Source organism: Streptosporangium sp. NPDC087985, from assembly GCF_044741965.1.
GTDB lineage: Bacteria > Actinomycetota > Actinomycetes > Streptosporangiales > Streptosporangiaceae > Streptosporangium.
This window is the reverse complement of record NZ_JBIUTQ010000012.1, coordinates 56,551-167,306: the sequence shown is the minus strand read 5'-3', so window position 1 is coordinate 167,306 and position 110,756 is coordinate 56,551. Positions and strand designations below refer to the sequence as shown.

General features: G+C 69.4%; 116 protein-coding genes and 4 pseudogenes (2 of these 120 only partly in view). 47 read left to right on the top strand and 73 right to left on the bottom strand.

Features of this window, described 5'->3' with window-relative positions; all coding sequences use genetic code 11:
- Positions 1-572, top strand: partial view of an acyltransferase domain-containing protein gene (locus ACIN94_RS22030; protein WP_400708791.1) — the 3' portion only. The gene continues 373 nt to the left of window position 1, outside the view; the window shows 572 of its 945 coding nt (coding positions 374-945); its start codon lies off the left edge, out of view; its stop codon occupies positions 570-572.
- 104 nt (positions 573-676) lie between these two features.
- On the opposite strand, the gene ACIN94_RS22025 is transcribed toward ACIN94_RS22030, so the two are convergent.
- From ACIN94_RS22025 to ACIN94_RS22005, 5 genes and pseudogenes are all read right to left on the bottom strand, one after another.
- Positions 677-1,330: an exonuclease domain-containing protein gene (locus ACIN94_RS22025; protein ID WP_400708842.1), complete on the bottom strand. Its 654-nt coding sequence runs from the start codon at positions 1,328-1,330 to the stop codon at positions 677-679.
- A gap of 118 nt (positions 1,331-1,448) precedes the next feature.
- Positions 1,449-2,174 carry a helicase-related protein gene (locus ACIN94_RS22020; RefSeq protein WP_400708840.1) on the bottom strand — a complete coding sequence of 242 codons (726 nt, stop codon included), beginning with the start codon at positions 2,172-2,174 and terminating at the stop codon, positions 1,449-1,451.
- 290 nt (positions 2,175-2,464) lie between these two features.
- A pseudogene (locus tag ACIN94_RS22015) lies at positions 2,465-3,001 on the bottom strand (DEAD/DEAH box helicase); the annotation flags it as partial.
- A gap of 33 nt (positions 3,002-3,034) precedes the next feature.
- Positions 3,035-4,384 (bottom strand): ATP-binding protein, encoded by a 1,350-nt coding sequence (locus ACIN94_RS22010; protein WP_400708789.1) that lies wholly within the window; start codon positions 4,382-4,384, stop codon positions 3,035-3,037.
- On the bottom strand, positions 4,381-4,575 hold the full coding sequence (locus ACIN94_RS22005) for a tellurite resistance TerB C-terminal domain-containing protein (protein ID WP_400708787.1): 195 nt from the start codon (positions 4,573-4,575) through the stop codon (positions 4,381-4,383). The genes ACIN94_RS22010 and ACIN94_RS22005 overlap by 4 nt, the downstream gene beginning before the upstream one ends.
- A 78-nt stretch (positions 4,576-4,653) precedes the next feature.
- Here ACIN94_RS22005 and ACIN94_RS22000 point away from each other — a divergent pair, with 78 nt between their 5' ends.
- Entirely contained in the window at positions 4,654-5,205 is a 552-nt protein-coding gene (locus ACIN94_RS22000; protein ID WP_400708785.1) for a transposase, read from the top strand.
- On the opposite strand, the gene ACIN94_RS21995 is transcribed toward ACIN94_RS22000, so the two are convergent.
- Positions 5,202-5,993: an AAA family ATPase gene (locus ACIN94_RS21995; RefSeq protein WP_400708783.1), complete on the bottom strand. Its 792-nt coding sequence runs from the start codon at positions 5,991-5,993 to the stop codon at positions 5,202-5,204. The two genes, ACIN94_RS22000 and ACIN94_RS21995, sit on opposite strands and share 4 nt — an antisense overlap.
- Here ACIN94_RS21995 and ACIN94_RS21990 point away from each other — a divergent pair.
- Positions 5,971-7,296, top strand: a complete 1,326-nt coding sequence (locus tag ACIN94_RS21990; RefSeq protein WP_400708781.1) for an alpha/beta hydrolase fold domain-containing protein — start codon at positions 5,971-5,973, stop codon at positions 7,294-7,296. The two genes, ACIN94_RS21995 and ACIN94_RS21990, sit on opposite strands and share 23 nt — an antisense overlap.
- A 294-nt stretch (positions 7,297-7,590) precedes the next feature.
- Here ACIN94_RS21990 and ACIN94_RS21985 read toward each other — a convergent pair whose 3' ends face one another.
- The 5 genes from ACIN94_RS21985 to ACIN94_RS21965 form a co-directional block, all read right to left on the bottom strand.
- Complete coding sequence (locus ACIN94_RS21985; RefSeq protein WP_400708779.1) at positions 7,591-8,682, bottom strand: cytochrome P450; 1,092 nt, start codon at positions 8,680-8,682, stop codon at positions 7,591-7,593.
- Positions 8,683-8,824: 142 nt separating this feature from the next.
- Positions 8,825-9,616: an ABC transporter permease gene (locus ACIN94_RS21980; protein ID WP_400708777.1), complete on the bottom strand. Its 792-nt coding sequence runs from the start codon at positions 9,614-9,616 to the stop codon at positions 8,825-8,827.
- Entirely contained in the window at positions 9,613-10,563 is a 951-nt protein-coding gene (locus tag ACIN94_RS21975) for an ATP-binding cassette domain-containing protein (protein WP_400708775.1), read from the bottom strand. Before ACIN94_RS21975 ends, ACIN94_RS21980 begins: the two co-directional genes overlap by 4 nt.
- 22 nt (positions 10,564-10,585) lie before the next feature.
- Positions 10,586-11,434, bottom strand: coding sequence for a DUF4097 family beta strand repeat-containing protein (locus ACIN94_RS21970; protein ID WP_400708773.1), 849 nt, complete (start codon positions 11,432-11,434; stop codon positions 10,586-10,588).
- Between the two features lie 83 nt (positions 11,435-11,517).
- Complete coding sequence (locus tag ACIN94_RS21965) at positions 11,518-12,036, bottom strand: YlcI/YnfO family protein (protein ID WP_400708771.1); 519 nt, start codon at positions 12,034-12,036, stop codon at positions 11,518-11,520.
- 264 nt (positions 12,037-12,300) lie between these two features.
- On the opposite strand from ACIN94_RS21965, the gene ACIN94_RS21960 reads away from it, so the two are divergent.
- The 4 genes from ACIN94_RS21960 to ACIN94_RS21945 all read left to right on the top strand — a co-directional run bounded on the left by ACIN94_RS21960 (position 12,301) and on the right by ACIN94_RS21945 (position 15,247).
- Entirely contained in the window at positions 12,301-12,855 is a 555-nt protein-coding gene (locus ACIN94_RS21960; RefSeq protein WP_400708769.1) for a hypothetical protein, read from the top strand.
- A gap of 206 nt (positions 12,856-13,061) precedes the next feature.
- Positions 13,062-13,685, top strand: coding sequence for a DUF4158 domain-containing protein (locus tag ACIN94_RS21955; protein ID WP_400708767.1), 624 nt, complete (start codon positions 13,062-13,064; stop codon positions 13,683-13,685).
- A gap of 251 nt (positions 13,686-13,936) precedes the next feature.
- Positions 13,937-14,497 (top strand): DinB family protein, encoded by a 561-nt coding sequence (locus tag ACIN94_RS21950; RefSeq protein ID WP_400708765.1) that lies wholly within the window; start codon positions 13,937-13,939, stop codon positions 14,495-14,497.
- 360 nt (positions 14,498-14,857) lie between these two features.
- Positions 14,858-15,247: a hypothetical protein gene (locus tag ACIN94_RS21945; RefSeq protein ID WP_400708763.1), complete on the top strand. Its 390-nt coding sequence runs from the start codon at positions 14,858-14,860 to the stop codon at positions 15,245-15,247.
- Between the two features lie 54 nt (positions 15,248-15,301).
- Here ACIN94_RS21945 and ACIN94_RS21940 read toward each other — a convergent pair whose 3' ends face one another.
- From ACIN94_RS21940 to ACIN94_RS21930, 3 genes are all read right to left on the bottom strand, one after another.
- On the bottom strand, positions 15,302-15,622 hold the full coding sequence (locus ACIN94_RS21940) for a plasmid stabilization protein (RefSeq protein WP_400708761.1): 321 nt from the start codon (positions 15,620-15,622) through the stop codon (positions 15,302-15,304).
- Positions 15,623-15,684: 62 nt separating this feature from the next.
- On the bottom strand, positions 15,685-15,870 hold the full coding sequence (locus tag ACIN94_RS21935; protein ID WP_400708759.1) for a hypothetical protein: 186 nt from the start codon (positions 15,868-15,870) through the stop codon (positions 15,685-15,687).
- Positions 15,871-16,262: 392 nt separating this feature from the next.
- The gene (locus ACIN94_RS21930; RefSeq protein WP_400708757.1) at positions 16,263-16,562 is read right to left on the bottom strand and encodes an STAS domain-containing protein; all 300 of its coding nucleotides are present in this window, start codon (positions 16,560-16,562) and stop codon (positions 16,263-16,265) included.
- 207 nt (positions 16,563-16,769) lie between these two features.
- Here ACIN94_RS21930 and ACIN94_RS21925 point away from each other — a divergent pair, with 207 nt between their 5' ends.
- Positions 16,770-17,321 (top strand): YciI family protein, encoded by a 552-nt coding sequence (locus ACIN94_RS21925; RefSeq protein WP_400708838.1) that lies wholly within the window; start codon positions 16,770-16,772, stop codon positions 17,319-17,321.
- Positions 17,322-17,611: 290 nt separating this feature from the next.
- Here the strand turns inward: ACIN94_RS21925 and ACIN94_RS21920 are convergent, their stop codons facing one another.
- The 6 genes and pseudogenes from ACIN94_RS21920 to ACIN94_RS21895 form a co-directional block, all read right to left on the bottom strand.
- Positions 17,612-18,364 carry a glycoside hydrolase family 15 protein gene (locus ACIN94_RS21920; protein WP_400708755.1) on the bottom strand — a complete coding sequence of 251 codons (753 nt, stop codon included), beginning with the start codon at positions 18,362-18,364 and terminating at the stop codon, positions 17,612-17,614.
- Positions 18,361-18,651, bottom strand: coding sequence for a glycoside hydrolase family 15 protein (locus ACIN94_RS21915; RefSeq protein WP_400708753.1), 291 nt, complete (start codon positions 18,649-18,651; stop codon positions 18,361-18,363). Before ACIN94_RS21915 ends, ACIN94_RS21920 begins: the two co-directional genes overlap by 4 nt.
- A gap of 182 nt (positions 18,652-18,833) precedes the next feature.
- Positions 18,834-19,229: pseudogene (locus ACIN94_RS21910) on the bottom strand (trehalase-like domain-containing protein); the annotation flags it as partial.
- 446 nt (positions 19,230-19,675) lie between these two features.
- Positions 19,676-20,026 (bottom strand): enolase C-terminal domain-like protein, encoded by a 351-nt coding sequence (locus ACIN94_RS21905; protein ID WP_400708751.1) that lies wholly within the window; start codon positions 20,024-20,026, stop codon positions 19,676-19,678.
- Positions 20,027-20,064: 38 nt separating this feature from the next.
- A complete protein-coding gene (locus tag ACIN94_RS21900; RefSeq protein WP_400708749.1) occupies positions 20,065-22,911 on the bottom strand; it encodes an FAD-binding and (Fe-S)-binding domain-containing protein in 2,847 nt (948 codons plus the stop codon).
- Between the two features lie 148 nt (positions 22,912-23,059).
- A complete protein-coding gene (locus ACIN94_RS21895) occupies positions 23,060-23,644 on the bottom strand; it encodes a thiamine pyrophosphate-dependent enzyme (protein ID WP_400708747.1) in 585 nt (194 codons plus the stop codon).
- 65 nt (positions 23,645-23,709) lie between these two features.
- Between ACIN94_RS21895 and ACIN94_RS21890 the strand changes: the two genes are divergently transcribed.
- A complete protein-coding gene (locus tag ACIN94_RS21890; RefSeq protein WP_400708745.1) occupies positions 23,710-23,925 on the top strand; it encodes a hypothetical protein in 216 nt (71 codons plus the stop codon).
- 483 nt (positions 23,926-24,408) lie between these two features.
- Positions 24,409-25,164: an alpha/beta hydrolase gene (locus ACIN94_RS21885; protein ID WP_400708743.1), complete on the top strand. Its 756-nt coding sequence runs from the start codon at positions 24,409-24,411 to the stop codon at positions 25,162-25,164.
- A gap of 115 nt (positions 25,165-25,279) precedes the next feature.
- Here ACIN94_RS21885 and ACIN94_RS21880 read toward each other — a convergent pair whose 3' ends face one another.
- Genes ACIN94_RS21880 through ACIN94_RS21870 form a run of 3 tightly spaced genes read right to left on the bottom strand, consistent with a single transcriptional unit; the run spans position 25,280 to position 26,941 of the window.
- On the bottom strand, positions 25,280-26,110 hold the full coding sequence (locus tag ACIN94_RS21880; RefSeq protein WP_400708741.1) for a DUF4158 domain-containing protein: 831 nt from the start codon (positions 26,108-26,110) through the stop codon (positions 25,280-25,282).
- A complete protein-coding gene (locus tag ACIN94_RS21875; RefSeq protein ID WP_400708739.1) occupies positions 26,001-26,357 on the bottom strand; it encodes a RidA family protein in 357 nt (118 codons plus the stop codon). The genes ACIN94_RS21880 and ACIN94_RS21875 overlap by 110 nt, the downstream gene beginning before the upstream one ends.
- A complete protein-coding gene (locus ACIN94_RS21870) occupies positions 26,354-26,941 on the bottom strand; it encodes a DinB family protein (protein ID WP_400708737.1) in 588 nt (195 codons plus the stop codon). The genes ACIN94_RS21875 and ACIN94_RS21870 overlap by 4 nt, the downstream gene beginning before the upstream one ends.
- A gap of 60 nt (positions 26,942-27,001) precedes the next feature.
- Here ACIN94_RS21870 and ACIN94_RS21865 point away from each other — a divergent pair, with 60 nt between their 5' ends.
- Positions 27,002-28,000: a helix-turn-helix transcriptional regulator gene (locus ACIN94_RS21865; protein WP_400708735.1), complete on the top strand. Its 999-nt coding sequence runs from the start codon at positions 27,002-27,004 to the stop codon at positions 27,998-28,000.
- A 29-nt stretch (positions 28,001-28,029) separates the two neighbouring features.
- Here the strand turns inward: ACIN94_RS21865 and ACIN94_RS21860 are convergent, their stop codons facing one another.
- From ACIN94_RS21860 to ACIN94_RS21845, 4 genes and pseudogenes are all read right to left on the bottom strand, one after another.
- Positions 28,030-28,290 (bottom strand): hypothetical protein, encoded by a 261-nt coding sequence (locus tag ACIN94_RS21860; protein ID WP_400708850.1) that lies wholly within the window; start codon positions 28,288-28,290, stop codon positions 28,030-28,032.
- Positions 28,289-28,606 (bottom strand): annotated as a pseudogene (locus tag ACIN94_RS21855) (Tn3 family transposase); the annotation flags it as partial. The pseudogene ACIN94_RS21855 and the gene ACIN94_RS21860, both read right to left, overlap by 2 nt.
- Before the next feature lie 10 nt (positions 28,607-28,616).
- Positions 28,617-28,754 (bottom strand): annotated as a pseudogene (locus tag ACIN94_RS21850) (DUF4158 domain-containing protein); the annotation flags it as partial.
- Between the two features lie 175 nt (positions 28,755-28,929).
- Entirely contained in the window at positions 28,930-29,376 is a 447-nt protein-coding gene (locus ACIN94_RS21845; RefSeq protein ID WP_400708733.1) for a helix-turn-helix domain-containing protein, read from the bottom strand.
- Positions 29,377-29,460: 84 nt separating this feature from the next.
- Between ACIN94_RS21845 and ACIN94_RS21840 the strand changes: the two genes are divergently transcribed.
- The gene (locus tag ACIN94_RS21840) at positions 29,461-30,690 is read left to right on the top strand and encodes an MFS transporter (RefSeq protein WP_400708836.1); all 1,230 of its coding nucleotides are present in this window, start codon (positions 29,461-29,463) and stop codon (positions 30,688-30,690) included.
- A 191-nt stretch (positions 30,691-30,881) separates the two neighbouring features.
- On the opposite strand, the gene ACIN94_RS21835 is transcribed toward ACIN94_RS21840, so the two are convergent.
- From ACIN94_RS21835 to ACIN94_RS21815, 5 genes are all read right to left on the bottom strand, one after another.
- A complete protein-coding gene (locus tag ACIN94_RS21835; RefSeq protein WP_400708731.1) occupies positions 30,882-31,463 on the bottom strand; it encodes an alpha/beta fold hydrolase in 582 nt (193 codons plus the stop codon).
- Positions 31,464-31,503: 40 nt separating this feature from the next.
- Positions 31,504-32,484: an NAD-dependent epimerase/dehydratase family protein gene (locus tag ACIN94_RS21830; protein WP_400708729.1), complete on the bottom strand. Its 981-nt coding sequence runs from the start codon at positions 32,482-32,484 to the stop codon at positions 31,504-31,506.
- 72 nt (positions 32,485-32,556) lie between these two features.
- A complete protein-coding gene (locus ACIN94_RS21825) occupies positions 32,557-33,114 on the bottom strand; it encodes a TetR/AcrR family transcriptional regulator (RefSeq protein ID WP_400708727.1) in 558 nt (185 codons plus the stop codon).
- A gap of 189 nt (positions 33,115-33,303) precedes the next feature.
- The gene (locus ACIN94_RS21820; protein WP_400708725.1) at positions 33,304-33,465 is read right to left on the bottom strand and encodes a hypothetical protein; all 162 of its coding nucleotides are present in this window, start codon (positions 33,463-33,465) and stop codon (positions 33,304-33,306) included.
- On the bottom strand, positions 33,449-33,871 hold the full coding sequence (locus tag ACIN94_RS21815; protein ID WP_400708723.1) for a nuclear transport factor 2 family protein: 423 nt from the start codon (positions 33,869-33,871) through the stop codon (positions 33,449-33,451). The genes ACIN94_RS21820 and ACIN94_RS21815 overlap by 17 nt, the downstream gene beginning before the upstream one ends.
- Positions 33,872-33,962: 91 nt before the next feature.
- Between ACIN94_RS21815 and ACIN94_RS21810 the strand changes: the two genes are divergently transcribed.
- Both ACIN94_RS21810 and ACIN94_RS21805 read left to right on the top strand, forming a co-directional pair.
- A complete protein-coding gene (locus ACIN94_RS21810; RefSeq protein WP_400708721.1) occupies positions 33,963-34,532 on the top strand; it encodes a PadR family transcriptional regulator in 570 nt (189 codons plus the stop codon).
- The gene (locus ACIN94_RS21805) at positions 34,519-35,361 is read left to right on the top strand and encodes an SGNH/GDSL hydrolase family protein (RefSeq protein ID WP_400708719.1); all 843 of its coding nucleotides are present in this window, start codon (positions 34,519-34,521) and stop codon (positions 35,359-35,361) included. Before ACIN94_RS21810 ends, ACIN94_RS21805 begins: the two co-directional genes overlap by 14 nt.
- A gap of 305 nt (positions 35,362-35,666) precedes the next feature.
- Here ACIN94_RS21805 and ACIN94_RS21800 read toward each other — a convergent pair whose 3' ends face one another.
- From ACIN94_RS21800 to ACIN94_RS21790, 3 genes are all read right to left on the bottom strand, one after another.
- Positions 35,667-36,398: an RNA-guided endonuclease InsQ/TnpB family protein gene (locus ACIN94_RS21800; protein ID WP_400708717.1), complete on the bottom strand. Its 732-nt coding sequence runs from the start codon at positions 36,396-36,398 to the stop codon at positions 35,667-35,669.
- Positions 36,280-36,870: an ATP-binding cassette domain-containing protein gene (locus ACIN94_RS21795; RefSeq protein ID WP_400708834.1), complete on the bottom strand. Its 591-nt coding sequence runs from the start codon at positions 36,868-36,870 to the stop codon at positions 36,280-36,282. Before ACIN94_RS21795 ends, ACIN94_RS21800 begins: the two co-directional genes overlap by 119 nt.
- Positions 36,871-36,954: 84 nt before the next feature.
- Positions 36,955-37,245, bottom strand: coding sequence for an antibiotic biosynthesis monooxygenase (locus ACIN94_RS21790; protein WP_400708715.1), 291 nt, complete (start codon positions 37,243-37,245; stop codon positions 36,955-36,957).
- Between the two features lie 60 nt (positions 37,246-37,305).
- Between ACIN94_RS21790 and ACIN94_RS21785 the strand changes: the two genes are divergently transcribed.
- On the top strand, positions 37,306-37,938 hold the full coding sequence (locus ACIN94_RS21785; protein ID WP_400708713.1) for a TetR/AcrR family transcriptional regulator: 633 nt from the start codon (positions 37,306-37,308) through the stop codon (positions 37,936-37,938).
- Between the two features lie 72 nt (positions 37,939-38,010).
- On the opposite strand, the gene sigJ is transcribed toward ACIN94_RS21785, so the two are convergent.
- The gene (gene sigJ / locus ACIN94_RS21780) at positions 38,011-38,895 is read right to left on the bottom strand and encodes an RNA polymerase sigma factor SigJ (protein ID WP_400708711.1); all 885 of its coding nucleotides are present in this window, start codon (positions 38,893-38,895) and stop codon (positions 38,011-38,013) included.
- 105 nt (positions 38,896-39,000) lie between these two features.
- Between sigJ and ACIN94_RS21775 the strand changes: the two genes are divergently transcribed.
- Together ACIN94_RS21775 and ACIN94_RS21770 are read left to right on the top strand one after the other, a co-directional pair.
- Positions 39,001-39,762, top strand: coding sequence for an SDR family oxidoreductase (locus ACIN94_RS21775; protein WP_400708709.1), 762 nt, complete (start codon positions 39,001-39,003; stop codon positions 39,760-39,762).
- A 311-nt stretch (positions 39,763-40,073) separates the two neighbouring features.
- Entirely contained in the window at positions 40,074-40,805 is a 732-nt protein-coding gene (locus ACIN94_RS21770; RefSeq protein WP_400708707.1) for a class I SAM-dependent methyltransferase, read from the top strand.
- A 147-nt stretch (positions 40,806-40,952) separates the two neighbouring features.
- Here ACIN94_RS21770 and ACIN94_RS21765 read toward each other — a convergent pair whose 3' ends face one another.
- Positions 40,953-41,435 (bottom strand): ArsI/CadI family heavy metal resistance metalloenzyme, encoded by a 483-nt coding sequence (locus ACIN94_RS21765; RefSeq protein ID WP_400708705.1) that lies wholly within the window; start codon positions 41,433-41,435, stop codon positions 40,953-40,955.
- Between the two features lie 90 nt (positions 41,436-41,525).
- Here ACIN94_RS21765 and ACIN94_RS21760 point away from each other — a divergent pair, with 90 nt between their 5' ends.
- From ACIN94_RS21760 to ACIN94_RS21740, 5 genes are all read left to right on the top strand, one after another.
- On the top strand, positions 41,526-41,897 hold the full coding sequence (locus ACIN94_RS21760) for an ArsR/SmtB family transcription factor (protein WP_400708703.1): 372 nt from the start codon (positions 41,526-41,528) through the stop codon (positions 41,895-41,897).
- The gene (locus ACIN94_RS21755; protein ID WP_400708701.1) at positions 41,894-42,685 is read left to right on the top strand and encodes an aquaporin; all 792 of its coding nucleotides are present in this window, start codon (positions 41,894-41,896) and stop codon (positions 42,683-42,685) included. Before ACIN94_RS21760 ends, ACIN94_RS21755 begins: the two co-directional genes overlap by 4 nt.
- On the top strand, positions 42,682-43,101 hold the full coding sequence (locus tag ACIN94_RS21750; protein WP_400708699.1) for an arsenate reductase ArsC: 420 nt from the start codon (positions 42,682-42,684) through the stop codon (positions 43,099-43,101). The genes ACIN94_RS21755 and ACIN94_RS21750 overlap by 4 nt, the downstream gene beginning before the upstream one ends.
- Positions 43,098-43,607, top strand: coding sequence for a GNAT family N-acetyltransferase (locus ACIN94_RS21745; RefSeq protein WP_400708697.1), 510 nt, complete (start codon positions 43,098-43,100; stop codon positions 43,605-43,607). Before ACIN94_RS21750 ends, ACIN94_RS21745 begins: the two co-directional genes overlap by 4 nt.
- Before the next feature lie 167 nt (positions 43,608-43,774).
- On the top strand, positions 43,775-44,035 hold the full coding sequence (locus ACIN94_RS21740; protein ID WP_400708832.1) for a GNAT family N-acetyltransferase: 261 nt from the start codon (positions 43,775-43,777) through the stop codon (positions 44,033-44,035).
- A gap of 144 nt (positions 44,036-44,179) precedes the next feature.
- Here ACIN94_RS21740 and ACIN94_RS21735 read toward each other — a convergent pair whose 3' ends face one another.
- Positions 44,180-44,830: a response regulator transcription factor gene (locus tag ACIN94_RS21735; RefSeq protein WP_400708695.1), complete on the bottom strand. Its 651-nt coding sequence runs from the start codon at positions 44,828-44,830 to the stop codon at positions 44,180-44,182.
- A gap of 549 nt (positions 44,831-45,379) precedes the next feature.
- Between ACIN94_RS21735 and ACIN94_RS21730 the strand changes: the two genes are divergently transcribed.
- Positions 45,380-50,839 carry a carboxyl transferase domain-containing protein gene (locus ACIN94_RS21730; RefSeq protein WP_400708693.1) on the top strand — a complete coding sequence of 1,820 codons (5,460 nt, stop codon included), beginning with the start codon at positions 45,380-45,382 and terminating at the stop codon, positions 50,837-50,839.
- Here the strand turns inward: ACIN94_RS21730 and ACIN94_RS21725 are convergent.
- The 7 genes from ACIN94_RS21725 to ACIN94_RS21695 all read right to left on the bottom strand — a co-directional run bounded on the left by ACIN94_RS21725 (position 50,817) and on the right by ACIN94_RS21695 (position 55,585).
- Positions 50,817-51,281, bottom strand: coding sequence for a hypothetical protein (locus ACIN94_RS21725; RefSeq protein WP_400708691.1), 465 nt, complete (start codon positions 51,279-51,281; stop codon positions 50,817-50,819). The two genes, ACIN94_RS21730 and ACIN94_RS21725, sit on opposite strands and share 23 nt — an antisense overlap.
- On the bottom strand, positions 51,278-51,574 hold the full coding sequence (locus ACIN94_RS21720) for a sulfurtransferase TusA family protein (protein WP_400708689.1): 297 nt from the start codon (positions 51,572-51,574) through the stop codon (positions 51,278-51,280). The genes ACIN94_RS21725 and ACIN94_RS21720 overlap by 4 nt, the downstream gene beginning before the upstream one ends.
- Positions 51,571-52,833: an MFS transporter gene (locus tag ACIN94_RS21715; protein WP_400708687.1), complete on the bottom strand. Its 1,263-nt coding sequence runs from the start codon at positions 52,831-52,833 to the stop codon at positions 51,571-51,573. The genes ACIN94_RS21720 and ACIN94_RS21715 overlap by 4 nt, the downstream gene beginning before the upstream one ends.
- Positions 52,834-52,924: 91 nt before the next feature.
- Complete coding sequence (locus ACIN94_RS21710) at positions 52,925-53,035, bottom strand: PLP-dependent transferase (RefSeq protein WP_400708685.1); 111 nt, start codon at positions 53,033-53,035, stop codon at positions 52,925-52,927.
- 33 nt (positions 53,036-53,068) lie between these two features.
- The gene (locus ACIN94_RS21705) at positions 53,069-54,241 is read right to left on the bottom strand and encodes a cysteine desulfurase family protein (protein ID WP_400708683.1); all 1,173 of its coding nucleotides are present in this window, start codon (positions 54,239-54,241) and stop codon (positions 53,069-53,071) included.
- Positions 54,238-54,915 carry an ArsR/SmtB family transcription factor gene (locus ACIN94_RS21700; RefSeq protein ID WP_400708681.1) on the bottom strand — a complete coding sequence of 226 codons (678 nt, stop codon included), beginning with the start codon at positions 54,913-54,915 and terminating at the stop codon, positions 54,238-54,240. Before ACIN94_RS21700 ends, ACIN94_RS21705 begins: the two co-directional genes overlap by 4 nt.
- A gap of 424 nt (positions 54,916-55,339) precedes the next feature.
- Positions 55,340-55,585 carry a hypothetical protein gene (locus ACIN94_RS21695; RefSeq protein WP_400708679.1) on the bottom strand — a complete coding sequence of 82 codons (246 nt, stop codon included), beginning with the start codon at positions 55,583-55,585 and terminating at the stop codon, positions 55,340-55,342.
- Here ACIN94_RS21695 and ACIN94_RS21690 point away from each other — a divergent pair.
- Entirely contained in the window at positions 55,554-56,069 is a 516-nt protein-coding gene (locus tag ACIN94_RS21690; RefSeq protein WP_400708677.1) for a hypothetical protein, read from the top strand. The two genes, ACIN94_RS21695 and ACIN94_RS21690, sit on opposite strands and share 32 nt — an antisense overlap.
- A 40-nt stretch (positions 56,070-56,109) precedes the next feature.
- Here ACIN94_RS21690 and ACIN94_RS21685 read toward each other — a convergent pair whose 3' ends face one another.
- Positions 56,110-56,949, bottom strand: coding sequence for a pentapeptide repeat-containing protein (locus tag ACIN94_RS21685; RefSeq protein WP_400708675.1), 840 nt, complete (start codon positions 56,947-56,949; stop codon positions 56,110-56,112).
- Between the two features lie 473 nt (positions 56,950-57,422).
- On the opposite strand from ACIN94_RS21685, the gene ACIN94_RS21680 reads away from it, so the two are divergent.
- The 5 genes from ACIN94_RS21680 (at position 57,423) to ACIN94_RS21660 (ending at position 62,822) form a co-directional block, all read left to right on the top strand.
- The gene (locus ACIN94_RS21680) at positions 57,423-58,832 is read left to right on the top strand and encodes a glycosyltransferase family 39 protein (RefSeq protein ID WP_400708830.1); all 1,410 of its coding nucleotides are present in this window, start codon (positions 57,423-57,425) and stop codon (positions 58,830-58,832) included.
- Between the two features lie 241 nt (positions 58,833-59,073).
- Positions 59,074-59,832 carry an HAD family hydrolase gene (locus ACIN94_RS21675; protein WP_400708673.1) on the top strand — a complete coding sequence of 253 codons (759 nt, stop codon included), beginning with the start codon at positions 59,074-59,076 and terminating at the stop codon, positions 59,830-59,832.
- Positions 59,807-61,918, top strand: coding sequence for a glycoside hydrolase family 65 protein (locus ACIN94_RS21670; RefSeq protein ID WP_400708671.1), 2,112 nt, complete (start codon positions 59,807-59,809; stop codon positions 61,916-61,918). The genes ACIN94_RS21675 and ACIN94_RS21670 overlap by 26 nt, the downstream gene beginning before the upstream one ends.
- Before the next feature lie 150 nt (positions 61,919-62,068).
- Positions 62,069-62,518, top strand: a complete 450-nt coding sequence (locus ACIN94_RS21665; RefSeq protein ID WP_400708669.1) for a pyridoxamine 5'-phosphate oxidase family protein — start codon at positions 62,069-62,071, stop codon at positions 62,516-62,518.
- A 97-nt stretch (positions 62,519-62,615) separates the two neighbouring features.
- Positions 62,616-62,822, top strand: a complete 207-nt coding sequence (locus ACIN94_RS21660; protein ID WP_400708667.1) for a DUF1918 domain-containing protein — start codon at positions 62,616-62,618, stop codon at positions 62,820-62,822.
- 44 nt (positions 62,823-62,866) lie between these two features.
- On the opposite strand, the gene ACIN94_RS21655 is transcribed toward ACIN94_RS21660, so the two are convergent.
- Positions 62,867-64,189 (bottom strand): phosphoribosyltransferase family protein, encoded by a 1,323-nt coding sequence (locus tag ACIN94_RS21655; protein ID WP_400708665.1) that lies wholly within the window; start codon positions 64,187-64,189, stop codon positions 62,867-62,869.
- A gap of 356 nt (positions 64,190-64,545) precedes the next feature.
- Between ACIN94_RS21655 and ACIN94_RS21650 the strand changes: the two genes are divergently transcribed.
- Positions 64,546-65,160, top strand: coding sequence for a TetR/AcrR family transcriptional regulator (locus ACIN94_RS21650; protein WP_400708663.1), 615 nt, complete (start codon positions 64,546-64,548; stop codon positions 65,158-65,160).
- A 6-nt stretch (positions 65,161-65,166) separates the two neighbouring features.
- Positions 65,167-66,336 carry an FAD-dependent oxidoreductase gene (locus ACIN94_RS21645; protein ID WP_400708661.1) on the top strand — a complete coding sequence of 390 codons (1,170 nt, stop codon included), beginning with the start codon at positions 65,167-65,169 and terminating at the stop codon, positions 66,334-66,336.
- A 67-nt stretch (positions 66,337-66,403) separates the two neighbouring features.
- Here the strand turns inward: ACIN94_RS21645 and ACIN94_RS21640 are convergent, their stop codons facing one another.
- The 7 genes from ACIN94_RS21640 to ftsH all read right to left on the bottom strand — a co-directional run bounded on the left by ACIN94_RS21640 (position 66,404) and on the right by ftsH (position 73,620).
- Positions 66,404-67,405, bottom strand: coding sequence for an Acg family FMN-binding oxidoreductase (locus ACIN94_RS21640; RefSeq protein WP_400708659.1), 1,002 nt, complete (start codon positions 67,403-67,405; stop codon positions 66,404-66,406).
- Positions 67,406-67,418: 13 nt separating this feature from the next.
- Complete coding sequence (locus ACIN94_RS21635) at positions 67,419-68,084, bottom strand: CBS domain-containing protein (protein WP_400708657.1); 666 nt, start codon at positions 68,082-68,084, stop codon at positions 67,419-67,421.
- 118 nt (positions 68,085-68,202) lie between these two features.
- The gene (locus ACIN94_RS21630; RefSeq protein ID WP_400708655.1) at positions 68,203-69,099 is read right to left on the bottom strand and encodes a universal stress protein; all 897 of its coding nucleotides are present in this window, start codon (positions 69,097-69,099) and stop codon (positions 68,203-68,205) included.
- A gap of 93 nt (positions 69,100-69,192) precedes the next feature.
- Complete coding sequence (locus tag ACIN94_RS21625; protein WP_400708653.1) at positions 69,193-69,672, bottom strand: HPP family protein; 480 nt, start codon at positions 69,670-69,672, stop codon at positions 69,193-69,195.
- Entirely contained in the window at positions 69,672-70,538 is an 867-nt protein-coding gene (locus ACIN94_RS21620) for a universal stress protein (RefSeq protein ID WP_400708651.1), read from the bottom strand. Before ACIN94_RS21620 ends, ACIN94_RS21625 begins: the two co-directional genes overlap by 1 nt.
- A gap of 102 nt (positions 70,539-70,640) precedes the next feature.
- Positions 70,641-71,498 carry a universal stress protein gene (locus tag ACIN94_RS21615; protein WP_400708649.1) on the bottom strand — a complete coding sequence of 286 codons (858 nt, stop codon included), beginning with the start codon at positions 71,496-71,498 and terminating at the stop codon, positions 70,641-70,643.
- Between the two features lie 187 nt (positions 71,499-71,685).
- Entirely contained in the window at positions 71,686-73,620 is a 1,935-nt protein-coding gene (gene ftsH / locus ACIN94_RS21610) for an ATP-dependent zinc metalloprotease FtsH (protein ID WP_400708647.1), read from the bottom strand.
- A 300-nt stretch (positions 73,621-73,920) separates the two neighbouring features.
- Here ftsH and ACIN94_RS21605 point away from each other — a divergent pair, with 300 nt between their 5' ends.
- Together ACIN94_RS21605 and ACIN94_RS21600 are read left to right on the top strand one after the other, a co-directional pair.
- Positions 73,921-75,414 carry an AAA family ATPase gene (locus tag ACIN94_RS21605; protein ID WP_400708645.1) on the top strand — a complete coding sequence of 498 codons (1,494 nt, stop codon included), beginning with the start codon at positions 73,921-73,923 and terminating at the stop codon, positions 75,412-75,414.
- Between the two features lie 507 nt (positions 75,415-75,921).
- Positions 75,922-76,563, top strand: a complete 642-nt coding sequence (locus ACIN94_RS21600; RefSeq protein ID WP_400708643.1) for a response regulator — start codon at positions 75,922-75,924, stop codon at positions 76,561-76,563.
- 82 nt (positions 76,564-76,645) lie between these two features.
- Here ACIN94_RS21600 and ACIN94_RS21595 read toward each other — a convergent pair whose 3' ends face one another.
- Positions 76,646-78,343: a GAF domain-containing protein gene (locus tag ACIN94_RS21595; protein WP_400708641.1), complete on the bottom strand. Its 1,698-nt coding sequence runs from the start codon at positions 78,341-78,343 to the stop codon at positions 76,646-76,648.
- 238 nt (positions 78,344-78,581) lie between these two features.
- Here ACIN94_RS21595 and ACIN94_RS21590 point away from each other — a divergent pair, with 238 nt between their 5' ends.
- Entirely contained in the window at positions 78,582-79,283 is a 702-nt protein-coding gene (locus ACIN94_RS21590) for a CBS domain-containing protein (protein ID WP_400708639.1), read from the top strand.
- 59 nt (positions 79,284-79,342) lie between these two features.
- Here the strand turns inward: ACIN94_RS21590 and ACIN94_RS21585 are convergent, their stop codons facing one another.
- The gene (locus tag ACIN94_RS21585; protein WP_400708637.1) at positions 79,343-80,083 is read right to left on the bottom strand and encodes a CBS domain-containing protein; all 741 of its coding nucleotides are present in this window, start codon (positions 80,081-80,083) and stop codon (positions 79,343-79,345) included.
- Positions 80,084-80,346: 263 nt separating this feature from the next.
- Between ACIN94_RS21585 and ACIN94_RS21580 the strand changes: the two genes are divergently transcribed.
- Together ACIN94_RS21580 and ACIN94_RS21575 are read left to right on the top strand one after the other, a co-directional pair.
- Positions 80,347-81,207, top strand: a complete 861-nt coding sequence (locus ACIN94_RS21580) for a universal stress protein (protein WP_400708635.1) — start codon at positions 80,347-80,349, stop codon at positions 81,205-81,207.
- Positions 81,204-82,226 (top strand): zinc-binding alcohol dehydrogenase family protein, encoded by a 1,023-nt coding sequence (locus ACIN94_RS21575; protein WP_400708633.1) that lies wholly within the window; start codon positions 81,204-81,206, stop codon positions 82,224-82,226. Before ACIN94_RS21580 ends, ACIN94_RS21575 begins: the two co-directional genes overlap by 4 nt.
- A gap of 155 nt (positions 82,227-82,381) precedes the next feature.
- On the opposite strand, the gene ACIN94_RS21570 is transcribed toward ACIN94_RS21575, so the two are convergent.
- Positions 82,382-82,945: a helix-turn-helix domain-containing protein gene (locus tag ACIN94_RS21570; RefSeq protein ID WP_400708631.1), complete on the bottom strand. Its 564-nt coding sequence runs from the start codon at positions 82,943-82,945 to the stop codon at positions 82,382-82,384.
- A 102-nt stretch (positions 82,946-83,047) separates the two neighbouring features.
- On the opposite strand from ACIN94_RS21570, the gene ACIN94_RS21565 reads away from it, so the two are divergent.
- Both ACIN94_RS21565 and ACIN94_RS21560 read left to right on the top strand, forming a co-directional pair.
- Complete coding sequence (locus tag ACIN94_RS21565; RefSeq protein WP_400708629.1) at positions 83,048-83,194, top strand: hypothetical protein; 147 nt, start codon at positions 83,048-83,050, stop codon at positions 83,192-83,194.
- Positions 83,191-83,826: a class I SAM-dependent methyltransferase gene (locus ACIN94_RS21560; RefSeq protein ID WP_400708627.1), complete on the top strand. Its 636-nt coding sequence runs from the start codon at positions 83,191-83,193 to the stop codon at positions 83,824-83,826. Before ACIN94_RS21565 ends, ACIN94_RS21560 begins: the two co-directional genes overlap by 4 nt.
- A gap of 189 nt (positions 83,827-84,015) precedes the next feature.
- Here ACIN94_RS21560 and ACIN94_RS21555 read toward each other — a convergent pair whose 3' ends face one another.
- Both ACIN94_RS21555 and ACIN94_RS21550 read right to left on the bottom strand, forming a co-directional pair.
- The gene (locus tag ACIN94_RS21555; RefSeq protein WP_400708625.1) at positions 84,016-84,531 is read right to left on the bottom strand and encodes a hypothetical protein; all 516 of its coding nucleotides are present in this window, start codon (positions 84,529-84,531) and stop codon (positions 84,016-84,018) included.
- A gap of 243 nt (positions 84,532-84,774) precedes the next feature.
- A complete protein-coding gene (locus ACIN94_RS21550; RefSeq protein WP_400708623.1) occupies positions 84,775-86,415 on the bottom strand; it encodes a right-handed parallel beta-helix repeat-containing protein in 1,641 nt (546 codons plus the stop codon).
- 332 nt (positions 86,416-86,747) lie between these two features.
- Here ACIN94_RS21550 and ACIN94_RS21545 point away from each other — a divergent pair, with 332 nt between their 5' ends.
- Entirely contained in the window at positions 86,748-87,236 is a 489-nt protein-coding gene (locus ACIN94_RS21545; RefSeq protein ID WP_400708621.1) for a hypothetical protein, read from the top strand.
- A 29-nt stretch (positions 87,237-87,265) separates the two neighbouring features.
- Here ACIN94_RS21545 and ACIN94_RS21540 read toward each other — a convergent pair whose 3' ends face one another.
- Positions 87,266-87,913: a LysE family translocator gene (locus ACIN94_RS21540; RefSeq protein WP_400708619.1), complete on the bottom strand. Its 648-nt coding sequence runs from the start codon at positions 87,911-87,913 to the stop codon at positions 87,266-87,268.
- A gap of 316 nt (positions 87,914-88,229) precedes the next feature.
- Here ACIN94_RS21540 and ACIN94_RS21535 point away from each other — a divergent pair, with 316 nt between their 5' ends.
- Positions 88,230-89,966 carry an NAD-dependent malic enzyme gene (locus ACIN94_RS21535; protein ID WP_400708617.1) on the top strand — a complete coding sequence of 579 codons (1,737 nt, stop codon included), beginning with the start codon at positions 88,230-88,232 and terminating at the stop codon, positions 89,964-89,966.
- On the top strand, positions 89,963-91,420 hold the full coding sequence (fumC, locus tag ACIN94_RS21530) for a class II fumarate hydratase (RefSeq protein WP_400708615.1): 1,458 nt from the start codon (positions 89,963-89,965) through the stop codon (positions 91,418-91,420). The genes ACIN94_RS21535 and fumC overlap by 4 nt, the downstream gene beginning before the upstream one ends.
- 53 nt (positions 91,421-91,473) lie before the next feature.
- Here fumC and erm read toward each other — a convergent pair whose 3' ends face one another.
- The 3 genes from erm to ACIN94_RS21515 all read right to left on the bottom strand — a co-directional run bounded on the left by erm (position 91,474) and on the right by ACIN94_RS21515 (position 93,944).
- Positions 91,474-92,325 (bottom strand): ErmE/ErmH/ErmO/ErmR family 23S rRNA (adenine(2058)-N(6))-methyltransferase, encoded by an 852-nt coding sequence (gene erm, locus ACIN94_RS21525; protein ID WP_400708613.1) that lies wholly within the window; start codon positions 92,323-92,325, stop codon positions 91,474-91,476.
- A gap of 235 nt (positions 92,326-92,560) precedes the next feature.
- Entirely contained in the window at positions 92,561-93,358 is a 798-nt protein-coding gene (locus ACIN94_RS21520) for a GNAT family N-acetyltransferase (RefSeq protein ID WP_400708611.1), read from the bottom strand.
- A gap of 52 nt (positions 93,359-93,410) precedes the next feature.
- Positions 93,411-93,944, bottom strand: coding sequence for an MOSC domain-containing protein (locus tag ACIN94_RS21515; RefSeq protein WP_400708609.1), 534 nt, complete (start codon positions 93,942-93,944; stop codon positions 93,411-93,413).
- A gap of 110 nt (positions 93,945-94,054) precedes the next feature.
- Here ACIN94_RS21515 and ACIN94_RS21510 point away from each other — a divergent pair, with 110 nt between their 5' ends.
- Complete coding sequence (locus ACIN94_RS21510; RefSeq protein WP_400708607.1) at positions 94,055-95,029, top strand: tyrosine-type recombinase/integrase; 975 nt, start codon at positions 94,055-94,057, stop codon at positions 95,027-95,029.
- 245 nt (positions 95,030-95,274) lie between these two features.
- Here the strand turns inward: ACIN94_RS21510 and ACIN94_RS21505 are convergent, their stop codons facing one another.
- Both ACIN94_RS21505 and ACIN94_RS21500 read right to left on the bottom strand, forming a co-directional pair.
- On the bottom strand, positions 95,275-95,955 hold the full coding sequence (locus ACIN94_RS21505; RefSeq protein ID WP_400708605.1) for a response regulator transcription factor: 681 nt from the start codon (positions 95,953-95,955) through the stop codon (positions 95,275-95,277).
- Positions 95,952-97,154 (bottom strand): sensor histidine kinase, encoded by a 1,203-nt coding sequence (locus ACIN94_RS21500; protein ID WP_400708603.1) that lies wholly within the window; start codon positions 97,152-97,154, stop codon positions 95,952-95,954. The genes ACIN94_RS21505 and ACIN94_RS21500 overlap by 4 nt, the downstream gene beginning before the upstream one ends.
- A gap of 87 nt (positions 97,155-97,241) precedes the next feature.
- On the opposite strand from ACIN94_RS21500, the gene ACIN94_RS21495 reads away from it, so the two are divergent.
- Genes ACIN94_RS21495 through ACIN94_RS21485 form a run of 3 tightly spaced genes read left to right on the top strand, consistent with a single transcriptional unit; the run spans position 97,242 to position 100,473 of the window.
- Complete coding sequence (locus ACIN94_RS21495; protein ID WP_400708601.1) at positions 97,242-98,159, top strand: ATP-binding cassette domain-containing protein; 918 nt, start codon at positions 97,242-97,244, stop codon at positions 98,157-98,159.
- Positions 98,156-99,712, top strand: a complete 1,557-nt coding sequence (locus ACIN94_RS21490) for a hypothetical protein (RefSeq protein WP_400708599.1) — start codon at positions 98,156-98,158, stop codon at positions 99,710-99,712. The genes ACIN94_RS21495 and ACIN94_RS21490 overlap by 4 nt, the downstream gene beginning before the upstream one ends.
- On the top strand, positions 99,709-100,473 hold the full coding sequence (locus tag ACIN94_RS21485; protein WP_400708597.1) for an ABC transporter permease: 765 nt from the start codon (positions 99,709-99,711) through the stop codon (positions 100,471-100,473). The genes ACIN94_RS21490 and ACIN94_RS21485 overlap by 4 nt, the downstream gene beginning before the upstream one ends.
- A gap of 20 nt (positions 100,474-100,493) precedes the next feature.
- Here ACIN94_RS21485 and ACIN94_RS21480 read toward each other — a convergent pair whose 3' ends face one another.
- The 6 genes from ACIN94_RS21480 to ACIN94_RS21455 form a co-directional block, all read right to left on the bottom strand.
- Entirely contained in the window at positions 100,494-101,021 is a 528-nt protein-coding gene (locus ACIN94_RS21480) for a hypothetical protein (RefSeq protein WP_400708595.1), read from the bottom strand.
- Between the two features lie 8 nt (positions 101,022-101,029).
- A complete protein-coding gene (locus ACIN94_RS21475) occupies positions 101,030-101,671 on the bottom strand; it encodes a response regulator (RefSeq protein ID WP_400708593.1) in 642 nt (213 codons plus the stop codon).
- Positions 101,662-102,888 (bottom strand): histidine kinase, encoded by a 1,227-nt coding sequence (locus tag ACIN94_RS21470; protein ID WP_400708591.1) that lies wholly within the window; start codon positions 102,886-102,888, stop codon positions 101,662-101,664. Before ACIN94_RS21470 ends, ACIN94_RS21475 begins: the two co-directional genes overlap by 10 nt.
- Positions 102,889-103,024: 136 nt before the next feature.
- Positions 103,025-104,518: an alpha/beta fold hydrolase gene (locus ACIN94_RS21465; protein ID WP_400708589.1), complete on the bottom strand. Its 1,494-nt coding sequence runs from the start codon at positions 104,516-104,518 to the stop codon at positions 103,025-103,027.
- A gap of 740 nt (positions 104,519-105,258) precedes the next feature.
- Positions 105,259-106,173 carry an RNA-guided endonuclease IscB gene (gene iscB, locus ACIN94_RS21460; RefSeq protein ID WP_400708828.1) on the bottom strand — a complete coding sequence of 305 codons (915 nt, stop codon included), beginning with the start codon at positions 106,171-106,173 and terminating at the stop codon, positions 105,259-105,261.
- A 75-nt stretch (positions 106,174-106,248) separates the two neighbouring features.
- Entirely contained in the window at positions 106,249-106,755 is a 507-nt protein-coding gene (locus ACIN94_RS21455) for an FBP domain-containing protein (protein ID WP_400708587.1), read from the bottom strand.
- A 71-nt stretch (positions 106,756-106,826) separates the two neighbouring features.
- Between ACIN94_RS21455 and ACIN94_RS21450 the strand changes: the two genes are divergently transcribed.
- Together ACIN94_RS21450 and ACIN94_RS21445 are read left to right on the top strand one after the other, a co-directional pair.
- Positions 106,827-107,396: a TetR/AcrR family transcriptional regulator gene (locus ACIN94_RS21450; RefSeq protein WP_400708585.1), complete on the top strand. Its 570-nt coding sequence runs from the start codon at positions 106,827-106,829 to the stop codon at positions 107,394-107,396.
- A 91-nt stretch (positions 107,397-107,487) separates the two neighbouring features.
- Positions 107,488-108,666, top strand: a complete 1,179-nt coding sequence (locus ACIN94_RS21445) for a GDSL-type esterase/lipase family protein (protein ID WP_400708583.1) — start codon at positions 107,488-107,490, stop codon at positions 108,664-108,666.
- Positions 108,667-108,801: 135 nt separating this feature from the next.
- Here the strand turns inward: ACIN94_RS21445 and ACIN94_RS21440 are convergent, their stop codons facing one another.
- The gene (locus tag ACIN94_RS21440; RefSeq protein WP_400708581.1) at positions 108,802-108,984 is read right to left on the bottom strand and encodes a hypothetical protein; all 183 of its coding nucleotides are present in this window, start codon (positions 108,982-108,984) and stop codon (positions 108,802-108,804) included.
- 56 nt (positions 108,985-109,040) lie between these two features.
- Positions 109,041-110,756 carry the 3' portion of an ABC transporter ATP-binding protein gene (locus tag ACIN94_RS21435; protein WP_400708579.1) on the bottom strand. 39 nt of this gene lie beyond the right edge of the window, so only the last 1,716 of its 1,755 coding nucleotides appear in the window; its start codon lies beyond the right edge, outside the window — the gene reads right to left on this strand; the stop codon is at positions 109,041-109,043.

Here is a 110,756-nt window from a genome sequence, read left to right as displayed (position 1 = left end):
ACCGCGACCACGGCATCGCCGATGCCGTGTCGTGGGTGACCCTCGCGGACCTGGGCCGCAACCTCGCGATCGACCGGCGGATGCACCGCGAGGGCTGGCCGGTCATGCAGAGCTGGCTGACGCTGCACGCTCGCGGCGGCGTCTACGAGCTGGGCCGGCTGCAGCACCAGCACGGCGGCACCGCCATCGACCTGCACATCCCCGAGTCGGGGCCGATGACCCCGGAGGCGGTCGCGGCGTCGCTCGACCAGGCCCGCGCGTTCTTCCCGCGCCACTTTCCCGACGAGCGCTACACGGCGTTCTCCTGCGGCTCGTGGCTGCTCGACCCGCAGCTGCTGGAGTACCTGCCCGGGGACTCCAACATCGTCCGGTTCCAGCGGAGGTTCGAGCTGGAGCCCTACGAGGAGCCGGAAGGGCTGGACGCCGACGTCGAGGTGCTGCGGTTCGTGTTCCGCACCCTGACCACGCCGCTCGACCAGCTGCCGCGCCGCACCGTGCTCCAGCGCGCGATCGTCGACCACCTGAAGGCCGGCCGCCACTGGCACTGGCGCCGCGGCCGCTTCCCGATCTAGCCGGGCCGAGACATCCACAGATCTGCCTCATGATCAATGAGACGTGACTTCATCGATTCGTCTCATCCATTTTGAGGCACCGCAGCTCAAGGGGGTCTCATGCCTCAAGTCCAACGAGACGGGACAGTAGGTGGCGCCGACTCAGTGAGAGCGGCGCAGAAGGCTGTGAACGTGACGCGCGGCTCAGTGAAGGTGGCGCATCGCCTGGCCGAGACGTCGCGCTTCGTGCATCTTTTTAGAGGATAAGTCTTTAGTCCATTGTAAATGATCTTGAACTCCAGATCGACGCCTTTACAATGTAAATTTATTACAGGATTGATGACCAGACCTCCCGGGTATCCGGCAGTTGATCCGTGCTGACATGTTGCGCAAGGACGTCCGCCCCGCAGTCGAGCACACGACCTGCGCGACCTGCTGAAAATCCTCGCCACCCTGGATTCGGCGCTGAGCACTTCGGTGTCGTGGCGGGCGTTGTGGGCGACGATCACCGCGCCGTCGAGCATGGCCGCGACGTCGCCGGCGATCTCCGCGAAACTCGGGGCGCCTGCCAGGTCTGCGGCGATGAGGCCGTGGATGTGCGTGGGGCCGGGCCCCGTTCCGGAGTCGACGATCGTGGAGTAGACGTGGTCGTCGCTGCCGTCGGGGTGCAGGCGGATAATCGCGATCTCGACGATGCGGGCCTTGCGGGCATCGGTCGAGGTGGTCTCGACGTCGACGACGGCGTAGGGAAGGGGTCGGTGGCGTCGGGGAGGTCGGATGCGGCCAGGTCGGCCAGCAGGTCCGCGGCCACCTGGGGTGGGGTGGCGCAGAGCAGCAGGGCGACACCGTAGCGGGCGATGTCGACGCCTCCGGCATGCAGGGCCAGGGCGGTCGTGGTCATGATGGCATCTCCGCGGAAGGGGAACAGCAGGCTGTCGGCCGCCGGAGGCGCGTGCGACGTCGATGACCTTCGCGTGGGTGTCGATGGTCAGGATCCGCCAGCGGCGGCCGGCGAAGATGAGCAGTGCCCCCTCGGGTGGTGAATTTTCCAGGGGAAGGCTGCCGAGTGTCCGCCCTGCGGTGACGATGCGGTATTCGGTGGGGGCGGCGAAGGCGGCGTAGAAGGTGTAGTGGTTGACCAGCCGCTCCCCCACCTCTCCGTGCAGCAGCAGGCCGTCGTTTTCCTGGCGGATGAGCCGTCCGGCGCCGAGGTCGCGTAGCAAGGCGGCGAACATCGGCGCGTCGATCGTGCGGAATGGTCCCTGGGCGCACAGGGTGCGGTAGGCGTAGGCCGGGGTGAATGGTGAGGGTCGGTTCGGGTTCGCTGATGTAGAGCCGCAGGACGGCGGGGCCGCCGCGTCGCCCGGAGCGGCCGAGTCGTTGGCGCAGGGGGGCCACGCTCGGGGGCGCGCCGACCTGGGCGATGGAGGAGACCGAGCCGATGTCGATGCCCATCTCCAGGGTGGAGGTGCAGACGGCGGTGGTCGGCCGGCTACGGTCCTTGAGCCGGGACTCGGTGTGCTCGCGGATGTCTCTGGACAGGTTGCCGTGGTGGGGCAGGAACTCGTTCGGCACTCCTGCGGTGTCGCAGCGGCGGCTGAGCAGGTCGGTGTAGTCCTCCACCGCGCTCCGGGAATTGGCGAAGATGAGGTTGTGCGATCCGCGCAGGGTGGCGAACAGGTGGTCGGCGATCGCGAGCCGGTCGCCGGAGGTGATGTCGTCGGTGCTGAGTCGGCGCCCAGCGCCTCGTGCGCGGCCTGGGCGCGCGGGTCGAGCGTGGGTGCGGTTTCGACGTAACCGCGTACCTGCAGTCGCAGCTCTTGTGCGTCGGAGGTCGAGACGATCGAGGTGACGTGCTCCCCTGCGCCCGGGCGTAGGAAGTCCGCGACTTGGAGCATGTCCCCGAGGGTCGCCGACAGGCCGATGCGAGGAACGCGGCGGCGCGCGGCCAGGTCCAGTCGGTGCATGAGCGACTGGAGTTGAGCGCCACGCTCGGTTCCGATGAAGGAGTGCAGTTCGTCGACGACGATGTAGCGCACGGCTCCGGCGAGGTCGCCCATCTTCCAGCCGCGCAGGACGAACAGCGCCTCCAGCGATTCGGGGGTGATCAGCAGGATTCCGCGGGGCCGGTCGATCAGCTTGCTTTTGAGGTGGGCGCCGACGTCGCCGTGCCAGCGGGCGACCGGGAGGTCCAGGTGGGCGCAGAGCTCGTCCAGCCTGCCGTACTGGTCGTTGATAAGAGCTTTGAGCGGGCTGATGTATATCGCGGCGAATCCAGCGGTTGTCGGTGGTTGGTTGGTCAGGGCCGAGCAGATCGGCAGGAAGGCGGCCTCGGTCTTGCCGGAAGCGGTCGCGGCGGCGATCAGGACGTCGCCGTCACCCGCCAGGATGGGGCGACGGCCGCTTCCTGGGCGGGGCGCAGTTCCGGCCAGTCCTGCTGCCAGATCCATCGCTGGATTGCGGGGTGAAGCCGCTCGAAGGCCTCAGAGCCGGAAGGAGGCGAGGTCGTCATCGCCTGCCCTTCCCGCTTGGGCAGTCCACGCGGGTGCCGCGGCGCTGTCGTCTTCCTCAAGCGGCGCCAGGTCGGGATTGTCCTCCTGGGCCAGTTCGACCGAGGGCAGGATCTGCCGCCAGTCGACGCCGGGGTTCTGCTCCAGTACGGCCAGCAGATCGCGGAACGCCTTGATGGTGGTGCGGGGAGTGCGGAAGTAGGCTTCGCCGATGCGGCCCGAGCAGTGCTGCATGAAGGCGGGCAGCGCCTCATCACCGAGCAGGTAGCGGGAGGGGTCGCCGCCGGCGTGGACGTGGCGCAGCTTGGCCAGCAGCACGTACAGGTCTTCCTGGGTCAGCGCGGCCAGGCGCAGTACCGGCCCGGAGTAGTCGACCAGGCCACCGGCGGCGAAGGTATTCTCGGCCAGCCGCGACTGCAGGGCGGCGTAGCTGTAGAGGCCGCGGCGGGTGTCGGCGAGGAATTCCGGGGTGCCGCCGAAGACGAAGCCGAGGTGGGCGGCGCTGCCTTGGAGGGTGTCGTTGAGGATGCGCAGGATCTGCTCGTAGTTGGCGTTGCGTGCCTGGGTGGAGGCCAGTTTGTAGAGGTTGACCATCTCATCCAGGCACACCAGGAGGCCGTCGTAGCCGTCCAGCCGGACGAACCGGCTCATCAGCTTCAGGTGGTCGTGGAAGGTGGAGTCGTCGATGATGGTGCGGACCCCGAGCGCGGAGCGCGCCTCGGTCTTGGTGGAGAACTCCGCCCGCAGCCAGCGTACGGCCGCGGATTTGAGCTGCTCGTCGCCGCTGTCTTGGCCGCGCCAGTAGGCGCCGACGACTTCGGCGAAGTCGTAGCCGCCGGTCATCTCCGACAGGTGGGCCAGCCGCAGCCGGATGACGTGGCCGGGATCGGTTCCGCTGTGCTGGGCTTCGGCCAGGGCGGTGGAGACGAACCGTTCCACCACGCTGGTCAGCGCTCCCCCGTCTGGTCTGGCCCGGGTGGCGAGGTTGCGCATCAGCTCGGCGTACAGGCTGCGCGCCTGCCCGCCACTGGAGTGCAGGCGCCGATCGGGGTTGAGATCGGCGTGTACGGTGACGAGCTTCTTCTCCACCGCGATGGAGCGCACCAGGTGCAGGAAGGAGGTCTTGCCCGCCCCGAAGTCGCCGATGACGAACCGTACCGCCGAACCCCCGCCGGCGATCCGGTCGATGTCGCTGACCAGGGCCGTCACCTCGGGCTCTCGGCCTACTTGCACATGGCGCTGGCCGGCGCGCGGGACCACGCCCGCGCACAGTGACTGCAGCAGGGCGTCGCGCTCGCGGGGACGGATAGCGGTGGAGCTCACGTCAGCATCTCTCCCAGCAGATCTCGGTCGACCCGGATCGGGTCGTCTCCTTCGAGTAGTGGCTCGCCCGCCAGCTCGTAGGCGGCTTCGTTGATGCGATCCAGTGCTCCGTCGGGCAGCAGGTTCCAGCGCGCCACCAGCTGCTCGAACTGCCCTCGCGAAATCTGCTCGGCGGCGGTGAGCGCGCGCACCAGCCCGGAGTGCCGGCCGTCCAGCCCGGCGACCGGGTCGGCCGCTGGAGGCGGGGGTGGGGTGTTGGGTCCTCGTCGGTGAAGATCAACGCGGTGATGTGGCGGTTCCGCACCGGCAGCCCATGGCGGGACGTGCCCGCGGAGTACGGGCCGTGGTCCACCGTCTATGACCGGTTCCGGTCCTGGGCGAAGACCGGGATCTTCCAGCACCTGCCGGAAGCCGTGATCGCCGAGGCCGCCGCACGTGGGCAGGCGGACCTGGAGTTGGTCAGCGTGGACTCCACCACCGCCCGCACCCACCACCACGCCGCAGGGATGGCCCTGAACCCTGACCTTTTGGATGCGCTGGAAAAGGTCGTTGATGAGGAAAAGGGGCTTCGCACAAGGGGCACACACCTCCCGATGGCGGACCAGGCAGCCAACCGCAAGAAATGCGGCTCGCGTGGCGGCCGCCCGGTCAGCCACGATCCGGATCTGTACAAGGAGCGCAACACGGCGGAGCGCTGCATCAATCGGATCAAGGAGTGGCGCGGTCTGGCGTTCCGCTTCGACAAGACCCCCGAGAGCTATCTCGCCGGTCTCCATCTACGCGGGGCCATCTTGTGGATACGAAGCCTCCGGCCCGCCTAAAGATCCGACGGCTCCAGCGCATCGGCAGGGATGTCTAGCGTGCCGGCCGCGGTCAGCACGATCCCCAGATCGCCGGTGTCCTCGGCGGCCGCTACCGCGAGCATCCTCCTGGTGGGTTCCGCCAGCCGGTGGACCCGACCGGCGAAGGCTTCCAGGAGCCGGTGCGTGAGTGGGAGCGGTCCGCCGAACTCCAGCTCGCTCTCACAAGCCGCCCTGGACAGCTCGATGAGGGCCAGCGGGTTGCCGTCGGCCTCTTTGAGCACCCGCTCTCGCAGGTGGGCCGGGAGCTGGTCGCTGAGCAGCCGCTCGGCCTCTTCGCGTGCCAGCCCGCCGAGGCGCAGCTCGGGCAGACCGGCCACGGGGAAGGCGTCCTGGTCGTCGCGCGCGGCGACCAGGAGGGTGACCCCCTCGGACCGCAAGCGCCGTGCCGCGAACAGCAGGGCGGAGGCCGAGGCGTGGTCCAGCCACTGGGCGTCGTCGATGAGACACAGCAGCGGTCGTTCTTCGGCCAGTTCCGACAGCAGGGTGAGCGCGGCCAGCCCGACCAGGAACCTGTCGCTCTCAGTGACCGCTGCCAGCCCGAACGCCCCGCGCAACGCCGCGGCCTGCGGTCCGGGAAGCGTGTCGAGCCGGTCGAGCGCCGGCCGCAGCAGCAGGTGCAGGGCGGCGAAGGGCAGCTTGGCCTCCGTCTCCACGCCGGCCACGCGCAGCACGCGTGCCCCGCCGGCCGCCTGTGCGGCGTGGTCGAGGAGCGATGACTTGCCCATGCCGGGCTCGCCCCTGATCATGAGGACTCCGCTGCTGCCGGATCTAGCGTTTCGGCCAGTCAATCCCATCGAAGGAGTTCGACATGACCGCTCTGACCGCCCTGGTGACCGGCGCCTCGCGCGGAATCGGCAAGCGATCGCGGTACGGCTGGCCGCCGAGGGCGCACTCGTCGCGGTGCACTACGCCGCCAACGACGAGGCGGCCAAGCGAGCAGACCGGCGGGCGGGCATTCATGATCCGCGCCGAGCTGGGCGTGGCGGTGACGTGGACACCCTCTTCGCGGGCCTGGCGGACGGGCCGGCCGGACGGCCGCGACCCGTCGCCCTGCCCGAGCTCGCCTACGCCATGACCCGACCGGCCTTGGGGGCCGACCTCACTGCCCGCGCCGAGCCGGAGATGGCCACCTGGCCCGGCGGACGGCACGATGACCGCCGTCGGCCACTGGCCGACACGAATCCAACACCAGCCGCGACCACCACCCCACCACGAGACAAGGCACCAATGATCCCTCCCGATGTACCCGGCCTCCGCGAAGGCACCCCCCAGCGTGCCGCCATGCGTCCCCAGGGCCCCGCACTGGCACACGTGGAAGACCTCCACGGGCCCAACGGGCTCCCGCTGCGCCACTACCGGCCCCGCGAGCAGGCGCGCCCCCTCGTGGTGTTCGCCCACGGCGGCGCGTTCGTCATGGGGGACTTGGACACCCACGACCGCACCTGCCGGCGCATCGCCGACGCCTGCGACGTCGAGGTGCTGGCCGTCGACTACCGGCGTACCCCCGAGCACCCCTACCCGGCAGCCATCGAAGACGTGGCCGCGGTCCTGCGCTGGTCGCGCCCGGCGGCGGTGGCGGGCGACAGCGCAGGCGGCTACCTGGCGACCATGGCCTGCCTACGGCTCCGCGACGCGGGTGACCCCTTGCCCGCCGTACAGATCCTCATCTGTCCCAACACCGATCTAACGCTCTCGCAACCCAGCGTGGTCGACAAGGGCACCGGGCACGCGCTGGACGCCGACTTCCTCTCCTGGGCCATCGCGCAATGGGCGCCGGATCCCGCCACCCGCGCCCTCGCCAGCCCGCTGATGGCGCCAGACCTGCGCGGCCTGCCCGACACCCTGATCGTGACCGCCGAGCACGACGCGCTGCGCGATGAGGGCGACGCCTACGCCCGTCGCCTGGCACAGGCGGGCGTACGGGTGATGCACCGGCAAGAACCTGGCCTGGTGCACGGCTTCATCCAGAACATGGACCTGACCTCCCCTGAGGCGGCCGTTGCCCACGACCGGCTGTTCCGCGACATCGCTTCCCTGATGCGCAGATGAGGGCCACCAGCACCTCGGGAGCCTCGGCCGCTACGTCCGACTCGGGGAGGAGACCTCCGCCCGCATCACCGCCGAAGCCGATCCTGCCGCCCGTCGCCGCACTCGCTGACGCTCAGCACAACACAAAGATCATTCTCAGCGCCAACCGCTGTCCGCCGGTTCCTCAACCCCGGACACCGGACACCATCACGAGCCCGATCATGAGGGCCACGTTCGCCATCAGCGGGCGGTGCCATTCCCGCCATGGCCTCGACACACTCATTGTCTCCCCCGGCATCGAACGATTCCGGGCGGCTATTCCTGGTCCCAGGTGACCTCGAGCCGGTGCACGCCATAGATGTTCATGTTGTGGCGCAACGGAACGTCCTCGGCCGGGACGGCCAGGCGGAGGGTCGGGAACCGGCCGAACAGCGCGGGCAGCGCGACCCGCATCTCGACTCGGGCCAGCTGCTGGCCGAGGCACTGGTGGATGCCATGGCCGAAGGCCAGGTGCCCGGTGGCCTGCCTGCTCAGGTCGAGGGTGTCCGGGTCGGGGAACTTCTCCGGGTCGCGGTTGGCGGTCTGGACCGCGAGGGTGACCGTCTCGCCCGCCCCGATCAGGTGTCCGCCCAGCTCGACGTCCTCCAACGCCGCCCGGACGTTGGTGTGCGTGATGGTCAGGTAGCGCAGCAGTTCCTTCACCGCCCGGTCGACGCCGCTCGGGTCGGCGCGCAGTGCGGCGAGCTGGTCCGGGTGGTTCAGCAGGGCGGAGGTGCCGAGCGCGATCATGTTGGCGGTGGTGTCGAGCCCGGCACCGAGCAGGAACGCGCCGAGGCCGGCGACCTCCTCGTCGCTCAGGTCGCTCGCGGTCAGCTCGCTGAGCACGTCGTCGGTGGGGTTCGCGCGTTTGGCCTGCACCAGTCCATGCACGTACTCCTGCAGCGCGTCCCAGGCCGTGTACATCTCCTCCTGGGAGGTGTCCGAGGAGGTCAACGCCTTCGCGTGACGGTTGAAGGTCGCGCGGTCCTCGTACGGCACGCCGAGCAGTTCGCAGATCATCATCGCCGGGACGGGGTGGGCGAATGCCTCGACCAGATCCACGGACGGGCCGTGGTTTTCCATAGCGTCCAAGTGCTCGGCGGCGATCTGCTCGACGCGTTCGGTGAGCACCCGCATCCGGCGAACGGTGAACCTGCCGGTGAGCAGCTTGCGGTAGCGGGTGTGCTCGGGTGCGTCGATCCCGGTGAGATCGCCGACCAGCGCGGGCGGCAACTCGGTGACGCCCGGAATCGGCAGCGGGAAGTGCATGAGCTCGTACCGGGAGCTGAACCGGGTGTCGGCCAGGACCGCGCGAGTTAAGGCACGGCCGGTGACCAGCCAGTCGACGTGCCCGTCGGGATAGGTCATCCTGGTGATCGGGTTCGCCTCACGGATCCGGCCCAGTTCCTGTGGCGGATCGAACGGACAGCCCTCGGGGCGGGTGATGGGCAGCGAGTCGACCGGCGAAATCTGTTACTGCTGCATCGTTTCTCCTTGGCTCGAGTGCGGCTTAGCGGGTGGACTCGCGGTTGAACAGCTTCTTCGACCAGAGGTAGCCGCCGAGCGCGATGACGACGCACCAGCCGACCGCGATGACGGCGTTGTTCCCGATCGGCGTGCCCATCAGCAGGCCGCGCAGGGTCTCGATGAGCGGCGTGAACGGCTGGTACTCGGCGAACCAGCGCAGCACGGTGGGCATCGAGTCGGTCGGGACGAACCCGCTGCCCAGGAACGGGAGCAGCACCAGCGGCATACCGACGTTGCTCGACGACTCGACGGTCTTGCTGGCCAGGCCGAACGCGACCGACAGCCAGATGAAGGCGAAGGTCATCATCACCAGGACACCGATGAGGGCGAGCCAGTCGCCGGGCCCCGCCGACGGCCGGAAGCCGATGAGCAGCGCGACGCCGATGACCGCCGCGATGCTGAGCATCGTCTGGATGAGGCTGCCGATGACGTGTCCGGTTAGGACGGACACGCGGGCGATGGCCATGGTGCGGAACCGGTCGACGATGCCCTCGGTCATGTCCATGGCGATCGAGATGGTGGTGCCCTGGACCGCAGCGGTGATCGCCATCAGGATGATCGCGGGGGTGACGTAGTTGACGTACTCCGCACGTCCGCCGGAGACGCCGCCGAGCCCGGCGCCGAGCGTGCCGCCGAAGACGTAGACGAACAGCAGCAGGAAGACGATCGGCATGCCGATGAGCTGCAGTGTCATGGACGGGTAGCGCACCATGCGCTTGAGGTTGCGGCGAAGCATCGTCGCCGAGTCGGTCAGGGCGTACGACACAGTGCTCATCGTGCGGTCACCTTCTCCTTGTTGCCGGTGAGAGCGAGGAAGACGTCGTCGAGGTCAGGGGTGCGCACGCTCAGCGAGTCGACCTCGACCGCGTTCTGGTCAAGCCGGTCGAGCAGCGCCTTCAGCGACCTGAGGCTGCCGTCGTGCGGTACGCGCAGGGCGAGCGTGTCGCTGTCGCGGGACACCTGGCCCACGGCGCGCGCGGCGGATTCGAGGTCGCGCTCGTCGGCGAACCGCAGCAGGACGTGGCCGCCGGGAATGCGCCGCTTGAGCTCGTCCGCGGTGCCCTCGGCGACGATCTTCCCGTGGTCGAGCACCGCGATCCGGTCGGCGAGCTCGTCGGCCTCCTCCAGGTACTGGGTGGTGAGGAAGATGGTGACGCCACCCGCCACGAGCTCCCGCACGATCTGCCACATGGCGCGGCGGCTGCGCGGGTCCAGCCCGGTGGTCGGCTCGTCGAGGAAGATCACCTGCGGTGAGCCGACCAGCGTCATCGCGAGGTCGAGCCGCCGCCGCATCCCACCGGAGTAGGTCGCCGCCGTCTTCTTGGCTGCATCGACGAGGTCGAACTGTTCGAGCAGCTGGGCGGTCCTGCGCCTGCCCGCCTTCCGGCCGAGGTGGTGCAGATCCGCCATCAGGGTCAGGTTCTCCTGACCGGTCAGCAGATTGTCGATCGCCGAGAACTGGCCGGTGACGCCGATCGCGGCACGCACCGCGTCCGGCTCGGCGGACAGGTCGTGACCCGCGATCCGCGCGCTGCCCCCGTCGGCGCGGATCAGGGTGGACAAGATCTTGACTGTGGTGGTCTTGCCGGCGCCGTTGGCGCCGAGCAACGAGAAAACGGTGCCACGCGGGACGTTCAGGTCGACACCGTCGAGCACGACGTGGTCGCCGTACGATCGGCGCAGTCCGGTCGCCGTGATCGCAGATTGGGATGGCACGGTCATGAGAACCCTCTTCGAGATCTGGTCAGGAACGGCGGACGGTGATGTCGCCGAACGACGTGTGCGCGCGGACTTCGACGGTCTGCTCGGACTTCTCCGGTGCTTCGCTGAGACCGTCCAGCGAGTTCTCCACTCGCCCGTGCGAGGTGTTCAGGTCGAGCCATGCGGCGGTGCCGGCGGCGACACCGATTTCGAGGTGGCCGGTCGAGGTGTGCAGCGTGACGGTGTCGCGCGTGACCTGGCCGACGCGAATGGTTCCGTTGGAGGTCTTGGCTTCCACCATGGCGTCGGCCCGGTCGACGGAGATGTCGCCGTTGGCCGAGCGCACCCGCAGTTCGCCGGTGACGGTGCCGATGTCGGTGTTGCCGTTGGAGTTCTTGATGACGGCGGTGCCGCCGATCTCGCCGATGTGCACGCGCCCGGTGCCGGTGGAGACATCGGCGTTGCCCGCGACCGTTTCGACGGTGATGTCACCACCGGAGGTGCCCAGTCGAAGCGGTCCGGTCCGGTCGAGACGGAAATGCCCGACCGACGCCTTGAGCCGGCACTCCCCCAGCGTGCCGACGCCGCGCAGGTCCGCTACCGACAGGTCCGCGTGCACGTGCGAGCCGGTGGGAAGTTCGATCAGCACGTCGACCGACCTGGTCTTCTTGGAGAAGTCGAGCATGCGGGCCTTCGGCCCACGGACCGTCAACGTGCCGTTGGCGTACTCGACGCGCGTCTTCTGCGCGGCGTCCACATCGGACTCGTCGGACTCGTCGCTCGGCCGCACCTCGACGACGGTGTCGGTCCGGTCGCTCGCGATGATCTGCACGTCACCGACGGAGAGCTCGATCGTGGCGGAAATCGGTTCAGGCGTGGCGAAAACAGGCATGGCTATCCCCTCAGAATGAGTCAGAAGAACATCCCCGCTGGTCGGAGATGTACGAAGAAAGTGGTTCTGGGTGTCGGCGTGGGTTAGCGAGCCCAGCCGGTGTAACGCTGCGCGCCGCGCTTGCCGCGCCGGTCGGAGCCGTGGTCGCGCTCCGGGGCACGCAGCGCGGTCGAGGCGGCCCGCACCAGCCAGGCGTTGAGCGAGCGACCTTCCTTGCCCGCCGCCTCCTCGATCGCGGCCTTGAGCTGTTCCGGGAGGCGGACGTTGATCCGTGTCACCGGGCCGTCCTCGAAGCTCGCCGCGGCGTCATCAGCCGACATCGCGCCCAGATCCGGGGTGTCCTCAAGTGGCTGCTCCGCCTGCCGAACCGTCACGACGAAGTTCGGGTCACGTCCACGCAGGTGCACCTGGACCGAACCGGGAGCCAGGTCTCGGGTGATCTCGTCGGCAGCCGCCGACAACGCCTCGAGCAGGGTGAGCCGGATCGCCGACTCCATCGACACGGTCAACCGCTCGATCAGCACACTGGCGTCACCATCACCGGTCTCGACGGCGGTCAGCAGCTCGCGACCGAGGGAGGCCACATACGGGGTCAGGTCCATGGCATCACTATGGCACACCATGATGCCACCAACAAGCCATATTGGCTCAGATTGGCACCATTCTGGCTCAGGCTGGATGTTCAGCCGATCACGACACGACAGACTGACTCCGGAACTCGCACGTCAGAGGGTGCGCTCGTCGCGCCAATACCCTTCCGATGCGTGGGGCGGAGCCGAAGCCCTTCCGGATCGCAGCCGCATTCATCCCGGCCTGGTTCCCGGTCGCCGCAAGATCACGCGCCTCGCGAGCGCATGGTCCGGCCGTTGCCCAACGGCTGGAACCCCATCGGCCTGTCCCCGGACGGGGACACGATCACCCTGGCGGAGTACGCGCCCAAGACGCGGCTGCAGACCATCAGCCGCCTCTGGCAGACGTCCACGGCGGGCAACGCGAAGACCGTCGACGTCGCCGGGCACTACCTGGCCGGCGGGCTCGGTCCCGATGGGAAGACCATCGTCGCGGTGGAGAGCGTGGGGGTCCCCGGCACCGGATGCATGAGAAGCGGCGAGGATCTCGTGCACCTGGACCGGGAAACCGGCAAGGTGCTCCGGAGGGTCCCCGTGCGGGGCCTGTCCATGACCGGCAATTTTGTCTATCTGCGCAGCTGGACCGACCCTCAGGAGATCATCGCCCTCGCCAGGCCCTTTGTGTGTAAGGAGAGCGACGTTAACGACCCTGCCCCGAGCTTCGACCCTCCATACGTTCCCTTCACGGCCTACGCGGTGAACGTCAAGACCGGCAAGGCCAGGAAGCTCGCCACCTACACCGCTCAGGACTTCTTCCATCTCGTGCTCCCCGGCTCCCCCGGGACCCTGTGACAGGAGGAAGCGGGTCAGGTCTCGCGCTCGTGCCGGTAGTCCGTCTCCTCCACGCCGGACATCCCACGCGACGCCATGCCTGGCCCTGTTCTCGTATAGCTACGGCGAACGGACGTGTAGCGCTGTGTGACTGCTGTGGTCGTCGTTTCCTCTCGCTGGGCGTCTCGTTGAGCTGATCGAGTGATCTCGGTGAGGGGCGGGGGCGTGTGAGGCAGGACTGGGAGCCGGAGGACCTGATCGAGGTCTGGACGCTACTCGAAGACGATATGAAGCGGGTGCGGAACAAGTCCGGGGCGACCCGGATCGGGTTCGCGCTGCTGTTGAAGTTCTTCGAGGTGGAGGCCCGGTTCCCGGAGTCGGCCAAGGAGGTACCGGCCGCCGCGGTGGATTACGCGGCTCAGCAGGTGAAGGTGCCGGCGGAGGCGTGGGCGAACTACGACTGGCAGAGCAAGGCGATCCAGCGGCATCGGGGTGAGATCCGGGCGGCGTACGGGTTCCGCGCGAACACCGAGGAGGACCAGGACCGGCTGGCTGGGTGGCTGGCCACTGAACTGTGCCCGGTGGAGCTGTCCCGGGACCGGCTGAAAGCCGCGGTGGTCGCCCGGTGCCGCAACGACCACATCGAACCGCCGGCACCCGGGCAGGTGCGGCGGCTGGTCGGCAAGGCGGTCAAGGACTTCGAGAAGCGGTTCTGCCGCAGCACGATGGACCGGCTTAGCCACACGACCCGCTCGCGGCTGGAGGACCTGGCCGCGGGCGACGGGACGGACGAGGGCGCCGACAAGGATGGCTCGGCGGCCGGGGTGGGCGGTCGCACTTCGCCGAGCTGAAGGCGGACCCCGGGGCGCCGGGCCTGGAGAGCCTGCTGGCGGAGGTGAACAAGCTGGAACGGGTGCGGCGGCTGGAGCTGCCCGCGGACGGGGTTGAACCGGGTGTCTCGGCGGCCAGAGCGTCGTTGAGCAGGCACGGAGCAGCCGTGAGTTCCTCGGGTGCCTCGACGACCGCCCGCGCCCGCAGGCGTCGCCTGGCATGCCTGAATAATCACTTGCCTGTCGGACCACTGCCCGGAATCATGCACACGGTGAGCGACATACCCGAGCGGTGGAGCCAGGCCAGCGTCTACCCCGACATGTGGGCGGACCCCGACGAGGACCCCCGCAACAGTGACGGCGTCAGCCCGGACGGTGAGTTGCCGACGCTGCAGGACTTCCTGACGAGCTATCGACTGACCCTGCGGATGAAGTGCGAGGGATTGAACCCGGAGCAACTGGCGCGCCGGTCGGTGCCGCCGTCGACCATGTCCTTGCTCGGGCTGGTCCGCCATCTTGCCGAGGTGGAGCGGGACTGGCGCAACTGGATTCTGCCAGGAGACCCGGCACCGAAGCTGTACGGAGCGGGTGACGGCGACTTCGAGGGAGCCGTTGCGGAGCAGGAGCTGGTAGAAGGCGCATTCACCGATCTTGTCCGCGAACAGGCGGCAACCGATGCGGTGCTGGCCGAGTATCCGGATCTGGGTGCGCGGGTGGGTCGCGACGGCAACGCTGTCCGGGAGCTGTGGGTTCACCGGATCGAGGAGTACGCCCGCCACTGCGGGCACGCCGATCTGCTGCGCGAATGCGTCGATGGCCGGGTGGGGCAATAGCGCACTCGACCCGCTGGAGGCAGAGTCCATGCGTTGCTCCCGCGGTCAAGGAAGATACGCGGAACGATCATGGTGTCGCCGACGACTTGACGCGGGTGCGCGCTGAAGCCGACAGCCTGGCCTGCCCCGACTGCGACCTGCGCCCGGCGGCGAGGAACTGACCGACATCGACTGCGGCCCGGAGCGCGACGCCCCAGGCCGAGAACACGGCGGTCCGGCCGGAGTCATAGGAGGTGACTCCGGCCGGACCGCCTTCGACTGCACGGGAACGTGCGGTTACCCGTCCTCGCCATCGTCCGGCTCGTCGTCGGCGTGTGGGGCGCGCAGTTGGCGCAGGCCCGACTGGCTGCATGAAACCGGGTGTCCACCCCCCGGTGGGGGAACGCCAGCGAGGACATCAACACCTACCTGCACGAGCTCTTCGGCATGGAGGTCACAGCGAAGGATTTCAGAACCTGGCACGCGACCGTACTCGCCGCGGTAAGGCTGACGGTCTCCACACCCGCCGCTTCGACCAGAGCACACAGGCGCGCCGTTGCCCGGGTCATGGCGGAGGTCACCGATTATCTCGGCAACACGCCCGCCTTGGCCCGGGCATCCTATGTGGATCCTCGCCTGATCGATCTGTACGAAGAAGGACGCACGATAGCAGCGATGCTGCCGAAACTTGGAAAAGACATCTCTGGCGGCGATATGGCCACCCACGGCGAAGCCGAACGGGCGGTCATCCGGTTGCTGGGCCGTGCATGAGTGCCGTACTCCAAGCCCGGGGCGGCCTGCGGCTCCCCTGGCGGAGCCGAGCGCTCAGCGCAGCGCCTTCTCCAGCTGGGCCTTGGTCATGCTGGAGCGGCCCTTGACGTTGCGTCGCCTGGCCTCTTCGTAGAGTTGCTCCTTGGTGGGGCCGCCGGCCCCCTTGTGAGAGCGCAGTCCGCCGCGCCGTCCCGAAGAGATGTCCTGGAGCGAGGTGCGGCTTGCCGTGCGTGATTCTCCCGCACGTGCCCGCTCCTTGTTGACCGTCCTGGCCGCGATCTCCTCGGCCCTCTTTGGGCTCTGGCCGCGCTTGAGAGCGCTGTCTTTGATGTGCTCGTACTGCCGTTCACGCTTGGGACTTGAACCACGTGGCATGGTTCTCATCTCCTCTGATCCGATAGGCCCTTCTCTACGGCGCCTACCCGGTTTGCCGCGTCTCACACAGAGTCGGATTGATCACGCTCTAGCCGGGGCCGACGGCGAATCACCAGGATCAGGTCGCCGACGGCGACGACCGCGAGCACTCTTATCAGGACGACCAGCCATGTCAAGCCGATCAAGAAGGCCATCAGCCCGATGGCGAATATGAAGATCAAGGCAAAGGAGACCAGCCTGACGTGCACGACGTCCCGGGAGCTGAGGATGCTTCGCTGAACCGATCCGCACACGCACGATCGGCGGTGGCGTGGCTGCGGCGAACGCCGTCCCAGTCCTGAAACTTGGGCGGCTGAACCTGAGGCCCGGCGGCACGCCTCCGCCTTTCTGCGACCACCACACATTACGATCTTGGTACGCACACCCGCGCCCCTGTCCGGGGCCGGGCGCGCGACCCGAAGACGGCCTGCCCGCCGCCAGGGCGCTCCCCCGCCACCACGTGCAAGGAGGCCCGATGGCCGCGGGGCCGGACCCGGCGGGCGTGCCGATACGCATGCAGGCATGGCTAGAGCGAGTGATGGGCCTGGCCGGCGCCTGCCTGAGCACCCGCCGCACCCTAACCCCCCCGGGCGGACAGGCCCTACCAGCCCAGCGTGGTCACCAGCTCGCTGCCGGGCCCCTGCCCGACCCTTCGGTCGACCTCCAAAAGCCGCAGCAACAGCCCGTACGCGAATGCCAGTGACAGCCCACCGCCGCCGGCCGCCGCGCGCTGGTGCGCGGCGGCCAGCAGGGCAATTCCCGCGCAGTCGCAGAACGCCAGTTCAGCGGCGTCCACCACGATCTGGTTGTGGCGCTCCAGCGCGTCCAGCTCACCGCGCAGCACAATCAGGCAGAAATGCCGGTAGTAGGCGATCTCGATGCACAATGCGCTCACCGGCACCTCCCGTGTGATAGCGCACTTTCGATGACAAACGCCGCGCCGGCTGGCGGCGCGACGGCTGTTGCGATTCACGTTACGCCGCCCCCGGGTCCGGCAATGCGGGCGGAGCGCGCGATGCACATAGGGCCGTAAAGGCCTGGAACTCCTATGGCTACGGCCAGGGGCAAAGTAGGCGTTTGCGAGGTGATCCGTTGATAGGTGAAGACTATGGGCATGGAGTTCTTCTGCTACCACCGCGACCGGCCCGGCTCCGTAGCGCTGCGCGACGAGCTGTTGGAAGAGCATTGGTCCTATATGGACCGGTACGCAAAGGAGATGATCGCCCGGGGCCCGACCCTCGCCGGCGACACGCCCACCGGCAGCGTGCACATCGTCGACCTCCCCGATCCCATCGCCGCCCGTGCGTTCGCCTTCGACGAGCCGAACTACCAGGCCGGCGTGTACCGGGACGTGCTGCTGCGACGGTGGCGCAACACGCTGGGGCGCACCATGTGGGACTTCCCCGGCGGCCGGGCCGGTGGCAACCGGTACCTGGTGCTTGGCCTCGGCACGGGGCAGGCCGCCGACCTCGCCGTGCCGCCCGACCGGGACGTGCTGATCGCCTACGGGCCGCTGTTGTCCGACGACGGCGCCACCTGGCTGGGCACGGCGGCACTGGTCCGGGCGCCGGACCCGGACACGGCACGCGCCATCCTGACCCCGGACCGGTACGCCGACATCGAGGTGCACAACTGGCAGTTCGGCGGGCGGCGGTCATGACCCGAGGACGTCCAGGTAGTGATGGCTCAAAATCGCCGGGCAGGTCCTCGTCCGGGTTCCGCCGGCGGCCGGCGCCCTGCAGGTAGATCTCACGGCGGAGCGGTGCCCCGCGCAGCGCAAGCAGCACGCACAGCTCATACGGGATCCGCTCCGCCAGGCCGGTCTCGCCGTCGATCACGGTGTCCTGCCATGCCTGCTGCACCACGCCCTGGATCGGGACGGCCTCCCCGGCGGCGTGGGACCGCGGCTCAGTCGGGGCGTCGGTGTAGCGTCCCGTGACGCTGCCGGCGTCACGGGAGGGTACGCGCGCCGCCCCGCCCTGACGCCGACAGTGTCACCGCCGACTCCAGCAGCAGTGCGTGCACGAACGCCTGGGGCAGGTTGCCCCGCGACTGCCGCTGACCGATGTCGTACTCCTCGGTGTACAGGCCGGGCGAGCCGCACGCGGCACGGTTGCGTTCGAACCAGCGGGCCGCCCCGATCTCGTCTCCGCTCTGGTACGCAGCGAGTGCGGCGATCAGCCCACACAGCACGAAGGCACCCTCGGCGTCGCCGAGAGGCCGCTGGTCCTGATGGAAACGGTAGAGGTATCTGTCGCATTCGAGCTCGGCGTGTACGGCCGCGCGCGTGGCGGCGGTTCGCGGATCATCCGGCGCCAGGGCACCGCGGACGGCCGGAATGAGCAGGGCCGCGTCCACTCGTCGATCGTCGAAAGCGCGCTGCCAGTGGCCGGATGGGTGGAGTCCGTGCTGTGAGGTGTGGGCCAGGACGGTATCGGCGAGGGCGCTCCAGCGGGCGGCCTGCCTGGCCGGGGCGACGGCGGCCGCGGCCTTCAGACCGGCGACGCAGATCAGCTTGGAGTGCACCCACTGCCGCGGGGGCAACTCCCAGATTCCCGAGTCCGGCTCCCGCCATCGTTGCGCGATGGCGTCGACCGCGCTCTCCAGAGCGTGCCAGGAGTCGATGTCCAGCCGATCCCGGCGCGCGGCGGCGGCGAGGAGCAGCACCTCGCCGAACACGTCCAGCTGGAACTGCCTGGTCACCCAGTTACCCACCCTGACCGATGCCCCGGGTAGCCGGGCAGGAACGGCAGCATGCGCTCCTCAGGCACACGGCCGCCGCCGGTGGTGTAGGCGGGTGCGAGGTGAGGGCCGTCAGCCAGCAGCCGTGCGGTGACGAACGCGACCGCCGCGTCCAGCAGATCGTCGAGGCCGGCGGCCGCCGCCGCGTGGCCGGCATAACATTGATCGCGGATCCAGGCGTAGCGGTAGTCGTAGTTGCGAGCGGCCTCGGCGCGCTCGGGCAACGAAGTGGTGGCCGCGGCGACCATGCCGCCACCGGATCGACGGGCGCCCCCTCGAACGGCCGGCAGGCCAGCTCCAGGACAAGGTCGTGATGCCCTCCCTCGGGCACCCGCAGATCGACGCGTAGATTTCCCTCCGCCCCTCGGCGGGCATGCTCGGCACCTGTCCAGCGCAGATGGAGGTCGCCGGTGCGCCCACTCCACGTGCCCGCCTCGCGGTGCAGTTCACGCAGGGGCCGCCTGCCGAAACCCGCCCGTGGATCAAGAACCACCGCCACCTGGGCGGGACCGTCCACGGCCCGTATCCGGCGCAGCAGCACAGCACGCTCCGGATCGGCGGGGAAGGCGAGGGTCTCGCGGCACTCGACGATGCCGTGCGAGGTCACCCAACGGCTGTTCCAGATCAGCGAGCCGCCCTCGTAGCACCCACCCCACACGAACCGTGCGTCGGTGGGCGTGACGGCGTATACGCCGCGGCCACCGAGCAGGTTCGTGAACACGGCGTCGGAATCCCATCGCGGCATGCACAGCCAGCCGATGTCCCCCCTCGGGCCGATCAGGGCCCCGCGATACCCGTCAGCGAGGAAGGCGTACTGCCGCAGCACCTGCGGAGCAAAGCCTGTGGTGTCTCTGTTCACCGTGGAGACAGCCTCCCTTCTCGGCACGTCAGGGCCATACCTGCGAGAGCGCCCGCCTTCTCGGTCGCACACGCGAGAAGCCGGGATTGGCAGTGCCGTCTCCCTCTGGTCGGCACGATGACGTCTGCGGGGTGAGCGACCATGCCTTTGTTCGCATCCCCCCACTTTCACTCGCAGAGAAAAAAGTTCGTAATGATACAAAGAGGTGTGGCTCTCCAAGCTGGCAGGCGGGATCCCGCTACGGCGCCCCAGACGATCAGCCCCGACCGCAGGTGGCCGCCGGGACGGATCTCATAGCTATACGTGCCCGTACCCATTTCACGGCGCACTCCCCTTTCGAGAGCAGCTCAGGGCGGCGCGACAGCCGTCGATCTCCTTCGAAAGGTCGTGACGGGTGGTGAGCCAGGTCAAGGTCAGAGCGTTGATAACGCTCCTGCCACCCGAAAGCGGACGCCGTCGGACAGCATCGCCTCGATCCGGACGTGATCGTGGAACCATTCGAGGTAACGCAGGTTGGGGATGGCCGCGGCGACCGCCAGATGCTGGCGGGGCTCGCAGTGGCCGGAGACCTCCAGGCCGTGCGCCGCGGCCACGCCCGCCGCTCGCAGGAACCCGGCGATACCACCGCAGCGGGTGACGTCGATCTGCCGGCAGTCGGCGAAGGGAGCCATCTGCTCGAAGTAGACGAGGTCGTAGCCGTACTCACCTGCCGCCACGCCGGCACACACCGCGGCGACTTCGATACAGGCCCTGGGGGCCCGCACCGGCATCGCCTCCTACCCGTCCCACCGGCACCCGGCGGTCAGCGGATCCCGCCCAGGCGCGCCTGCTCCGCCTCCCGGCGCACGGGGTCCGGTGGCGGCCGCAACAGCACCTCGGCGAGGAGTTCGGCCAGATGGACCGGTTTCGCGTGGGTGCCGGACTCGATCTGGGTACGGCAGGAGAAGCCGTCGGCGAGAATCCTGGTCCCCTCGTCCGCCGCCCGCACGGCGGGCCACAGCCCCAGCTCGGCCACCCCGGCCGAGATCTCGTGGTGGCCGCGCTCGAAGCCGAAGTTGCCCGCCAGCCCGCAGCAGCCCACGTCCAGCACCTCGACCTGGACCCCGGCGCGCTCCAGCAGCCTGGCGTCGGCGTCGAAGCCCCAGATGGCGTGCTGGTGACAGTGCGGCTGGGCGAGCGCGCGCACCCCCGTGCCCGGCGGCGGGGCGACCGGCACCCGGTCGAGCAGCATCTCCGACAGCGACCTGGTCTGGCGGCCGAGCAGTTCCACGTCGGGGTCGCCGGACAGCAGCTCGGGCGCGTCGGAGCGCAGGACGGCGGCGCAGCTCGGCTCCAGTCCGACGACCGGCACACCCCGCCGCAGCCGGGGAGCCAGCGCCGCCGCAGTCCGGCGCAGCACGCGCCTGGCGGTCGCGAGCTGGCCGGTGGAGATCCAGGTGAGCCCGCAGCACAACGGCACCGGCGGCACCTCGACCCGGTAGCCGTGCGCCTCCAGCAGGTGCGTCGCCGCCACGGCCGCGCCGGGGCGGAAGTTGTTGGTGAAGGTGTCCGGCCACAGCACGACCGGGTCGCCCTCGGCCAGCGGCCGGTCGCGAAACCAGTCGGTGAAGCGCTCGGTGGCGAAGCGCGGCAGCTCGCGGTGCCGATCTACGCCCCCGGCCAGCCGGACCAGCCCGCTCAGGCCCGGCGTGTGGGTGAGCGCGTTGACCGCTCCGGGCGCGAGGGAGGCGATCCTGGCCCACAGGGGCAGCCAGCCCATCGAGTAGTGCGCGGCCGGCCGTGGCCGCCACCGGTAGTGGTGGGAGAGGAACTCGGCCTTGTAGGTGGCCATGTCCACATGCACCGGGCACTCACCGCGGCAGCCCTTGCAGGACAGACACAGGTCGAGCGCCTCGTACACCGCCCTGGAGCGCCAGCCGCCGGTGACGGTCTCGCCGCGCATCATCTCCATCAGGATGCGGGCCCGGCCCCGGGTGCTGTGCCGTTCCTCCCGGGTGACCCGATAACTGGGGCACATCACCCCGCCGGAGCCGGAGCGGCACTTGCCGACGCCGACACAGCGGGCGGCGGCGTGGGTGAACCGGTGCTGGTCGTCCGGGTAGTCGAAGTACGTCTTCGGCTCGGCGGGGTGGTAGTCCAGGTGGTCGAGGTTCTCGTCCAGCCGGTACGGGTTGACGATCTTGCCCGGGTTCATCCGCCCCCCGGGGTCCCAGATCCGCTTGAAGACACCGAACAGCCCGACGACCTCGGGGCCGAACATGATCGGCAGCAGCTCGCCCCGGGACTGCCCGTCGCCGTGCTCGCCAGACAGCGACCCGCCGTAGGAGGCGACCAGGCGCGCGGCCTCCTGGACGAACCGGCGGTACTTCGCCACCCCCTCGGGGTCGTCCAGGTCGAACGGCGTCCGGGTGTGCACACACCCCTGCCCGAAATGCCCGTAGAGAGAGCAGTTGTGGTAGTCAAAGCGGTTCAGCAGCGCCTGGAAGTCGCGCAGGTAGTCGCCGAGCCGCTCCGGCGGGACGGCCGCGTCCTCCCAGCCCTCGTGGGTGTCGGGGTTGTCCGGCGGGTAGGCGGTCACGCCCAGCCCGGCCTCGCGGACCTTCCACACCCGCTCCTCCTCGGCAGGGTCGTCCAGATAGGTGGTGTGCGCGCCCGCGGCCTTCCTGAGCAGCTTCCTGGCCCGCTCGGCGGCCTCCTCGTGGGTGTCGCCACCGAACCGCACCATCAGCCAGCCCGACCCCTCGGGCAGCCTGTCCAGCACGTCTCGCCCGGCGGCGTGCTCGACCCTGGCCAGGTCCATCAGCTCGTGGTCGAGCCCCTCCAGCGCCAGCGGCCGGTGCCTCACGATCCCTGGCACCATGTCGCCCGCCGTGGCGATGTCGGGGTAGCCCAGCACCGCCAGCGACTGGAACCGCGGCACCGCAACCAGCCTGATCTCCGCGTGCAGCACCGTGACCAGCGTCGACTCGCTGCCCACCAGCGCGCGGGCCACGTTGAAGCCGTTCTCCGGCAGCAGCGCGTCCAGGTTGTAGCCCGAGACGCGGCGCGGGATGTTCGGATAGCGGGTCCGGATCAGCGCGAGGTTCTCGTCGCGCAGCCTGCGCATCGCCCGGTAGATCTCCGCCCGGCGCCCGCCCAGCGTGAGGATGCGCCCGTACTCCTCCTCGGAGGTCTCCCCCACCCACATCCGCAGGCCGTTGTAGGTGAGCACCTCCAGCCGGATCACCGAGTCGGCCATCTTCCCGTACGCCTGCGCCGAGGCGCCGCACGAGTTGTTGCCGATCATCCCGCCGATGGTGCAGGTGTCGTGGGTGGCGGGCTTGGGGCCGACCATCAGGCGCCGGTCCGCCAGTTCGGCGTTGAGGTCGTCCAGGCAGGCGCCGGGCTCGACCAGCGCCCGCTCGCCGTCCACCGACAGCAGCCGCGTGCAGTACTTCGACCAGTCGATCACCACGCCCTCGTTGCAGCACTGCCCGGCCAGGCTGGTGCCCCCGCCCCGGGAGTACACCGGCGCCCGGTGCTCATGGCAGACGCGCACGGCCTCGGCCCCGGCCTCCACGGTGTGGGGCACCACGACCACGGACGGAGTCTGCCGGTAGTTCGAGGAATCGTGGGCGTAGGCGGCCAGCGACCCTTCGTCGCACCGCACCTCTCCGTCCACCTGAGCACTAAGATCGCGATAAAGCGACACATATAGTTATGTGCCCGGCATATCACCAAGCTGGATAAAAGAAGGTAACTTTCCGCCGTGGAGTTCTCCCGGTCCCGGCCGGGACCGGGACACGCCCGCGGGCCGGTCACCTGCCGCCATCGTCGCGGTGCGGCAGGAACTCCTGCATCTTGGTTCTGATCCCCTCCCGCAGGACGCCCCAGCGGTTCTCGTCACCCCGCAGGAACGCCTCGGCGGAGTCCTTCACCTGCTCAAAGGTCGCGTGCGGCGGGATCGGCGGCACGTCCGGGTCGACGTACACGTCCAGGAGCACGGGCCGGTCGGCGCTCAGCGCCCGCTCCCAGGCCGGTGCGACCTGCTCGGGGCTGTCGACGGTGAGGGCGCCCATACCCAGGCTCATGGCGAAGGCGACGTAGTCCACGTCCGGCAGGGTCTGCGACTGCGGGAACTTGGGCGCGCCCTGCATGGCGCGCATCTCCCAGGTGACCTGGTTGAGGTCGTTGTTGTGCAGCACCGCGACGATCAGCCGCGGGTCGGTCCACTCCCACCAGTAGTGCTTGACGGTGATCAGCTCGGCCAGGCCGTTCATCTGCATCGCCCCGTCACCGGCGAACACGATCACCGGACGGTCCGGGTGGGCGAACTTGGCGCCGATCCCGTATGGCACGCCCGGCCCTCTCGACCCCCCACTCACGCAGGCGCTCCAGCACATAGTCGGCAACGGTCGTCGAAGCCATCGGTCATTCCCCCTCAGACGGTCAAACGACCGCTCTCACCTTGGGATATACCCCCCCACCCCGGCCGGCCAGCAACCGGGTTACCGGCCGGTTCCAGCTCGACGTCTTCGGCGAGGCGCTGCTGCTGTCCGCCGCGGCCCAGTGGGCGGACTGGCTGCTCGCCGAGGCCGTCCGCGCGGGCGCGCCGCGCGCTGGGACGAGCCCGAGGCGGGCATCTGGGAGACCGACAACCGGCGCTGCACGCACTCCCGGCTGATCTGCGTGGCCAGGCCGCGCGCCTTCACGGCCCACCGCTCGGGTCCGTACGACCAGCCCCAAAATAGCTGTGGACTGTGGGTAGTCGGCGTTCAAATGGTGAGAAGAGGATCATTGGCGTTGGGCGGGTGCGGTTGAGGGTCGGTGCGTTTACGGTGGAGGGTATTCCCGCAAAGCGCCCGAATCCGAAGAAGGACAAGTCCGCTCGCAGGCGGCGGCCGGACCGGGCCCGCGTCAGGGGCGGGCCCGACGGCCCGCTTGGACATGGAACGTGTGGCCGGAACACACAGTTGGTCGGCAGGGAAAAGGGTTGAGCGGGACGACGCTCGGGCTGATACTCTCCGGGAGTCCGTGACACACGCGAGGAGGTGAGACCCATTAACGCTGTATCCATTGGGTGCTCCCCATCTTCTTCACGGTTGGGCGATTGACGTAGGTGTCGCCGGGAGCGCCCTGACAAGGCAATCCCGAAAGGCAACAACCTATGCATTTCACTGCGGAGACATCGTCGAACGGTGTCGTCGAACGCAATTTCACTCTGGGTGAGGTCACCGGCCTCCTCTGGTCGCCCGCATCCGGCTCCGATCGCGCGCCCCTGGTGCTGATGGGTCACGGTGGCGGCCAGCATAAGAAAGCACCGGGAATCCTGGGCCGTGCACACCGCTTCGTGACCGGCTGCGGTTTCAACGTCGCCGCCATCGACGCGCCCGGACACGGCGACCGGCCGCGACCGGCCGCGGACGAGCAGCAGATCGCCGCCCTACGGCAGGCTCAGGCGGCGGGCGAGCCGATCGGCCCGATCATCGTCCGTTACCACACCGGACTGGCGGCGCGTGCTGTGCCGGAATGGCAGGCGACCCTGGACGCCCTCCAGGAACTGCCGGAGATCGGCGCCGAAGGGCCGATCGGCTTCTGGGGCATCATGCAGGGCACCGGGATCGGGGTGCCGTTGACGGCGGTCGAACCCAGGATCACCGCGGCGGTCTTCGGTTGTCTTGGGCATGAATCCCTGACCGAGGCGGCGGCACAGATCACCGTCCCGATCGAATTCCTGCTCCAGTGGGACGACGAGCACGTCGAACGCCAATCCGGTCTCGCGTTGTTCGACGCCTTCGCCTCGAAGGAAAAGACGTTGCACGCCAACGCGGGCGGGCATGGCGACGTCCCCAGATTCGAAGCCGACAGCGCGACCCGGTTCTTCGCCCGACACCTCGGCCGGGCCGGCACGTCACCGGCCTGACGTGACGGGGGTATCGACGTCCGGCGCACCAGCCGGTCGCCGATACCGCTGTCACATTTCGTCAGAGCGTCCGGCAATCCATAGCCGCACGATCCGGAACACGTCGAGAAGGTCCTCAACCTTCTCGACGTACAGACCCTGATCGGCGTGACGGCTCTCGAGCAGATCGGCACCGTTCGCGAGCCGTCACGCCCAGGGAGGGCACCGCCCCAGTCAGCGGTTGACGCGTCGGGCGGCCGGATCGGTGTCGGCCTGGAAATTCAGGAAACCTTCGTCGGACACCCGGGCATGCTTTGCGAGGCTGCGCACCGAGGTGTGGCCGGACAGTTTCATTAACACCGGTGTCGATCAGCTCCTCCAACTTGGCGATCGTCTCCGCCGACAACCGCCCCGCCGTGGTGGTGGTGAACTGCCGCTCGAACATCGCCTCGGCCGTGCCCAGCAGCCGTTCGACCTGCCCCGGCGTCGGCGGCTCGATCTTGTCCTCCCGGCAGCGCGTCAACAGCGCTGCCCGCAGCCGGTCCCGGGACACCTCCTCCTTGCAGATGTCGGACGCCAGCCACACGATCAGCTTGTCCTCATCGCCCACCGTGATGGTCCGGAACCGGTAGAAGTCACGGATCTGCTTGCGGTGGTGCTCGATCGTGCTGCCCGACCACGCGTACTGCGCGAACAGGCCGGGATCCACCTTCACCTGCCCGGCCACGAAGTCCACCGCGGCCTTCGGCACGTCCTCCCGCCGCGGGGACCGGGCCTCCAGCTCGAAAAACTTCAGCATCAAGCTAAAGCCCAGCCGGGTCGCACCCGGCTTGTTCCCCACCAGCTCGAACTCGGCCTCATCCAGCGTCCAGCACTCGATGAGGTCTTCCAGGTCCCACGATGGCTGTGCGGTGATTGCCCCACACTGATCGCGACGCCGCGTATCCCACCTGTGCGTCGACCCCATTGACGAGGTAGATGTTGAGTTTGACGACATACTCGGGACCGGTACCCGCGGCAGCAAGCACAGTCAGCACGTTTCGCATTGCCTGAGTGGTTTGTGCCTCAATACCGTCGAGCAGGTTTCCAGTGCTATCGGTGCCGAGCTGGCCACCAACATAGAGCGTCCGGGCAGCGGGTGCGATCACGCCCTGCGTGAAGGCAGGGTTGCTGTGGAGTTCTTCAGGGTCGAGGTGTGTCGTCTTTGTGGTCATGAGTCTTCCTTAGAGGTGCCGGGTTTCGTGTGCAGGTAGAGGTCACGCAGCAGGCAGACCTCGGACAGGTGGTGGATCAGCTCGCGGTGGATGTGCAGCACCAGATCGGCCATGGGCGACTCGGGGAAGGGCTCCTTCGCGCCGAGTGGGACCCGGAGCCCGGCCTCGCCGAGGCCGCGCACCCCGGCCAGCCAGACGTCGAGCTGGGCCTCGAGCTGGTCGAGCGCGGTGGCCGCGCTGTCGGCGTATTCCCAGGTCTCGTACGAGGCCGCCGGTGCGCCGAAGTGCGCCGCGTTGCGCGCGGCGAGCACGCCGACGATGACGTGACCGAGTCGCCAGGCGATCGTGGTGAAGGCCGCGGGGACTGGCGCGGGGAAGGCGTAGTCCATCGTGAAGTCCCCGGCACCGAGCTGCACGGGCGCCGTCGAGCTGCCGCGCAGCCGCACGCTCCAGGCGTCCGGCACCGGCGACCAGAAGTACTCGTCGTCGGTGAGGCCGTCGAGCCGGGCTCGGAGCTGATGGTTCCAGTGAAACTCCCACTGCTCGCGCAGCGTCCGGTTCCAGTCGAGTTCGTCTGCATCCATGGAGCCACCCTGACACCCCTAGCGGACAGAATCGGTCCGCTATCTGGCAGGGTGGGCGACATGGACGTGGCAAGCGGCGACGAGCGGGGTACGACGGAGCGGGTGCTCACCCTGCTCGGGCTGCTGCAGCAGCGCCAGGCCTGGACCGGCCCCGAGCTCGCCGACCGGCTCGGGGTCACGCCGCGCACGGTACGGCGTGATATCGAGCGGCTGCGCAGGCTCGGCTATCCGGTGCATGCCAGCCAGGGTGTCGGCGGCGGCTACCGGCTCGGCCCGGGGCAGGACCTGCCGCCGCTGCTTCTCGACGACGAGGAGGCGATCGCCACCGTGGTCTCGCTGCTCGCCGGCGCGGGTGGCGCGGTCGCCGACGTCGGCGACGCCGCACTCCGGGCGCTGACCAAGCTCGATCAGGTGCTGCCCGCCCGGTTGCGGCACGAGGTGCGCGCGCTCTCCGGCTCGGTGGAGTCCTTCGGCGCAGGCCGCACGCCGGTCGACCCCGAGGTGCTCATGACGCTGGCCAGAGCCTGCCGCGATGAGGTCGAGGCCGGCTTCGACTACCCGTCTGGGAGCGAGGTGCGACGGCGACGGGTCGAGCCCTACCGCCTGGTCGCCTCCGACCGGCGCTGGTACCTCCTCGCCTACGACCTCGATCGCGACGACTGGCGCAGCTTCCGCCTCGATCGGATGACCGATTTGTCTGCACGGACCTGGCGCTTCCGTCCGCGCTCGGCGCCCGACGCGGCGACGTACGTGCAGGAGGGTGTGGCGAGTCGGGTCTACCCTCACCAGGCACGCTTCCTCGTGCACGCGTCGGCCGACACGGTGCGCGCGCAGATTCCGGCGTCGGCGGCCGTCGTACGACGGCGAGGGAGCGAGCTCTGTGAGGTGCTCAGTGGCGCCGGCAGCCTCGACTTCGTGCTCATGCACGTGCTCCTGCTGGGGCACGACTTCAAGGTACTCGACCCTCCGGAGCTTGGGAGGCGCTGTCGCGCGCTGGCGGAGAGACTGCTGTCGGCCGGTGCAACGATCTCACCGGTGCTGGACATGGAGGGGTCATGAACCGCGACCACACCAGCGCCGAGGAGCGCTTACGCTGCCTCTATGCCGAGCACGTCGACCCGATCCTCGGCTTCGCCATGCGCCGGGCCCGGGTCGATCGCGTCCAGTGCCGGCCCGGGGACCGCGCCCATGACGACGATCGCGACCGGGAGCGGGACGAGGAAGAGCAGTTCGCGTGGACGGGCGTCGTCGACGGTGTCCGCGACCGCCGCCGGGGTGAGCCCGGTGAACATCCGCTGGTACGTCCACAGCACGTACAGCGCCGAGAGGACCAGGGCGCTGACCGCCACTCGTCCACAGCACCAGGGCGTTCAGCACCAGCCCGAGCGAGCCGAGCTGGTCCTCCATCCCGTCCCGGTACGCCTGGTGGATGGTGCCGCGCTTGCCGTGGCACACGTCCCGGGCCAGCTTGTGCCGCGACTCCTGCGCCGTGATCCGCAGCAGGTCGTAGGCCCGGACCTGGTTGGTGACCAGCGAGCCGGCCACCCGCAGCATGTCCGGCCAGTGCGTGATCACCCTGTTCAGGTTCACCCGGTTCCGCGCGAGCGCCTCCAACGGCCCGCAGGAACAGCCCCACATAGCGGACCGTGCACATCTGGAGGACGAAGCCCAGCTGATGGTGCTTCGTACGCCGCAGCGCGATCAGATCCCGGTCGACGTCGTCCAGGAAGAAGAACCGCTCCAGCTCGGGCCTCGTCGGCTCCTCGGCGAACTTTCCGTACGCCTCAGCCTGCTCATCAGTTAAGAATTCCACCGGCACGGCAGGACCGTAGCCGCCCCTCACCAGCGATCGAGGATCTTCCGCCGAACCCCCACACGGCACCCGATCACTGTGCTAGGCGATCAAGATCAATCTTGCCGATAACCGCTGTACCGATGTTCCCCAAGGTCGGAGTCATCACGCTGTTCGACCGGGGGGTCTTCGGCGGTCATTCCGAGGGATGAGCGAGGACGAGCACCATGACATCGAGCAATCGCTGCCAGTCGCGTTCGGTTAGGTCGCGCTTGAGTGCGTGCGCGACCGCTGCCAGCACATCCAGTAGTTGCCCGCGAACACTCTGAAGATCTTCTTCGAGCAGACCGGCCAGCCTGCTCACCTCTCGGCGAAAATGCCGGGTCTGAGAGAAGCCGATGAGTGAAGGCGACGGGGTCGGAGCGGCGGAATCACCGTCCGGGTCGGCGAGGGTGACGGCCAGGCGGGTGCCGAGCGCGTCGGCGAGCCGGTCGAGGGCGGAGAGGGTGGGGTTGGCGCGGCCGTTCTCCAGGTTGGCTATATAGGGCACCGACAACCCCGCGTCGGCGGCGACCGAGGCGACAGTGCGGCCCAGCGTCGCACGGCGGGATCGCAGGCGTTGACCCAGTTCGATGTGATCCATACTCATATCTTGACAGAATAATTTGAGTCCGCTTCTCTCTTGAGAGAATACTTCGGAGGGGCGGCCATGCTGTAGGTGTTGCGGGTGCGGGACTTTCGGCTGCTCTGGGCGGCCCGGCTGATCGCCACATTCGGCACCGGCCTCCTGGTGGTTGCGATCCCTGCTCACGTCTACGCCGTGACCGGTTCGGTGCTCGCCACCGGGCTCACCCTGGTGGCCGAATACCTTCCCGTTCTCTTGCTGGGGCCGTTCGCCGGCGTGCTGGCCGATCGGTGGGATCGCCGCCGGTTGATGTTCGCTACCGACATCGCGCATGCGATGGTCATCTCGCTGGTGTTTTTCGCGCGCACTCCCGACACTGTCTGGCTCGTCTACCTGGCGGTGCTTGGAGAGGGCGCCGCAGCCGTGCTGTTCCGTCCGGCAGCCCAGGCGCACACGCCAGCCATCGTGGGCACGGGCCCGCTACTGACCAGCGCGAATGCGCTGAACGCATTCACCACTGGCGTTATCGGGCTGGGTGCTGCCCCATTGGGTGGTCTGCTGTTCGCAGTTGTCGGCATCGACACCGTCATTGGAGTCGGGCTCGTCAGCTATCTCGTGTCGGCCCTGGCGATCGCATTCACTCGGCCGCGGCCGCGTGACCGGGATTTCTCCCGGCGGGTGCTCCCCGACCTCAAGGAGGGGCTGGGCTACATCCGACAGGCCCCAGCCACCCGCGCCCTGCTCGTCACGAGCGGTGTTTACCTCCTGGCGAACGCCGCACTCACATCCTTGTTGGTGCCATTCGGGGTGACCCAACTAGGCGGCAGCACCCAAGTCGGATACCTGCTCTCAGCGCTGAGTATCGGTTTCCTCCTGGGAGCCCCGATCAGCCACAGGATCGTCGACCGCCTCCCGGTCAAGACGACTGTCGCAGCCGCCCAGGGCCTCGTCGCCGGCGCGTTCGTCCTGATGTTCAATGCCTCTTCGATGCCCGTCACGCTGATCGCGGCGGCCCTGGCCGGGATCCCTGGCGTCACGGTGCTCATCGCCCTGCAGACCTGGCTCCAGCGGACCACTCCTGAGGCACTTCTCGGACGCGTGGGCGCCGTGTTCCTCACCGCCGAGGCTGCCGCGACGATGGTTGGCGCGTTCGTCGGCCCCACCCTCGGCGAGCTGATCGGTCTTCCTCCCGCCCTCAACGCAGCCTGCATGATCACACTCCTGGCCTCCGCCCTAACTTTCTGGCTGGTGCCAAATCCTGCTGAAGATCGACTGTCTGACGATCGTGCGGAGCTGACCACGCAAAGCACGGACGAGCGACTCGCCCAATGATCACTGAGACGCTCCGTTCCGCCGGCTTATATTCGATCTGAACCACGCTGACTCAAGGTGCTCCGACGGATCCCGGCGCGGACTGAAAACTGATGGAATGCCTCAGTTTGAGTGGCAAACCGACTTGGCAAAGCTTGCCTCTCAAACTGAGGCATCGCAGGTCAGGGCTTCTGGCTCTGCCCAGATCGCCGTCACGATCTCCGCCGATCCCAACCTCGGTCGGCCCTGCTGTGATCTTGTACGAAATCGATCGGATCGGAGACCACACCGAGGTGGCGAGCGACCTGGGCTGGATGGGTGAGTTGCGGGTAGTGTCCGGCCTCGGCGATCTCGGTCACCGGGTGGTCGACGTCTACAGTCAGCGGGTCGGCCGAGCCGACGATGATCTCGACCGGAACGCTCACCCTCTCCAGCAGTGACCGTGACGTCTCGCGCTCGGCGAAGGCCGAGCGCATCGCCGAGATCACGCGGCGCGCGACCCCGGGGCGGCGCAGGTCCGCTGCAGCGCTCGCCACCGATGGCCCCTCGGGGAGGCCGAGCGTGGCGGCGAGTCGCGCGGCGGACATGCGGCGCAGCATGGGTATGGCCAGGGTTGAGCGGGTGAGCCGGGGGCTTGGTGCCTGCAAGAATGCAGGGGCGATGAGGACGAGTTTGCTGATGCGTTCCGGATGCTGGATGGCGAATTGGAGCGCGGGCCCGCAGGCCAGCGAGTGCGCGACCAGCACGGGGCGGGTCCGTACCAGGCCCATCAGGTCGGCGAGCCATGCGGCCATCGGCTGGGTGATGGAGGCCGAGCGTCCCAGGCCGGGCAGGTCAGAGGTCGCGGAAGCCGTACGGGCGCAGCCACGGCGGCGGCGTGGCGCCGAAGCGGGTGGACACCAGGTCGTCGGCCCAGGCGCGCAGGGCGTCGGCGGCCGGGGGCATTTCCAGGCCGGCCGTTTCGGCGAAGGCGCGGGCGGCGGCCGTTGGGTAGCGGTCGGTCGACAGGAACGACAGCGTTTCGGGGTCGGCGCCGGTGAGCTTCCGCGGCAGGCGGCGCACCAGGCCGACAGGGATGGTACGGCGAGGCGCCCGTACGCCCATGTGCCCGGCGATCGTGCCGACCAATTCAGGCAGGAGCGGTGTCGTGTCGTCGAGCACCCAGTAGTCCATGCCCGCGGGCGAGGCGGGGATCTCCGCCAGAAACCGCGAGAAGTAGTCGATCGTCACGATCGGCACGAAGACGTCGGCGCCGCCGGGGAGTGCGGGTAGCCGCCCGTTCCACAGGTCCTCGACCAGAGCGGCCAGACCGATGTACTGGCCGGGGCCGATCACCGTGCTGGGATTGGCGATGCTCAGCGGGACCCCCAGTTCGCGGGCCCTGGCGCGCACCGCGAGATCGGCCTCGGCTTTCGACGCCTCGTATGCGCCCAGCCTGGCGTAGTCGGGATGAACGCCGCTCACCCGGTACCCACTGATGTGCACGAGCCGCCGCAATTCAGGCAGCGTGGCGGCCCATTCCAGCACGTTGAGCGCCCCGGTCACGTTGCCCGTCCGTGCCTCCTCTATGCCGAGGCCGAACGCGAAGCGCCCCGCGGGGTTGTAGACGTCGCGTACCTGGGGCAGCCCTGCGAGCGGTCGGGTGATGTCAGCAGTGACGACGGTCAGCCCGCTGGTGTTGACGTCCTGTGAGGTCAGCCAGGGGGTGAGGGTGTCGTTCCGTACGGCTGCCGCCACCTGCTGTCCCCTGCCCAGTAGTTCGGCAACGAGAGAACGGCCGATGAATCCGGTCGCGCCGAAGACGATCGCGTCCATGAGACTCCAAATAGATCGGTCTACATATTTTTGAGGCAGCAGAGAGCGTCCGCCTCCTTCGGCGGGCCCGTGTCAGCGAAGCAGAGTGGCGACCTGTCCGCTGACGCGATCCAGTGACTCCCTGCTGCGGTGCGCCTTGGACAGCAGGAGCGCCCCCTCAATCAGGGCCAGGATCGTGACCGCGAGGTCGTCAGCGTCCTGGCGCCCCGCGAGCCGCGTACGCAGGGCGTTCGTCCATGAGGTGTAGACCTCCGCGCAGGTTTGCTGCAGCGGGTCGCTGACGGCGGCCATCTCGAGCGCCACGGTGGCCACCGGGCACCCCTTGCGCCAGCCGGACTCCTCCAGTCGATCGCCCAGGTGTCGCAGCACTCCTTCGACGAACTCCGCCACGGACGCGCTGGACGCGGCCAGGTCCTCGACGGCGGTGCCGATCTCTTGGCCCGCACGCCGTATCGACTCACCAACGATCTGGTCCTTGCCGTCGGGGAAGTGGAAATAGAGCGAGCCGCGTGGCGCACCGCTGGCCGCGATCACCTGATTGAGCCCAGCGCTGAAGTATCCCCCGGCCTCGATCAGTTCCTGAGCCGCGTCCAGGATCCGGACCCGCGTCTCTGCCCCTTTTTGTCCCATGATGCAAAAATAGACCGATCTATATATTTTTGGCAACCTCTCCTCGTGTGACTCACGCCAACGGACACCACCCGTCGCATCGAGACAGCGCCTCCATCGCGCCGGTTGGTGGCGATGTTCGCCGCCCTTGCCATAGAAGATGACGCTGTTGGCGCCGTTGGAGGACTCCACCACGTTGAGTCCTTCTCGTCAGGCAGGGACCTCAGCTGTCACCAGGAACAATAAGGCCGTGGCCAGGAACGGCCGGGAGCCGACGCCTTCGATCCACTCCTCGACGTCGAGATAGCCGACGTCGATGGCTCGGGCCACGTTGCGGCGCAGCCCGAAGAGCTGATCAGCTGGTTGGGACAAGGCCGTCGGCGACGAGGCCGGCCAGGACCGCTTCGCCCAGCGCGTGGACCGCGGACTGCGGGCGGACCATCACCGTGAACTCCTTGATCAGGCCGGTCTCGTTGAGCTGGAGGAGGTCGATGCCATGGATCTGCTTGCCGTGCACGGTGGCTCGGAACAGCAGGATGACCGATGGGGCTTCGGTGCCGTCGGTGCTGGTCTGGGCGGTGCCGTCGAAATGCCCGATGTAGCGGAAGTCTTCGAAAGTGCGCAGCAGGACGCCGAAGAGGCCCAGGACCATGGGCTTGCCCTCGAAGGGGGTGAATTTCACCGGGCTGTACAAGCGGATGTCGTCGGTGAACAGGTCGCTCAGGGCGGCGAGATCGCGATGTTCGGCGGCGGCCCGAAAGCGGTCTGCGGTAGTCATGACTACACCCCTATAGTCAATAAAGTGATTAGTCATTTAATTGAGTATCATGGCAAGGGTTCGCTTGGAAAGAGGGAGGAGGGGCGTCTCGATGGCGATGCGGCACGCCGTGCTGGCGGCACTGCTGGACGAGGAGCTCAGCGGATACCAGCTGGCCAAGGCTTTCGACATGGGCGTGGCGAACTTCTGGCACGCCCTGCCTCAGCAGCTGTACGCGGAGCTGGCCAAGCTGGAGAAGGAGAGGCTGGTCACCGGCCGGGAGGTGGTCCAGGACACCCGGCCCAACAAGCGTCTTTTCAAGGTCACCGAGGCCGGTCTGGCCGAGTTGGAACGGTTCGCGGCAGCCGTCAACAAGCCCTCCTTCATCCGTGACGACCTTCTTGTCAAGGTCCAGGCCGCCGACCACGTCGACGCCGATCAGGTGATCGCACAGCTCACCGAGCGAGCCGCCTTCGCCGACGCAAAGATCGAACTGTTCAGCGGGCTGTTGCGGCAGATGCGCGGCGACAGGAGCGAGGAGGAGTTCCTGCGCCACGGTGAACGGGTCGGCCCCTACCTGACCTGTCTGCGCGGCCTCGCCTTCGAGCAGGGCAACCGGGACTGGTGCCGCCGGAGCGCGGCGGTCCTGCGGGAAAGGCGGACGGCTCATGCCCAGCGGTGAGTACCTGCGCTACGTCGCCTTGGGTGACAGCCAGACCGAGGGGCTCGGTGACGGCGACGACATCACCGGCCTGCGTGGATGGGCTGACCGGCTCGCCGGGCAGCTCGCGGTGGGCAGCCCCGGTCTCCAGTACGCCAATCTGGCCGTACGCGGACGCCTCGCCGCCCAGGTCCATGCCGAACAACTCGGCCCCGCACTCGCCCTGCGCCCCGACCTGGCCACCGTCGTCGCCGGAGTCAACGACCTGATCCGACCCCGGTTCGACGCCAACGAGGTGGCCGGCCATCTGGAGGCGATGTTCGCCGAGCTCACCGCGCAAGGCACCCACGTGGCAACCCTCACCTTTCCCGACATCGCAAGGATCACCCCACTTGCCCGCCCGATCAGCTCCCGCGTCGCCGCCCTCAACCACCGCATCCGCGCCGCGGCCCTCCGCCACGGGGTCATCGTCGCGGAAACCTCTCACCACCCGGTGGTCACCGATCCGCGGCTGTGGAGCCAGGACCGGCTCCACGCCAGTCCACTCGGGCATGAACGGATCGCCGCCGCCGTCGCCCACGCACTTCACCTTCCAGGCAGCAGCGACTCCTGGACCCACCCACTCTCTTCGCCAGTGGTCACTCCCTCCGGCTGGCGCGCTGCGGTCACCGAACTGCGCTGGGCCGCCGCCTTCCTCGGCCCCTGGCTCGGCAGACGCCTGCGAGGCCGCTCCTCCGGCGACGGACGCACAGCCAAACGCCCGCATCTCCTTCCCGTCCAGGCTCTCCCCATGGGAAGCGAAACGGACCCACCCGGCAAACGCTCTGCCGACAGTCCACAACTCTCATAAATGACCAGTTCTGCGGCGAACGTGGGGCGCCGTTCGCTGATTCTCACTGTTTCTGGGTGAGGGCCGGCGAGCTGCCGCGTTGCCGGGTTCCCGTTTCACCGGTGCGCGCCCGGCGTGGACACCGGGTCTTGACGGAGCCTCAGTAATAGTGGCTCATGAGCTCGGTGGCCCAGGTCGGCTGGGTGACCGGATGACGGGGGGCGAACTCGACCAGGTACGGCTTGATATCCAGGATTGGTGAGCGTCAGCTTCTCGATCGTGAACGACCGAGCTTGCAGCTCCTCGCCGTCGATGGATTCGACGGTTCAGGCCGCGTCGCCGGCAGCGTGACTCACTGCCCAGCCCGCCACACCGCGCGCGGCGATGTTGCGGGCCGCGTTGACGTCGGCGTGCTCAGCGAAGCCGCACGACGTGCAGATGAATATCGCCTGGCCAGGCCGGCTCCTCTTGTCCACATGCCCGCACACCGAACACTCCTGCGAGGTGTAGGCCGGATCCACGTGGACGACGGCGACCCCGGCGCGGGCCGCCCTGTAGGCGATGAAACCTCCCAACCGGCGAAAGCTCCATGCGTGCAGCGTGACCCGCTGGGGCTTGCGGAGCCGTACCCGCTCACGGATGCCCTGGAGGTCTTCCAGGGCGATGCCGCGTCCGGTGCGTTCTGCCTCGGTCACGATGCGTTTGGCGATGGTGTGGTTGACGTCGGCGGCGAAGCGCGCCTCGGCGCGGCGGCGCTTCTTGAGCAGCCGCTTGGCGGACTTGGTGGCCTTGGCCTGCAGGCGGCGGCGCAGCTCGCGGTGACGGTGACGGACCGCGTTCAGGCCCTTGCCGCTGTGGTGAGCGCCGTCGCTGGTGGTCGCGAGGTTGGCGATCCCCAGGTCCACACCGAGAAAGCCGTCCGGGACGGCGACCGGCCGGTCAGGGACCTCGCAGGTGGCGATCAGGAACCACGTGCCGTCCCGGCAGACCAGGTCGGATTCGCCCTTGCGGTACAGGGCGAGCGTGGTGAGCTGTTGGGCGGACCCGGTGAACGCCACGTTGCGCAGCCTGCCCGCTGTCGTCCAGATCGATACCGTGCGGGCGTCGATCCGCCATGACAGGCACCGGTCGTCGAACGGTTGGGCGGCCTCGGCGCGGAAGGCGATCGGTGCCGTTGAGCAGCAGCACCAGCGCGGTGAACAACGACTGCAGCGCGCCGATCATCGGGGAGATGAGAGCCAGGGCGGCCAGCAGGAAGGTGAAGGCCAGCACGTTGACCCCCAGCAGCAAGGCGGGCAGGACCGCCGCCCAGCGCAGCGGGATCGTGATCCCGGTCACCAGCATCGGGACGAGTGAGGCGACGGCGGCTACCGCCAGGCCGAACACCGAGGTGGGGGTCAGCAGGCCGGCCAGCATCTTGATGGTGGTGGTCTTGCCGGCGCCGTTGGGTCCCAGGAAGCCGACGACGGATCCGGCGGGTACGTGCAGCGACACCTCGTCGACCGCCGGGACCTGCGCCGAGCCGTACACCTTGGTCAACGCGTCGATTTCGATCGTGTCATTTTCTCGATTCGGGGGAATCCCGGCCCCGGGTTCCGGGGCCGGGAGGGGCTGTCAGTGTTCGTCGAGAACCTCGATGTCCTCCGCCATGACGTCGCGGGCCAACGCGAACGCCGCGACGGCCGCGGGGGTGCCGGGCACGGCCTCGCGGGCCACCTGCAGGCTGGCGGCCGAATCCCAGCGCCAGACGCCGACCCACGTCTCGTCGTTGAGCCGGCCGAGGCGCGCCTCGGTGAGTCCGGACAGCGTGGCCCTGATCGCAGAGACCAGAGCTGCGTGCCGGACGCGAACCTCGGCGGCGTCGGCGGGATCGGCCTGGAAACGGGTGACGCTGATGACCGGCATGACTAGACCTTCTCTCTAGAGTTCACTTCTAGTGACTTAATCTAGAGATAGACTCTAGCCATGAGTGATGTCAAGCGGACGAGCAAGCGGGCACAGAAGGCGCAGGAGACGCGCCGGCGCATCCTCGCGGCGGCGCTGGAACTGTTCGTGCGGGACGGCTACGGCGCGACGAATCTTCAGGACGTCGCCGACAGAGCCGGGGTCGCGGTGCAGACGATCTACTTCGTCTTCGGCAACAAGCGCGCCCTGCTGAAGGAACTGGTCGATGTCACGATCGCGGGTGACGACGAGCCGGTGGCCACGATGGACCGGCCGTGGTACACGGACGCGCTGGCCGCCGGCACGGCCCAGGCCATGCTGCGCGCCTACGTCGCGGGCACGACCTCGACCATGGAGCGGTTCGCGCCGATCGGCAGGATGGTGGAGGCGGCGGCCGCGAGCGACCCCGAGGTCGCCGGCCTGTGGCCACAAGACGTCAATCCGCGTTACATCGTCCACCAGGGTGCGGCCAAGGCGCTCGCCGGAAAGCCGGACGCGCGAGCGGAGGTGTCGGCGGAGGAGGCCGCCGACCTGCTGTACGGCCTGCTCAGCCCCGAGCTTTACCTGCTGTTCGTCCGCGAGCGCGGCTGGACGCGCGAGCGCTGGGAGCGGTGGGTGGGTGAGACCCTGCGCGCTCAGCTCTGTTCCGGTTAGGCCTGCCGGCCATCGCCGCGTTCGGCACCTTCTCCTTCGGCTGCCTGCGCATCGCCGGGCATAGGAGGTGGGTCAGGCGTCGAGAACGGCGAGATCGAGTTGGCGGAGGCGCTCCGGGTCCGCGATCACGTCGATAGCGACGATCTTCCCCTCCGCAACGGTGAAGCCCATGATCGACAACGCCCGCCCGCCCGCGACGACTACGACTCCGGCGGCTCCGTTGATCAGCGCCGGTCGTACGAACGGGGCGAGCTGCGTGAACATAAGCGCCTGTGCGGCCACGGTCCGCGCGCCGCGGATCGCGACGGTGTGGCGGGCGCGCGCCGTGCCGCCGTCGGACCGTAGCACGACGTTGGCGTCGAGCACGGCGACGAGCGCGTCGAAGTCACCGTCACGGGCGGCGGCGAAGAACGCGTCGACGACTTCACGCTGGCGGGTGAGATCAGGGTCGGGAGCCGGAGCCGCCCCCCGCACCCGGCGGCGGGCGCGGCTCGCGAGCTGCCTGGCCGCGGCCGGGGAACGCTCGATCATCGGAGCGATCTCCTCGAAGGGCACGGCGAACATGTCGTGCAGCACGAACGCGAGCCGCTCGGCCGGCGTCAGCGTCTCAAGCACCACCAGCAGCGCCAGCCCGACCGAGTCGGCCAGCACCGCTTCGTGCTCGGGATCGGCCCCGTCCTCGTAGCCGATGATCGGGTCGGGTATATGCACTTCGAGAGGTTCCTCGCGCCGCTGCTCGCGTGAGCGCAGCACGTTCAGGCACACGCGTGCCACCACCGTGGTCAGCCACGCCCCGAGGTTCTCGACGCCGCCGGTGTCGGCGCGGCTGAGGCGCAACCAGGCGTCCTGCACGGCGTCATCGGCCTCGCTCACCGAGCCGAGCATCCGATAGGCCACCGCTCGCAGATGAGTCCGATGTTCCTCGAAACGCTCCGTCAGCCATTCGCGTTCATCCACCGTGTCACATTCCTTCCTCACGGGGTGTCGTAACAGTAGACCCACGAAACCCGGCTGATGTGACCGGGAGATCAACTACCGGACCGAACCGAATTTGGAGAAATCATGACATCGTCCATCCTGCTCACCGGCGGCACAGGCACGCTCGGGCGCCTCGTCACGCCGCTCCTGCGAGACGCCGGCTGTAAGGTGCGAGTGCTCAGCCGGCACGGCCACGAGTCCGAAGACGGCGTCGAGTACGTGACCGGTGACTTGCTCAAGGGCGAGGGGATCGGGCCCGCGGTGGACGGGGCTGAGATCGTCTTGCACCTCGCGGGCGGCCCCAAGGGCGATGACGAGGCGACCCGGAACCTGGTGCGGGCCGCGTCGCGAGCCGGGGTGCGGCACCTGGTGTACATCTCAGTCATCGGGGCGGACCGGGTCCCGCTGGGCTACTTCAGGTCCAAGCTGGGCGCGGAGCGGGCCGTGGCCGACTCCGGCCTGCCCTGGACGACGCTGCGCGCCGCCCAGTTCCATGACCTGGTCCTGAACGTGGTGCAGAAGATGGCCAAGCTGCCGGTGATACCCGTCCCGGGCGGACTGCGGTTCCAGCCGGTCGATTCGCGGGAGGTGGCGGCCCGGCTCGTGCGACTGACGCTCGGCAAGCCGGCCGGCCTGGTGCCCGACCTGGCCGGGCCGAAGGTGTACGGGATGGCCGAGCTGAGCCGCGCATACCTGCGGGCGCACGGCAAGCACCGGTTGATGATGCCGGTCCGGATGCCGGGAAAGGCCGGCCGCGCATACCGGGCCGGCGAGAATCTGTCTCTTGAGAGGGCTGCTGTGGGTAAGCGGACCTGGGAGGACTTCCTGGCAGAGCGGGTGGGCTAGTGTCCTGAGTCGTTAATTCACCGACAGTACGCGGCGAGGCGTTCGATCTCGCCGTGCGCCCTGCTCATGGTCACCGTGACCTCGTGACCTCCCAGCACCTGCCCCTCGTCCGGAAGGACGAGAGGTGCACACAGTCAATTGGGATTGGGGCGGTCAGACAGTCGCGACGGCGTGAGACGGGATTGATCGTCGGTCGATCCGGGAGCCGCTTAGCGATCACACCGGCATGATCTGAAGGTGGGTCGTGACCTGTCCACGACAGGGCGAGAAATTCAGTTGATGACCAGCAGCCGCCCGTCAATACTCCGGAAATGTTCTCCGACGCTGACGCAGCCGAACTGTACGACCTCCTGAACCCGTGGGATGCCGTGCGGTATCCCAGCGATGCGTTCTACAACGACCTCGTGATGGCTGCGGACGCCGTACTGGACGTGGGCTGTGGTACGGGCAGCATGCTGCACCAGGCGCGCGAGTGCGGGCATTCCGGGCGGCTCGTCGGGCTGGATCCGGACCAGGCGACGCTTGAGCGGGCTCGGCGGCGCACCGACATCGAGTGGGTTGCCGGCGTTGCCGCGGAGGCGGCCTGGAATCGGGAGTTCGACCTGGTGACGATGGTCAGCCACGCGTTCCAGTGCCTCGTGGGCGACGACGAGCTGCGCGCGTCGCTTGCCGCGATCCGGGCGGTGCTGCGCGACGGTGGCCTGTTCGCGTTCGAGACGCGCCACCCTCAAGCGCGCGCGTGGGAGGACTGGAATCCGTCGAACGCGTCCGAGGTCGTGGACGCAGCCGGCCGCAAACTGCATGTGTCGCACCACGTCGAGTCGGTTTCCGGTGACGTCGTGACGTTCACCGAGACGACCGGTGACCCGGACGGCACCGTCCTGCGTGTCGATCGCACGAGCCTGCGTTTTCTGGACGTGCCGACACTGGGGGCGTTCCTGGCCGAGGCCGGCTTCGCCATCGAGGCGCAGTACGGCGACTGGCACCGCGGCCCTGTCACTGACACCAGTCGCGAGATCATCACTCTCGCACGCCGGATTTAGGTCAGTCAGATCAGGGGGACGACGCCACATCCGGCCAGGGCTTCGGCCCGGCGGCGGGATTCTCCGCCGGTCTCGATCAGATTTGAGAAGCAAAGGGAGAGAGCCTCGCCGGCAGCCACCACCGGCGAGGCGGTTCTTCCCTGATCGTCAGCAGCAGCCGCCCCCCGCGCCGGCGGTGGCCGGCTGAGCCTGGCCGGCGCTCGGCCCGCAGACGCAGGACGTTTGCGGGCCCTCGGGGCCGGTGGCGGACCTGCCGAGGGTGTCGGCATCGGCCTTGACCACGTAGACCTCCCACGGCTCGGCGCCAGGACCGTGGACCCAGACCTTGTCCTGCAGGGCGTAACAGCAGGAGGTGTCGTTCTCGCTGAAGGTGGCCAGCCCGGCGTCCTTCAGCCGCTGGGTGGCCGCGTTCACCTGGCCGGTGTCCTCGACCTCGACGCCGAGGTGGTCCAGGCGGGTGTCCTGGCCGGCCTCGCCTTCGAGGAGCACCAGCTTCAGCGGGGGTTCGGCGATGGCGAAGTTGGCGTAGCCGGGACGGCGCTTGGCCGGTTCGACGCCGAACAGCTTGGAGTAGAAGGCGATCGAGCCTTCCAGGTCGGCGACGCGCAGGGCGAGCTGGACTCGGGACATGGCGGTCTCCCATCCGGGACATCGGTGCATCGACGGATGTCGATACAGGCGAGGTTGCCATTCTGATTAGATGCCTGTCAACATAGACGTATGTCAAAACAGGTGTTGCCGGTTCTCCCGCTCGCCGGGGTGTGCTGCGCGCCGATGGTCCGCGAACCCCTGGGTGAGGCGGACGCGGCCGAGCTGTCGCGGATGTTCAAGGCGCTGTCGGACCCCGTCCGGCTGCGGCTGCTGTCCCTGATCGCCTCTTATGAGGGCGGCGAGGCGTGCGTGTGCGACCTGATCGGCCCGTTCGAGGTGTCCCAGCCGACGATCTCCCACCACCTCAAGGTGCTGCGGGAAGCCGGGCTGGTCGACTCCGAACGGCGCGGGACGTGGGTGTACTACTGGGTACTGCCCGCCGCGTTGAACCGCCTGTCCGCCCTGCTGCAGGCCCCTATCCCGGCGCAGGCCCGCACGTGAACGCTCAAGCCGTCCCCCTCCGACGGCGCGTGGCCGCCGAAGGGATCGGTACCGCGGCCCTGGTCGCCGTGGTGGTCGGCTCCGGCATCCAGGCCGCCCGGCTCAGTCACGACGGCGGGATCACGTTGCTGGCCAACTCGCTGGCCACCGTCTTCGGCCTGGGCGTGCTGATCGCTCTGTTCGGCCCGGTCTCCGGCGCGCACTTCAACCCGCTGGTCTCGCTCGCCGCCTGGTGGCAAGGCCGCCGTGACGGCCAGGGGCTGCCCCTGCGGGAGGTGGCGGCCTACACAGGCGCCCAGATCACCGGGGCGATCGGCGGCGCGCTGCTGGCCAACGCCATGTTCGCCCGTCCGCTGATGCGCTGGTCGCTCCAGGAGCGGTACGCGGGTCATCTGTGGCTGGCCGAAGCCGTGGCGACCGCCGGGCTGATCTTGCTGATATTCGGACTGGCCCGTACCGGCCGAGCCCACCTCGCACCCGTCTCGGTGGCCTCCTACATCGGGGCGGCCTACTGGTTCACCTCCTCCACCAGCTTCGCCAACCCGGCGGTGACCATCGGCCGAGCCTTCACCGACACCTACGCGGGCATCGCCCCGGCCTCGGTCGCTCCGTTCGTCGCCGCCCAGCTCGCGGGCGCAGCCGCCGGACTGGGCCTGATCGCCGTCGTGTTCGGCCCGCCCGCCCCCGCCCCCGCAAAAGCCCCGTCCCGTGATCCCCGCCAGCCCTCCGATGAGGCCGGCCCGGCCGCCTCTGCTGCTTTCGCCGAGCAAGGAAGTTCCCGCCCATGAGCACTACCGTCCCGTCCGTGCTGTTTGTCTGCGTGCACAACGCCGGCCGTTCCCAGATGGCTGCCGCATTCCTCACCCACCTGACACAAGGCCGTGTCCAGGTCCGCTCGGCCGGTTCGGCTCCTGCCGACGCGGTGAACCCGGCGGTGGTGGAGGCGATGAAGGAGACCGGCATCGACATCTCCGCCGAGATCCCCAAGGTGCTCACCACGGACGCTGTCCGCGCCAGCGACGTGGTCATCACGATGGGCTGCGGGGACACCTGCCCGATCTTCCCCGGCAAGCGCTACCTGGACTGGCAACTGGACGACCCCGCCGGCCAGGGCGTCGACGCCGTCCGTCCGATCCGCGACGAGATCGAAGCCCGTGTCCGTACCCTGATCGCCGACCTCACCCCCGCCCCAGGACAGGCATGACCATCACCGCCGCAGGCCCGCGCATCGCGGCCATGACGGCCGAACATGCCAGCCAGGTGCTGGCCATCTACCAGCTCGGCATCGACGAGGGCCAGGCCACCTTCGAAACCACCGCCCCAGCTTGGCCGCACTTCGAGGCGGCCAAGCTGCCCGGGCACCGGCACGTCGCCCTGGATGAGACCGGGCGGGTACTCGGCTGGGTCGCGGCGGTCGCGGTCTCCGACCGATGCGTCTACGCCGGTGTGGTGGAGCACTCCGTCTACGTCCACCCCGGCACCCGCCACCGCGGCGTCGGCACAGCCCTGCTCCAAGCCCTGATCGCCTCCACCGAGGCCGCGGGGATCTGGACGATCCAGTCCGGGATCTTCCCCGAGAACACCGCCAGCCTCGCCCTGCACGCCCGCGCCGGATTCCGGACGGTTGGCACCCGGATGCGTATCGGGCGCCACCACGGCGTATGGCGCGACGTCGTGCTGATCGAACGCCGTAGCCCGGTCATCTCCTGAAAAGCGCCGCCACAGCTCGCCCTGCAGGACCGCCCTGGAGGGGCGCAGGCCACCCTCATCGCGCATAGCTGCTTCTCCCCTGGTGACACCGGCCCGAGCTCACCGCGCTCTACGCTGCCAACCGGGAGTTCTTCGCCCTCAGCGGGGACTTCCCCGACCCCGACGACATCCGGTCGGAGCAGGTTGCGGCCCCGCTCGCCGAGGAGCTGACGAATCCGGACACCGAGGTGCTGCTCGGCCGGACAGAGGCGGATGGCCGGCTCGCGGGCATCGCGATCACGCTGGCGCACCATCCCGATCCGGCCGACCCGGATTCATGGATCGGGCTGTTGCTGGTCGACGCGCGGATGCACCGCTCCGGCTTCGGTCGGGCGCTGGCGAGCGCCATCGAGGAGCGGTTCCGGGCGGCACGATGGCCGATGTGGTGAGCGGCGGCGGTCCCGGCTCCGGCGCGGTTCCGGGCGGTGGAAGCGGTGAACGCCCCTGGATACTTGAGGCCCGCATTCACCGCTTTCGACGCCACAGTGGCCAGGTGAAGGCCCGTCCGACGGACTGGACGCCGACCCGGGCACTCAGAGCCGATACCCCTTGCCGGGCACGTTCTCGATCGCCACCGGAGCACCCAGCTTCCTCCGGAGCGATGTGATGGTGACGCGGAGCACGCCGGTACCCGCGCCGGCGTATTCGTCCCACACGCTCTTGCGTAACTCCCCCGAGCTGACCAGATCCCCGCCCGCGCACAACAACTCGCGCAGCACGTCGAACTCCTTGCGGTTCAGCGCGACCTGCCGCCCGTCTCTGATGACCGTACGGCGCCCCGGGTCGAGCCGGATCCCGGCCCGCTCCAGCAACGGAGCCACCGCGCGAGGAGAGCGGCGCGCCAACGCCCGGATCCTGGCCACCAGCTCGGTGAACGCGAACGGCTTGACCAGGTAGTCATCCGCCCCCAGCGAGAGCCCGTCGACCCGGTCGCGGATCTGCCCCGCCGCGGTCAGCATGAGTACCCGGCCCGCCCCCTTGGCCCGCAGCGTGCGGCAGACATCGTCGCCGTGCACCTCCGGCAGGTCGCGGTCGAGCACGACCACGTCGTAGTCAACATAGGCCGCCATCTCCAGCGCGTCCTGGCCGTCATAGGCCACGTCCACGGCGATCGCGTGCAGCCGCAGTCCCTGCGCGATCGCGTCCGCCAGCCGTTCCTCGTCCTCGACGACAAGCACCCGCATGTCAGACTCCTTTCCTCTGCCACCAAGGGTGACGGATCATGTGTTAGCCACGGATAAGATCATGGGCTTGCCGGGTTCTGGCACCGGGTGGGCTGGGCCTCGCCGTGGAAGCCGAGCATGGCCTGTATCACCGCCAGGCACAGCAGCTCCGAGTGACTGAGCTTCGGAGGCCGGCCTGGCAGGCGTGCGATACCCGCCCACTCGTCATCGATCTTGACCTACAGTGCGGTCACGAGGGTGCCCAGGTCCGTCGTCACAAACGATCATGGACACCCTCCCTTCGCGCCCGCAGGCATTCGGAAAGACTCGTCCAGTCGCCCATGCCGCAGGGCGCAGTCGTATTTTGTGGCAGACCTCGCGTGAAACGGCGGCCGGGCGGTGTGGCCGGCTCGCCTTTTGTGGGGTCCCCACAACGCAGCAGCTCCACCATGCACGATGCAGGACATTAGTGTGCCCGGCGGTAATCGAGCAGGGTATAGAACAGGTGCAGGCGACGCTCCGGGACCCGGACGTCGCCTTCTGCGCGTGGATAATTGGGAGGCTCAGCCGGTGTTCAGTCGTGTCGCCATCGTCAACCGTGGAGAGGCCGCGATGCGGCTCATCCACGCCGCCCGGGATCTTTCGGCGGAAACCGGAACGCGGATCGAGACGGTCGCCCTCTACACCGACGCCGACCGCAACGCCACCTTCGTCCGTGAAGCGGACGTCGCCTACTTGCTGGGCCCCGCCTCGGCCCGCCCGTACCTCGACCACGCCGTCCTGGAGCGGGCGCTGATGGAGACCGGGGCCGACGCCGCGTGGGTCGGCTGGGGGTTCGTCGCCGAGGACCCGGCGTTCGCCGAGTTGTGCGAGAAGATCGGCGTCACCTTCATCGGGCCGAGCGCGGAGGCGATGCGCAAGCTGGGCGACAAGATCGGCGCCAAGCTCATCGCCGAGGAGGTCGGCGTCCCGGTCGCGCCGTGGAGCCGCGGCGAGGTCGCCACCCTCGAGGACGCCCTGCGCGCCGCCGACGAGATCGGCTACCCGCTGATGCTGAAGGCGACCGCGGGCGGCGGCGGGCGCGGCATCCGCGTGGTCACGAACGAGGCCGAGCTCGCCGACGCCTACGAGCGCACCAGCCAGGAGGCCGCGCGGGCGTTCGGCAGCGGCATCGTGTTCCTGGAGCGCCTGATCACCGGCGCCCGGCACGTCGAGGTCCAGGTGATCGCTGACGGCGAGGGCACCGCGTGGGCGCTCGGCGTCCGCGACTGCTCCGTGCAGCGGCGCAACCAGAAGGTCATCGAGGAGTCGGCGTCGCCGGTGCTCAGCCCTGTGCAGGCAGCCGAGCTCAGAGCGTCGGCCGAACGGCTGGCCGTCGCGGTCGGTTACCGCGGCGCGGCGACCGTCGAGTTCCTCTACCACCCCGGCGACAAGCTGTTCGCGTTCCTCGAGGTCAACACCCGCCTGCAGGTCGAGCACCCGATCACCGAGTCCACCACCGGGTTCGACCTGGTCAAGGCGCAGCTGCGGGTGGCATCCGGCGGCAGACTCGAAGGCGAGCCGCCGGTGGAGCGCGGGCACGCCATCGAGGCCAGGCTGAACGCCGAAGACCCCGACCGCGACTTCGCGCCCTCCCCGGGCCGCATCGCGCGGCTGAACCTGCCCGCCGGGCCGGGCATCCGCGTGGACACCGGCGTCAGCGAGGGCGACACCATCCCCGCCGACTTCGACTCGATGATCGCGAAGATCATCGCCTACGGCCGCGACCGCGACGAGGCGCTTGGCAGGCTGCGCCGGGCGATGGCGCAGACCACGGTGATCATCGAGGGTGGCGCGACGAACAAGAGCTTCGTGCTCGACCTGCTCGACCAGCCCGAGGTGATCGACGCCAGTGCGGACACCGGCTGGATCGACCGCGTCCGCGGCGAGGGCAGGCTCGTCTCGCACCGGCACTCCGGCGTCGCGCTGGCGGCCGCCGCCATCGAGGCGTACGAGGAGGAGGAACGCGCCGAGCGGCAGCGGCTGCTGTCGACGGCGTTCGGGGGACGCCCGCAGGTGCAGCACAAGAGCGGCCGGCCGCTGGACCTCAAGCTACGTGGCGTCGGCTACCGCGTGCGCGTCGCGCGGGTCGGCGCGCATCGGTTCCGCGTCGCCATCGAAGCGGGTGACGACGTCCGCACCGCCGACGTCGAGCTCGACCGCTTCGACCGGCACACCGGGCAGATCGTCGTCAACGGCACCCAGCGCCGCCTGCTCACCGGCACGCACGGGCCGATCCACCTGGTTGAGGTGGACGGCGTGACGCACCGGGTCAGCCGCGACGAGGGCGGCGTCGTCCGCTCGCCCGCGCCGGCGATGGTCGTCGCCACGCCGCTGGAGGTCGGCGCCGAGGTCGAGGCGGGCGCGCCGGTGCTGGTGCTGGAGAGCATGAAGATGGAGACGGTGCTGCGGGCGCCGTTCAAGGCGCGGCTGAAGGAATGCGTCGTGTCCGTGGGCAGCCAGGTGGAGACCGGTGCACCGCTGCTGCGGCTGGAGCCACTCGCCGACGCCGAAGTCGAGGACACCTCGGCCGCCGGGTCCGTCGAGCTGGACCTGCCCGCCGCGCCCGAGACGGTCCCGGCGCGGGAGCGCACCACGCGCGGCCAGGAGGACCTGCGCAGCCTGCTGCTGGGCTTCGACCTCGACCCGCACGACGAACGCCGGGTGCTCGACGACTACGTCGCCGCGCGCCGGGCGGTCATCGAGGACGGCCACCGGCCGCTGACCGAGGAGCTCGAACTCGTCGACGTGTTCGCCGACCTCACCGAACTGAGCCGCAACCGGCCGGCGGGCGAGGACGGCGGCGGCGACGGCCACGTGCACAGCGCCCGCGAGTACTTCCACACCTACCTGCAGAGCCTCGACGTCGAACGGGCCGGGCTGCCGGAGGCGTTCCAGGCCAAGCTCGCCAAGGCGCTCGGGCACTACGGTGTCACCGAGCTGGAGCGCTCCCCCGAGCTCGAAGCCGCGGTGTTCCGGATCTTCCTCGCCCAGCAACGCGCGTCCGCCGACGCCACGGTCGTCGCGACGTTGCTGCGCGCGTGGCTGCGGGAGCCGCCGCCGGACGAGACGCTGCGCGAGCCCGCCGGTCTCGCGCTGGAACGGCTGGTGGCCGCGACGCAGGTCCGCTTCCCCGTGGTCTCCGACCTCGCGCGCGGCGTGGTGTTCGCCTGGTTCGGCCAGCCGCTGCTGCGTCGCAACCGCGCCCGCGTCTACGCCAACGTCCGCAAGCACCTGCGCCACCTTGACGCGCACCCGGACGCGCCGGACCGCGCCGGGCGCATCGCCGAGATGGTGCGCAGCACCGAGCCGCTGGTGCGGCTGCTCGGCCAGCGGCTTGTCCGCACTGACCTGGACAATTCGGTGATGCTGGAGGTGCTGACCCGGCGGTACTACGGCAACAAGGGCCTCACCGGTGTCCGCACCAGCGAGGTCTCGGGCTGCCGGTTCGTGGTCGCCGAGCACGCCGGGTCGCGGCTGGTGACCTCCGCGGTGGGGTTTGAGACGCTGGGCGACGCGCTGCGCGGGCTCGCCGAGCTGGCGAGCGGCCAGAAGGCCATCGACGCCGACATCTACCTGGCGTGGGAGAAGCAACCGGAGGACTCCGACGCGATGGCCGCCGAGCTGCACGAGGTCATCGCCGCGCACCCGCTGCCGAGCCAGGTCCGCAGGCTCACCGCCACCGTCGCGGGCCGCGGCGGCGCGGTGATGCACCATCACTTCACGTTCCGCCCGTCGACCATCGGGATGACCGAGGAGCGGCTGATCCGCGGCCTGCACCCGTACATCGCACAGCGGATGCAGCTCGAGCGGCTGAGCAAGTTCGACCTCACCCGGCTGCCGTCGTCGGACGAGGAGGTCTACCTCTTCCAGTGTGTGGCGCGGGAGAACCCGTCGGACGACCGCCTCGTCGCGTTCGCACAGGTGCGCGACCTGACCGAGCTGCGCGAGCACGACGGCAGGCTGGTCGCGCTACCGACGGCCGAGGACACCATCGCCGCCTGCCTCGACTCGATCCGCCGCGCGCAGTCGCGGCGACCGTCGAAGAAACGCCTCAACACCAACCGGATCGTGGTCTACGTCTGGCCGCCGAGCGACATCACCCGCGCGGAGCTGGAGATGATCGCCGAGCGCGTGCTGCCGACGACCGCGGGCGCCGGGCTGGAGGAGGTCCTGTTCATCGCGCGGCAGCGCGACTGGAAGACCGGCGAGCTGACCAAGATCGCCGTGCGCATCTCCCTCGACGCCACCGGCGGCACCGAGCTGACCGTCGGCAAGCCGTCGGTCGAGCCGGTCGAGCCGCTCGACGACTACCGGCAGAAGGTGCTGCGCGCGAGCAGCCGCAACACGGTGTACCCGTACGAGCTGACCGGCCTGCTCGGCGACTTCGTCGAGCACGACCTCGACAACGGCCACGTGCTGGTGCCGGTTGACCGGCCGAAGGGGCGCAACACCGCGGCGATCGTCGCGGGCGTGGTCACCACGCCGACCCGGCGGCACCCGCAGGGCGTCACCAGGGTCGTGCTGCTCGGCGACCCGACGAAGTCGCTCGGCGCGCTGTCGGAGCCGGAGTGCCGCCGCGTGATCGCCGCCCTGGACCTGGCCGAGCGGATGCGGGTGCCGCTGGAGTGGTACGCGCTGTCCTCCGGCGCCCGGATCTCCATGGAGTCGGGCACGGAGAACATGGACTGGGTGGCCGCGGCGCTCAAGCGGATCGTCGAATTCACCCAGGACGGCGGCGAGATCAACATCGTGGTCGCGGGCATCAACGTCGGCGCGCAGCCGTACTGGAACGCCGAGGCGACGATGCTCATGCACACCAAGGGCATCCTGGTGATGACGCCGGACTCGGCTATGGTGCTCACCGGCAAGCAGTCGCTCGACTTCTCCGGTGGCGTGTCGGCTGAGGACAACTTCGGCATCGGCGGCTACGACCGGGTGATGGGCCCGAACGGGCAGGCGCAGTACTGGGCGCCGAACCTGGCCGCCGCGCGGAACGTGCTGATGTCGTACTACGACCACACGTACGTCGCACCCGGCGAGGAGGCGCCGCGGCGGGCGAAGACGACCGACCCCGTCGACCGCGACATCTCCGACTTCCCGCATGTCATGGCGGGCAGCGACTTCACCACCGTCGGCGAGATCTTCTCCGCCGAGGCCAACCCAACCCGCAAGAAGCCGTTCGACATCCGGACCGTGATGCGGGCGCTCTCCGACCAGGACCATCCGGTGCTGGAACGCTGGGCGGGCATGGCCGACGCGGAGACCGCGGTGGTGCAGGACGCGCATCTCGGCGGCATGCCGGTGTGCATGCTCGGCATCGAGTCACGGGCGGTGCCGCGGCGTGGCTTCCCGCCCACCGACGGCCCGGACACCTACACCGCGGGCACGCTGTTCCCGCGGTCGTCGAAGAAGGCCGCGCGGGCGATCAACGCGGCCAGCGGCAACCGGCCGCTGGTGGTGCTGGCGAACCTGTCGGGGTTCGACGGCTCGCCGGAGTCGATGCGGAAGCTGCAGCTGGAGTACGGCGCCGAGATCGGCCGCGCGATCGTGAACTTCCGCGGGCCCATTGTGTTCTGCGTGATCTCGCGGTACCACGGCGGCGCGTTCGTGGTGTTCTCGAAGGCACTGAACCCGAACATGACCGTGCTCGCGCTGGAAGGCTCGTTCGCCTCGGTACTCGGCGGCGCCCCCGCCGCCGCGGTGGTGTTCTCCGGTGACGTCGGCGCCCGCACCGCGGCCGATCCGCGCGTGCGGGACCTGGAGGCCCGCGTCGCGGCCGCCTCCGGTGCCGACCGGGCCGCGTTGACCGCGGAGCTGGACGAGCTCCGCTCGTCGGTCCGCGCGGAGAAGCTCGGCGAGGTGGCCGCGGAGTTCGACCGCGTGCACAACATCCAGCGCGCGGTCGAGGTCGGCTCCGTCGACGCCGTCATCCGCGCCTCCGAACTCCGCCCGCGCAGCATCGAGGTCATCGAGTCCTATCTGCGTTAGTACGTGTCTGAACCTCAAGTGCCTGTTGAGCCTGGTGAAACCCGATTGAGACTGTGGCCTGCTCACGGAGCAGGCGCAGGACGGTCGCGGGTGAGGGGTGCTGGCCCTTCTTCTTGCCCTTGGTGATGACAAGCCGTGCGACGATGTCTCGCAGGCTGAGGTTCTGCTCGCGCAGGTGGAGAGCCATCGACAGCATGGTGGCATCGGTGACGGCGGTGCCACCGATGGCTTTGCCGCGGGTGCGGACCGCGACCCCGGCCGCCCGTAGCTCGCGAGCCAGGGCGACGGCCTTGTCGAGCTCGGGGCGGCTGGTGGCGCGCGTGGAGATCTTCTCGGAGAAGATCCGGGTGACGCCCGCGGCCTTGAGGGAGTCGAGCTGGGTGTCCAGGGACTGGCGGACGGTGGTTGGGCTTGAGTGCGCGGCGCCAGGAGCCGGATTCATTCCTGCTGCGTGTGCCAGGGTTTGCCCGGGTGGGTGGGGCGTGCACCGGCGGCGATTCTGAGCGCGTACACCGGCCGCTCGCCTGGGACGGGCCCGAGGTAGTCGTGCCCGGTGATGTGGCACCAGGCGGGCAGGTCGAGGGGTGCGGCGGGATCGGTGGCGATGACGTGCACGATGGTGCCGGGCTTGGCGCTGTCGATGGCGGCGCGCAGGCGCCGCAGGAGGGTGACGCACAGCAGGCCGGTGCCGTCGATGGTCAGGTCGGCATCAGTGGGGGACGGGTGGTGGTTCATCGGCTGTTGGCGGTGGCGGCGATGGCGGGCAGGACGGCAAGAGCGAGGATGCCGCCGGCCAGGGCGAGCAGGGGGTAGCTGGCGGCGGCGACGACGATGCCGGAGGCCAGGCCGCCGGTGGCGCCTGCGATGGCGATCGACACGTCGACCATGCCTTGGGTCGTGGCGCGGCTGGCCAAGGGCACGGCGTCGGTGATGATCGCGGTGCCGGAGATGAGGCCGAAGTTCCAGCCCAGGCCGAGCAGGGCGAGGGCGAGGGCCAGCAGAGCGACGGAGTCGCCGGGTGCGGCGGCGGCGACGATGCCGGCGGCCAGGAGGGTGATGCCGGAGGCGGCGGCAACCTTGAGGCGGCCGTAGCGGTCGACAAGCCAGCCGGTCAGCGGCGACGGCAGGTACATCGCGGCGACGTGGATGGCGATGACGAGGCCGGAGGCGGCGGTGCCGTGGCCGTGGTCGTGCATGTGGACGGGCGTCATCGTCATGATCGCGACCATGACCAGCTGGGTCAGGATCATGACCAGCGCGCCCAGCGGCACGCCCGGGCCACGTCCCTGGGTCGCCTTCTGCGGCTGACTGCCCGCAGCTGCGGTGTCCGTGCCGGCCGTCTGTTGGGTGTGGAGGGTGCGGGCGAGCAGGAGGGGGTCAGGGCGCAGCCAGATGGCCAGCACGAGGGCGGCCAGCGCGTAGGCGGCGCCGGCCAGCAGGAAAGGGCCGGCCAGGTGCGGGATGCCCAGGGTGTGGGCGAGGTCGCCGGTGGGGGAGGCGAGGTTGGGGCCGACGACGCCGCCGAGGGTGGTGGCGACCAGGACGGTGGAGACGGCGCGGCCGCGGTGGGCCGGGGTGGCCAGGTCCGCTCCGGCGTAGCGGGCCTGGAGGTTGGTGGCGGAGCCGGCGCCGTAGACGAACAGGGAGATGAACAGCAGGACGGGGTTGTCAGCGGCGGCGGCGGCGATGATGCCGGCGCTGCCGATGGCTCCGGTGAGGTATCCGGCGGCCAGGCCGGGGCGGCGGCCGCGAGCGTGGGAGATGCGGCCGACGGCGACGGCAGCGAGGGCGGAGCCGGCGGTGAACAGGGCGCTGGGCACGCCGGCCAGACCGGTGGAGCCGAGCATGTTCTGGGCGAGCAGGGCGCCGACGGTGATGCCGGCGGCCAGGCCGGCGCCGCTGAGGACCTGGGAGATGACCAGGACGGTCAGGATGCGGCGCTGTGCCTGCGGGTGCGGGGATGTCGTGGTGGCGGCTGGGGTGGTGCTGGTCACAGGGTGGTTCTTTCGCTGAGAGGCCGGAGTCCGGCGGGCCCGGACCGCCCCGGAGGGTGGGCGCGCCCGCCGGGCTGCGGTGGTTTCGGGGTCAGGAGGCGTCGAGGGCCTGGGCGAGGTCGGCGATGAGGTCGTCGGCGTCCTCCAGTCCGACGGACAGGCGGATCATGCTGTCGGCGATGCCGCGCCGGACGCGCTCCATCGGGTCGAGGCCACGGCGGCCGGTAGACCCTGCTTATTGCGCGGTAGCCGCCTTGATCAGTGCTGCTGCCGCGGTGTCGATGTCCGCGGGGGTGCTCCAGCGGCCCAGCGACAGCCGCAGCGCCCCCAGCGCGCGATCCGCGTCGAGGCCCATGGCGGTCAGGACCGGGGAGGGGGTGTGGGTGCCGCTGTGGCAGGCCGAGCCGGTGGAGGCCGCGATCTGAGGCGCCGCGGCCAGGAGTTCGTGTCCGAGGGCGCCGTCGATGCTGACGTTCAGCGTGTTCGGCAGCCGCCGCTTGTCGGGTCCGTTGAGGTGCACGCGGCCGGGCAGCCCGGCCGCCAGTCTCTCGTGAAGGCCGTCGCGCAGTGCCGCGATCCGGGCGGCGGCGCCATCGGCGAGTCCGTCGGCGGCGAGCTGGGCGGCGGTGCCGAGGGCGACGGCCAGGGCGACGTTTTCAGTGCCGGCCCGCAGCCCGCGCTCCTGGCCGCCGCCGTAGACGACGGGCTCCAGGTACACGCCGTCGCGCACGTACAGCGCGGCCGCGCCCTTGGGGGCGTACATCTTGTGCCCCACCACGGTGAGCAGATCCACGCCCAGCGCCTGGACGTCGACATCGATCTTCCCGGTGGCCTGGGCGGCGTCGCAATGGAACAGCGCCCCGTACTGGTGGGCCAGGGCGGCCAGGTCGGCGATAGCCTGCACGGCCCCGGTTTCGTTGTTGGCGGCCATCACTGACACCAGCACCGTCTGCTCGGTCAGCGCGGCGTCCAGCGCGGCCGGGTCCACCAACCCCTCGCCGTCGACCTGCAGCATCGTCACGCGGGCGCCGTGCAGGCGCTCCAGGGCGCGGCAGGTCTGAAGCACGGCCGGGTGTTCGGTGACCTGGGTGATCACGTGCGGGCGCGGGCGGCCGGAAGCGATGGCCGCGCCGCGCACGGCGAGCAGATCGGCCTCCGAGCCGGAGGCGGTGAAGACGATCTCGTGCGGGCGGGCGCCGATCAGGGCGGCGACCTGACCCCGGGCGGCCGCCAGGGCCATCCTCGGCGCGGCACTGTAGGGGTGGCTGCTGGAGGGATTACCGAACAGGTCTCTCAGGTGCGGTGCCATCGCCTCGGCCACGCGCGGGTCGACGGGGGTGGTGGCGTTGTAGTCCAGGTAGACCGGCCCGCCGACCAGTCCCGGATGCGGCGCAAGGTCGCCGGTCACGCCAGGCCTCCCGCGTCGACGGGCATGTCGGCCAGGCGCCATTCGAGCATGCCGTCGCTCAGGCGGATCGCCCGAAGTCCGCGGTCGGTCAGTAGCCGCACCGCGTCGTAGGCCATGACGCAGTACTCACCGCGGCAGTACACGACGATCCCGGTACCGGTGGGCAGCTCGTTGATCCGCTCGGCCAGCTCGGTGACCGGGATGGAGACGGCGCCGGGAATGTGTCCGGCCAGGTACTCCTCCACCGGCCGCACGTCCAGCATCACCACCTCGCCGGCTTCCACCCGGGCGTGCAGCTCCTGGCGGGTGATCTCCGCCGGGCCGCCCTGGCCGAGGTAGGCGTCCCGCGCCGCGGGAACGGCGGCCTGGTGGTTCTCGGCGACCTTGCGCAGCAGCGCGAACAGTTGGGCGACGTCGTCGCCGGCGAGCCGGTAGTGGATGCGCACGCCGTCGCGGCGGCTGGCGACGAACCCCGCCTGCTTGAGCGTCTGCAGATGGGCCGAGGCTGTGGTCAGGTTCAGCCCCGCCGCCTTGGCCAGGGCCTCGACGGTGCGCTCTCCCTGGGCGAGCAGGTCGAGCAACTCCAGGCGCTTTCCGCTGGCCAGCGCCTTGCCGCCGACCGCGAACGCCTCATACAGCTGCGCCTTGGCTTGTGCTGTGGTGGTCTCCGCCATTACATCCTCCATTAATCCATGGATTATTGTAGATGAAGGTGGGGGTGGTGGCATACCGTCCCACCACCTCCGGCACCGGATTGGGAGGACCCGTGGGATTTGCCGACGAGCAGCTGATACCGCTGGTGGACGAAGGACTGGGCAACAGTGCCTACCTCGTCGACCTGGGCGGGCTGCGGCTGCGGGCGCTGCCAACGCCGGGTCACGCCGATGAGCACGTGTCGTTCCTGCTGCTGGACGGCAGCCGGGAAGTCGGGGTGTTCACCGGCGACTCACTGATCGTGGGCTCCGCCGCCCGCGCCGACGTTCTCTCACTGATGATCGACCTCGGACCCGGCGTGCCGCGGCGGGGCCCTGCCCGCCCTCGACCGACAACTGGCCCCCCTGATCACACCCCCGGCCGCGACCACCCCGTCGCGTCGCTTCAGGGGTTGAGGAGGAAGGTGGTGCCGGAGGCGTTGACCGAGGTCGGCCGCAGCGGCCTCCAGCCGCCGTCGAGCTTGGCCAGCTCGCCCTCGTAGTCGACGTCGATGGCGCCGAAGAAGTTGATGTTCTCGCTGTGACCGGGGGCGATGTAGGCGAGCAGCCCGTCGCGGATCTCCTGGCCCTGGCCGCGCAGCTTGTCGATCGCCAGGCTGTTGCATGCCGATCTGGACGCGCAGCAGGCCACCGACCTCCTCGTCCGGGACCGCCGGATCCGCCAGAATCGGGAGGATCTCCTGCATCAACATCTGCCGGGCCTCGCCCTTCTTAGCCCGCTCGATCAGTTCCTCGTCCGTCTTAGCCTTGGCCCGCGACTCCCGCGCCGACACCGCCTGGTCGAACAGCGCGATGACCTCGTCCAGCTGATCCACCCCCGACTGCGCCATCAACGCCAGCAGAATCGGATAACGGCGCTCCTCGCGACGCATCAGCGCCTGCACCGTCGGCCGCCGCCCCACCGTGGCCAGGAACCGGCGCCGCTCCCGCGGCAGCATCGAAAGATCCAGCTCATGAGCGTCCACCCCGCGCAGGAACTTCAGCTTGTCGATCCCCGTCTTCACCGCTGCGGCGGTCGCGTCCGTCGCACCCCGGGTCAGCCACCGGGTCATCCCCAGCCCGGCGTCCTCCTCCAGCAGCCGATCCAGATCAGCGCGCATCTGCTCGGTCAGTAGATGATCGGCCTTCTCCGATCGTTGACAGGGTGCGCGGAGGCTACCAATGCGTTGGGGGTCTGAGCGACGACGGCACCATGGTTTCGGTATCGCCCTTGGCCGAATCCAGCTGGGACTGAATGAGAAAGATGCTCTCGGTAAGGTCGGCCCCTCGGAGGTCGGCGCCCCTGAGGTCGGCCCCGATCAGGTCGGCCAGCCTCAGGTCGGCGCCTCGGAGGTCGGCCCCAATGAGGTACGCCCCTCTCAAGTTGGCGCCTCGGAGGTCGGCGCCCTTGAGTCTGGCCCCGATGAGGTCGGCTCCTCTGCGGTCCTTCTTCTTGTGCCGGACCCCGGCTCGCACAAGTTCGCTCGTGCGCAGCAGCAGGGCGTTGACGTCTCGCCGGTGTGCTTCCACGTCCAGTGCCATGAGGGCATCGGGGCTGTTGTGAGTGAGGCGTTCGGTCTCCTCCAGCGCGAGGCCGAGCTCACCGTGGAGCGGGCGGGCCGGTTGCAGTGTCAGCGCTTCGGTCAGATACCAGAGCAGTTCGTGAAGGTCCCGCATGATGGGGAACACCTCGAACATCTGCTTCGCGGTCCGCGGGGCCCGCCGCCAGTCGTGTCCACCGAAGGTGATCTGGGAGACCTTCTGCCCGGCGCCGAAGCAGTCGTAGACGGTGCACCCTGGAAAGCCCTGTTGCCTGAGGCGGGTGTGAATGCCGCAGCGGAAGTCCGATCGCAGGTTGGGACAGGCCTGTCCGGCGTCTTTGTTGATCGCGAAGTCCGCCGAGGCGGAGAAGGCCGGCACGACACAGCACAGCGCGAAGCAGCTCTCGCAGTCAGCCCGTAGGCCGCGGCGGCCTTCTTCGGAGGCGGGTTGTGCGGGTTCGCGTTTCTCAGACAACGTGCGTGTTCTCCTGCGGGAAGCGACCGCGCTGGTCAAGCGGGCAGCGGATGGTCGTCAACAGCCACTTTCACCACGCACCCTAGCCGACCTTGTCCGGGTCGTCGTCGGTGGGGCCGCGCACCGTGCGGGCGCCTGCTCGCGGCCGTCCGCACCTCCGTCCCGGGCCGGCGCGCCGGCGAACCTTCCGGTAGACGGACGAGTTGTTCCTTCACGGTCCCGGTTAATGCAAGAAAATGCATCACCGGAATGGCCAAACAGGCGGCCTCGGAGGTCTCGGATCTGTATTGTCCCGAAAACGCAGTTTGTGATCTTGGCGGACCTTCCCAGCGAGTGGCGTTGCCTCATCGGGATACGAGAGGCGACGGGTGGCCGTGTCCACCTCCACGTCCGCCTGGAGTTTCGGGGGGGTTATGAGGATAAGGACGCCTGGCGTTTCCGTTTTGACCATTGCGGTTCCGGCCGTGATCGCCATGATCCTTTGCCTGTGGCGGATCGACTCCCCCTCCTACTGGGCCGACGAAGGGGTGTCGGTGTCGATCGCCAGCCGCCCGCTGGCAGACCTGCCCACCGTTTTACGCCATATGGACCTGGTACATGGTCTCTACTATGTGCTGCTGCATTTTGTCGCCTCGCTTGCGGGCACAGGTGAGATCGCGATGCGGCTGCCGTCCGCGGTCGCCACCGCCGCGGCAACGGCCGGGCTGGCGGCGCTTGGCCGTCGCACGGCCTCACCGGCAACGGGACTGTTCGCCGGTCTGATCTACGCGCTGCTCCCCGTGGTAAGCCGTTACGCCCAGGAGGCGCGCCAGTACGCGCTGGTGACCGCCCTGGTGATCGGGGCCACCTATCTCCTGGTGGTAGTGATCGAAGACGACCGGGATCGGCTGCGCCTGCGGCCCTGGGCCGCTTACACGATCATGCTGACGATCGCCGCATGGCTGCATCTCTACGCCCTGTTCATCCTGCCCGCCCATGCTGTCATGCTGCTCTGTCGTCGGCCGCGTGGCCCCTGGACCCACTGGACCGTCTCGGTCACCGTCGCGTGTGTGCTGACAGCACCACTGGCCTTGGCGGCCCGGACCCAGTTCGGGTTGGTTTCCTGGATTCCCCGGCCCAGTCCTGCCACGGTCAGGCATCTGGGATGGCTGGTGTTCGGGGGAAACCCGGCGGTGATCCTCACGATCATGGCACTCGCCGTCCTGGGCGTGTGCGCGCCGATCCGGCCGAGGCTTAGGACCGTGGCCCTGCCGTGGCTGGTGGTGCCGGGCGGTCTCATGATCACGGTCTCCCTGGTCATTCAGCCGATCTTCTATCCGCGCTATGTGCTGCACTGCGTCGCGGCCCTGGCGCTGGCGGGCGGAGCGGGGATGGCTCGCATCGGTATCTGGGCGGCCCGCCGTACACCTGCCGGCACGCACCTGATCCCGGCGGCTTTGCTGGCCGTGCTCGCCGGGCTTGTGGGACCGGCTCAGGTGGCCGTCCGGGAACCGCTCAGCAGGCCTGACAACCTCCGCGACCTCGCTCACACCCTGCGAGATGAAGCCCGACCCGGCGACGCCGTGCTCTACGTTCCCGCCGGTAACTGGATGTCGGTGCTCCCCTACCCCGACTCCGTCGCCCAGCTCGACACGTGGAGTCTGCACGCCGACCGGTTCTTCGGCGACCTGCCGGCTGATCGGTTCCATCATGCGGCCACCGGGCTGTCGCGTATCTGGCTGGTGGAAGGGGCGAAGAGCTACGGCAACGCGGTGGAGCTGCAGAACGACGGGCGATTCCGCCGAACGGCCCACTGGTCCTTCGGCACCAGGCAGCTGTCACTGTATGAACGGAACGACGCCGGGCGACAGACTCATGCCGATACCGGGAAGCAGGAGCCCTGACGCCGCCGGCTCGTCCCGACAGGCTGCCATGAACTCCTCATGACGGCCGGCCGGGCCCACGAGACCACCTGGGATGGCCCGGAAACCCGGGAAAGGGCGATCGCCCCCGGGGCACGACGGCCTTCACCCTCTGCCGGAGGTGAGCCCTGATCTACCGACGAAGGTCCCTGACTCCCAGGGCCGATCAGCCCTGACGGCGGCCGCGAGCGGCGCCATACCGTGCAGGTGGAAGGGGGCGCCCATGAAACTCCCGGCAGTCGTGGACCTCGAACGGACAGCGGCGATGATCTTCGACACCGACGGGGTCATCACCGATACGGCCAGGGCGCACGCCGCCGCGTGGAAACGGGTCTTCGACGCCTTCCTGCGTGAGCGGGCCGGGCGGTCCGGCGAGCGGCTGCAGCCGTTCGACACCGACGAGGACTACCTGCGTCACCTCGACGGCAAGTCCCGCACCGACGGCGTCAGGGACTTCCTCGGCTCCCGCGGCATCACCCCGGACCCGGGCACGGTGGCCGAGATCACCGCCCGCAAGGACGCCTTCTTCCTGGCCGAGATCCATGAGCACGGCGTGGCCTCTTTCCCGTCCACCGCCGAGCTGGTGCGCGAGCTGCGCCGCCGCGGGGTGCGCACGGCCGCCGTCTCGGCGAGCCGCAACTGCGCGGAGGTGCTCCATGCGGCCGGGGCCGACGGCCTGTTCGACGTCCGGGTCGACGGCGTGGACATCGCCCGGCTGGGACTGGCGGGAAAGCCCGATCCGGCGCTGTTCCTGCAGGCGATCCGGCGGCTCGGCGTGACACCGGGCGAGACGGTGGTGGTGGAGGACTCCCTGGCGGGGGTACGGGCGGGCAGGAGGGGCCGCTTCAGGCTCGTCATCGGCGTCGACCGGCACGGTCAGCGGGAGGCCCTGCGGGCCGCCGGCGCCGACCTCGTCGTCACCGACCTGGCGCACCTACGACTGCACGGGAGAAGACGTGAATCCCTGGCTCCTCACCTATGACGGCTTCGACCCCGCCCAGGAGGGCCTCAGGGAGGCGCTGACGACGCTCGGCAACGGCTACTTCGCCACCCGGGGCGCCGCGCCGGAGTCACGCGCCGATGAGGTGCACTATCCCGGCACCTACGTCGCCGGCTGCTACGACCGGCTCGTCTCCCAGGTCGCAGGCGAGCCGGTGGAGAACGAAGACCTTGTCAACGCGCCGAACTGGCTGCCCCTGACCTTCCGCGCCGACGGTGGCGACTGGTTCACCCTCGGCCGCGCCGAGATCCTGGCCTACCGTCACACGCTGGACATGCGCCGGGGAGTACTCACCCGGCTCCTGCGGATACGCGACTCCCACGGCCGGATCACCCGGATGGAACAGCACCGCCTGGTCTCGATGGACGACCCGCACCTGGCCGCCCTGACCATGACGATCGTCGCGGAGAACTGGAGCGGGCTGCTGGAGATCCGCTCGGCGCTCGACGGGCGCGTCACCAACTCGGGGGTCGCCCGCTACCGGGGGCTGGCCGGCCGCCACCTTGTCCCGATCCGCGGGCACGCCGCCCACGGCGTGATCGAACTGCTGACGCGCACCGCCACCTCCCGCCTGGAGATCGCACTGGCGGCGCGCACCACCCTGGCCGGCGGGCGGTGCCGTGGCGGCGCCGAGGAGGGCTGGGTGTGCGATGACCGGGCCGTCGAGGTGAAGGCGGGCGAGGAGGTCACCGTGGAGAAGGTCGTGGCCCTGTACACCTCCCGGGACCGGGCCATCTCCGAGAGCGAGGCCGCCGCGAGGACCGCAGTCGTGCGCGCGGACAGTTTCCCCGCCCTTCTCCAGCGGCATGTGCGGGCCTGGGACCGTCTGTGGCAGCGGGGGCATGTCCGCGCCGAGGACGCCGGGGTACAGCAGATCCTCAACATGTACGTCTTCCACCTGCTGCAGACGGTCTCCCCGCACGTCGCGGAGCTCGATGCCGGGCTGCCGGCCCGGGGGCTGCACGGTGAGGCCTACCGGGGCCATGTGTTCTGGGACGACCTGTTCGCCTTCCCTTTTCTGGCCCCGCGCTTTCCGGAGATCACCCGGGCATTGCTGAGATACCGGTGGCGTCGCCTGACCGAGGCGCGCTGGGCCGCCCGCGCCGCCGGGCACACCGGGGCGATGTTCCCCTGGCAGAGCGGCAGCGACGGCCGGGAAGCGACCCCGCGCCTGCATTTCAACCCCCGTTCCGGCCGCTGGCTGCCCGACCGCTCCCACCTGCAACGCCATGTGGGCCTGGCCATCGCCTTCAACGTGTGGCAGCACTACCGGGCGACCGGGGACACCGGGTTCCTGGCGGGTTTCGGCGGGGAGCTGCTGCTGGAGGTGGCCCGGTTCTTCGCCTCGATCGCGACCTGCGAGCAGGAGGGACGGTATGCGATCCGCGGCGTGATGGGCCCCGACGAATATCACGACGGCTACCCCTGCCGTGCCGAGCCGGGCCTGGACAACAACGCCTACACCAACGTCATGACCGCCTGGCTGATGCGCCGGGTCCTGGACATGATCGTCCTGATCGGCGCCGAGGGAGTGAGCGGGCGGGAGATCGACCTTTTCACCCGGATGGCCCGGCGGATGCGGGTGGACTTCCACGAGGGGGTGATCAGCCAGTTCGAGGGATACCAGGCGCTGGAGGAGCTGGACTGGGCCGCCTACCGCCGCAGGTACACCGACATCCGGCGGCTGGACCGCATCCTCGAAGCCGAGGGCGACACCCCGAACCGTTACAAGGCCTCCAAGCAGGCCGACGTGCTCATGCTGTTCCACCTGCTGGGTGAGGAGGGGCTCGGGGAGATCCTGACCGGCCTGGGCTACGGATGGAACGCCGCGATGGCGGTGCGGACGGTGGACTACTACCTCGGCCGCACCTGCCACGGCTCCACGCTGAGCGCGGTCGTCCACGCCGGGGTGCTGGCACGCCTGCGCCCGGGCGCCTCGCATCCCTTCCTGGTGGAGGCGCTGAACAACGATGTGAGGGATCTCCAGGCGGGTACCACCGCCGAGGGGATCCATCTCGGTGCGATGGCCGGGGTGACCGGGCTGTTCGAAGCACGGCCGCGACCGTGATCACCGGCAGGTACTGCCGGGCGACCGCCCCGGATAACCCAGAAAGACCGATTTGCCCCCTTCTGGCAGCACAGCTGAAGGCCGATCGCCCTGAATAAGGGGACCTTCGGCCCTTATCGTGACGGTGGGCGGTCGGCGATCTTTGATGGTATGAAAGCAGACTCGGCCGGACTGGACATGCTCTCCCGTGAGGAGTGCATCGACTTGCTGTCCTCGACACCGATCGGGCGGATCGTCTTCACCGACCGCGCCCTCCCCGCGGTGCAGCCGGTCGGCTTCTGCCTCGACGGCGAGAACATCGTCATCCGCACCGGCGTGGGGTCCAAACTCGCCGCCGCCACCCGTGATGCGGTGGTGGCCTTCGAAGCCGACGACTTCGACCTGCAGGCCCGCACCTGCTGGTCGGTCACCGCCGTGGGGCACGCGCGGGCCGTGTACGATCTCGCGGAGATCGCCCGGCTGTCGAGGTTGCCGCTGACGACATGGGCGCCCGGCGACCGGGACCACTTCATCATCATCCGGCCCGAGCAGATCTCCGGCCGTCGCACCCGGCGTTCTCCGCTCGTCCCCCAACGTCAGGACGAAAGTCGCACCTTGTGAGGACATCTGACACTTTGTCGACGCGCGTGCCGCGGGGAAGCTGGAGAAGTAAGAGAGAAGGAAAAGCAGGTAAGGAAGAAGAGGGAGGGGAGCCGCCATGAAGGCAGAGGTGGGGGACCGGCTGATCGTTGAGAGCGCCCATCTGGGCGAACCACGCCGTATCGGCACCATAACCGCGTTGCACCATGCTGACGGCTCGCCGCCGTACGAGGTCCACTGGCTTGACCAGAAACACGAGGCAATGGTCTTCCCGGGGCCGGACGCCCACATCGAACCCCGGAACACGAGGCCCGCGACCTCCTGACCGGTGACGACGGAGGTCGCGTGCGCCTTCCCGGCGGAGGGCGCTCAGCTCCTCAGCGGACGTAGGTGACTGGTGAACCAGTCACGCGCGAGGGCCGCGACGCTCTCCAGCGCTCCGCGCTCCTCGAACAGATGGGTCGCACCGGGGACGATCTGGAGCAGGCTCTCGCAGCGCAACCGCTGCTGTGCGGCCCTGTTGAGATCGAGAACCGCTCTGTCGTGGCCTCCCACGATCAGCAGGGTGGGCGCCCGCACCGCGCCGAGCCGCGGGCCGGCCAGGTCGGGCCGCCCGCCGCGGGAGACGACGGCGCCCACCTGGTTGCCCGGTTCCGCCGCCGCCCACAGCGCGGCCGCGGCTCCGGTACTGGCCCCGAAGTAACCGGCCGGGATACCCGCCGCCTGAGGCCGGTCGCCCAGCCAGCCAGTCACCTGGACAAGCCTTTCGGCCAGCAGAGCGATGTCGAACACGTTGTCTCGGTCGGACTCCTCCTCCGAAGTGAGCAGGTCGAACAGCAACGTCCCCAGCCCGGCGTGGTTGAGCACGGAGGCCACGTACTGGTTACGCGGGCTGTGCCGGCTGCTACCGCTGCCGTGCACGAACACCACCACCCCTTTGGCCTGCTCCGGGACGACCAGCCGCCCGGGCAGCAGGACCCGCCCGGCCTCCACCAGGACCTCCTCGTCACAACCGGGCGGATCCGAGCGCGTCGCGTTCTCGTCGCGCTCACCGGCGGGGGGTGCGGCCCGGGCGAGCAACTCGACGACCTCCTCATCGGTGGTCTGAGCGAAATCGACATACCAGGCGCCGATCGCGAAGAAGTCGTCGGGGGTCTGCAGGCAGACCACCTCATCGGCGAACTTGCGCAGGCTCGCGACCGTCTCCGGCGCCCCCACGGGAACCGCCAGCACCACCCGTGCGGCACCACGCGCCCGAGCGATCTGGCAGGCGGCACGTGCCGTCCCGCCGGTGGCGATCCCGTCGTCCACCACGATCACCGTACGGCCCGTCAGATCCACCAGGGGGCGGTCACCGCGGAAACGGCGCGCCCGCCGCAGGAGCTCAGCCCGCTCACGCTCCTCCACTTCGGCTATCTGCGCCTGTGTGAGATTGGCGAGCCGCACCACATCCCGGTTGATGATGCGTACTCCGCCCTCCCCGATGGCGCCGAACCCCACCTCCGGCTGGAACGGCACCCCGAGCTTGCGGACCACGATCACATCCAGCGGAGCGCCGACGGCCCGGGCCACCTCGTAGGCCACCGGCACCCCGCCTCTGGGCAGCCCCAGGACGACCATGTCCCCGGTCCCGCCGAGCCCGCGCAGCCGCTCGGCCAGACGTACGCCCGCATCCTGACGGTCAACGAACACTTCCGTCCACCTCCCCGGACGCTCTGCGCGCCACCGCTCCCCGGCGGGGCGTTACCCCCTCGGGTGACGGGCGGCACGACCTCACTCCTCAATGTCGGCCGGAAAGACCCGACGGCGGTAGGGCAGAAGGTCCCGATTCAGGTCGCCCTGCGCGAGAACCGGCCGGATGCCGCTTGAAAACATTTGGCACTTCTGGTTTTATGGATGCATGGCGGGATGCTCCCGCCCGGTCCACGGAGGCTCCCATGGACCGGGCCGCCGACCTCTCCCATCCGGGCCCGGCCTTGATGGAGGCCGGAGTCACGGCCCTGTGAAACCATATGAACAAAGTGTTCATATGGAAGGAAGTGGATTCCATGCCACCAGCGTTCACCGCCGAAGAGAAGACCCGCATCACCCGGCTCCTGCTGGAAACCGGACAACGGCTGTTCACCAGCCAGGGCCTGCGCAAAACCTCACTGGAGGACCTGGCCGCCCCGGCGGGCATCGCCAAGAGCAGTTTCTACGTCTTCTTCGACTCCAAAGAGGCCCTGTATCTGGAGCTGATGCTGCGCCAGAGCGCCGAAGTCAAACGCAAGGTGATCGACCAGGCACTGCTGACGGATCCGGCCCCCCGTGAAGGACTGCGCCGGTTCCTGCACGCCACCATCGAGGAGATCTCCACCAATCCCCTGTGGCGCCGCCTCATGACCCATCCCGAAGAGATGGCCGCGGTGGCGCGCAAACTCGACCCCGCACGGGTCACCTCCATGGCCGACAACCCGGTCACCGCACTGACCGATTTCCTCACCGGCCAGCAGGCCGGCGGCGAGCTGATCCCCGCCGACCCCGCCGTGATCATCGGTGTGCTGCAGTGCGTGCTGCTGATGCCGATGTACGCCGAACGGCTGGGCGACCCCGCCCTCTACCCCAAGATCCTCGACCTGTTGATCGACCTCGTCGTCGCAGGCCTCACCCCACAGAAGGAATGACCTGACGTGACCAGCCGCGCCAAGCGAGCCGTCATCATCGGCGCCGGTATCGCCGGCCTGACCGCCGCCCTGCGGCTGCGCCAGACGGGCTGGGACCCGCTCGTGATCGAGCGAGCACCGGCCCGCCGCTCCGGTGGCTACGCCCTCACCTTCTCCGGCATCGGCTACGACGCGGCCGAACGCATGGGCCTCCTGCCCGCGCTCACCCGGCGGCACATCACGCCCGACGAGATGACCTACATCAAGCCCAACGGCAAGACCCGCTTCTCCGTCCCCGGCGCCACGGTACGGGCCATGCTCGGCGAGCGCGCACTCAACGTGCTGCGCGGCGACATCGAAGACGTACTGTACGAGGCGGTCCACGAGCAGGTGGAGATCCGCTTCGCCACCACCGTCAAGGCTGTCGCACAGGACGGACTGGACGTCCACGTCACCCTCAGCGACGGCACCGCCGAAACAGCCGACCTGCTGATCGGCGCCGACGGCCTGCACTCGGCCACCCGGGCCCTGGCCTTCGGCCCCGAAGAGGACTTCCGGATCGACCTGGACCACATGGTCGGCGTGTTCATGATGGACCAGCTGCCCGAAACGGTGGCCGAAGGCAGCACCGCGACGCTGACCGTCACCGGCCGCACCCTGGCGATCATCAGTTTGGGCCAGGGCCGCGCGGGCGCCTTCTTCGGCTACCGCACCGACGACGTCAGCCGGGATCTGGCCGAGGGCCCCCACAAGGCGCTGCCACGGGTCTACGGCCAGATGGGGTGGGCCGCCCCGGAGGCACTCGCCCAGCTCCGTTCGGCCGAGTCGGTCTACTACGACTCCATCAGCCAGATGGTCGTCGACCGCTGGAGCCGCGGGCGCGTGGTCCTGCTGGGCGACGCCGCCTGGTGCGTGACCTTGTTCGCCGGCTACGGCTCCTCCCTCGCCGTCGGCGGAGCCGACCTGCTCGCAGGCCTGCTCCAACGCCACCCCGACGACGTCCCCGCGGCGCTGGCCGCCTGGGAGGCACAGCTGCGGCCCGAGGTCGAAAGGAAACAGAAGCTCGGCCGCCGCGTGAAAGGCCTGTACGCCCCCGCCGACCCACTGCGGCTGTGGCTGCGCGACCTGCCACTGCGCCTGGCCGCCCTGCCGCCCGTGGGCCGCCTGCTCCAGCGCCGCCTCCAGCTCAAAGGCTGACCACCGCGGCGGGTGAGCACAGGCGCAACCGGCACCCGCGACCACACCGCCCGCTCCCCCCGGGGGGTCAGGCCGTCCGGCGCTCCTGCTTCACCTCGGTGACCGGACGCCGGATCCCCTCGCCCTCGTCGACGCTGAAGCCCAGACGCATGATCATCTGGGGGTATTCGCCCGACAGCAGTTCCTGCCTCAGAAACTCCCGCAGGTGAAACATCTCCAGCGCCTGGGTGTGGAAGGCCGCGCTCACGTCGTAGGCGGAGGCGTGCAGCAGGACACGTTGCAGCGCCTGGCCGGCCACGAGCCAGTCCTGGCGGGAGTCTCCCGGCGTGGTCAACACCGCCACCGTCCCGGTCGAGGTGGAACCGGACTGGTCGGTGTCACTCCCCCAGGGATGACCGTGGGCGTAGTCACGCTGGGCGAAGTACGGGCTGGTCCGCCCGGGCTGGCGGGGATAGCCCTGCGCCGGTACCCCCTCCCGGCGGGAGCTTCCCGGCGGCTGGGCCCAGCGGATCATCTCCAGGGTGAACATCCGGTCCTGAGACTGCACGTCCTGGGCGGCGCCGGTGAGGCCGGCGATCACCCGGACGGCGGCCTCGGACCGCACCGGCGTCAGCCGCGCCCCCTCCGCGCTCGCCTGGGAGACGAACGCCTCCAGGAGAGGGTCGGCCACCGGCAGCTCGGTGAATCCGGCGCGGTGGGTACGGCGGCGTTCGATCTCGGCGTGCAGCAGCCGGGTGTGCTCATCGGCGGCGACGGCCTCTCCCATCCGGACCGTCGCCAGCAGAGCGGGACGGTCGGGGTCGGGCAGCACCCGCACCTGCGGCTGGCAGCCGAGCACCCGCAGCGCGAGCCGCACGTTCATCAGGGCGGCACCACAGCTGATCAGCATTTCACGGCCCATGGTGTCGCCCAGCCGCAGCTTCCTGCCGCTGTCGGCCCGCAGGGCGAGCTCCGGGCCGTCGAGGGTGAAGGACCAGGGCTGGGTGTTGTGCACCGACGGCGCCCACACGGCGGCCTGAACCGCCCTGTGGAACGCCGAGGTGATCTCCTCGGCGGTGCGCGTGCTCATCATTCCACCTCCATCACAGGTAAAGGGGCGGGACCCGGGCCAGGTCGTCGCAGCGGTAGGCCACGCCGTCCTCGACGTCGACGACACCTTCGAGCCGGCGGACCGCTGCGACGAGCTGCGCGCTCTGCGACCGGAAACCGACCTGACCCGTCAGCGTGACCACCCCCGCCTCGATGCCGACCGCCAGCTCCCGCCGGTCGAGGTGGAGCCGCTCGCAGAGCTCACCGACCTCCTGGCCGATCTCCTCCGCGGGCCGGATGAAGACCTTGAGCAGGTCGTTCTGGCGGACGGTGCCGATCAGACGCCCGGTGCCGGCGTCGATCACGGGCAGTTGCTTGATCCGGTTGCGGTGCATCAGCCGCGCCGCGTCCCGGACGGAGGTGTCCTCCGTGACAGTGATCACGGAGGTGGTCATGACCTCCCCGGCCGTGGTGGCCGTGACCTTCCTGCGTTCCTCGCGCCTCCTGCGGCCACCGAAGACGCCGCCCAGGCGCGCACGGGAACCGATCTCCTTGAGCAGCAGGTCATCCTCCGAGACCACACCGACGGGGCGGTCGTCGGCGTCGATGACGGTGACCGCGCCGATCTTGAAGCGGCGCATGGCATCGACGATCTCGGCGAACGACGCCTGCGGCCGCACCGCGACCGCCCTGGCCCCCCTGACATCCTTGACCTTCATGACCGACCTCCTCGATACGAGGATCCCCGAGCGGCGCCGGAGGCGGCAGCGGCGAAAGTCCCCGATGCGCAGGACTTACGGTCTGCTCTGCGTGACCGGCCGCCGGCCCGGAAAGAGGTCACGGCCGGACCACGGCGACCGGGCAGTGGGCGTGGTGCAACACCCCACGGCTGACCGAACCCAGCAGCGCCGAACCGATGGCGCCCATGCCCCGCGACCCCACGACGACCAGGTCGGCCCTGGTCGAGGCGTCGCCGAGAGCATCGACGGGGTGCGCGCTGTAGACGTCCTCCACCACCGTCACCTCCGAAAACCTCCCCCGCCAGGCGGCGAGCCTGTCGTTGACCATCTGGTGCTGCGCGCGGCTGATCTCGTCGATGTCGTAGAAGATCTCCGGCGCGAAGGCGTGCACCGGCAACTGCCAGGCGTGGACGGCGCGCAGCTCACCCCCCCGTAACCGGGCCTGCTCGAAGGCGTAGGCCAGCGCAGGTTCGCACTGCGGGGAGTCGTCGACCCCGACGACGACCTCGCGGCGCACCTCCTCGCCCGTGGGACGGACCACGACCACCGGGCCGTGGGCGTGCCCGGCCACGTGCACGCTCACCGACCCCACCAGAGCCTCGGCGAAACCGCCCAGACCCCTGCTGCCCAGCACGATCTCGATGGCCTCATCTGCCTGCTCGCGTAAGACCCCGACCGGGGAACCCTCGATCAGCCCGGTGTCCACCTCGACCGACGGCTGACGCGCCCGTGCCGTGCGCTCGGCCTCCAGCAGCACTTTCCGCCCATTCACGATCATCGCGTCCGGCTGCTTGGGGGCGGCGAACCGGGGAATGTCGTACGGCCCGCGTTCCACGACGTGCACGATCCGCAGCGGCAACCGCCGCCGGAAGGCATCGTCGGCGGCCCACTGCACCGCTCTGCTCGCGTCAGCCGAACCATCCACCCCGACGACGATCACCGCGGAGCCGCCGCGCCCGTCCGGAACCGGCCCGTTGGCTTCCGTCGCAGACATCTCGCCCTCCTCGTGTACGGATCCGTCCGTTCAAGCATCCGGCGCGGGCACCGGAGGTCCCCAAAAAAAGGGGGGCGCCGGACCCGCCCGCGTTCACTCCCCCGCGGCCCGGGGCAGCACCGGGATCAGGTGGAACATCCCCGTCATCAGCTCCGGCGGCTCCTTTCGCTCGGCGACCCGCCCGGCCACGGCCCCCAGGACGTCCGTGGCGGTCACCATCCCCACCAGCCTGTTGGTCTCCCCCAGAACCGGGATCGCGTCGACACCGGCGTCGATCATGGCGGCCGCGGCCTCGGCCAGGTGAGCGTCGAGTGTGGTGTGCGGGCACCTGCGGTCGGCCAGCAGCACGTGAACGCACACACGTGACTGCTCGACCGGACCACCGGACCAGTGGGCGGTGAGGTCCTCCCGGGTGAGAACGCCCCGCAGGCGGCCGTCGCCCTCGACGACCGGCAGGTGATGGATGCCCGCCCGGCACATGATCTCCCAGGCCAGGAGCGGGGACTCATCCGGGGTGACGGCGACCAGCGTCCTGCTCATCACCTGCGCCACCCTGAGGTTCTGCACGTCCATCACGCCTCCCCCCGGTCCCGTACCACCACGACGGGACAGTGAGCGTGATGCAGGATTCCGTGACTCACCGAGCCCAGTAAGACCGAGCCGAGCCTGCCCAGTCCCCGCGAGCCGACGACCACCAGGTCGGCGGTGAGCGACGCCTCGCAGACGACGGCGACGGGATGCCCGCAGACCACCGTCTCCTCGGCCTCGACCCCGGGGTACTTCTGCCGCCAGGCGGTGAGCGTGTCCGCCGTGACGCGCCGCTCGGCTTCGACGATCTCCTCGACCAGCGACGGGTAGACGGTGGCCCCCTGCCCCAAAACGGGCATCTGCCAGGTGTGGATCGCCTGCAGCCGGGCGCCGCGCCGGGTGGCCTCCTCGAAGGCGTACTCCAGGGCCGCCGCCGAATGGGCCGAGCCGTCGAAGCCGACGACGACCTCGTCGTACATCCGTTCCTGCGACCCTCTGACGACCACGACCGGTACGGTCCCGGACCCGCTCAGCGCCAGGGAGACCGACCCGAGCAGCAGCCCGGTGAACCCGCCGAGGCCCCGGTTGCCCACCACGATCTCCTCGGCTTCCTCGGCTTCCCGCCGGAGGATCTCAACCGTGCGGCCCGTTTCGAGGACGCCCTCCACCTCGAGCCGCGGGGCACGCTCCCGCGCCAGGCGGATCGCGGCGTCGAGTACCTCCCGGCAGTGATCGGTCATGGAGTCGCGGAAACCCGGAGGGGTCTGCAGCGGGATGTCGTAGGTCCACGGCTCGCACACCCGCACGATCCACAGGGCGCACCCACGCCGCACCGCGTCGTCGGCGGCCCACGCGACCGCGGCCTGCGAGGAAGGTGAGCCGTCCGCGCCCACCACTACATGCGCTGTCATGTCGTCCTCCTCGGGTCCGTAGCTTCCATCCGACCGTCTGGCGGCGGTTTTCACAGCGGCCGAAAGACCTGGTCATCAGGGACTTCCGGCCCTGTGCGCTCCCTAGGACGGGACGACGGCGACGGGACAGCGGGCGTGCCGGACCAGGCATCTGACGATCGCTCCGAGATGGCCGGTGCGCCGGGCTGTGCGGCCCATTCCGACGACGACGGAGGTGGCCTCGGCCGACGCGGCCCGCAGCGCCTCCTTCGGCGCGCTCGTCAGGAGCTGGACGTCGACGGGGGTGTCGGGGTACTTCTCCCGCCACGGTGCGAGCCGTCCGTCCAGCCGCTCCTGGCAGGCCCGGGCCGAGTCGTCGAGATCGGGCAGGTGGGTCATGGCCACACCCCAGGTCAGAGGGCGCGGATGACCGGCGTGCAGCACCCGCAGCCGCAGCCGCCGCAGAGCGGCCTCGTGGAAGGCGAAGTCCAGCACCTCGTCGGCCGTGCTGTCATCGACGCCCACGACCACCGGCCCCGGGTGCAGGGGCACCGGCAGCGGACCCGCCCCTCGCACGACGATCACCGCAGACAGCGCGCAGGCCGCGACGGAGGCCGCGACGGAGCCGACCACGGACCGGGCCGGCGCGCCCAGGCCGCGAGAGCCGACCACGACGACCTCGGCGCCGGCCGACAGGTCGACGAGCCGCTGGGCGGCGGAGCCCTCGTAAAGGTCGGTCGTCACCTCGGTGATCGTGCTGCACGCGCGGGCGCAGTCGGCCCCGTGGTACAGCACGTGCTCGGCCGCCTTACGCAGATGGAGCTTGGCCTCCTCGTCGGCCTCGCCGTACGGCCACTGCCACGTGTGGGAGACGACCAGAGGCAGTTTCCTGAGCTCGGCCTCGTCCATCGCCCACTCCAGGGCCTGCATGGAGAAGTCCGAACCGTCATAGCCGACGACGACAGGGCGCGGTTGTGCCATGGTCTTCACCCCCGTTCCATGCTGGGCGATGCCCGGCGGGGGCAGCAGAGCGGAACGTCCCTGTTCGGGAGGGACTTCCGACCCCTTTTCGGCCCTCGCGCGGCCGGCGGCTCCGATCCCCCACCGCAGCGGCACCCCCCACGGCGGTGACTCCAGGTGACCGCCCGTCCACCTGCGGGCTCGATCGTCAGGCGGTGGCGGTGTTCAGCCGGGGTATCGCCGAGCGCTCGTCGCGCAGCACGCCGCCGACGACGTCCCCGTCGACGGTCTCGCGTTCGACCAGGAGCGCGGCGAGCCGGTCCAGAGCCTCCCGGTGGGCGCGCAGCAGGTCCACCGCACGTTTCTCGGCTCCGCCGAGCAGACGGGCGATCTCTTCGTCGATGACCTGCTGGGTCCGTTCGGAGTACGGCTTGAGCCGGAGCTCTTCGACGTCCTCGCCGAGATACTGGGGACCGGCGGAGGAGTAGCCGACCGGGCCGAGCGCGGGTGACAGGCCGAAGTCGCGCACCATGCGGGTGGCGATCTGCGTGGCGGCCGCCAGATCGTTGGCGGCGCCGGTGGAACCCTCGCCGAAGACGACCAGCTCCGCGGCACGGCCGCCGAGCCGTACGGCGAGCAGATCGGCCAGGTAGCTTTCGCTGTAGAGGTGCCGTTCGGCCTCGGGCAGCTGCTCGGTGACGCCGAGCGTGGGACCGGCGGGCAGGATGGTCACCTTCGCGACCGGATCGGCGTACTCGCACAAGGTGGCCAGCAGGGCATGCCCGGACTCGTGCACGGCCACCGCGTGACGTTCCTGGGGAAGCAGGGCGTTGGTCGTCTCGCGGCGGCCCAGCAGCACCCGGTCGCGTGCGGTGTCGAGATCCTGGGCGTCGATGACCGTGCGATTGGCCCTGACCGCGTTGATGGCGGCCTCGTTGACGAGGTTGGCCAGGTCGGCGCCGGAGAATCCCGGCGTGGCGCGGGCGGTCACGACGAGATCAACGCTCGGGCCCAGCTGTTTGCCGGCGGCGTGAACAGCCAGGATCGCCGCGCGCTCGACCTGGTTGGGCAGCGGCACGGTGACCTGCCGGTCGAAGCGGCCGGGACGCAACAGGGCCGTGTCGAGAGTCTCGGGCCGGTTCGTCGCGGCCAGCACGACGATCCCGCTGCTCTGATCGAAGCCGTCCATCTCGGCCAGCAGCTGGTTCAGCGTCTGCTCCCGTTCGTCGTTGCCTCCGGCGACCACCCTGCCCCGCCGGCCGCCAATGGCGTCGATCTCGTCGATGAAAACGATCGAGGGGGCACGTTTGCGGGCCTCGTCGAACAGGTCACGGACCCGGGATGCCCCCACCCCCACGAACATCTCCACGAACCCCGAGCCGGTGACCGACAGGAACGGCACAGCCGCCTCCCCTGCCACCGCCCGGGCCAGGAGCGTCTTTCCGGTCCCCGGAGGACCGACCATGATCACCCCTCGGGGTGGTTTCGCGCCCGCTGCCGCGTACCGGCCGGGGTCGCGCAGGAAGTCCACCACCTCGCTGATCTCCTGCTTGACGCCGTCATAACCGGCGACGTCGCCGAACCGGGTGGTCGGCCGCTCCGCCTCAATGATTTTCGCTCCCGAACGGCCAAAGCCGCCGATGCCGCCGATACCGCCGGCCAGGGAGTGCTGTGCCTGCCGGCCCATCCACATGAACAGGCCGACCAGCAGCACCAGCGGCAGGAAGCCGACGAGGACCGATATCAGGGAGTTGTCGGCCCGGGTCGCGGTGATCTGGACGTGGTGGGACTGCAGCTGGGATTCCAGCCGTCCGGTGCGCAGCGCCGTGGGGATCTGGGAGGTGAACTTCGTCCCGTTGTCCAGGCTGCCGGACACCGCGCCCTGATCGTCGATCGTCACCGCCTTGATCTGCCCGGCGTCCACCTTGGCCACGAAGTCGCTGTAGGAGTACGGCTTGACCTGCGACCCGGTGAGCAGGAGGGGCACCACCAGCCACAGCGTGACGATCAGCGCCCCCAGCGGCAGCAGCCAGCGGTGCCAGCCGGGAGGCCGCGCGGGCACCGGCGGCGGGGGCTCGTCCGGCGGTCCCGGTCTGGCCTTACCCGTCGGGTGCCGGCCGCGCAGCCGAATCCGCGTGATCATCAAGCTGCCTCCCTGTCGGTTCCCCTGCCTTACCTGCCAGTTTTCAGTCCGGCGAGAACGATCCGGCAGGGCCGAAAGACCCGAAGACCAGGACGGAACGGCCTTTCCCGCAGGCCGACGGCCGCAGGGGAGGTCACTGCGGGCGCCCTGGGCCACCCGATTCAAAAACCAGCTACCGGGGGAGAAAACAGACACATAGCTGGTCTGTTCATCCACGGGAGACCACCTCGGGGACGGCCCCGTCCCCCCGGCCGCGACCCCGATCAGACGAACGGCCGACCCAAGCGCAAAGGCACCTCCATGAGACCGTGGGCGCAGATCAAGGAGACGCACATCGCCGTCGTGGTCCTCCTCGGAGACCATGCCTTCAAGCTCAAAAAACCAGTCAACCTCGGCTTCCTGGACTTCACCACCCGACAGGCCCGCCAAGCCATCTGCCACCGGGAGGTGGAGCTCAACCGGCGGCTGGCCGCAGACGTCTACGAAGGGGTCGCCGACGTGCGAGGCCCCGACGGAGAACTCTGCGACCATCTCGTCGTGATGCGGCGCATGCCGGAGGAACGCCGCCTCTCCGCCGTGCTCCGCTCGGGCAGACCAGTCGAAGGACACCTGCGGCAGGTCGCCCGGATGATCGCCGGCATGCACGGGCGATCCCGCCACGGCCCCGAAATCGACCAACAGGGCGGCAGACAGGCCCTGCGGTCCCGCTGGAGCGCAAGCTTCGACGAGATCCGCGCACTCACCGACCCCGTCCTCGACACCGAGATCATCGGGCAGATCGAACGGCTCGCCCTGCGCTTCCTCGACGGCCGAGCCCCCCTGTTCGCCGCCCGGATCGCCGAAGGCCGCATCATCGACGGCCACGGCGACCTGCTCACCGAAGACATCTTCTGCCTGCAGGACGGCCCACGGATACTGGACTGCCTGGAATTCGACGACCGGCTCCGCTTCCTCGACGGCCTCGACGACGCCGCCTTCCTGGCCATGGACCTGGAACACCTCGGCGCACCCCGGCTGGCCGAGGCGTTCCTGCACTGGTACACCGAGTTCACCGACGACCACGCCCCACCCTCACTGTGGCATCACTACGTCGCCTACCGGGCCTTCGTCCGCGCCAAGGTCGCCTGCCTCCGGCAGCAACAGGGCGGCTCCGGCGCCGCCGGCGAGGCACACCGGCTCGCCGAACTCACACTCCGCCACCTGCAGGCCGGAACGATCCCTTTGATCCTCGTCGGCGGACTCCCCGCGACCGGCAAGTCGACCCTGGCCGCCGCCCTCGCCGACCACCTCGGCTACACACTGCTGAGCAGCGACCGCATCCGCAAGGAACTCTGCGCCATCACACCCGAACAGCACACACCCGCCCCCTTCGGCGAAGGCATCTACCGCCCCGAACGCACCCAACGCACCTACCACGAGATGCTCTCCCGGGCCGAACTACTGCTTCACCACGGCGAACCGGTCATCCTGGACGCCTCCTGGATCGACGCCGACCACCGGGCCGCAGCCGCAGCCGTGGCCCGGCGCACCTGCAGCGACCTCGTGGCCCTGCGCTGCACAGCCCCGCCGCAGATCACCGCCGAGCGTCTCACCCACCGTAGCGGCACGACCTCCGACGCCGACCAGACCATCGCCACCGCCATGACACAGACGATGCAACCCTGGCCCGAGGCGATCGAGATCGACACCAGCCCCACCACCGAACCACCGCTGGACCGGGCACTGGCGGCCATCAACCTCTCCGCACCCCCCGCCCCCCGGCGGTTCCGGCGCCCCCAGCTGGAACCCGACTGACCAGCCCACCCCGGTGACCACCGGCTCTTCGAAAGACACATCAACTCCGAAGACCCCCGGGCAAGAACGGAGGCTGCTCGCATGAGACGGACCGGCGCCGACGAATACGACGTCACACCGGACTACCCAGGCCACCGCGTGTACAACGACGGAACGATCCAGATACGGATAGACCCGCACCCCACCCCGGGCATGCTGGAGCGGATCGAAGCACGCGCCCACCAGGCGGCATCAACCTGCCTGGCACGACTGTTCCACCCGGAGTCGGTCGCGGTGGCCGGCGCGGGCCCGCGCCCCGGGCGGCAGCGGCCACCGGATCCTACGCAACCTCGGCCCCGCCCCCGTCGCTCTTCCGCAGACGGCTCGGCTGACCCGCCCCTCACGCCCCTCGCGGCTGAAACCGGAAACCCGAAGGACCCGCCACGACGGCCGTGACCTGCCCACGGCAGCCGTGGTAGGGACCAACGCCCCTACCACGGCCCCCGCGAGAGAGCTAACCTTCAGGACATGATTCGCGTGTTCCTGGTGGACGACCACGAAGTGGTACGGCGGGGCGTGGCCGCGCTACTGGAGTCCGAAGGCGACATCGAGATCGTCGGAGAGGCCGGGACCGCGCAGTCGGCGGTGTCGCGCATCCCGGCGCTACGCCCGGACGTCGCGGTTTTGGACGTGCGCCTGCCCGACGGCAACGGAGTGGACGTCTGCCGCGAGGTCCGCTCCAGGCTGCCGGAACTGGCCTGCCTGATGCTGACCTCCTTCGCCGACGACGACGCTCTGTTCAACGCGGTGATGGCAGGCGCCTCGGGATATGTGCTCAAACAGATCCACGGCTCGGACCTGGTCGGCGCCGTGCGGACGGTCGCGGCCGGCCAGTCGCTACTGGACCCGCAGACCACCGCGACCATGCTGGCGCGGCTACGCGAACAGGCCACCCGCAGAGACCCACTGCAGGCACTGTCGGAACAGGAACGCCACATCCTGGAGCTGATCGGCGAAGGGATGACCAACCGGCAGATCGGCGAGCGACTCTACCTCGCCGAAAAAACCGTGAAGAACTACGTGTCGAACCTGCTGGCGAAGCTGAGCATGCAGCGCCGTACCCAGGCGGCCGCGCTGGCGGCCCGGCTGAAAGCCGACCGCCCCAGCTAAACACCGACACGCACACCACGGGCCCACATCCCCCTCGCAGCCGCCAGGCCCGGCGCAGCCACAAGGCCCGCCGCGCCCGACGCTACCCCAGCGGGACACTCCACCTCAGACAGGTCCCCCCCTCCGCCAACGGCCCGATCTCAAAGGAACCACCCAGCCGCTCGGCCCGCTCCTGAAGATTGAGCAGACCGCTGCGCCTGCCGTCGCGGGGCAACCCCACCCCGTTGTCCCGCACGACAAGGGTGAGCCGGCCATCACCGACCTCCACCGACACCTCGGCCTTGGAAGCCCTGGCATGACGCACGACATTGGACAGCGCCTCCCGCAGAACGGCCGGCAACTGTTCGGCGACCTGCGCCGGCACCTTACTGTCGAGCTGACCCTCCAGGGTCAGGCCCGGCAGGAAACCCAAATGAGCACGGGCACTCTCCACCAGGCTCACAACCTGCGCGCGCAGACTGAAATCACCATCATGGTGGGGAATCTGCAGAGCGAAAATGGTCGAACGGATCTGCCGGATGGTGCCGTCCAGCTCATCGATCGCGTTCTGCAGCCGAGACGAGACCTCAGGCCTGTCGACAAGCCGCACAGTGCTCATCAACGTCATGGCGATGGCGAACAACCGCTGGATCACCACATCATGCAGATCCTTGGCGATCCGGTCACGGTCCTCCAGCAACCCCAGCCGCTCGGCGTCCATCCGGGACTCGGCCAGCTCCAGCGCGATCGCCGCCTGCCCGGCAAAGGAATGCAACATGCTCAGCTCAGCCTGACTGAACGGGATACGGCCTGAGCGCTTGCCCAGCGACAGCACACCACGGACGATACCCACCGCACCGATCGGCACAGCGGCGACAGGGCCGGGCGACACCCGCCCGGCGATCACAGCCGAGGCCTCCTCGACCGGCTCGGCGGCCATGAACGGCTCACCACTGGTGAAGGCCTGCCCCACCAGGGAACCGGCGACAGGAACCTCGGCAGGGGCCACCTGCTCACAGGCATCCCCATCAGCAATGATCACTTGGAGTAGCCGTCCGGTCTCATCGGGCAGCAGAACCGCCACAACGTCGGCATTGGCCATCTCCCGCGCCCGGCGCGCCATCAGCGTGAGCACCTCCCGCGGCTCGGCCCCCGACAGCAGGCTGGTGGTGACCTCCGAGGACACCTGCAGCCACATCTCCCGCCGGCGGCTCTCCTCATACAGCCGGGCGTTCTCGATGGCCACCCCGGCCGCGGTGGCCAGCGCCGTGACGATCGCCTCGTCCTCCTCGTCGAACTCCCCTCCCCCGCGCTTCTCGGTGAGGTAGAGGTTGCCGAACACCTCCTCCCGCACCCGGATCGGCACACCCAGAAACGACCCCATCGGCGGGTGCCCCGGCGGAAACCCATGAGACTCCGGATGCTCGCAGATACGGGCCAGCCGCAACGACTGCGGCTGCTTGATCAGCAGGCCCAGCAGGCCCAGCCCGTGCGGCCAGTGCTCGATCCGGGCGATCTCCTCCTCGGTCAGCCCCACCGGAATGAACTGGACGAGCGTGTTCTCCTCACCGATCGCACCCAAGGCACCGTAGGTGGCATCGACCAGGGCGATGGCGGTCTCCACGATCCGGCGCAGCACGGTCTCCAGATCCAGCTCACTGCCAATGGAGACGACCGCGTTCAGCAGCGCGTGCACCCGGTCACGGGTGGCCAGCACGGCCTCCAGCCGCACATGCAGCTCCGACAGGAGCTCATCCAGCCGCATGTGCGGAATCAACGCGCCAGGCTCGATCTCCCCCATGTACCAAAGTCTCGCATCCGGGAACCCGGGCGCTCACGCCGGTACACGACAGACATCCGCCACGGTGGTGGCCGAAAGACCCCGGCATTGAGGACCTCCGGCCGCTGCCCGGCGGGCCCCGGCGGCGATGAGATGGAGATGCGAAGGGCCCGACGGCAAACAGCCGGGCCGGCGCGCCGGCCCACCACGACAACAGCGGCCGGCGAAACGCGGGCCCACCCGCCAAGGAGGTGCAGTGATGCACGTGAAGGTCAAAGACGTCATGACCACAGAGGTGGCCTCGGTCAACGGCAGCACCCCGTTCAAGGACGTCGCCGAAGTACTCATCGCTCACGGCGTGAGCGCCGTCCCGGTCGTGGACGGCGAAGGACACGTCCTCGGGATCGTCTCCGAAGCGGACCTGCTACACAAAGAGGAGTTCAGGGAACGGTACTACCACGAGGGATACCAGCCACCGCTACGTGCCCGGCTGCGACACCGCCTGAGCCCCAAGAGCGGCGACGGCAGGGAGAAGGCCCGCGGCGACACCGCAGCGGAACTGATGACGGCCCCCGCGATCACAGTCCGGCCGCATGTGTCGATCGTGACGGCGATGCGGCTCATGGAGGAACACGGAGTCAAAAGACTGGTCGTGGTCGACGACGAAGAGATCCTCCAAGGCATCGTCAGCCGCATCGACCTGCTGAAGGTCTTCCTCCGCAGCGACCTCGACATCGCCGAAGAGGTACGTGAGGAGATCCTCGAACACTCCCTGTGGGCACTTCCCCACAACGCCACCGTCACGGTCGCGCACGGGATCGTCACACTGGCCGGACGCATGCACCGGCGCGGTGACGCCCAGCTCGCGGCGCGGCTGGCCCGCCGGGTGAACGGCGTCGTCGACGTGATCGACCAACTGGAATGGGACACCGACGACACCACAGCCTGGAGAGGACGGTAGAAGACGAAAACCGGCGCCCGCGCGTGTCCCCGACCACCCCAAGGGCCTCAGCGGGGCTTTCAGAGAGGGAGCAGCGAGTCGTCCTGGTCATAGGTGACATCGACCTCCAGCTCCACCACCCCTTCGATCCGCCGGCCGGCCTCGACGAGCCGGGCGATCTGCGAACGCCTGGCCACCCTCCCCCCGACCCGGACCACACCGGCGTCCACCGCGATCGTGAGCGTCCGCGCATCCACCCGCAGAGCCGCGATGGCCGCCGCCACATCCGCCAGAACGTCCGACGTCCGCCTGGCGAAGATCTTCAACAGATCGACCTGGTGCAGAGTACCGGCGATCTTCCCGCTGGCGGCGTCGACCACCGGTAGCTGCATGATCCGGTTGGCATGCATCAGCCGGGCCGCCTCCCGCACGGGAGTCTGCCGGGTGACCGTCAGCGCCGGGCACGTCATGACCTCCCCGGCGGTCATCACGGCACCCCGGCCGGGCTGCCGGCGTCCGCGGCTCTGCGAACCGCCCTCACCCGGTGAGACGCCGCTCTCCCCCAGCGGCAGATCGCCCTCCGACACCACCCCGACCGGACGACCACCGACATCGATCACAGCCACGGCACCCACCTTGAACCGGCGCATGGTCGCCACCAACTCGGCGACCGTCGCCTCCCGGCGAACCGCGATGGCCACCGTACCCATGACGTCCTTCACCTGCAGCGTCCCGCTCCACTCCACCGGCTTTCCTGCCCACGACGGTGCCGCGGCGGAAGCGCCCCCTTGAATCCGGCCCTGCCCCTGGGTGTCGGTCATCGCTCTCACCTCCCCGCCCCGCCTTCCATCGTCGGCGGCAAAGACCCGGACGCGGCAGAGCGGAAAGTCCCCCCGAGAAAGGACCTTCCGCCCCCATGACACCGGCGGACCCCTGAAACTCCCGGGACCTTCGCCCCTACCCGGCGGCGTGCAGGCCCACGACCATGAAAGGGACCAACGGCCAGAGGCGGCACACGGCCCCGGCCCAGGCCGCTGCCGGTCAGAGCAGCGGTCCGGACCGGGACGGACCCGAGGTGGTGACCATGAAAGCATCCGTCCTCGTCGGCGTCGACGGCTCGGCATCCTCACTGCAGGCCCTTACCTGGGCGGCACAGGAGGCCACATTGAGAGGGACACCACTGCGCATCGTGTACGCCGCCCTGCGCTGGGCCTACGATGTCCCCCTCGTCCCGCAGCCCGCCCACTGGGGACCGGCAGTGGAAACCGCAGCCCGAAACCTGCTCGGCCAGGCCGCCGAACGGGCCCGCGCCCACGCCCCCACCGCGGAGATCACCACCGAGATCATCGACGGCGCCGCCGCGGAGTCGATCGCCGCCGCCGCCCAGGACGCACAGCTGATCGTCGTCGGCAGCCGCGGCCGGGGCGGGTTCGCCGGGCTGCTACTGGGCTCGGTCAGCCGTGACCTCGCCACCCGCGCCCCCTGCCCGGTCGTGGTCGCAGGCCCGCCGCACCCCACCGGCGGCAGAGGCGGTGACGCCGAGATCGTCGCCGGCGTCCTCGGGCACCCCGACCAGGATCCCGTCCTGGAGTTCGCCTTCGGCGAGGCCGCACTCCGAGGAGTCGCCCTGCGGGCGGTGCACGCCTGGACCCATCCAGCGCTCAGAGCACCCGGAGACATGCAACCGCTCGTCATCGACCTCGACAGCGTCGGCCAGGAGGAGGCACGCCTGCTGGCCGAGTCCATCGGCGGCTGGCGGCAGAAGTTCCCCGATGTGCCCCTCATTGAGCACGTCGTGCACGGACACCCGGCCAAAGCACTCATCGACGCCTCCGAATCCGCCGGACTGGTCGTCGTGGGCGCCCCCCGGCGGGCCTGGGCGCCCGGATCGACCGTGCACGCCCTGCTCCACCATGCCCACGCCCCCGTCGCGGTCGTCCATTGATCCCCACCGAGATGGACGCCTGGGTGGTGGCCCGCCCCGGGCCGATCACCTCGCATCCACTGCAACGCCTCCGGCTCCCGGTCCCCGAGCCGGGGCCAGGCGAGGTGCTCGTCAAAGTCGAGGCCTGCGCCGTCTGCCGTACCGACCTCCACCTCGCCGAAGGCGACCTGCCCCCACGCCGCCCCAGGACCGTACCCGGCCACGAGATCGTGGGACGGGTGGTGGCCCGCGGCCCGGACGCCGCCCGGCTCGCACCCGGCACACGCGTCGGCGTGGCCTGGCTCCGCTCGACCTGCGGGCACTGCCGCTACTGCCTGCGAGGAGCCGAGAACCTCTGCCCGGCCTCCACCTACACCGGCTGGGACGCCGACGGCGGTTACGCCGGCTACCTCACCGCCCCCCAGGACTACCTTTACCCGCTCCCCCCAGACCCGCCGGCCGACAAACTGGCCCCGCTACTGTGCGCCGGGATCATCGGCTACCGCGCCCTGCTCCGCTGCGACCTGCCCCCCGGCGGACGCCTGGGCATCTACGGCTTCGGCGCCTCAGCCCACCTGACCGCGCAACTCGCCCTCGCCCAAGGAGCGACCGTGCACGTCCTGACTCGCTCAGCCAGAGCCCGCGAACTGGCCAGAACACTGGGAGCGGCCTCCGCACGCGGCCCGGCCGACCAGCCCCCCGAACCACTGGACGCCGCCATCCTGTTCGCCCCGGCCGGCGAACTGGTACCCGTCGCCCTGACCGCCCTGGACCGGGGCGCCACCCTGGCCGTAGCGGGCATCCATCTCAGCGACATCCCTGCGCTGAACTACCAGCGCCACCTGTTTCAAGAGCGCACCCTGCGCAGCGTCACCGCCAACACCCGCGCCGACGGCCAGGCCTACCTGGAACTCGCCACCACCTACCCCCCGAAGGTCACCACCGTGCCCTACCCCCTCAACGCGGCCGACCAAGCACTCAGCGACCTGGCCGCCGACCGTTTCGAAGGCGCCGCCGTACTGCTGCCCGGCCTGCCGTGAACCACGACGCCGGCACACCGAAGACCGCTCCTGCAGGGGGTGGGCTCAGCAACGGAGTCTGCCCTGACCTGCGCTGATGCCTGTGTCCCTGTATGGTTCATGGCACATTTGACACGCTCCCCGGCCTTCAAGACTCTGACCGGAAAATAACGACCTCAGCCGGGCAGGCGGCAACGACCCCCGGGTCTCGGTGCTGCACGGACGTGCGCGCGTTCGCCTTGTTTCCCGATGAGACTCAGGTACTCGACGGGACCAGCGCCGGTGGCCCCGAACCAATGGGGGGTGCGCGTGTCGAACTCCGCGGCCTCCCCGGGCTTGAGGATGAGGTCGTGTTCCCCAAGTACAAGGCGGAGCGTTCCGTTGAGGACATAGACCCAGTCGTAGCCCTCGTGGGTGCGCAGGTCGGGCTCGGCGTCGTCGCTTCCGGTCGGGAGGACGAACTTGTAGGCCTGGATTCCTCCTGGCCTACGGGTCAGCGGCAGGATGACCGAGCCGTCGCTGCAGGGGATGGGACGCAGATTGATGCGGGGGTCACCGGTCGGCGGCGCATCGACGAGCTCGTCGAGTGTGACCCCGTAGGCGCGAGCAAGCGGAAGCAGCTGCTCAAGCGTGGGACGTCGCAGGCCCGCCTCAAGCCGGGACAAGGTGCTGGTGGAGATGCCGGTCTCCTCCGCGAGGTCGGCGAGCGTGACGTCACGATGCAGCCGAAGGCGTTTCAACCTCGGTCCGACAGCGTCAAGAGTGCGGTCAATGGCTTCATCCACCCCTCCATTTTGCTATTTGGCAACGAGGTTTGCACATCCGCCTTCTCTATCAGCACCATGAAGAACGAACCGAGGAACGCACCCGCAAAGGGGGTGCACGATCTGTCGGCGCAGGTGAGCCCGGCGGAGCTGTTGGCACGTGGCCGCGACGAGGTCACCGGCTACGGCGCAGAGATCATCGCGAACGAGGAGGACGACCTATGACGCACGGATTCGACAAGGGCTTCTGGGAGCGGCACTGGCAACAGGGGCGAGCGGAGGGCCCCGGATCCATGGGCGGCAACCCGCCGAACCCGTACCTCGCTCGTGAGACCAGCGGCCTGACACCGGGCACGGCACTGGATGCGGGGTGCGGCGGCGGTGCCGAGGCGATCTGGCTTGCCTCCCACGGCTGGCACGTCACCGCAGCCGACATCTCGTCCGAGGCCCTTGCTCGCGCTGCCGAGCGTGCGGCGACGAGCGGGGCCCCCGGGCGCTTGCGGTGGGTTGAGGCGGATCTGAGCGTCTGGAGCCCGGGCGAGCAGTTCGACCTGGTCATGACCCACTACGCCCACCCGGCGATGCCCCAGCTGGAGTTCTACGACCGCATCGCCGGATGGGTGGCTCCCGGCGGCACGCTGCTCATCGTGGGGCACCTGCACACCCCGGGCTCCACCGGCCACGGGCACCACCCTCCTGCCGAAGCGTCGGCCACCTCCGCGGCCATCACCGCGCGCATGGACGGCATGGAGTGGGAGATCGTCACCGCTGAAGAGCACCTCCGCACGCTCACCGGCCACGGGGGCCGAGCGGTCCCCCTCCACGATGCCGTCGTGCGCGCCACCCGACGCCGGTAATCACACCATCCGACAGCGCCAAGGCCCGCTGCTCCGGGGTAAACAGGCAGGTGCCCGGGTCGGCGTACCGGGACGGCACAGACGACGTCGGAGCGTGCACGGAAACCTTTCGGCCGCCGACCCGGTCGAGCTCCTTCAAAATCCGGACCGCTTCCATCAGGTCGGCGGCGCCGGGACCGCCGGTAGTGCTCAGGTCTGCCGCGGCCGGCGCCACCGCTGATCGGCCAGGGCCCAAGCCCGCTCCCACTCGGCGTCACGGTGCCGGTTCAGCAGTCCCCGCGCGCCGGCGACACACAGCAACAGGACCGTCGCGACCCCGCCCGTGACCGTGATCGCCGCGACCGCGGTGTCGGTGACCGTCTTGACATGGGTCTGCGGAGGCGCCGTGGGCTTTCCGGCACCGTCGACCCAGATCCGGGTCTGGGAACCAGCCGGCGTGCTCGGCGAGAGCACCACCTTCCCCGTGCGTGAACCGCCCTGCGCGGTGGTCCACCGTACCGTCCGCGGCCACCACCCCGCGCCGTGCGCCGGGTCCACCACCACGGCCACGACCGGCTGCCGGTGCCCAAGCCCGGAGAGCTCGGCACGCAGACCGGTGACGTAGACCTGCCGGCTGAGCGCGGCCACCGGCCACAGGCAGGCGACGAAGAGCACCAGACTCGCCAGAACGATCACCGTGTCGAGCCGGTCCGAACGCCTGCGCAACGGATTACCGTCAAACCGGTGAAGATACAGGCAGCGTATCGCCCAGCGGATAAAGGAACGCATCGGGCCACCTCCTGCCGCCGATGTACACACTTTTCACGGTCCGTGCCGCACACCCCGCGCGACCAGGGTCTTTGGACGTGGCACGCAGGGACCTTCGACCTCACCGCCCACCGGCCCGCGTCTTCCGTTTCCTTCCCCGAGGCGCCCTGGTGACACCGCCCGCTCAAAGACACCCCCGGTTCAGGGGCCGGAGGCCAGGCCGTGGTTGCGGTCCCAGTGCCCCCCGCAGGGGGCGGTGTCGAAACAGACGGCCGCGACGGCGTTGCCCGTCACATCATTGTCCTCCACCCGGCCCGACTCGCAGCTGCCGCCCTCTGTGATCCACAGACCATGAGTCTGCGTCTTGGGGTCCTGGTTGTCCCAGATGCGGTTGCCGCGGATCGTGACGCCGAGGGTCAGCGCGTTCAGGCCGATACCCGCCCGGACGGCGGGAGGGCCGGGCAGACTGTAGGCGGAGCCCGCCTCGGGCGGTTCACCGATCCAGGCCGTCGTCACGCCAGGCCGGAAGGGAGCCAGGAGAAGTTCGGTGGCGGAGTTGGTTATGACGAGCGCCGTGCGGACACCCACGGTGAGGATCTTGCCGCGGTGTCCGTCAGCAGGCCAGGCCGCCGCGGCGTCGGTCAGGGACGTGGCGGTGTAGGTAACGGTGTCGCCGTGGCCGGAGGCCGCCGGCGCCGCCCGGACGCCGTTGTTACGGACCCGGTTGTCGAGCAGCACCGCGTCGATGAGGGCGCCGTCGACCCGGATGCCGTCGAGGGCGTTGCCCCAGATGTCGTTGCCGTCCAAGACCATCTCGACAGAGGCGTGCGCGGGACCGCCGGGCAGGTTGTGCTGCCGGTAGCCGTAGCGGCCGTTACGGCTGACCCGGTTACCCTGAATGGTGTACCGGCCCGGAGTGTTACCGATGCTGATGCCGTCGCGGACGTTGCCGTCGATGAGACAGCCGGTGACGACACCGCCCCTACCGGCGACCGACGTCGTTCCCAGGCCCGAGACGTCGAACCCGGCCACCTGGTTGCCGATCATGGTGCAGGCGGCGACGACCAGCCCGTCAGCGCCCCAGTCGGAGATGCCGTACCTGTTGTTCTCGGTGTGGCAGTTGGTGATGCGGATACCACGGGGCGAGACCCACCCGCGGTCCTGCAGCTCCAGGAAGATGCCGTTGGTGCCGTTGCCGACGGCGGTGCAGCCGGTGATGGTCAGACGCTCGACCCCGCCCCAGCCGCCGATCCCGATACCCAGACCGGCGCCGCCCATCTGCTCGCCACTGTCGAGCCGCCCGCAGCCGAAGGCGATGACGCTCTCCACCACCGAATCCTGCAGGAAGTCGCAGCCAAAGCCCGAGGCCGCGGTGTGATGGATGTACAGGCCACGGAAACGGCCCCGGAGCACATACTGCAGGCCCAACCCCTTGGCGAGCACGTCGTACTGCTCCAGCACGACCCCCGAGCCATCGATCTCGAAGTTGGCGAAGGTACAGTCGGCGAGATGGTTGCCGGGGCCGGCGCCATGCTGCAGGGCGGTGAAGAAGGCCAGCGGGGTCGGATCGGTGAGGTTGCCGGAGTTGGACAGGACGAACCGGGTCGCCCCCGGCCCGGCGCCCACGAGGGACACCCCGCTCCTCCACACCGTGCCCACGTCCCGGATCGAGTACACCCCGGCCGGACAGTAGACGACCCGCGCCCGGCCATCGGCGGCACAGGCAGCCCCGAGCCGGTCAACCAGCTCCGCCAGCGCCGGCTGGTCATTGGTGACCCCATCACCGGTGAGCCCATGGTCAAGAGCATTGTAAAACGGAAAATCACCCTCGGCCCTGGCCACCGGCCCCTCCCCCCCGGCCCCGTGACCGTGCGGACCCGCCGAGTCCTGCGGACACAGACATCCCGATCTCCTCCCGGCGAAAACGGGGTCTGCCAGTGGCACCGAAGCGACAGCCGGCACCCCCCCGCCGTCACCCAGAGCCGACGTTCAGCCGACCGACGCCGACCAGTCATCCGTTCAATTCCCGTCTTCCTACCGAATAAGCACAGGTGGGCGCAGTCAACAGACCATGACGGGCCCGGCCACGTTCAAGAAACGATCAGCAGGCGGATGACCTCTGGAAACGGAGGGAAGGAGCGTGGTTGCGGCCCCATCGACCACTGTGAGGACTCATGCGGATCCTGGCCCGCCCCCATCAGCTTCCCGCCCGGCTCGCCACCGGCGCCTTCATCCTGAACTCGGGGCTGACCATGGCGGCCTCCGCCAGGCAGAGCGCGGCCGGCATCCATGGGATGGCCTCGACGGCCTACCCGTTCCTGAAGGACCTGGATCCGGAGAAGTTCACCCGATGGGTCGCCACAGGACAGATCGCCGTCGGCGCGGCCCTGTTGATCCCTCTGGTGCCCTCACTACTGGCGGGCGCCGCGCTCACCGCTTTCGCCGGGGGCCTGATCGGCATCTACCTGCGGACGCCTGGCCTGCGAAAGCAGGGCAGCCTACGTCCCACCGAAGAAGGCATCGGCATCGCCAAAGACGTCTGGCTCCTGGGAATCGGCACCGGACTGGTCGCCGAGGAACTCTCCCGCGACCCAGCAGGACCAGGCCTCCGGCCCGGCTCCCTTAGCCGGACAGGCTCCGTCGGCGTCCACGGCCACCGCTAAGCCCAGCAGGCCGGACCCCCACACCACGGTCACGCCGTGATCACAGCACGGGAACGGTCGGTGGCGATGCGCAGCGCGAACCCGGCCAGCGCCGCGCCCATCAGATAGCGCTGCACACGCGTCCAGAGCGGCCGCCGGCCCAGGAACGCCGCGATCGACCCCGCCGACAGCACGATCATTCCGTTGATCGACAGGGCGATGACGATCTGGGTCAGCCCGAGAACGAGACCCTGCGCGGCAACGCCCCCGCGTTCCGGATCAACGAACTGCGGAAGCAACGACACGTACAAGATGGCGATCTTGGGGTTGAGGAGGCTGGTGACCAGCCCCATGGAGAAAAGTCGGCGGGGCGGGTCCACCGGCAGCACACCGGGCGCGAAAGCCGACCGCGCACCCGGCCGGACCGTCTTCCACGCCAGCCACAGCAGATAGGCCGCGCCGGCGAACTTGATCGCGGTGTAGACGGCGGGCACCACGGCGAAGACCGTCGCGATGCCCGCCGCCGTCGCCACCAGATACACCAGGAAACCCGTGACGACCCCCGCCAGCGAGACCAGCCCGGCCCCGCGCCCCTGGGTCACCGACCGGGAGATCAGATAGATCATGTTGGGGCCCGGGGTGAGGACCATCCCCAAAGCGATTACCGCGATGCTGACCACCGCACTGACAGAGACCATACAGAGAAGCCTCCTGCCCCCACGCCGAGAACAAAACAGCCAATTCCACGGAGTGGCCTCTACTCCACCGCCTGCGACATCACCGACGCCGCCAACCAGACAGCCGCCGAGGGAGAGCCCTTCTCGGAGGTGTAGCCGATTGTCGGTCGAGGGCGGCCAGGCAGCCCGTTCATTCCTTTGTGAGGATTAGGGACAGTCGGGAGCCGCGGCTGGGTGTCCACACCCCTGGCCGGGGAAGCGTCCGCAGGAGGGGTATTTCGCCGTTGAACGGGCGCTGGGTTCCCCTGGCGCCGTGCTCGGTAGGGGGATGACGACGATGTCACCTGGGAAGAGGAAGCCGGATCTGGTGAGCTTCATGTTCGCCGAGCAGCCGGACGGGAGTTATGTGACGTCCCTGAGGGGCCAGGCGGTGCTGACAGAGCCACTGCTGAACAAGGGTACGGCGTTCTCCTCGCAGGAGCGGGCCGAGCTGGGACTGGAAGGTCTGCTTCCGCCGGTGGTGGAGACACTGGATGAACAGGTGAGGCGGATGTACGTGCAGTACCGGGCGCAGCCGACCGACCTGCTCAAGAACGTCTACCTGGAGGCGCTGCGGGATCACAATGAGGTGCTGTACTACCGGCTTCTGAGTGATCATCTGCGCGAGATGCTGCCCATCGTGTACGACCCGACCGTCGCGGAGGCGATCAAGCTCTACAGCCATGAGTACCGCCGCCCCAGGGGCGTGTACCTGTCCATCGACAACATCGGCGGGATCGAGCGGGCGTTCAAGAACGTCGGGCTGGGCCCGGACGACGTCGATTTGATCGTGGCCTCCGACGCCGAGGAGATCCTGGGCATTGGCGATTGGGGGGTGGGCGGTGGCGCCGGCATCGCGGCCGGCAAGCTGGCCGTTTACACGGCGGCCGCGGGCATCGCCCCCGGCCGGGTCATTCCGGTCGCCCTGGACGTGGGCACCGACAACGAGGCCCTGTTGAACGACCCAGCCTATGTCGGCAACCGGCACGCGCGGGTGCGGGGGCAGCGCTACGACGACTTCATCGACGCCTACGTCACCACGGCCAAGCGGATGTTCCCCGGCGCCCTACTGCACTGGGAGGACTTCGGGCCGTCCAACGCCCGGCGGATCCTGGAGAAGTACACCGGCCAGATCTGCACCTTCAACGACGACATGCAGGGCACCGGCGCGATCGTACTGGCCGCCATGCTCAGCGCCGTCAAGGTGTCCGGGACCCCGATGCGCGAGCAGCGGATCGTCATCTTCGGCGCGGGCACCGCCGGCATCGGCATCGCCGACCAGCTACGCGACGCGATGGTCCGCGACGGACTGGACCACGACACCGCGACACGAAGGATCTGGCCGATCGACAAGCAGGGCCTGCTCATCGATGACATGACGGACCTGCGTGACTTCCAGCAGCCCTACGCCCGCCTGCGGGACGAGATCGCCGACTGGCCCCGGGACAAACACGGCATCTCGCTGGCCGAGGTCGTCGAGCGTGTCAAGCCGACCATGCTGCTGGGCACCTCCACCGCCCACGGCGCGTTCACCGAGAAGATCGTGCGCACGATGGCGGCGGGCGTGGACCGTCCGATCATCTTCCCGATCTCCAACCCGACCGAGCGGATCGAGGCCATGCCCGCCGACCTGATCCACTGGACCGACGGCCGGGCCTTGATCGCCACCGGTATCCCGGTCGAGCCGATCACGTACAACGGCGTCACCTACACCATCGCCCAGGCCAACAACGCCCTGCTCTACCCCGGCCTCGGGCTGGGCGTGGTGGTCGCGCGGGCCCGCCGGGTCAGCCCCGGCATGTTCCAGGCCGCGGCCGACGCCGTCGGCGGCATGGTCGACGTCTCGGCGCCGGGTGCGTCCCTGCTGCCCCAGGTGGACAACCTGCGAGAGGTCTCCGCCACGGTCGCCGTCGCCGTCGCCAACCAGGCCGCCGAGGAGCACCTGGCCCGCACCACCCTGCGCAACACCGTCCAGCAGGTGCAAGAAGCCATGTGGCAGCCCACCTACCGCCCAATCCACGGGAACGGACAATGAGCGCACCCCACATCCGCGACCTGCCGATCGGGCTGCAGGCCACCGGCACGCGGACGGAGAGCGACTCGCTCGGCGAGGTGGAGGTGCCGGCCGAGCACTACTGGGGCGCCCAGACCCAGCGGTCGCTGATCCACTTCGACATCGGCGACGACCGCATGCCCAAGGCCGTTTACCACGCCTACGGCTACATCAAGAAGGCCGCCGCGATCATCAACGCCCGCGCCGGCCGGCTACCCCAATGGAAAGCCGATCTGATCAGCCGGGTCTCCGACGAGGTCATCCACGGCGAGCTGGACAGCGAGTTCCCGCTGTACGTCTGGCAGACCGGCTCGGGCACCCAGTCCAACATGAACGTCAACGAGGTGATCTCCAACCGGGCCATCCAGCTCCTCGGCGGACGACTGGGCAGCAAGGACCCCATCCACCCCAACGACCACGTCAACATGGGCCAGTCGTCCAACGACACCTTCATCACCGCCATGCACATCGCCGCCACCAAGGCCATCGACGACCACGTGCTGCCCGCCGCAGCCCGGCTGCGCGACAGCGCCGAGGCCAAGAGCCGGCAGTGGGAGCACATCGTCAAGATCGGGCGTACCCACCTCGAGGACGCCACCCCGCTGACCGTCGGTCAGGAGTGGTCCGGCTACGCCGCCCAACTCGGCGACGCCATCGACCACCTCCAGCGCACCCGTACCGGGCTGTACCGGCTGGCCATCGGCGGCACCGCGGTCGGCACCGGGCTGAACGCGCCGCCGGAGTTCGGCGACGAGGTGGCCAAGCAGATCGCCGAACTCACCGGACGCCCCTTCACCAGCGCGCCCAACAAGTTCGCGGCCCAGGCCTCCTGCGACCACCTCGTACGGGCTTCGGCGGCGCTACGCGTCCTGGCCGTGCCGCTGTTCAAGTTCGCCAACGACCTGCGCTGGCTCGGCTCCGGGCCGCGTACCGGCCTGCGCGAGCTGATCCTACCGGCCAACGAGCCCGGCTCCTCGATCATGCCAGGCAAGGTCAACCCCACCCAGGCCGAAGCCATGCTGATGGTCGCCGTCCAGGTGGCCGGCAACGACACCGCCGTCTCGATAGCCGGCGCCGAAGGCAACTTCGAGCTGAACGCCTTCCGCCCGATCATCATCAACAACGTCCTGCACTCGGCGCGGATCCTAGCCGACATGATGGACCACTTCCGCAAGTACCTCGTTGAAGGGGCCAAGCTCAACACCGAGACGCTGCACCACAACATCGACCACTCGATCATGATGGTGACCGCGCTCAGCCCCGTCGTCGGCTACGACCAGGCCGCCCGCATCGCCCACTACGCGCTCGACAAGGGCCTGGCGCTCAAGGACGCCGCACTCCAATGCGGCATAGCGGAGGACACCTACGACAAGATCGTCAATCCCGAACGCCTCACAAGGCCCGGAGTGCCCAGCCCGGACGGCGACACCCGCTGAGACCCCAGGTGCCCGCACCCGGTCGCCAGAGACCGGGCACGGGCACCCCCACGTCATCGACGCGACCACTCCCCAGAATGGAGACGGTCAAACAGGATCAACCACTGCTCGGGATGGACGAACGCCACCACCGTGCCAGATCCCACCCCCGCCGCCTCGAACGCCACATCCACCCCCCGGACCGGATACCGCCTCCTCAGCGAGGCGTGCAGCGAACCACCCCGCCCGGCGAAACCGTACTCGACGAACGCGCGGTAGCCAGCCCGCGACCCCACACCCAGCAGCGCCGCAGGGCGCCGCTCGATGCTCAGAATCGCCGAGTCGACCGCCGGAACCGGGCGGAAACTCCGCCTATCGACGCGCTCCAGCAGCTTCCAGGAATACTCCGGCCAGGTCAGCACGGTCAGTAGGCTCCAACGCCCGAAGTCACCGGTACGTTTACGCGCATACTCCAGCTGGGTGACCAGCGTCGCCGAGGTCAGCGCGGGCGCACGCAGACACCAGGACACGATCTTGGATGTGATCGCGTAAGGGATGTTCCCGACAACCGCGAACGGCTCGACCGGAACGCGAGCCCTGAGGAAATCCCCCCTCACCACCGTGATCCGGCCCGCACCGCGGGTACGGGAGGCGAGCCTGCCCGCCAGCAGCGGGTCGATCTCATAAGTGACGACCTCCTTACACGTCTCGGCCAGAGCACAGGTGAGAACACCCTCTCCCCCACCCGGCTCCAAAACCAGCTCGTGCGGCCCGGCGGCCTCGACCACCTGGCTCACGACATACGGATCGATCATGAAGTTCTGCGAGAAGACACGCCTGGCCCGGTCACGGTCACCACGACCGCCGCCGTTCCCGACCCGCTTCTGGGTATGCGAATAATTTCCATGCGCGAAGAACTGCGCCACAGCTGTCGCCCTTTCGGGTCCGAGATGAACAGGTCTCGGAGGCCCTGGGCACACGCATCAGGGACGCATGAAGAAGAAAAGAAAGAGCGTCCCTAGCGGGCCAGAGCCCGGCCACCGCGGGGACGCACCACAAGACCAATCATGGAAAAGCCGAAGCACATGCACATGCCGTAGACGTTAGAGACCGCCCTGATCTCCGGGCAACCCCTTTTCACCGTACGGCCGCCATCCCTGGTCAGACGGTCGGCGGCACCCACACATAGGGCATCGTCGTCACGACCGCCTCCAGACCCAGCCTGGCCAGAATCGGCAGGCTGTCATCGGAGGCGTCCACCTGCACCAGCCGGAACCCCCGCTCCACCGCCAGTCCCGCCCGATAGGCCACCATCGCCCGATAGACACCCAGCCCCCGCCACTCCTTCAGCGTCGAGCCACCCCACAGCGAGACGAAGTCCGTACCCTCGTGAAACCGCATCCACGCCGCACACACCACCCGCTCACCGGCCTCCGCCAGCACCACCGCACACGGATCCCCGGGCCCGGCGATATCCCGCTCCAGCAGATCGGGCAGCCAGCTACGGTCAGCCTCCCAGACCGTCTCCTCCATCTCCCGGATCCGCTCAAGGTCGGCCCGCCCAGCCACCTCCCGCAACCGCACCCCCTCCGGCAACACGGGAATCACGGCCAACCCCGCCGCCTCACCCACCATGACGGTCTCCCGCTGCTCGGCCTCGAACCCTGCAGCGACCAGCCGCTCAGGCAGGTCCACCGGCAGATCGTCGCCGTGATACTTCCACTCCACCGGCCGGCCGATCTCAGTGAAGAAGTCACGCTGACCCGCGATGAACGCATCCAGCTCCGCGCCGCCCAGACCGCCCAGATCCCGATAGAGCAGAAACCCCTGCCCGAGCCCGTCAGACACCACCCGCAGCACCGGCCCGACCCTCTCGGCCGTACGGCCAGGCATCGGCCTGCCCCGGAGCTGCTCGTCATAGGCGCGAAGATAGGCCGAAACCCGCGATGAGATGTCCATTGCGCCCACCCAATCACACCGCGCCGTCCCTGGCGACAAGGATCCGCCAAGGCTAGACCCGGTCCAGCGGCCGGTGCGGCGGCGGCGGCAGCTCCACCTCGATCGCATCGCCTGGCCGCACCTCACCACCGGCCGCTACCACCCCCATCACCCCGGCCCTGCGGACCATCTCACCGGCCTCGTTCCGGCTCACCACCTGCTTCAACAACCCCGGCCGGAAGGCGTCGATCTGCAGACACGGGTTACGCAGCCCCGTGATCTCGACGACCGCCTCATCCCCCAGCCGCAGCAGCGCCCCTACCGGCAGAGCGAGCAGGTCAACGCCCCGGGTGGTGACGTTCTCCCCCAGCTCGCCCGCGGCCACCCGGAACCCTGCCGCCTCCAGCTCGGCGTGGATCAGGTGGACCTGGCGCAGGTTGGGCTGGGCCGGGTCCCGGGCCACCCGGCTCCGGTGCTTGACCGTCACTCCGAGATGCGCGTCGCCTTCGACGCCGAGCCCCGCCAGCAGCCGGATGGCCGCCTCACGGGGCTTGCTGAAGGTGTGTGTACCGCTACGGCTCACCGCTGTCACTCGCCCGTCCGCCATGAGGTGATTCTGCCCCGCCCTCGTCTGGTTTTTGGATCTTCTGTGATGATTTTTGACGCGAGCCAGCGCCTTTACAATGTAGATTTATAAGAGAGGATAGGGTCAGCGGGGTGAGTCTGCCAGCCGTATCCGAGCCACCCCGCACCGCCGTCGAGCCCGCCCGGGACCCCTACCGGGTATATCTCGACTCCCTGTCCAGCGCGGAGTCCCGCCGCACCATGCGCGGCTGCCTGGACCGCCTGGCCGCCCTCGTCTCCGGTGACGAGGTCACCTCCGGGGCGGGCCAGCCCTGGCACCTCCTCCGCTACGAGCACACCGTACGCATCCGCGCCCTGATGACCGAGCGCGGCTGGTCCCCCGCCTACGTCAACAAGCATCTGGTCGCGCTGCGCAGGGTGCTGCGCGAGGCCTGGCGGCTCGGCCAGATGACCGCCGAGGAGTACCAGCGCGCCGCCGACCTGCCGACCGTGGAGCACACCCGCCTGCCCACCGGGCAGCATGTCCCACCGGAGGTCGTGGGCGCCGCGCTGGCCGCCTGCGACGGCGATGACTCCCCCGCCGGAGTCCGCGACGCCGCCCTGCTGGCGGTGCTCTACTCCACCGGCTGCCGCCGCGCCGAGATCGCCGGAATGGCCCTGGCCGACTACGACCCCGGGGCCCGCTCGCTGCGGGTGCGCGGCAAGCGCGACAAGGAGCGGATGGTCTATCTCACCGCCGAGGCCGTCAGCCGGTTGGAGCGCTGGCTGGCCGTACGGGGCCGTCCGGCGGGAGCGCTGTTCTCCCCCATCGGCAGATACGGGCGGCTACGGGTCAGGGACGGTGGCCCCGCCGCCATGACGGGGCAGGCGATCGCCGACATCCTGACCAGGCGGCTGGCCGAGGCGGGAGCCATGCCCCGCACCCCGCACGACTTCCGGCGCACCTTCATCGGTGAGCTGCTCGACGCCGGCGTGGACCTTGCCACGGCCCAGGCTCTCGTCGGCCACTCCTCCCCCGCCACCACGGCCCGCTACGACCGGCGTCCCGAGCGACGACGCCGCGAGGCCGTCGACAGGATCACCCTGCCCGCGCCCAGACCGCTCTGACCGGCGGACCATGTCTCTCCACACGGGCCTACTCCTGTCTCTGACCGTACGACATCGCCGAGATGGTCTGGTTCCTGGCCTCGCCCGGCGCGCGGCACATCGCGGAGCAGACCATCCACGTCAACGGCGGTGCCTTCACCACGCGATGAGTGCGCACATGACAGAGCCCCGGCGGCCGGGGGCTTTGTCATGATCTATTGTCGATTCCTCATCGCGGATTCTCCCGCGCCAGCCGGGTGATCAGATCACGGATCTCCGCGAAGATCGGGGGCCGTGATCCGGTATCCCACCCCGGGCGTGGTGGTGATGGCTGAGGGCTCGCCGAGTTTGCGGCGGAGGCGGCCGACGGTGACCGTGACGGTGTTGGTCAGGGGGTTCGCGTGCTCGTCCCATACCTGTTCGAGCAGGTCCTCGGCGCTGAGGAAGGCGGGGACGGCGCGGAGGAGGGCTTCGAGGAGGGCAAACTCCTTGACCGACAGGTCCAGGTGACGGCCGTCGCGGGTGGCTGTGCGGCGCAGCGGGTCGAGCTCGACGCCGGCCGCGCGCAGCGTACGGGGTCGGGCGGAGGGCTGGCGGCGGGCCAGGGAGCGGATGCGCAGCACCAGCTCCGGGAAGTGGAAGGGCTTGGCCAGGTAGTCGTCGGCCCCCAGGGTCAGGCCTGCGACCCGGTCGACGGGCGAGTCGGCGGCGGTCAGCATCAGGACCATGACGCGGTCATCGCAGTCAGTGATCATCTGGCAGAGCGTGTCGCCGTGGATGCCCGGTAGGTCGCGGTCGAGAACGACCACGTCGTAGGCGTTGAGGTCGAGTTTGGCGGCGGCTTCCAGGCCGTCGTACGCCACGTCCGTGGCCATGCCCTGATCGCTCAGACCTTCGACGAGTACGTCGGCGAGGGAGCGGGCGTCCTCGACCACGAGCACTCTCATGCCGGAACCTTCGCCGGCATGGCCGCCAAGGGCAGCGAGACGGCGACTCGGAGGCCGCCTTCTGGCCGTGCCCGCAGGTCGAGGGCGCCGCCGTGCGCGGCGGCGATGGCCGCGACGATCGACAGGCCGAGCCCGGAGCCGTTGTCGGAGCGGGTGCGGTCGGCGCCGAGTCGCTGGAAGGGCTGGGCCAGCCGATCGACCTGCTCCTGGTCGAAAATGCGCCCGCCGGTCTCGACGACGAGCCGAGCCGTCGTGCCGTCGGTGGTGGCGGCGAGGCGGATCCAACCGCCTTGGTGGTTATGGGTGATGGCGTTGTCGATGACGTTGTCGATCATACGGGTGAGGAGTGTCCTGTTTCCCTGCGTCCACGCGCTGTCGTCGGCGGTGCCCAAGGAGTGGATGGAGCCGGAGTGAATGGTGAGGCTCTTGGCGGCGATGTCGGTGGTCCGGGCGTTCAGGGCGGCGGTCGCAAGACGGCTGAGCGACAGTGTCGTACGGTCGGCCAGGGCGCCGTGCTGGGTGCGGGTGAGCATGAGGAAGCCCTCGAGTAGCCGGTCGACCTGGTCGAGCTCGGTGCGGAGCCGGTCGGCCAGCGCGGCGGTCTGCGCCGGTACGGGCTCCGGCTTGGCCAAGGCCACGTCCAGGGACGCGCGCATGGTGGCCAGCGGAGTGCGGAGCTCATGGGAGGCGTTGGCCACGAACCGGCGCTGCGCGGCGAACGAGCCCTCCAGCCGTTCCAGCAGTTCATCGATGGTATCGGCAAGATCCTTGACCTCGTCGGCCGGGCCCTGCACGGCCAGCCGCTCGTGCAGGTTGTCGGCGGAGATCCGCCGGGCGGCCGTAGTGATCATCCGCAGCGGGCGCAGCACCCGGCCCGCGATGACCCGGCCCAGTACGACCGACACCACGCCCATGACCGCGAGTGCCACCGCCGAGCCGATCAGGAGCTGGCGCGACTGGGCCGCGTGCGTGTCCGACAGCTGGGCCTGGAGCCATGCGATGCGATCAAAGGCGGCGGTGAGCGTGGTCGGCTCGACCGGCGGAGTCCCGGGGGTCGCGGGTTGGGCGACCCGCGTCCCTCCGAGACCCACGAGGTTGGTGATGGCCAGCAGTCCGACGCCGGACAGCAGGAACATGACACCGTACAGAACGGTGAAGCGCAGTCGTACAGTACGCGCCCGGCGTCGCCACTTTCTCATGGGTTCCAGGATGCCGTGCCGGACCTAACAGCGATATGACAGCCTCCGTTCGGCCCGTGTTAGGGCCTTTTCCGTACAACCGAACGCATGCAAGCAATCATCGAAGTGTCCGGGCTGCGCAAGCGGTTCGGCCAGACCCTGGCGCTGGACGGCATGTCCTTCACCGTCCAGCCGGGGCAGGTCACCGGGTTCGTCGGGCCCAACGGTGCGGGCAAGTCCACCACCATGCGGGTGATCCTCGGCCTGGACGCGGCCAACGAGGGCCACGCGCTGGTCGGCGGGCGGCCGTACACCAGCCTGCGCAACCCCCTGCGCCACATCGGCGCGCTGCTGGACGCCGCCGCGCTGCAGCCCAGCCGCAGCGCGCGCAACCATCTACTGTGGCTGGCCCACTCCCAAGGTCTGAGTGGCAGGCGGGTGGATGAGGTGCTCGAGCAGGTCGGGCTGACCTCGGCCGCCCGGCGCAAGGCGGGTGGCTTCTCGCTGGGCATGCGCCAGCGGCTCGGGATCGCCGCGGCGCTGCTCGGCGACCCGCCGGTGCTCATGCTGGACGAACCGGTCAACGGCCTCGACCCCGAAGGCATCGTGTGGATCCGCGGCTTCCTGCGCTCGCGGGCCGCCGAAGGACGCACCGTGCTGGTCTCCAGTCACCTCATGAGCGAGTTGCAAGATGCCGCCGACCATCTCGTGGTGGTCGGCCGCGGCCGGGTCATCACCGACACCAGCGTGGCCGACCTGATCGCCGCCACCTCCAACGGCCGCGTCACGCTGCGCACGACGGCACACGAGCACGCGATGTCGGCGCTGGCTCACGCGGGCGCTACCGTGACCGTCACCGAACGCGACACGCTCATCGTCTCCGGGCTGCCGGCCGAGCACATCGTGGCACTGCTCACCGCCAACGCGGTGCCGTTCTCTGAGGTCGCCGCCCACCGCGCGACGCTGGAGGAGGCGTACCTGGGGCTCACCAGGGACGCGGTCGAATTCCGGGGGACGGCGCGATGACCACCACCGTGAACCGCTCTGGATCCGGTGGCCCGGCCCGGCTGCTGCGTGCCGAGTGGGCCAAGTTCAGGACTGTCCGTGGCTGGGTGATCGCCATGATCGCGGGAGCGCTGGTCATCGTACTGCTCGGCCTGTCGTCCGCCTCAGGCAGCCATACCTCGTGCACCAGCGGTCCCACCGAGACCGCCTGTCCAGCGGTTCCCGTGGGGCCGGGCGGCGAAGCAGTGGAAGACAAGTTCTACTTCGTGCATCGGACGCTGGCCGGGAACGGCAGCATCACCGCCCGGGTGACCTCCATGACCGGCCAGATCCGCAAGCCCGACGTCACCCCGGGGGTTCGGAACCTCGTTCCCGGAGTCGTGCCGTGGGCGAAGGCCGGAGTCATGGTCAAGCACAGCACCAAGCAGGGTTCGGCCTATGCGGCGGTGATGGTCACCGGCGCGCACGGGGTGCGAATGCAGCACAACTTCACCCAGGATGTGGCCGGCCGTCCGGGCGGCGTGTCGGAGGACTCCCCGCGCTGGCTGCGACTGACCCGCTCCGGCGACGCCCTCACCGGGTATGAGTCCCCCGACGGCACCAACTGGGCCGAGGTCGGCACCGCTCGCCTGCCGGGGCTGCCGGCCACGGTCGAGATCGGGCTGTTCGCCACCTCCCCCGGCGATCTGACGGTGACGCAGGGAGATCTCGGCGGGTCCATCTCGGCAGCGCGTTTCACCGAGGTCACAGCCGTCTTCGACCGGGTCGGCCTGGAGGGCGAGATGCCCGGCGGCGCGTGGCGCAACGACGACATAGGCGTCACGAAAGCGCCCGACGGGTCGTCCCACCACCCGGGCCGCGCCAGCGTATCCGACGGCACGTTCAGCGTCACCGGAGTCGGCGACATCGCCCCGTCCATGGAGGGCCAGACCGTCGAGCGCACCCTCACGGGCGTATTGACCGGGCTGATCGTGGTGATCGTGGTGGCGGTGATGTTCATCACCGCCGAATACCGGCGCGGGCTCATCCGTACCACCCTGATCGCCATCCCGCACCGCGGCCGGATGCTGGTGGCCAAAGCCCTCACGATCGGCACGGTCACCTTCGTCGCCGGACTCGCCGCCACCTCGATCACGCTCACGTTCGGTACCCAGATCTTGCGCGCCAACGGCAACTTCATCCTTCCGGTGTCCTGGCTCACCGAGGTGCGGGTCGTCGTCGGCACGGCGGCACTGCTCGCCGTCGCCGCCGTGCTCGCCCTCGCCCTCGGCGCCCTGTTCCGGCGCAGCGTCGGGGCGGTCGTCACCGCCATCGTGCTGATCGTGGTCCCGTACGTCCTCGCGACCACCTCCGTCCTGCCCGACACCGCGGCGCGGTGGCTGCTGCGCGTCACCCCGGCCGCCGGCTTCGCGATCCAGCAGAGCATCCCGGAGTACGCCCACGTGCTTGGTCACTACGCGCCCATCTCCGGCTTCTACCCGCTGGCGCCGTGGGCCGGTTTCGCCGTGCTGGCCGGCTACGCCGCGCTCGCCCTCGGCCTGGCCGTCGTCCAGCTACGCCGGAGGGACGCATGAGACAGCACGTGCACGCGGAATGGACGAAACTCCGCACGTTGGCAGGGACCGGCTGGCTCCTGCTCGCTCTCGTCACGCTGACCGTCACCGTGAGCGTCGCGGCAGCCGCCGTCGTGTCCTGTACCTCGGCCGGCTGCGGCTACGACCCCGCCAGGATCAGCCTCTTCGGGATCCAGGCGGGCCAAGCGGTCGTCGCCATTCTGGCCGTACTGGCGATCAGCGGTGAGTTCAGCACTGGCATGATCCGCACCACCTTGGCGGCGATGCCGGGACGGATCAGCGTTTTGGCCGCCAAGGCCGTCATCCTCACCGGGCTGACGCTGGCCGCGGGGAGCGTCGCCGTGCTCGCATCCGCGCTGGCCGGGCGGCGCATCCTGCTCGACAACGGCTTCGCCCCTGAACTGCCGGCCCTCACCAGCGGGCCGATGCTGCGCGCCGCCTTCGGCTCGGTCCTCTACCTCGCGCTGATCACCCTGTTCAGCCTGGGCATCGCCACCGCCGTACGGGACTCCGCGACCGCCATCAGCGTCGTCCTCGGTCTGCTCTACCTCTTCCCGGCCATCATCCTCGTGGTCCCTGACGCGGACGTCGCCAAGCTCCTGTGGCAGATCTCACCGATGAACGCCGGGCTCGCCATCCAAGCGACCACCCATCTGTCCAACCTGCCCCTCAGCCCATGGGCCGGCCTGGGCGTACTGGCCGCATGGGCCACCGCGGCACTCCTGGGCGGCGGACTGCTGCTCCGGGCACGCGACGTATAAGGACAAGCGGCTGGACCCGCCTATGACGGATCGCGTGACGTGGGGCCGCAGGTCACCTCCGCTGGGGTCGGCGGGCACGGCATGGTCCAGTCGAGTGTCGTCACCAGCACGCCGACGCCGGGTGGTGTGCTCACGGTGTAGACAGTGCGGCAGTCGGGATCCACCCGCCCCAGCTCTCCCGGGCAGGTCACTTCGACACGCAACGTCTTGCCCGACTCCCAGGTCTCGCTCATCGAGGGCGGCCCGCCGTGCCAGGTGGTCTCCCGCTTGACGGAGAGGCGTCCGGGGACGCCCGGAGCGACCCGCACGTCGACCCTGCCCCGCACGTCCACGATGATCTGGGGCGTGGTGACGGCGTACGTCACGGTCCTCGTCTCGGTCGCGCTCTGATCGAGGAGCGACGACTGGTAGGAGCCGGGGAAGGAGAAGTCGTAGCCGTGGGGAACGCGGATCTGCGTCCACGCCGCCAGCGCCATCGACAGCACCGCGGACACGGTCAGCGCCGCGCCGCCGACGATCCATACGGTCCGAGCCGCTCTCCGCATCATGTCGCCTCTCAAACCTTCAGGAATCGCAGTACGGCCAGCACCCGCCGGTGGTCCTTCTCTGCGCCGGAGAGCCCGAGCTTGGCGAAGATGTTGTTGATGTGCTTGCCGACCGCACTTTCGGAGACCACGAGGGCCTCGGCGATGCCGGCGTTGGACCGTCCCTCCGCGATCAGCGCGAGCACCTCGTACTCCCTGCGGGTCAGTAGGTCCAGCGGATCGCTGTGCCGGCGCAGCAGCAGCTGGGCGACCACCTCGGGGTCCAGGGCGGTGCCGCCCACGGCGACCCGCCGCAGCGAGTCCAGGAACTCGGCGACGTCGGCCACCCGGTCCTTGAGCAGGTATCCGATGCCGGTCGTCGCCGTGGACAGCAGCCGGGTCGCGTAGCGTTCCTCGACGTACTGCGAGAGCACGAGGATGGGCAGCTCCGGCCGCCGATGCCGCAGCAGCAGCGCCGCGCGCAGTCCCTCGTCGGTGTGTGACGGCGGCATCCGCACGTCCGTGACGACGAGATCGGGCTCGTGGTCGTCCACCGCCCGCAGCAGCCCTTCGGCGTCGGCCACCGCGGCGACGACCTCGATGCCAGCGGATCCGAGGACCCAGACGAGGCCCTCTCTGAGGAGGACGGAGTCCTCGGCGAGCACTACGCGCACGGCAGCTCCACCTCTATCGTCGTCGGACCGCCGCTCGGGCTGTCGATGCGCAGGGTCCCGTCGACCGACCCCGTCCGCTGCGCGAGGCCGCGCAGGCCCGATCCCCTGGCGGGATCGGCGCCCCCTTGGCCGTTGTCGCGTACGACGAGGCGGAGCACGTCACCGTCGCGGCGCACGGTGACGTCGACCCCGGAGGCCCGCGCGTGCTTGGCGACGTTGGTGAGCGCTTCAGAGACGACGAAGAACGCCACCGCCTCGATCACGGGAGAGGCGCGTTCCGGCACGTCGACGCTGAGCCGTACGGGGAAGGGGGCGCGCGCCGCGACACCGGACAGCGCCGCGTCCAGGCCCTGGTCGTTGAGTACGGCCGGGTGCAGCCCCCGAACGACGTCGCGCAGTTCCTTCAACGCCTGCTTGGCCTCCTCGTGCGACCGCGCGATCATCTGGCGGGCGGGCTCGGGCAGGTCGGTGAAGGTGGCACGGGCCATGCCGAGGTTCAGGGCGAGCGACACGAGCCGCTGCTGTGTGCCGTCGTGCAGATCGCGTTCGATCCGGCGGCGTTCCGCGTCGGCCGCCTCGACCACCTCCGCCCGGCTCTCCCGCAGCGTCTCCACCCGCCGGGCCAGCTCGTCTTTCACGCTGGGACCGAGCAGCACGCGCGCCGCGACCACGTCGAGCGCGGTAATCCCCCGAAGCAGCCAGGGCACCACCACGAACAGCGCGAGCGCGGCCGCCGCGGGCAGTGCGGTGGTCCAGCCGCCTCCGGCCACCTGCACCTGCACGGTGATGACGGCCGCGACCAGGCACGCCGACCACGACACGACCCCGCTGAGGAACCCCACTCCGCCGATCAGCGGTGCGACCGCCAGGTGATAGGCGACCTGCCGCCACAGGCTGCCTGATCGCGCCTGCAGGAGGAGCCGCCTGAGCGGGCTCCCGTCCCAGGGGAGACGCGGCGGCGGGGGGATGTCCAGGTCGAGGAAGGCGGCGAACCGGGAGCGCTGCAGCCAGGTGAGCAGCGGCACCATCCGGGTGAGGATCAGCAGCGCGACCAGGGGGACGACGACCGTCCACGCCAGCACTATCGACAGCGCGCCCAGCCCCAAGATCGCTCCCGTCGAGATGAACGCGATCGGGACGCCCGTCGTCACGTGGATGGTACGGAGCCAGGTCGGCGACGACCAGTGGCCGCGAATCCGGTCCCAGGGAGTGGTCATGCGCCCACCTTAGAGACGGGTACGGCTCGACCGACATAACCTGGATATTCCAGAAAAGGTGCGGCAAACCCCACCTTTTCCCGGACCGCGACCCGAGCGGGAGCAGCGTATGGGCGTCTTTTCTGCCGTGTCATCACTACCGGGGTGAGCAGAGGGTGCCTGCGGGGGCCAACGTCAGCTCCGTCAGATACCGGTCGGCGTACCCGGTCACGCACGGGTTCTTCGCCCGTAGGTAGACGACGTGGACGGGGCCGTCGTAGCGGACGGTGACCGAGCCTGGGATCTTGCTCACCAGGAGCTCGGTGACCGGAAAGTCTCGGTCGCCGCCAAGTCCCAGTACCGGAGGCAGGCCGACCGGCAGGGGGCGCGGCGGGTTCACCGGCCGGTGCCGCCAGCCGGAGCAGGCCAGGGCCTCCAGGCCGGTGCCGACCCCGCCGCCGAAGTCGCGGGAGATCCGCTCGCTGTAACGGCGGTCGCTGACCAGCGCCTCATACCCCAGTCTGACGAGGCCATCCGGGCATCGGGTCGCCACCGCGCCCGGCGAACTCCAGCTCGCGGAGATGCCCAGGACCTGCTCGCCGAACCAGGCGAAGTCGCCCTTGCCCGCCTTGAGCAGCGCGCCGGCGAACTCCGGTGCCTTCTCCGGAATGGGAAGGACCAGCCGGGCCAGCGCCTTGAGGTGCAAATCGGTCAGTCTGATCTCGCCCAGCCGGGCGGAAGCGTACGTGACGGGCCTGTGGCCGACGCCCTTGATCAGCTCGCGCCAGAGCTTACGCACGTTCAGCCCCCGCAGGGCGCACGCGTCGTCACCGGCGCACCAGGTGGTGAAGCGCTTGAACGCCGCCTCGGTAGCGTGCAGTTGCGCGCGTTCCATACCGCGCCAGCCCACCGTCGCGTCAGGCGTGCTGTCGAAAACCATGGAACGGATGTGTCCTGGGTAAAGCCGCGCGTACGCGGCGGCCGGAACCCCGCCGTAGGAGAAGGCCAGCATGTTGAACCTGTCCTGGCCGAGGGCGATTCGGATCGCCTCCATGTCCCTGGCCACCGAGTCCGAGTCCAGGTGGTCGGCCAGACCGGTCGTGTCGTCCTGGCGGCACCGATCGACCAGGCGTCCCAGGCCGGCGGCCTGGGCCTCGTACGCGGCGCGGTCACGCGGGTCGTTGAGAGGCAGCCCGGGAACCTGGCAGGAGGGCGGCAGATAGCGTCCTGCCGCGCTGGTGCGCGGGTTGTAGCTGACGACATCGGAGTGCTGGCGCAACTTCGTGAACGACTCCGGGGCCGAGGAAAGAACGCCTTGGATCCCCGGACCGCCGTCGGGCACGACGAGAACGCTGCCGAGGCGGAGTGCCGGATCGGTGGCGGGCAGCCGAGCGAGGTCCAGCTTGATCGTGGTTTTGCCCGGCGCGGACCAGTCCACCGGCACCTCGATCGCGGCGCATTCCATCTCCGCCGGGCCCTGGCCGGAAGGGCAGGCCCTCCAGGTGAGAGTCGGCGCGGCCTGGGCCGCTACCGGCAGTACGGCCAAGCCCAGGAGCGCGGACAGGGCCGACAGGGCGACCGGCAAGATCTTCACCCGATATGCGGAGCGGACCGGCGCCGGTCTGACCGGCCGTTTCGTTTGGTTTGTCATGCGCTCACCGTAGAGATCACGACTGGCCTGGCGACATGGCCGAGGCATCCCAAAACAAGGTGAGGCACACCCCACCTCCGTACGTGCGCCCAGCCCCACTGGAACCCCGAGGCTGTGGCAGGGGCAAGCGCAGCAGGTTCACGATCACCCCGTGACCGCCGGCGGCGGGGTAGACGACGTCCTGGACCAGGGAGGAGGCTGGTGAGGAGTTCGAGCTGGATGTCGTGGCGCCGCAGGTCCTCGGCGATGGTCAGTAGCTCGGTGGCGCCGCGGCCGAGGCGCTTCATCTTGTGGACACGGTCCGGCGGGGGCCGCGGTCTCTCAGAACTACCCCCCCATTTATGAGAATGGCACCGCGTCACATCCAGAACGGGCAGGTGTGATGTGCCCGGCTGGATGCTTCATCGGTTATCTCCAGCGTGGAGACCCGGTCCTTCAGGGCCGGGAGGAAACGCGGAACGGTGCTGCATGGCCGTCTCCTTCGCGGTGGTGTAGCCGTAGCCGTCGGCTCGCTGGGGCAGCTGGACATGGCGGTGGTGGATACCCTGCACGAGGCCGTGCCGGGTGGCGATGTTGAAACTGCCGGTGCTGCGGACCGCGACGCGGCCGAGATGGACACCCGTTCTCTTACCTGAGGGCACGACGGCGCGGACCAGATCACCCGTGGCGAACCCCTTGACCTGCTTGGTCCGGGGCAGCCGCAGCCGGGGAAAACCGTAGCGGTCGGTACGGGTACGGCATTAGGTGCCACGCCCGGTCGCCTTGACCACCAGGACCGTCGACGGCCAGGCGGTCACGGTCTCCAGTTCGCCGACGTGCAACGCGTCCAACGTGTGCGACTTGGCGGCGCCGGTGCGGGACCGGTTCCACTTCGTACGGCCGCCCGAGGCGGGGTGAACGGGCAGGCCGGTCGCCTCCAGGGCCCGCCACAGCGCCCACCGGGTCGCGTTGACGGCGGCGGCATCGCGCAACGGAGCCTTCGCCTGCCGGAGGATCTTCGCCAGCAGGGCGGGCCTGCCCGTGAGGAACGCTTCAATCGGGGTGGCGTTCTTGGCCTGGTTACACCGGATGCAGGCCAAGGTGAGGTTGCTGATCCGGTCGGAGCCGCCCCGGCTGCGGGGGTGGAGGTGGTCGAGGTTGAGCGGCGTGTCCGTCGCGCCGCAGTAGGCGCACCTGCGCCCCCATGTGGCGAGCAGGTATTCGCGGACCTCGTACCCGGCGAGGGTGCCCTGCTGGTACTCCGCCCCTTTCAGCGGCCGGCCCGCCGACATGCTGTGGGTGTCGAACGCGACCCGCTCCACGTGCACGGCCCGCACCGGCGCCCACCGGGTGAGCCGTGACATCCACGACAGGGTCGTGTCGACGCGGTGGCGCAGCGACGGCGCGAGCCATCCCTTCGGCTTGGTCCGGTTGTTGAACCGGGGCGCGCGGTAGCGCAGGTTGCGTGACCGGCGGCCCCGGCGCAGCGCGGCCCGCGTGGTGAGCTTGTCTCGGATCGCTGCGCCTCGGTGGTCGAGCTGGATCGCGTACGTTCCCCTCCGGCTTGCGCCGCGCGGGGTGAACACGGCCAGGCCGGTGTGCTTGCTGCCGGGGTCGATGCCGACGTGCACGCCTTCGACGGTCGAGGTCGCCGCGTCGCGGTCCTTGAGACGGATGACGAACTAGGTGATGGCTGGGGCTGGTCAACATGGGGCTAGCGGTGCGCGGTGCTGCACCTCAAGCCCCGGCCTTCAGACCGGGGTCGTTGACGTGGTGACCTTGGCGATGAGCGTGGCGAGGTTCGCGACGGTCCGCTGAATCTTCTCCTCCAGGGTGAGCGACTCGTGGAGCCGTGCACCGATGCCCGCATCCTTCTTGCCCCGCACGTACAGCGGGCAGGCGAGGTCGCCGCATATGTAGGCGCCCACGGAGTTGCCCTGCTGCCCGGCCTTGCCCGCCTTCGCGGCGACCATCAGCGAGACGCCCCCGGTGTGGGTGGTCATGCATAGCGAGCACATACTGCGCCGCGTCTGCCAGGAGGTGGCACTGGGGCAGCGCAGCACGAGTGCCACCAGGCGGCCGTCCAGCTCGGTGGCGAGGTAGGCACGGTCGGGGGCCTGGGGGTCACGCCAGCCGAGGAAGTCCAGGTCGTCCCAGGGCCGCTTGGCCAGGTCGCGAGGGACGGACAGGCGCTTCGCCTCGCCCTTGGTGCAGTTCACGAACGCGGTGCGGATCTCTTGCTCGGTCAGCGGATTCATGAGTGGTAGGCTAATTTGCCTAAAGCTATTAGGCAAATGAATAATGACTGTCGCTAGATGGGAGGAGAGTTATGGTTCGAGTAGGGCTGACCACGGAGCGTCTGACCCGGGCGGGGGCGGAACTGGCCGACGAGGTCGACTTCGACCAGGTGACCGTCTCGGCGCTCGCCCGGCGGTTCGACGTCAAGGTCGCGAGTCTGTACTCGCACCTGAAGAGCTCCCAGGACCTCAAGACGAGGATCGCCCTGTTCGCTCTGGAGGAACTCGCCGACCGGGCCGCTGACGCCCTGGCCGGCCGCGCCGGCAAGGACGCCCTGGCAGCCTTCGCGAACGTCTACCGCGACTACGCACGGGAGCACCCCGGCCGCTACGCCGCCGCCCAGCTCAGGCTCGACCCCGAGACGGCGGCCGCCAGTGCAGGCGTCAGGCACGCACAGATGACGCGGGCGATCCTGCGCGGCTACGACCTGACGGAGCCGGACCAGACGCACGCGGTCCGGATGCTGGGCAGCGTCTTCCACGGCTACGTCAGCCTGGAGATGGCTGGAGGCTTCGGCCACACCGCCGTCGACCCGCAGGATTCCTGGTCCTGGATCGTGGATTCCCTCGACTCCCTGCTGCGGAACTGGACCACCCCTTGACCAGCAGGGGGCCGCACCGCCGGAGGCGGTCGGCCCGCCGCATGTCAGCGCATCTGAACGATGCGGAAATCTTGATCAACAGGCTGAGGCAATGAACACTGAGTACGACTGGATCATCACACCTGTCACCACGGACATCCTGCGCGGTTTCCTCGACGTGGAACCGACGGTGCACGGCCTGCTGCCGCATCGGCTGCCCGCTCGGGCTCGCCGGCAGATCCCTGACGACCAACTAGCCATGGCCGAGGCCCAGCCCTCCGGCGTGCGGTTGGCCTTCCGCACCCGGGCCACCACCATCGAACTGGACACGCTGCCTACCAAGCGGGTCTACCGAGGTCTCCCGGCCCCGGCGGACGGCATATACGACCTGCTGGTTGATGGCCGTCTCACTGCCCAGGCCACGGTGGCCGGCGGTAACGTCCGCACGATTATCGACATGGTCACCCAGTCCGCCGAACTGCGTGAGGGGCCTGCCGGCACCGCCCGGTTCACCGACCTACCGGCGCGTGACAAGGACGTCGAGATCTGGCTTCCGCATACGGAGATCACCGAGCTGATCGCCCTGCGCACCGATGCCCCGGTCGAGCCGGCGCCGGACAGCGGGCGCAGGGTGTGGCTACACCACGGCAGTTCCATCAGCCACGGCTCGAACGCCGCCCACCCGACCGCCATCTGGCCGGCCCTGGCCGCAGCCCAGGGCGGCGTGGAGCTGGTCAACCTGGGGTTCGGCGGCAGCGCGCTGCTCGACCCGTTCACCGCCCGTGCGATACGGGACGCCCCCGCGGACCTGATCAGCCTCAAGATCGGCATCAATGTCGTCAACACCGACGCGATGCGCCTGCGCGCCTTCACCCCTGCAGTCCACGGCTTCCTCGACACCATCCGCGAGGGGCATCCGACCACGCCGCTGCTGGTCGTGTCCCCCATCCTGTGCCCGGTCCAGGAGGACACCCCCGGCCCCCTCGCGCCAGACTTCGACGGCGGGACCTTGCGGTTCAAGGCCACGGGCGATCCAGCCGAACGCGCCGCCGGGCGCCTGACGCTCAACGTCATCCGCGACGAGCTTGCCCGGATCGTCAACCAGCGGGCGGCTGACGACCCGAACCTGCACCACCTCGACGGCCGTGACCTTTACGGCGAGACGGACTACGCCGAACTCCCGCTACCCGACGAGGTCCACCCTGACCCCGCAGGACACCGCCGCATCGGCGAGAACTTCACGCGGCACGCGTTCGGCGATGGCGGCCCCTTCGCCACCAAAACCGGCTGACCAGAACCGCGGTCACGTAGACACTGATCGCGACGCGACCGTGCTGATGCTGGAGGGGTTCACGCCCGCGATGCACCCCACGGCCGCTCGCTCGTCTCGTACACGCCGTCATGATGCCGCGCCGGCCGCGGCTGCTCAGGCGGCTGTGCCGAAACCAGCGGTGGACAGGTCCTGCTCACGGAGCGGGGTGAAGTCCACGTCCAGCTTCGGGTCGTACGCCTCGGGCTGGATGCCGAGTTCGTGCGGCGACCTCGGTGGGGACCCGGTCCTCCCGCCGCCCCGCCCATGATCCGGATCAACACCAACGCCATTCACCATCGATGATCCGCACGGATTCACAGATGGCGGCTGGTGGCAGCCTCCCTACCTATGGGTCAAAACCGACCGGCGGCGCCTGCTGGATACCCTGGTTCCGGTCCTGGCTCGTCCAGCGGATTGAGCGACCACAGCCGCCGCATCTCCGGGCAGGTCTCCAGCAGCTCGTCCAACGGTCCCCGGCCGACCACCCGGCCCCGGTCGAGAACGATGATCTGGTCGGCCCGCGCCAGTACGGCAGGCCTGTGGGAGACGACCAGCAGCGTGCAGACGCCGGTGATCCGCTCCCACAGCCGCTGTTCGGTCTCCACGTCCAGAGCCGAGGACAGGTCGTCCACCACGAGCAGGTCCGGCGAGCGGACCAGTGCCCGCGCGGCGCTCACCCGCTGCGCCTGGCCGCCCGACAGCCGCACACCCCGGGGCCCGACGACCGTGTCCAGGCCCTCGGGCATCCTGGCCAGATCGCGGTCGAACGCCGCCAGCTCCACCGCCCGCTCCAGCTGGTCGGAAGGCCAGCCGAGCAGCAGGTTCTCCCGCAGCGAGGCGGAGAACAACCGCGGCACCTGCCCGGCGTAGGCGACCCGGCCGGGCACCAGGAAGCTGCCGGGATCGGTCACCCGCCTGCCGTTCCAGTAGATCGTCCCGGCCGCCGGCGGTTCCAGCCCGAGCAGGGCACGCACCAGCGTCGTCTTGCCCGAGCCGACCGCGCCAGTGATCACCGTCAACGATCCCCGCCTGATCTCCAGGTCCACCCCGTGCAGGCCGTACCCGACGGTGAGTCCCCGCGCCTGCAGCACCTCCAGCGGGTCGCCGTGAGGTGGGCGGACCACAGCGGGATGCTCCCGGCGGAACCAGACGCCGCTGTCGCGGGACAGGTCCTCTCCCGGACCCATCATCTGGGCGAGCCGCTCGGTGGAGACGCCTGCCTGGGGCATCCGCGAAAGGATCACACCGATGGCCCGCGGCAACGCGGTGAGCCACCCGACATAGGTGGTGAACAACGCCAGGTCACCCACCGTGAAGTCGCCGCGGCGCATGGCCGGGGCGGCCAGCAGCAGGACCAGGCCGATGCTGATCTCGACGGTCGCGCCGGTCGCGGTGCTCAGCAGGTCGGTCGCGAGCCGGTCCTTCACCGTCGCCTCACGACGCAGGCGGTTGTGCCGGCGCAAACGCTCCAGCGCCGCCTCCTCGGCCCCGGCGGTCTTGATCGCCAACACGCCGCCGAAGATCTCGCCGAGGTAGCCGGTGACAGCCGCGCCGAGCACGCGCGCCCGCCGGTGCAGCCGCCTGATCAGCCGGTTCATCAGACGGCTCAGCACCCCGACCGCGATCGTCGGCATGAGCAGGACCAGTGTGATGACCGGGTCGATGGACGCCATGATCGCCAGCGCGGCGGTGCTGAAGAGCGTGGCTCCGGCCAGCGGTACGGACTCATCCACGAACTCCACCACGTCGCTCACGTCGTCGCGCAGGCGGGCGAGCGCCTCGCCGGAAGAGTGCGGCACCCGTCCCCGGCCGGTCAGGATCGAGCGCAGCACATTGGCTCGCAGCAGGGCCGCCGCCGCGCTCCACCAGTAGTCGCCGTAGGTCCAGGCGATGACGATCATCAGGCCGCGGACCAGCTCCATCCCCGCGAAGGCCGCGCACAGCAGCAGCGGCACCTGACCGGTGGTGAGGTGGTCGAACAGCTGCTGCAGGATCAGCCCGCTGCCGAGCGGCAGGACGCTGACCGGCAGCCACAGCAGACCGCCGATGAGGTAGCGGCGCAGGTCGAA

Coding starts and splice junctions, on each gene's coding strand:
- ACIN94_RS21465 (WP_400708589.1), bottom strand. CDS start 104,518: ATGACAAACCAAACGAAACGGCCGGTCAGACCGGCGCCGGTCCGCTCC.
- ACIN94_RS21720 (WP_400708689.1), bottom strand. CDS start 51,574: ATGAACCACCACCCGTCCCCCACTGATGCCGACCTGACCATCGACGGC.
- ACIN94_RS21885 (WP_400708743.1), top strand. CDS start 24,409: ATGCATTTCACTGCGGAGACATCGTCGAACGGTGTCGTCGAACGCAAT.
- ACIN94_RS21805 (WP_400708719.1), top strand. CDS start 34,519: ATGCCCAGCGGTGAGTACCTGCGCTACGTCGCCTTGGGTGACAGCCAG.
- ACIN94_RS21770 (WP_400708707.1), top strand. CDS start 40,074: ATGTTCTCCGACGCTGACGCAGCCGAACTGTACGACCTCCTGAACCCG.
- ACIN94_RS21735 (WP_400708695.1), bottom strand. CDS start 44,830: ATGCGGGTGCTTGTCGTCGAGGACGAGGAACGGCTGGCGGACGCGATC.
- ACIN94_RS21630 (WP_400708655.1), bottom strand. CDS start 69,099: ATGTCTGCGACGGAAGCCAACGGGCCGGTTCCGGACGGGCGCGGCGGC.
- ACIN94_RS21980 (WP_400708777.1), bottom strand. CDS start 9,616: ATGAGCACTGTGTCGTACGCCCTGACCGACTCGGCGACGATGCTTCGC.
- ACIN94_RS21595 (WP_400708641.1), bottom strand. CDS start 78,343: ATGGGGGAGATCGAGCCTGGCGCGTTGATTCCGCACATGCGGCTGGAT.
- ACIN94_RS21975 (WP_400708775.1), bottom strand. CDS start 10,563: ATGACCGTGCCATCCCAATCTGCGATCACGGCGACCGGACTGCGCCGA.
- ACIN94_RS21925 (WP_400708838.1), top strand. CDS start 16,770: ATGGGCATGGAGTTCTTCTGCTACCACCGCGACCGGCCCGGCTCCGTA.
- ACIN94_RS21825 (WP_400708727.1), bottom strand. CDS start 33,114: ATGGGACAAAAAGGGGCAGAGACGCGGGTCCGGATCCTGGACGCGGCT.
- ftsH (WP_400708647.1), bottom strand. CDS start 73,620: ATGATCACGCGGATTCGGCTGCGCGGCCGGCACCCGACGGGTAAGGCC.
- ACIN94_RS21990 (WP_400708781.1), top strand. CDS start 5,971: ATGCCGGGCTCGCCCCTGATCATGAGGACTCCGCTGCTGCCGGATCTA.
- ACIN94_RS21765 (WP_400708705.1), bottom strand. CDS start 41,435: ATGTCCCGAGTCCAGCTCGCCCTGCGCGTCGCCGACCTGGAAGGCTCG.
- ACIN94_RS21480 (WP_400708595.1), bottom strand. CDS start 101,021: ATGATGCGGAGAGCGGCTCGGACCGTATGGATCGTCGGCGGCGCGGCG.
- ACIN94_RS21775 (WP_400708709.1), top strand. CDS start 39,001: ATGACATCGTCCATCCTGCTCACCGGCGGCACAGGCACGCTCGGGCGC.
- ACIN94_RS21785 (WP_400708713.1), top strand. CDS start 37,306: ATGAGTGATGTCAAGCGGACGAGCAAGCGGGCACAGAAGGCGCAGGAG.
- ACIN94_RS21790 (WP_400708715.1), bottom strand. CDS start 37,245: ATGCCGGTCATCAGCGTCACCCGTTTCCAGGCCGATCCCGCCGACGCC.
- ACIN94_RS21470 (WP_400708591.1), bottom strand. CDS start 102,888: ATGACCACTCCCTGGGACCGGATTCGCGGCCACTGGTCGTCGCCGACC.
- ACIN94_RS21545 (WP_400708621.1), top strand. CDS start 86,748: ATGCGGATCCTGGCCCGCCCCCATCAGCTTCCCGCCCGGCTCGCCACC.
- ACIN94_RS21665 (WP_400708669.1), top strand. CDS start 62,069: ATGAAAGCAGACTCGGCCGGACTGGACATGCTCTCCCGTGAGGAGTGC.
- ACIN94_RS21680 (WP_400708830.1), top strand. CDS start 57,423: ATGATCCTTTGCCTGTGGCGGATCGACTCCCCCTCCTACTGGGCCGAC.
- ACIN94_RS21745 (WP_400708697.1), top strand. CDS start 43,098: ATGACCATCACCGCCGCAGGCCCGCGCATCGCGGCCATGACGGCCGAA.
- ACIN94_RS21500 (WP_400708603.1), bottom strand. CDS start 97,154: ATGAGAAAGTGGCGACGCCGGGCGCGTACTGTACGACTGCGCTTCACC.
- ACIN94_RS21580 (WP_400708635.1), top strand. CDS start 80,347: ATGAAAGCATCCGTCCTCGTCGGCGTCGACGGCTCGGCATCCTCACTG.
- ACIN94_RS21895 (WP_400708747.1), bottom strand. CDS start 23,644: ATGTGCTGGAGCGCCTGCGTGAGTGGGGGGTCGAGAGGGCCGGGCGTG.
- ACIN94_RS21965 (WP_400708771.1), bottom strand. CDS start 12,036: ATGGACCTGACCCCGTATGTGGCCTCCCTCGGTCGCGAGCTGCTGACC.
- ACIN94_RS21600 (WP_400708643.1), top strand. CDS start 75,922: ATGATTCGCGTGTTCCTGGTGGACGACCACGAAGTGGTACGGCGGGGC.
- ACIN94_RS21675 (WP_400708673.1), top strand. CDS start 59,074: ATGAAACTCCCGGCAGTCGTGGACCTCGAACGGACAGCGGCGATGATC.
- ACIN94_RS21495 (WP_400708601.1), top strand. CDS start 97,242: ATGCAAGCAATCATCGAAGTGTCCGGGCTGCGCAAGCGGTTCGGCCAG.
- ACIN94_RS21815 (WP_400708723.1), bottom strand. CDS start 33,871: ATGACTACCGCAGACCGCTTTCGGGCCGCCGCCGAACATCGCGATCTC.
- ACIN94_RS21660 (WP_400708667.1), top strand. CDS start 62,616: ATGAAGGCAGAGGTGGGGGACCGGCTGATCGTTGAGAGCGCCCATCTG.
- ACIN94_RS21870 (WP_400708737.1), bottom strand. CDS start 26,941: ATGGATGCAGACGAACTCGACTGGAACCGGACGCTGCGCGAGCAGTGG.
- ACIN94_RS21625 (WP_400708653.1), bottom strand. CDS start 69,672: ATGGACGTGCAGAACCTCAGGGTGGCGCAGGTGATGAGCAGGACGCTG.
- ACIN94_RS21440 (WP_400708581.1), bottom strand. CDS start 108,984: ATGGTGAATGGCGTTGGTGTTGATCCGGATCATGGGCGGGGCGGCGGG.
- ACIN94_RS21485 (WP_400708597.1), top strand. CDS start 99,709: ATGAGACAGCACGTGCACGCGGAATGGACGAAACTCCGCACGTTGGCA.
- ACIN94_RS21605 (WP_400708645.1), top strand. CDS start 73,921: ATGAGACCGTGGGCGCAGATCAAGGAGACGCACATCGCCGTCGTGGTC.
- ACIN94_RS21940 (WP_400708761.1), bottom strand. CDS start 15,622: ATGCCACGTGGTTCAAGTCCCAAGCGTGAACGGCAGTACGAGCACATC.
- ACIN94_RS21915 (WP_400708753.1), bottom strand. CDS start 18,651: ATGGTCGCCGCGGCCACCACTTCGTTGCCCGAGCGCGCCGAGGCCGCT.
- ACIN94_RS21585 (WP_400708637.1), bottom strand. CDS start 80,083: ATGACCGACACCCAGGGGCAGGGCCGGATTCAAGGGGGCGCTTCCGCC.
- ACIN94_RS21875 (WP_400708739.1), bottom strand. CDS start 26,357: ATGACCACAAAGACGACACACCTCGACCCTGAAGAACTCCACAGCAAC.
- ACIN94_RS21615 (WP_400708649.1), bottom strand. CDS start 71,498: ATGGCACAACCGCGCCCTGTCGTCGTCGGCTATGACGGTTCGGACTTC.
- ACIN94_RS21830 (WP_400708729.1), bottom strand. CDS start 32,484: ATGGACGCGATCGTCTTCGGCGCGACCGGATTCATCGGCCGTTCTCTC.
- ACIN94_RS21490 (WP_400708599.1), top strand. CDS start 98,156: ATGACCACCACCGTGAACCGCTCTGGATCCGGTGGCCCGGCCCGGCTG.
- ACIN94_RS21455 (WP_400708587.1), bottom strand. CDS start 106,755: ATGAATCCGCTGACCGAGCAAGAGATCCGCACCGCGTTCGTGAACTGC.
- fumC (WP_400708615.1), top strand. CDS start 89,963: ATGAGCGCACCCCACATCCGCGACCTGCCGATCGGGCTGCAGGCCACC.
- ACIN94_RS21620 (WP_400708651.1), bottom strand. CDS start 70,538: ATGACAGCGCATGTAGTGGTGGGCGCGGACGGCTCACCTTCCTCGCAG.
- ACIN94_RS21985 (WP_400708779.1), bottom strand. CDS start 8,682: ATGACCTATCCCGACGGGCACGTCGACTGGCTGGTCACCGGCCGTGCC.
- ACIN94_RS21450 (WP_400708585.1), top strand. CDS start 106,827: ATGGTTCGAGTAGGGCTGACCACGGAGCGTCTGACCCGGGCGGGGGCG.
- ACIN94_RS21810 (WP_400708721.1), top strand. CDS start 33,963: ATGGCGATGCGGCACGCCGTGCTGGCGGCACTGCTGGACGAGGAGCTC.
- ACIN94_RS21445 (WP_400708583.1), top strand. CDS start 107,488: ATGAACACTGAGTACGACTGGATCATCACACCTGTCACCACGGACATC.
- ACIN94_RS21520 (WP_400708611.1), bottom strand. CDS start 93,358: ATGGACATCTCATCGCGGGTTTCGGCCTATCTTCGCGCCTATGACGAG.
- ACIN94_RS21970 (WP_400708773.1), bottom strand. CDS start 11,434: ATGCCTGTTTTCGCCACGCCTGAACCGATTTCCGCCACGATCGAGCTC.
- ACIN94_RS21750 (WP_400708699.1), top strand. CDS start 42,682: ATGAGCACTACCGTCCCGTCCGTGCTGTTTGTCTGCGTGCACAACGCC.
- ACIN94_RS21865 (WP_400708735.1), top strand. CDS start 27,002: ATGGACGTGGCAAGCGGCGACGAGCGGGGTACGACGGAGCGGGTGCTC.
- ACIN94_RS21880 (WP_400708741.1), bottom strand. CDS start 26,110: ATGGGGTCGACGCACAGGTGGGATACGCGGCGTCGCGATCAGTGTGGG.
- ACIN94_RS21565 (WP_400708629.1), top strand. CDS start 83,048: ATGAAGAACGAACCGAGGAACGCACCCGCAAAGGGGGTGCACGATCTG.
- ACIN94_RS21590 (WP_400708639.1), top strand. CDS start 78,582: ATGCACGTGAAGGTCAAAGACGTCATGACCACAGAGGTGGCCTCGGTC.
- ACIN94_RS21760 (WP_400708703.1), top strand. CDS start 41,526: ATGTCAAAACAGGTGTTGCCGGTTCTCCCGCTCGCCGGGGTGTGCTGC.
- ACIN94_RS21505 (WP_400708605.1), bottom strand. CDS start 95,955: ATGAGAGTGCTCGTGGTCGAGGACGCCCGCTCCCTCGCCGACGTACTC.
- ACIN94_RS21635 (WP_400708657.1), bottom strand. CDS start 68,084: ATGAAGGTCAAGGATGTCAGGGGGGCCAGGGCGGTCGCGGTGCGGCCG.
- ACIN94_RS21995 (WP_400708783.1), bottom strand. CDS start 5,993: ATGATCAGGGGCGAGCCCGGCATGGGCAAGTCATCGCTCCTCGACCAC.
- ACIN94_RS21835 (WP_400708731.1), bottom strand. CDS start 31,463: ATGGCCGCATGGCTCGCCGACCTGATGGGCCTGGTACGGACCCGCCCC.
- ACIN94_RS21560 (WP_400708627.1), top strand. CDS start 83,191: ATGACGCACGGATTCGACAAGGGCTTCTGGGAGCGGCACTGGCAACAG.
- ACIN94_RS21700 (WP_400708681.1), bottom strand. CDS start 54,915: ATGGCGGAGACCACCACAGCACAAGCCAAGGCGCAGCTGTATGAGGCG.
- ACIN94_RS21515 (WP_400708609.1), bottom strand. CDS start 93,944: ATGGCGGACGGGCGAGTGACAGCGGTGAGCCGTAGCGGTACACACACC.
- ACIN94_RS21540 (WP_400708619.1), bottom strand. CDS start 87,913: ATGGTCTCTGTCAGTGCGGTGGTCAGCATCGCGGTAATCGCTTTGGGG.
- ACIN94_RS21650 (WP_400708663.1), top strand. CDS start 64,546: ATGCCACCAGCGTTCACCGCCGAAGAGAAGACCCGCATCACCCGGCTC.
- ACIN94_RS21535 (WP_400708617.1), top strand. CDS start 88,230: ATGTCACCTGGGAAGAGGAAGCCGGATCTGGTGAGCTTCATGTTCGCC.
- ACIN94_RS21725 (WP_400708691.1), bottom strand. CDS start 51,281: ATGAATCCGGCTCCTGGCGCCGCGCACTCAAGCCCAACCACCGTCCGC.
- ACIN94_RS21710 (WP_400708685.1), bottom strand. CDS start 53,035: ATGGAGCGCGTCCGGCGCGGCATCGCCGACAGCATGATCCGCCTGTCC.
- ACIN94_RS21845 (WP_400708733.1), bottom strand. CDS start 29,376: ATGGATCACATCGAACTGGGTCAACGCCTGCGATCCCGCCGTGCGACG.
- ACIN94_RS21640 (WP_400708659.1), bottom strand. CDS start 67,405: ATGAGCACGCGCACCGCCGAGGAGATCACCTCGGCGTTCCACAGGGCG.